The organism is uncultured Lutibacter sp., assembly GCF_947495725.1.
Lineage (GTDB): Bacteria > Bacteroidota > Bacteroidia > Flavobacteriales > Flavobacteriaceae > Lutibacter.
In genome coordinates, this window is record NZ_CANLZZ010000003.1 from 403700 (window position 1) to 519042 (window position 115343).

Annotated in this window: 100 protein-coding genes and 3 tRNA genes (2 of these 103 running past the window's edge); 54 read left to right on the top strand and 49 right to left on the bottom strand. The window is 29.9% G+C overall.

The genetic code is table 11. From position 1 onward, the window contains the following. Window positions 1–281: the 5' portion of a MaoC/PaaZ C-terminal domain-containing protein gene (locus Q0776_RS08765; RefSeq protein ID WP_298367161.1), read on the bottom strand. It extends 121 nt beyond the left edge of the window; 281 of the gene's 402 nt are visible here — the first part of the coding sequence; it begins with the start codon at window positions 279–281; the stop codon falls past the left edge of the window. A 126-nt stretch (window positions 282–407) separates the two neighbouring features. Then, the gene (locus Q0776_RS08770) at window positions 408–1289 is read right to left on the bottom strand and encodes a LysR family transcriptional regulator (RefSeq protein ID WP_298367163.1); all 882 of its coding nucleotides are present in this window, start codon (window positions 1287–1289) and stop codon (window positions 408–410) included. 76 nt (window positions 1290–1365) lie between these two features. Between Q0776_RS08770 and hutH the strand changes: the two genes are divergently transcribed. Continuing rightward, window positions 1366–2913, top strand: coding sequence for a histidine ammonia-lyase (gene hutH / locus Q0776_RS08775; RefSeq protein WP_298367165.1), 1548 nt, complete (start codon window positions 1366–1368; stop codon window positions 2911–2913). A gap of 10 nt (window positions 2914–2923) precedes the next feature. Next, entirely contained in the window at window positions 2924–4939 is a 2016-nt protein-coding gene (locus tag Q0776_RS08780; protein ID WP_298367167.1) for a urocanate hydratase, read from the top strand. 435 nt (window positions 4940–5374) lie between these two features. Here the strand turns inward: Q0776_RS08780 and Q0776_RS08785 are convergent. The 4 genes from Q0776_RS08785 to Q0776_RS08800 all read right to left on the bottom strand — a co-directional run bounded on the left by Q0776_RS08785 (window position 5375) and on the right by Q0776_RS08800 (window position 7793). Further along, a tRNA-Arg gene (locus Q0776_RS08785) sits at window positions 5375–5448 on the bottom strand. Window positions 5449–5456: 8 nt separating this feature from the next. Next, window positions 5457–5531, bottom strand: a tRNA-Pro gene (locus tag Q0776_RS08790). Window positions 5532–5553: 22 nt separating this feature from the next. Continuing rightward, window positions 5554–5637: transfer RNA gene (locus Q0776_RS08795), tRNA-Ser, on the bottom strand. A gap of 101 nt (window positions 5638–5738) precedes the next feature. Continuing rightward, window positions 5739–7793: an HDIG domain-containing metalloprotein gene (locus Q0776_RS08800; protein ID WP_298367169.1), complete on the bottom strand. Its 2055-nt coding sequence runs from the start codon at window positions 7791–7793 to the stop codon at window positions 5739–5741. 237 nt (window positions 7794–8030) lie between these two features. Between Q0776_RS08800 and Q0776_RS08805 the strand changes: the two genes are divergently transcribed. Next, window positions 8031–9206 (top strand): acetyl-CoA C-acyltransferase, encoded by a 1176-nt coding sequence (locus tag Q0776_RS08805; RefSeq protein ID WP_298367172.1) that lies wholly within the window; start codon window positions 8031–8033, stop codon window positions 9204–9206. Window positions 9207–9215: 9 nt separating this feature from the next. After that, on the top strand, window positions 9216–9986 hold the full coding sequence (locus tag Q0776_RS08810; protein WP_298367174.1) for a C40 family peptidase: 771 nt from the start codon (window positions 9216–9218) through the stop codon (window positions 9984–9986). Between the two features lie 49 nt (window positions 9987–10035). Here the strand turns inward: Q0776_RS08810 and Q0776_RS08815 are convergent, their stop codons facing one another. Both Q0776_RS08815 and gyrA read right to left on the bottom strand, forming a co-directional pair. Continuing rightward, on the bottom strand, window positions 10036–11310 hold the full coding sequence (locus Q0776_RS08815; RefSeq protein WP_298367176.1) for a tetratricopeptide repeat protein: 1275 nt from the start codon (window positions 11308–11310) through the stop codon (window positions 10036–10038). A gap of 27 nt (window positions 11311–11337) precedes the next feature. Next, complete coding sequence (gene gyrA / locus Q0776_RS08820; RefSeq protein WP_298367177.1) at window positions 11338–13851, bottom strand: DNA gyrase subunit A; 2514 nt, start codon at window positions 13849–13851, stop codon at window positions 11338–11340. Window positions 13852–14110: 259 nt separating this feature from the next. Here gyrA and Q0776_RS08825 point away from each other — a divergent pair, with 259 nt between their 5' ends. After that, window positions 14111–16645, top strand: coding sequence for an ATP-dependent Clp protease ATP-binding subunit (locus Q0776_RS08825; RefSeq protein ID WP_298367178.1), 2535 nt, complete (start codon window positions 14111–14113; stop codon window positions 16643–16645). 73 nt (window positions 16646–16718) lie between these two features. Here the strand turns inward: Q0776_RS08825 and Q0776_RS08830 are convergent, their stop codons facing one another. From Q0776_RS08830 to Q0776_RS08890, 13 genes are all read right to left on the bottom strand, one after another. After that, window positions 16719–17669: a glycosyltransferase gene (locus Q0776_RS08830; RefSeq protein WP_298367181.1), complete on the bottom strand. Its 951-nt coding sequence runs from the start codon at window positions 17667–17669 to the stop codon at window positions 16719–16721. A 122-nt stretch (window positions 17670–17791) separates the two neighbouring features. Continuing rightward, a complete protein-coding gene (locus Q0776_RS08835; protein ID WP_298367183.1) occupies window positions 17792–19519 on the bottom strand; it encodes an acyl-CoA dehydrogenase family protein in 1728 nt (575 codons plus the stop codon). Window positions 19520–19576: 57 nt separating this feature from the next. After that, entirely contained in the window at window positions 19577–20596 is a 1020-nt protein-coding gene (locus Q0776_RS08840; RefSeq protein WP_298367186.1) for an electron transfer flavoprotein subunit alpha/FixB family protein, read from the bottom strand. A 24-nt stretch (window positions 20597–20620) separates the two neighbouring features. Continuing rightward, window positions 20621–21496: an electron transfer flavoprotein subunit beta/FixA family protein gene (locus Q0776_RS08845; protein WP_298367188.1), complete on the bottom strand. Its 876-nt coding sequence runs from the start codon at window positions 21494–21496 to the stop codon at window positions 20621–20623. A 172-nt stretch (window positions 21497–21668) separates the two neighbouring features. Beyond that, window positions 21669–22514, bottom strand: coding sequence for an SDR family oxidoreductase (locus Q0776_RS08850; protein WP_298367192.1), 846 nt, complete (start codon window positions 22512–22514; stop codon window positions 21669–21671). Window positions 22515–22567: 53 nt separating this feature from the next. Further along, complete coding sequence (gene recN / locus Q0776_RS08855; protein ID WP_298367194.1) at window positions 22568–24220, bottom strand: DNA repair protein RecN; 1653 nt, start codon at window positions 24218–24220, stop codon at window positions 22568–22570. A gap of 23 nt (window positions 24221–24243) precedes the next feature. Then, window positions 24244–25131 carry a DUF4835 family protein gene (locus tag Q0776_RS08860; RefSeq protein ID WP_298367197.1) on the bottom strand — a complete coding sequence of 296 codons (888 nt, stop codon included), beginning with the start codon at window positions 25129–25131 and terminating at the stop codon, window positions 24244–24246. Further along, window positions 25124–26338 (bottom strand): bifunctional phosphopantothenoylcysteine decarboxylase/phosphopantothenate--cysteine ligase CoaBC, encoded by a 1215-nt coding sequence (gene coaBC, locus Q0776_RS08865; RefSeq protein ID WP_298367199.1) that lies wholly within the window; start codon window positions 26336–26338, stop codon window positions 25124–25126. Before coaBC ends, Q0776_RS08860 begins: the two co-directional genes overlap by 8 nt. A gap of 2 nt (window positions 26339–26340) precedes the next feature. Then, a complete protein-coding gene (locus tag Q0776_RS08870) occupies window positions 26341–26670 on the bottom strand; it encodes a DNA-directed RNA polymerase subunit omega (RefSeq protein WP_298367202.1) in 330 nt (109 codons plus the stop codon). Continuing rightward, window positions 26660–27487, bottom strand: a complete 828-nt coding sequence (bamD, locus tag Q0776_RS08875; RefSeq protein ID WP_298367205.1) for an outer membrane protein assembly factor BamD — start codon at window positions 27485–27487, stop codon at window positions 26660–26662. The genes Q0776_RS08870 and bamD overlap by 11 nt, the downstream gene beginning before the upstream one ends. 118 nt (window positions 27488–27605) lie before the next feature. Continuing rightward, on the bottom strand, window positions 27606–28121 hold the full coding sequence (locus Q0776_RS08880) for a ferritin (RefSeq protein ID WP_298367207.1): 516 nt from the start codon (window positions 28119–28121) through the stop codon (window positions 27606–27608). Between the two features lie 47 nt (window positions 28122–28168). Next, window positions 28169–29044 (bottom strand): 4-hydroxy-tetrahydrodipicolinate synthase, encoded by an 876-nt coding sequence (gene dapA, locus Q0776_RS08885; protein WP_298367208.1) that lies wholly within the window; start codon window positions 29042–29044, stop codon window positions 28169–28171. Next, window positions 29044–29565 carry a hypothetical protein gene (locus Q0776_RS08890; protein ID WP_298367210.1) on the bottom strand — a complete coding sequence of 174 codons (522 nt, stop codon included), beginning with the start codon at window positions 29563–29565 and terminating at the stop codon, window positions 29044–29046. Before Q0776_RS08890 ends, dapA begins: the two co-directional genes overlap by 1 nt. Before the next feature lie 52 nt (window positions 29566–29617). Here Q0776_RS08890 and Q0776_RS08895 point away from each other — a divergent pair, with 52 nt between their 5' ends. The 5 genes from Q0776_RS08895 (at window position 29618) to Q0776_RS08915 (ending at window position 35439) form a co-directional block, all read left to right on the top strand. Continuing rightward, complete coding sequence (locus tag Q0776_RS08895) at window positions 29618–30367, top strand: 5'-nucleotidase (protein WP_298367213.1); 750 nt, start codon at window positions 29618–29620, stop codon at window positions 30365–30367. A 7-nt stretch (window positions 30368–30374) separates the two neighbouring features. Beyond that, entirely contained in the window at window positions 30375–31289 is a 915-nt protein-coding gene (locus Q0776_RS08900; RefSeq protein ID WP_298367214.1) for a metallophosphatase, read from the top strand. A gap of 28 nt (window positions 31290–31317) precedes the next feature. Next, complete coding sequence (locus tag Q0776_RS08905; protein WP_298367218.1) at window positions 31318–32358, top strand: GMP reductase; 1041 nt, start codon at window positions 31318–31320, stop codon at window positions 32356–32358. Between the two features lie 155 nt (window positions 32359–32513). After that, entirely contained in the window at window positions 32514–34766 is a 2253-nt protein-coding gene (locus tag Q0776_RS08910) for an FdhF/YdeP family oxidoreductase (RefSeq protein WP_298367219.1), read from the top strand. Between the two features lie 103 nt (window positions 34767–34869). Continuing rightward, window positions 34870–35439 carry a hypothetical protein gene (locus tag Q0776_RS08915; protein ID WP_298367220.1) on the top strand — a complete coding sequence of 190 codons (570 nt, stop codon included), beginning with the start codon at window positions 34870–34872 and terminating at the stop codon, window positions 35437–35439. 182 nt (window positions 35440–35621) lie between these two features. Here Q0776_RS08915 and Q0776_RS08920 read toward each other — a convergent pair whose 3' ends face one another. Next, the gene (locus Q0776_RS08920) at window positions 35622–36713 is read right to left on the bottom strand and encodes an L-rhamnose/proton symporter RhaT (protein ID WP_298367222.1); all 1092 of its coding nucleotides are present in this window, start codon (window positions 36711–36713) and stop codon (window positions 35622–35624) included. A 180-nt stretch (window positions 36714–36893) separates the two neighbouring features. Here Q0776_RS08920 and Q0776_RS08925 point away from each other — a divergent pair, with 180 nt between their 5' ends. Next, complete coding sequence (locus Q0776_RS08925) at window positions 36894–37262, top strand: DoxX family protein (RefSeq protein ID WP_298367223.1); 369 nt, start codon at window positions 36894–36896, stop codon at window positions 37260–37262. Here Q0776_RS08925 and Q0776_RS08930 read toward each other — a convergent pair. Beyond that, window positions 37259–39154: a hypothetical protein gene (locus Q0776_RS08930; RefSeq protein ID WP_298367224.1), complete on the bottom strand. Its 1896-nt coding sequence runs from the start codon at window positions 39152–39154 to the stop codon at window positions 37259–37261. The two genes, Q0776_RS08925 and Q0776_RS08930, sit on opposite strands and share 4 nt — an antisense overlap. Window positions 39155–39394: 240 nt before the next feature. On the opposite strand from Q0776_RS08930, the gene Q0776_RS08935 reads away from it, so the two are divergent. The 11 genes from Q0776_RS08935 (at window position 39395) to Q0776_RS08985 (ending at window position 49852) form a co-directional block, all read left to right on the top strand. After that, window positions 39395–41638, top strand: coding sequence for a molybdopterin-dependent oxidoreductase (locus Q0776_RS08935; protein WP_298367228.1), 2244 nt, complete (start codon window positions 39395–39397; stop codon window positions 41636–41638). Then, complete coding sequence (locus tag Q0776_RS08940; RefSeq protein ID WP_298367230.1) at window positions 41635–42168, top strand: 4Fe-4S dicluster domain-containing protein; 534 nt, start codon at window positions 41635–41637, stop codon at window positions 42166–42168. Before Q0776_RS08935 ends, Q0776_RS08940 begins: the two co-directional genes overlap by 4 nt. A gap of 10 nt (window positions 42169–42178) precedes the next feature. Then, complete coding sequence (gene nrfD, locus Q0776_RS08945) at window positions 42179–43120, top strand: NrfD/PsrC family molybdoenzyme membrane anchor subunit (RefSeq protein WP_298367232.1); 942 nt, start codon at window positions 42179–42181, stop codon at window positions 43118–43120. A 10-nt stretch (window positions 43121–43130) separates the two neighbouring features. Further along, window positions 43131–43658, top strand: a complete 528-nt coding sequence (locus tag Q0776_RS08950; RefSeq protein ID WP_298367235.1) for a YeeE/YedE thiosulfate transporter family protein — start codon at window positions 43131–43133, stop codon at window positions 43656–43658. Window positions 43659–43688: 30 nt separating this feature from the next. Beyond that, window positions 43689–44279 (top strand): YeeE/YedE thiosulfate transporter family protein, encoded by a 591-nt coding sequence (locus tag Q0776_RS08955; RefSeq protein WP_298367238.1) that lies wholly within the window; start codon window positions 43689–43691, stop codon window positions 44277–44279. 16 nt (window positions 44280–44295) lie between these two features. After that, complete coding sequence (locus Q0776_RS08960) at window positions 44296–44976, top strand: rhodanese-like domain-containing protein (protein ID WP_298367241.1); 681 nt, start codon at window positions 44296–44298, stop codon at window positions 44974–44976. Between the two features lie 18 nt (window positions 44977–44994). After that, entirely contained in the window at window positions 44995–45618 is a 624-nt protein-coding gene (locus Q0776_RS08965) for a rhodanese-like domain-containing protein (protein ID WP_298367244.1), read from the top strand. Window positions 45619–45923: 305 nt separating this feature from the next. Then, a complete protein-coding gene (locus Q0776_RS08970) occupies window positions 45924–46910 on the top strand; it encodes a rhodanese-like domain-containing protein (RefSeq protein ID WP_298367246.1) in 987 nt (328 codons plus the stop codon). Between the two features lie 36 nt (window positions 46911–46946). Then, window positions 46947–47948: a rhodanese-like domain-containing protein gene (locus Q0776_RS08975; protein ID WP_298367248.1), complete on the top strand. Its 1002-nt coding sequence runs from the start codon at window positions 46947–46949 to the stop codon at window positions 47946–47948. A 101-nt stretch (window positions 47949–48049) separates the two neighbouring features. Next, on the top strand, window positions 48050–49096 hold the full coding sequence (locus tag Q0776_RS08980) for a porin (protein ID WP_298367250.1): 1047 nt from the start codon (window positions 48050–48052) through the stop codon (window positions 49094–49096). A 102-nt stretch (window positions 49097–49198) separates the two neighbouring features. Next, complete coding sequence (locus tag Q0776_RS08985; RefSeq protein ID WP_298367252.1) at window positions 49199–49852, top strand: Crp/Fnr family transcriptional regulator; 654 nt, start codon at window positions 49199–49201, stop codon at window positions 49850–49852. 19 nt (window positions 49853–49871) lie between these two features. Here Q0776_RS08985 and ligA read toward each other — a convergent pair whose 3' ends face one another. Further along, window positions 49872–51869: an NAD-dependent DNA ligase LigA gene (gene ligA / locus Q0776_RS08990; RefSeq protein WP_298367255.1), complete on the bottom strand. Its 1998-nt coding sequence runs from the start codon at window positions 51867–51869 to the stop codon at window positions 49872–49874. Window positions 51870–52096: 227 nt separating this feature from the next. Here ligA and Q0776_RS08995 point away from each other — a divergent pair, with 227 nt between their 5' ends. Genes Q0776_RS08995 through Q0776_RS09005 form a run of 3 tightly spaced genes read left to right on the top strand, consistent with a single transcriptional unit; the run spans window position 52097 to window position 54255 of the window. After that, complete coding sequence (locus Q0776_RS08995) at window positions 52097–53341, top strand: FAD/NAD(P)-binding oxidoreductase (RefSeq protein ID WP_298367257.1); 1245 nt, start codon at window positions 52097–52099, stop codon at window positions 53339–53341. Between the two features lie 33 nt (window positions 53342–53374). Next, complete coding sequence (locus Q0776_RS09000; RefSeq protein WP_298367259.1) at window positions 53375–53686, top strand: TusE/DsrC/DsvC family sulfur relay protein; 312 nt, start codon at window positions 53375–53377, stop codon at window positions 53684–53686. 38 nt (window positions 53687–53724) lie between these two features. Next, window positions 53725–54255, top strand: a complete 531-nt coding sequence (locus Q0776_RS09005; protein ID WP_298367262.1) for a DsrE/DsrF/DrsH-like family protein — start codon at window positions 53725–53727, stop codon at window positions 54253–54255. Window positions 54256–54333: 78 nt separating this feature from the next. On the opposite strand, the gene Q0776_RS09010 is transcribed toward Q0776_RS09005, so the two are convergent. Then, a complete protein-coding gene (locus Q0776_RS09010) occupies window positions 54334–55743 on the bottom strand; it encodes a trypsin-like peptidase domain-containing protein (RefSeq protein ID WP_298367263.1) in 1410 nt (469 codons plus the stop codon). A 163-nt stretch (window positions 55744–55906) separates the two neighbouring features. On the opposite strand from Q0776_RS09010, the gene dapF reads away from it, so the two are divergent. The 9 genes from dapF to Q0776_RS09055 all read left to right on the top strand — a co-directional run bounded on the left by dapF (window position 55907) and on the right by Q0776_RS09055 (window position 62418). Beyond that, window positions 55907–56686, top strand: a complete 780-nt coding sequence (gene dapF / locus Q0776_RS09015) for a diaminopimelate epimerase (RefSeq protein WP_298367266.1) — start codon at window positions 55907–55909, stop codon at window positions 56684–56686. Beyond that, a complete protein-coding gene (locus tag Q0776_RS09020; RefSeq protein ID WP_298367268.1) occupies window positions 56686–57207 on the top strand; it encodes a GNAT family protein in 522 nt (173 codons plus the stop codon). Before dapF ends, Q0776_RS09020 begins: the two co-directional genes overlap by 1 nt. 1 nt (window position 57208) lies before the next feature. Then, on the top strand, window positions 57209–58243 hold the full coding sequence (gene mltG / locus Q0776_RS09025) for an endolytic transglycosylase MltG (protein ID WP_298367271.1): 1035 nt from the start codon (window positions 57209–57211) through the stop codon (window positions 58241–58243). 205 nt (window positions 58244–58448) lie between these two features. Beyond that, window positions 58449–59066, top strand: a complete 618-nt coding sequence (locus Q0776_RS09030) for a peptidoglycan-binding protein LysM (RefSeq protein WP_298367275.1) — start codon at window positions 58449–58451, stop codon at window positions 59064–59066. Between the two features lie 440 nt (window positions 59067–59506). Continuing rightward, on the top strand, window positions 59507–59638 hold the full coding sequence (locus Q0776_RS09035; protein ID WP_298367277.1) for a hypothetical protein: 132 nt from the start codon (window positions 59507–59509) through the stop codon (window positions 59636–59638). A gap of 116 nt (window positions 59639–59754) precedes the next feature. After that, window positions 59755–60249: a hypothetical protein gene (locus tag Q0776_RS09040; protein ID WP_298367279.1), complete on the top strand. Its 495-nt coding sequence runs from the start codon at window positions 59755–59757 to the stop codon at window positions 60247–60249. 274 nt (window positions 60250–60523) lie between these two features. Next, entirely contained in the window at window positions 60524–61531 is a 1008-nt protein-coding gene (locus Q0776_RS09045) for an adenosine deaminase (protein ID WP_298367281.1), read from the top strand. 31 nt (window positions 61532–61562) lie between these two features. Further along, complete coding sequence (locus tag Q0776_RS09050; protein ID WP_298367284.1) at window positions 61563–62153, top strand: hypothetical protein; 591 nt, start codon at window positions 61563–61565, stop codon at window positions 62151–62153. 55 nt (window positions 62154–62208) lie between these two features. After that, window positions 62209–62418: a DUF2892 domain-containing protein gene (locus Q0776_RS09055; protein WP_298367285.1), complete on the top strand. Its 210-nt coding sequence runs from the start codon at window positions 62209–62211 to the stop codon at window positions 62416–62418. Window positions 62419–62495: 77 nt separating this feature from the next. Here the strand turns inward: Q0776_RS09055 and Q0776_RS09060 are convergent, their stop codons facing one another. Further along, the gene (locus tag Q0776_RS09060) at window positions 62496–62906 is read right to left on the bottom strand and encodes a 6-carboxytetrahydropterin synthase (RefSeq protein ID WP_298367288.1); all 411 of its coding nucleotides are present in this window, start codon (window positions 62904–62906) and stop codon (window positions 62496–62498) included. Window positions 62907–62911: 5 nt separating this feature from the next. Continuing rightward, entirely contained in the window at window positions 62912–63430 is a 519-nt protein-coding gene (gene idi / locus Q0776_RS09065; protein ID WP_298367291.1) for an isopentenyl-diphosphate Delta-isomerase, read from the bottom strand. A 144-nt stretch (window positions 63431–63574) separates the two neighbouring features. On the opposite strand from idi, the gene Q0776_RS09070 reads away from it, so the two are divergent. Next, entirely contained in the window at window positions 63575–65164 is a 1590-nt protein-coding gene (locus Q0776_RS09070; protein WP_298367293.1) for a peptide chain release factor 3, read from the top strand. 11 nt (window positions 65165–65175) lie between these two features. On the opposite strand, the gene Q0776_RS09075 is transcribed toward Q0776_RS09070, so the two are convergent. Then, window positions 65176–66411 (bottom strand): FtsX-like permease family protein, encoded by a 1236-nt coding sequence (locus tag Q0776_RS09075; protein WP_298367296.1) that lies wholly within the window; start codon window positions 66409–66411, stop codon window positions 65176–65178. A gap of 8 nt (window positions 66412–66419) precedes the next feature. On the opposite strand from Q0776_RS09075, the gene Q0776_RS09080 reads away from it, so the two are divergent. Both Q0776_RS09080 and Q0776_RS09085 read left to right on the top strand, forming a co-directional pair. After that, window positions 66420–67661: a DUF1343 domain-containing protein gene (locus tag Q0776_RS09080; RefSeq protein ID WP_298367298.1), complete on the top strand. Its 1242-nt coding sequence runs from the start codon at window positions 66420–66422 to the stop codon at window positions 67659–67661. 20 nt (window positions 67662–67681) lie between these two features. Beyond that, entirely contained in the window at window positions 67682–68473 is a 792-nt protein-coding gene (locus tag Q0776_RS09085) for a DUF1080 domain-containing protein (RefSeq protein WP_298367300.1), read from the top strand. 51 nt (window positions 68474–68524) lie between these two features. Here the strand turns inward: Q0776_RS09085 and Q0776_RS09090 are convergent, their stop codons facing one another. Then, complete coding sequence (locus Q0776_RS09090) at window positions 68525–69022, bottom strand: YkgJ family cysteine cluster protein (protein ID WP_298367302.1); 498 nt, start codon at window positions 69020–69022, stop codon at window positions 68525–68527. Between the two features lie 68 nt (window positions 69023–69090). On the opposite strand from Q0776_RS09090, the gene Q0776_RS09095 reads away from it, so the two are divergent. The 6 genes from Q0776_RS09095 to Q0776_RS09120 all read left to right on the top strand — a co-directional run bounded on the left by Q0776_RS09095 (window position 69091) and on the right by Q0776_RS09120 (window position 75314). Beyond that, window positions 69091–70614: a serine hydrolase gene (locus tag Q0776_RS09095; protein ID WP_298367305.1), complete on the top strand. Its 1524-nt coding sequence runs from the start codon at window positions 69091–69093 to the stop codon at window positions 70612–70614. A 53-nt stretch (window positions 70615–70667) separates the two neighbouring features. Next, window positions 70668–72446, top strand: a complete 1779-nt coding sequence (argS, locus tag Q0776_RS09100) for an arginine--tRNA ligase (protein WP_298367308.1) — start codon at window positions 70668–70670, stop codon at window positions 72444–72446. A 136-nt stretch (window positions 72447–72582) separates the two neighbouring features. Further along, entirely contained in the window at window positions 72583–73971 is a 1389-nt protein-coding gene (lpdA, locus tag Q0776_RS09105; RefSeq protein WP_298367310.1) for a dihydrolipoyl dehydrogenase, read from the top strand. 171 nt (window positions 73972–74142) lie between these two features. After that, entirely contained in the window at window positions 74143–74580 is a 438-nt protein-coding gene (locus Q0776_RS09110; protein WP_298367312.1) for a hypothetical protein, read from the top strand. Between the two features lie 14 nt (window positions 74581–74594). Continuing rightward, on the top strand, window positions 74595–75014 hold the full coding sequence (locus Q0776_RS09115) for a hypothetical protein (protein ID WP_298367314.1): 420 nt from the start codon (window positions 74595–74597) through the stop codon (window positions 75012–75014). A 27-nt stretch (window positions 75015–75041) separates the two neighbouring features. Further along, on the top strand, window positions 75042–75314 hold the full coding sequence (locus Q0776_RS09120; protein WP_298367317.1) for an EF-hand domain-containing protein: 273 nt from the start codon (window positions 75042–75044) through the stop codon (window positions 75312–75314). On the opposite strand, the gene bshC is transcribed toward Q0776_RS09120, so the two are convergent. From bshC to Q0776_RS09135, 3 genes are read right to left on the bottom strand one after another with little or no spacing between them, the layout of a single operon-like run. After that, window positions 75311–76900, bottom strand: a complete 1590-nt coding sequence (gene bshC, locus Q0776_RS09125; protein WP_298367319.1) for a bacillithiol biosynthesis cysteine-adding enzyme BshC — start codon at window positions 76898–76900, stop codon at window positions 75311–75313. The genes Q0776_RS09120 and bshC overlap by 4 nt on opposite strands. Next, window positions 76900–77628: a class I SAM-dependent methyltransferase gene (locus Q0776_RS09130; RefSeq protein WP_298367322.1), complete on the bottom strand. Its 729-nt coding sequence runs from the start codon at window positions 77626–77628 to the stop codon at window positions 76900–76902. The genes bshC and Q0776_RS09130 overlap by 1 nt, the downstream gene beginning before the upstream one ends. A 16-nt stretch (window positions 77629–77644) precedes the next feature. Beyond that, window positions 77645–78343: a diphthine--ammonia ligase gene (locus tag Q0776_RS09135; protein ID WP_298367323.1), complete on the bottom strand. Its 699-nt coding sequence runs from the start codon at window positions 78341–78343 to the stop codon at window positions 77645–77647. A gap of 99 nt (window positions 78344–78442) precedes the next feature. On the opposite strand from Q0776_RS09135, the gene Q0776_RS09140 reads away from it, so the two are divergent. Then, a complete protein-coding gene (locus Q0776_RS09140; protein WP_298367326.1) occupies window positions 78443–80893 on the top strand; it encodes a M14 metallopeptidase family protein in 2451 nt (816 codons plus the stop codon). A 64-nt stretch (window positions 80894–80957) separates the two neighbouring features. Here Q0776_RS09140 and guaB read toward each other — a convergent pair whose 3' ends face one another. From guaB to Q0776_RS09165, 5 genes are all read right to left on the bottom strand, one after another. Next, entirely contained in the window at window positions 80958–82427 is a 1470-nt protein-coding gene (gene guaB, locus Q0776_RS09145; protein ID WP_298367327.1) for an IMP dehydrogenase, read from the bottom strand. Between the two features lie 248 nt (window positions 82428–82675). Beyond that, on the bottom strand, window positions 82676–83167 hold the full coding sequence (locus tag Q0776_RS09150; protein WP_298367329.1) for a hypothetical protein: 492 nt from the start codon (window positions 83165–83167) through the stop codon (window positions 82676–82678). Further along, complete coding sequence (locus Q0776_RS09155) at window positions 83167–83691, bottom strand: FMN-binding protein (RefSeq protein ID WP_298367330.1); 525 nt, start codon at window positions 83689–83691, stop codon at window positions 83167–83169. The genes Q0776_RS09150 and Q0776_RS09155 overlap by 1 nt, the downstream gene beginning before the upstream one ends. A 126-nt stretch (window positions 83692–83817) precedes the next feature. Continuing rightward, a complete protein-coding gene (locus tag Q0776_RS09160) occupies window positions 83818–84960 on the bottom strand; it encodes a hypothetical protein (protein ID WP_298367331.1) in 1143 nt (380 codons plus the stop codon). A 150-nt stretch (window positions 84961–85110) separates the two neighbouring features. Then, complete coding sequence (locus Q0776_RS09165; RefSeq protein ID WP_298367334.1) at window positions 85111–85965, bottom strand: hydroxymethylglutaryl-CoA lyase; 855 nt, start codon at window positions 85963–85965, stop codon at window positions 85111–85113. A gap of 129 nt (window positions 85966–86094) precedes the next feature. Between Q0776_RS09165 and Q0776_RS09170 the strand changes: the two genes are divergently transcribed. Then, complete coding sequence (locus Q0776_RS09170) at window positions 86095–86589, top strand: GNAT family N-acetyltransferase (protein ID WP_298367336.1); 495 nt, start codon at window positions 86095–86097, stop codon at window positions 86587–86589. Here the strand turns inward: Q0776_RS09170 and Q0776_RS09175 are convergent. From Q0776_RS09175 to recG, 3 genes are all read right to left on the bottom strand, one after another. Next, a complete protein-coding gene (locus tag Q0776_RS09175; protein WP_298367337.1) occupies window positions 86586–87623 on the bottom strand; it encodes a quinone-dependent dihydroorotate dehydrogenase in 1038 nt (345 codons plus the stop codon). The genes Q0776_RS09170 and Q0776_RS09175 overlap by 4 nt on opposite strands. A 78-nt stretch (window positions 87624–87701) precedes the next feature. Then, the gene (pheT, locus tag Q0776_RS09180; protein ID WP_298367339.1) at window positions 87702–90128 is read right to left on the bottom strand and encodes a phenylalanine--tRNA ligase subunit beta; all 2427 of its coding nucleotides are present in this window, start codon (window positions 90126–90128) and stop codon (window positions 87702–87704) included. A gap of 124 nt (window positions 90129–90252) precedes the next feature. Then, window positions 90253–92358 (bottom strand): ATP-dependent DNA helicase RecG, encoded by a 2106-nt coding sequence (gene recG, locus Q0776_RS09185; protein ID WP_298367340.1) that lies wholly within the window; start codon window positions 92356–92358, stop codon window positions 90253–90255. Between the two features lie 101 nt (window positions 92359–92459). Between recG and Q0776_RS09190 the strand changes: the two genes are divergently transcribed. Further along, window positions 92460–93668: a methyltransferase domain-containing protein gene (locus Q0776_RS09190; RefSeq protein WP_298367342.1), complete on the top strand. Its 1209-nt coding sequence runs from the start codon at window positions 92460–92462 to the stop codon at window positions 93666–93668. A 39-nt stretch (window positions 93669–93707) separates the two neighbouring features. On the opposite strand, the gene Q0776_RS09195 is transcribed toward Q0776_RS09190, so the two are convergent. Continuing rightward, on the bottom strand, window positions 93708–94382 hold the full coding sequence (locus tag Q0776_RS09195) for a DUF2461 domain-containing protein (protein ID WP_298367344.1): 675 nt from the start codon (window positions 94380–94382) through the stop codon (window positions 93708–93710). Window positions 94383–94578: 196 nt separating this feature from the next. On the opposite strand from Q0776_RS09195, the gene Q0776_RS09200 reads away from it, so the two are divergent. From Q0776_RS09200 to Q0776_RS09230, 7 genes are all read left to right on the top strand, one after another. Then, window positions 94579–95730 (top strand): right-handed parallel beta-helix repeat-containing protein, encoded by a 1152-nt coding sequence (locus tag Q0776_RS09200; RefSeq protein ID WP_298367347.1) that lies wholly within the window; start codon window positions 94579–94581, stop codon window positions 95728–95730. Window positions 95731–95843: 113 nt separating this feature from the next. After that, entirely contained in the window at window positions 95844–96677 is an 834-nt protein-coding gene (locus Q0776_RS09205; RefSeq protein WP_298367349.1) for a hypothetical protein, read from the top strand. Between the two features lie 179 nt (window positions 96678–96856). Continuing rightward, window positions 96857–97867 (top strand): GntR family transcriptional regulator, encoded by a 1011-nt coding sequence (locus Q0776_RS09210; RefSeq protein WP_298367350.1) that lies wholly within the window; start codon window positions 96857–96859, stop codon window positions 97865–97867. 9 nt (window positions 97868–97876) lie between these two features. After that, window positions 97877–100054, top strand: a complete 2178-nt coding sequence (locus Q0776_RS09215; RefSeq protein ID WP_298367351.1) for a glycoside hydrolase family 36 protein — start codon at window positions 97877–97879, stop codon at window positions 100052–100054. A 32-nt stretch (window positions 100055–100086) separates the two neighbouring features. Further along, entirely contained in the window at window positions 100087–101664 is a 1578-nt protein-coding gene (locus tag Q0776_RS09220) for an arylsulfatase (RefSeq protein ID WP_298367353.1), read from the top strand. 22 nt (window positions 101665–101686) lie between these two features. Further along, complete coding sequence (locus Q0776_RS09225; RefSeq protein WP_298367354.1) at window positions 101687–103711, top strand: DUF5696 domain-containing protein; 2025 nt, start codon at window positions 101687–101689, stop codon at window positions 103709–103711. A 98-nt stretch (window positions 103712–103809) separates the two neighbouring features. Next, the gene (locus Q0776_RS09230; RefSeq protein ID WP_298367355.1) at window positions 103810–105420 is read left to right on the top strand and encodes an alpha-L-fucosidase; all 1611 of its coding nucleotides are present in this window, start codon (window positions 103810–103812) and stop codon (window positions 105418–105420) included. Window positions 105421–105496: 76 nt separating this feature from the next. Here Q0776_RS09230 and hisIE read toward each other — a convergent pair whose 3' ends face one another. The 8 genes from hisIE to hisG all read right to left on the bottom strand — a co-directional run bounded on the left by hisIE (window position 105497) and on the right by hisG (window position 112774). Continuing rightward, complete coding sequence (gene hisIE, locus Q0776_RS09235) at window positions 105497–106093, bottom strand: bifunctional phosphoribosyl-AMP cyclohydrolase/phosphoribosyl-ATP diphosphatase HisIE (protein ID WP_298367357.1); 597 nt, start codon at window positions 106091–106093, stop codon at window positions 105497–105499. A gap of 114 nt (window positions 106094–106207) precedes the next feature. Beyond that, complete coding sequence (gene hisF / locus Q0776_RS09240; RefSeq protein ID WP_298367359.1) at window positions 106208–106963, bottom strand: imidazole glycerol phosphate synthase subunit HisF; 756 nt, start codon at window positions 106961–106963, stop codon at window positions 106208–106210. A gap of 88 nt (window positions 106964–107051) precedes the next feature. Then, a complete protein-coding gene (gene hisA / locus Q0776_RS09245) occupies window positions 107052–107777 on the bottom strand; it encodes a 1-(5-phosphoribosyl)-5-[(5-phosphoribosylamino)methylideneamino]imidazole-4-carboxamide isomerase (protein ID WP_298367361.1) in 726 nt (241 codons plus the stop codon). A 1-nt stretch (window position 107778) separates the two neighbouring features. Then, the gene (gene hisH, locus Q0776_RS09250; protein WP_298367365.1) at window positions 107779–108360 is read right to left on the bottom strand and encodes an imidazole glycerol phosphate synthase subunit HisH; all 582 of its coding nucleotides are present in this window, start codon (window positions 108358–108360) and stop codon (window positions 107779–107781) included. Between the two features lie 55 nt (window positions 108361–108415). Beyond that, window positions 108416–109552 (bottom strand): bifunctional histidinol-phosphatase/imidazoleglycerol-phosphate dehydratase HisB, encoded by a 1137-nt coding sequence (hisB, locus tag Q0776_RS09255; protein ID WP_298367367.1) that lies wholly within the window; start codon window positions 109550–109552, stop codon window positions 108416–108418. Beyond that, the gene (gene hisC, locus Q0776_RS09260; protein WP_298367369.1) at window positions 109553–110587 is read right to left on the bottom strand and encodes a histidinol-phosphate transaminase; all 1035 of its coding nucleotides are present in this window, start codon (window positions 110585–110587) and stop codon (window positions 109553–109555) included. Between the two features lie 12 nt (window positions 110588–110599). After that, window positions 110600–111886, bottom strand: a complete 1287-nt coding sequence (gene hisD / locus Q0776_RS09265; protein WP_298367371.1) for a histidinol dehydrogenase — start codon at window positions 111884–111886, stop codon at window positions 110600–110602. 30 nt (window positions 111887–111916) lie between these two features. Continuing rightward, window positions 111917–112774: an ATP phosphoribosyltransferase gene (gene hisG / locus Q0776_RS09270; protein WP_298367372.1), complete on the bottom strand. Its 858-nt coding sequence runs from the start codon at window positions 112772–112774 to the stop codon at window positions 111917–111919. Between the two features lie 408 nt (window positions 112775–113182). Here hisG and purL point away from each other — a divergent pair, with 408 nt between their 5' ends. Further along, window positions 113183–115343 carry the 5' portion of a phosphoribosylformylglycinamidine synthase gene (gene purL, locus Q0776_RS09275; protein WP_298367374.1) on the top strand. 1505 nt of this gene lie beyond the right edge of the window, so only the first 2161 of its 3666 coding nucleotides appear in the window; it begins with the start codon at window positions 113183–113185; its stop codon lies off the right edge, out of view.

A 115343-nucleotide genomic window follows, 5' to 3' on the forward strand; every position in this document is an offset into this window, starting at 1 on the left:
GTAATTTTAGCAACTGCAGTAATCTCATCCCCTACAACAACTGGTTTTGTAAATTTAACTTCTGCTTTTCCTAAAACTACTGTTGGTTCATTAATTGCAACCATTGCTGCATAATCTGCCAATCCAAAAGTAAAACTTCCATGGGCTAAACTAAATTCATCAACCGCCATTTCACTTGTAATTTTCAAAAATACCGTTGCTTTATTTTTTTCAATAGAAACTACTGAACCAATTAATTTTTCGGATGCTAATAAATGTGTATTTTGTTTAATTTTATTCATATTTAACTTATAAATTATTATTGTTTGGATTGTTAATCGATGAAAATAATCTCATTTTTAACAAAGGCACAAAATTACAGAAAGTAATTAAAAATATTTCTACTAATTGAATTGATTTATTGTTTTTTATAAAATAAATTCAAGAATTTTTTCAAGTATTGGATTTCTATTATTCTTACTCCAAACAGCCGATAAAATTGTTCGATGAGGAATTGACCCCAACTCAATAAATTTAACATTTAACCCATACCCTATTTGTAATGAACTTGGCACAATAGATATTCCAAAATTATTTTCAACCAATTTATAAATTGAAGAAGCATGTACTGTTCTATGATTTACTGCTGGACTAAAACCATAATAATCAAATATTTGCATTATTTTTTGATGATAATTAGGACTATATGATGGATCGAACATTATAAATGATTCGTCCTTTACTTGCGCAAGATCTTTAAAATTTGAAGCATTTAAAAAGTGATTATTTGGTAATACCAAAGAAAATGTATCCTCCAAAATTGGAGTAATTTCCAAATCGTTTGGTACACGTTCTAATCTTACAAATCCAATGTCAATTTCCTGAGATTGCAAACTCTCTAATTGTCTTTGATTATCCATTTCCTTTAAATTAAAATGAATATTTGGAAATTCACTTCTAATTTTAACCAATAATTCTGGAATTATATTTTGCATTGCCGAGCCAACATAGCCAAAATTCAAATTTCCATCTACACCATCATGTATTCTTTTAGAATTTTTAAAAATAGAATCTAAAACCTTTAAATTAACTTCCAATTCCTTTTTAAGGTACATTCCGGCTTTTGTCAATGTAACATTTCTATTATCTCTATAAAATAATTCAACACCCAAATCTTCTTCCAGTTGCTTAATTTGCCTACTTAATCCTGGCTGAGAAATAAACAATTTATCAGCAGCTTTTCTAAAATGCAGCTCTTCGGCAACAGCCAAAAAGTACTTTATATGTCTAATTTCAATTTGATAACTCATAGTTATTATTAATTGATTTAATTAGTATTAATAAGCATCAAATATAATCGTAAATTTGAATAAAACCTTATACAATATGTTTAAATACGGAATTGATCATTTAACAGTTGGTAAAATTTTGCAAATTTTAAATGGCAAATCAAAAGCAGTTATTACTGAAAAAGCACTTGAAAACATTCTAAATGCCCATAAAATAGTTTTAAGTACAGCTAAAAAAGATAAAGCTGTATATGGAATTAATACAGGTTTTGGCCCATTATGCGATACTAAAATTTCAAAAGAAAACACGAGCGAATTACAACGTAAAATTTTATTAAGTCACGCAGTTGGTGTTGGAAATCCAATTGAAAAAGATATTTCTAAACTAATGCTAATTTTAAAAGTACAATCACTATCAAAAGGATATTCTGGTATTTCCATTGAGATCTTAAAACGTATTATTTGGCATATTGAAAATGACATTATTCCTATGGTACCAGAGCAAGGATCGGTTGGAGCCTCAGGAGATCTTTGTCCATTAGCTCATCTTTTTTTACCTCTAATTGGTGAAGGTGAAGTTTATTATAATAATGAATTAACAGCTACTAAAAAAGTGCTTAAAAAGTTTAATATAAAGCCTTTAGAATTACACCCAAAAGCAGGTTTAGCACTAATAAACGGAACACAATTTATTTTGGCACATGCAGTTATGGCAGTTGATAAATTATATAAGTGTTTATCTCACGCCGATTTAATTGGGAGTTTAATGATAGAAGGTTTAATGGGTTCACAAACACCATTTTATAAAGAATTGCATGAAACAAGACCTTTTAAAGGTAACATACACGTTGCTAGTAGAATGCGATTATTCCTAAACAATTCTGAAATAGGAAATTCACATTCTAATTGCGGAAAAGTTCAAGATCCATATTCTTTAAGGTGTATTCCACAAGTGCATGGTAGTTCTAGAAATGCCTGGTTACATTTAAAAGAAGTTGTTGAAATTGAAATGAACTCTGTAACTGACAACCCCGTAATTATTTCTGAAGATTTAATAGTTAGTGGAGGAAGTTTTCACGGACAACCTTTGGCAATGCCATTAGATTATGCTTGTTTGGCTGCTGCCGAATTGGGAAGTATTTCTGATAGAAGAACTTATTTATCTTTAGAAGGAAAATATGATGGTACTCCCCGATTATTATTAAAAGACACTGGATTAAACTCTGGATTTATGATCTTACAGTATACTACTGCTGCTTTAGTTAGCGAAAATAAAGGTCTTTGTTTTCCAGCAAGTGCAGATAGTATTCCAACCTCATTAGGTCAAGAAGATCACGTAAGTATGGGTTCTATTTCTGGAAGAAAAGCATTAAGAGTTATTGATAATTTAAATAAAATTTTAGCCATTGAATTACTTTGTGCCGCACAAGCTTTTGACTATAGAAAACCTTTAAAATCTAGTATTATTTTAGATAAAGTTCATGAAGAAATAAGAAAACATATTTCACATACAACCGAGGATAGAATTTTCGCCTTGGATATTGAAAAATCAATTAAAATTCTAAAATCTAATGTGTTACTAAAAATAGTTAAAAAGAATATTAATAAATTTAGTGCATTTGATACTGAATTTGAAACGTATTAAAATATAAAATATGGAAGATTTAAATTACACATCATTTCAAAAAGATATAATTGCCGGAATTCCTTCTGAATTACCAGAACTAAAACCATATCCTAAAAATAGTAATTCTGCACCCAAAAGAAAAGATATTCTATCTAAAAATGAAAAAGAATTAGCTATAAGAAATGCATTGAGATATTTTCCAAAAAAATGGCATAAAATACTTTCAAAGGAATTTGCTGATGAGTTAAAAAATTTCGGACGAATTTACATGCATAGATTCAAACCAAATTATGACCTCTTTGCACGTCCTATAGATGCATATCCGGCTAAATCTAAACAAGCTGCTGCAATAATGTTAATGATTCAAAATAATTTAAATCCTGCTGTGGCTCAACATCCCGATGAATTAATTACCTATGGAGGAAATGGAGCTGTATTTCAAAATTGGGCTCAATATTTACTTACAATGCAATATTTAGCAACTATGACAAATGAGCAAACATTACATCTATATTCTGGTCATCCAATGGGTTTGTTTCCTTCTTCTAAAGAAGCGCCAAGAGTGGTAGTTACTAATGGCATGATGATCCCAAATTACTCTAAACAAGACGATTGGGAAAAATTTAACGCTTTAGGAGTAACACAATATGGACAAATGACAGCTGGATCTTTTATGTATATTGGCCCACAAGGAATTGTACATGGTACCACAATAACTGTAATGAATGCTTTTCGAAAAATATTAAAACCAAATGAAAATCCAGCCGGTAAAATATTTTTAACATCTGGATTAGGTGGAATGAGTGGAGCTCAACCAAAAGCAGGGAACATTGCTGGCTGTATAACAATTTGTGCCGAGGTAAATGCAAAAGCTGCAACAAAAAGACATGAACAAGGCTGGGTTGACCTTCTTATCAACTCTATGGATGAATTAATAAATCGCACAAAAAAAGCAATTAAAAATGAAGAAATAATTTCCATTGCTTTTATTGGAAATATTGTAGATGTTTGGGAGCGTTTTTATAATAAAAACATATATATTCATGTTGGATCAGACCAAACTTCATTACATAATCCATGGTCCGGAGGCTATTACCCAGTAGATTTAAGTTATGAAGAAAGCAATAATTTAATTAAAAACAATCCCGATATTTTTAAAGAGCACGTTAAAAAATCACTTGTTCGCCAAGCAAATGCAATAAATAAACATGCCACAAAAGGCACTTATTTTTTCGATTATGGCAATGCATTTTTATTAGAAGCCTCAAGAGCTGGAGCTGATATTTTTTCAGAAAATAATATTGACTTTAAATACCCATCATACGTACAAGATATATTAGGCCCAATGTGTTTTGATTATGGGTTTGGCCCTTTCAGATGGGTTTGTACATCTGGAAAACCAGAAGATTTAGATAAAACTGATGCTATTGCAGTACAAGTATTAACCGAAATAATGAAAAATTCTCCGGAAGTAATTAAACTGCAAATGCAAGATAATATTACCTGGATTAAGAATGCAAAATCAAACAAATTGGTTGTTGGTTCTCAGGCTCGTATTTTATATGCTGATGCAGAAGGACGAGTTAAAATTGCAGAGGCTTTTAATAACGCTGTTGCAAATGATGAAATTGGCCCTGTAGTTCTTGGTCGAGATCACCACGACGTAAGCGGAACCGATTCTCCTTACAGAGAAACAAGCAATATTTATGATGGAAGTAAATTTACAGCAGATATGTCTATACATAACGTAATTGGAGATAGTTTTAGAGGTGCAACTTGGGTTTCTATACACAATGGCGGAGGTGTTGGCTGGGGAGAAGTTATTAATGGTGGATTCGGAATGTTTTTGGATGGTTCAGAAGAAGCTAATACTAAGTTAAAAAACATGCTATTTTACGATGTAAATAACGGAATCGCAAGAAGAAGTTGGGCTAGAAACGAAGAAGCATTATTTGCAATTAAACGAGAAATGCAACGAAGACCCGATTTAAAAGTAACATTACCAAATTTAGTTGAAGACGAAATTCTTAGAAATCTTTTTTAATTTATTTTCAAGATTTAAAAATCATAAAGGATAATAATACGCGATCCAAACCCATAAAAGAAACATATTAAATGTTAAAAATGGATCAAAGTTAGAAGATAAACTTATAGAAATCATTAAAATTGATAATTGGATGGTTGAAGTATTGAAAATTGTTAAAAACTTAACTTGAATAATTGTTGAATTGTAGCAGATTTTGTTAGAAATAAAATTTAAGACAAAGTTCGATCTAAGCCAATTTATATAAACCTGATATCTTTTAACAACTTGAATAGGACTAAAGAATATGACTTACAGATGGAAAACAAATTAAGAACCATTTGCAAAAATCTCAATTGATCGGTAAATATCAATTTATATAATGTCCCTAAAACTACAAAACCCTGTAAATCATAGGATTTACAAGGTTTTTACACTATTTGATAAGTGCTGTAGTGATCGCGATAGGATTCGAACCTATGACCGTCTGCTTAGAAGGCAGATGCTCTATCCAGCTGAGCTACGCGACCATTTTAAGTCGGGGTGGCAGGATTCGAACCTGCGACCTCCTCGTCCCAAACGAGGCGCGATAACCGGGCTACGCTACACCCCGAATGGTTATCTGTTATTTTTTGCGGAGAGACAGGGATTCGAACCCTGGCGACAGTTACCCGTCGACAGATTAGCAATCTGCTCCATTACCACTCTGGCACCTCTCCTAAAATATGTCTATGAACGTATTTTTGCGAGTGCAAATGTAACATTAGAAATGGATTCTCACAACATTTTTCATCCTTTTTTTCATATTTTTTTTAATTATTTATTCAGGGTATTCAATTCTAAGGTGATAAATATTTTTTAACTTCTTTTTTAAAACTTTTTTTATCAATTGTAATTCCTTAAAAGTGATATCCGCATTCATAAATTGTCCATCTTCCATTTGTTTATTAACAATCTTCTCTACCAAATTATCAAATGCCTGAGCGCTAGGTTCTTTTATACTTTTTGAAGCTGCTTCTACCGAATCACACATCATTAAAATAGCTGTTTCTTTTGAAAATGGTATTGGCCCCGGATATTGAAAATATTTAATATTCACCTCTCCTCCACTCAATTTTTCTTCCATTTTATAAAAATAGTATACTAAAGATGTTCCGTGATGTGTTCTAATAAAATCAATTATCCTGTCTGGTAATCTATTCTTTTTTGCTAATTCAACACCATCAATAATATGATTTATAATAATTTGAGCACTATCCTTTGGTGTTAACTCATTATGCGGGTTAACGTTTGTAGACTGATTTTCGGTAAAATACATTGGATTAACAAGTTTTCCAATATCATGATATAATGCACCTGTACGAACCAACATAGAATTTGCATTAATTTCATTTGCCGCTGCCTCCGCTAAATTGGCAACTTGTAAAGAATGTTGAAAAGTTCCTGGAGCCTTTTCAGACAATTCTCTTAAAAGTTTAGAATTGGTGTTGGAAAGCTCTTTTAAAGACTCGTCAGACACCAAACCGAATAGTTTTTCAAATACATAAATTAATGGCAATACAAAAAGGGTTGCCCCACCATTAATTGTAAAATATATATACTTTTCCCAATCTAAATTTTGTGCGTTTCCTTCTTGAATTATAGAAAATGCAAAATAAGATACAAAGTAAACGAACGTAATTTGAAACACCGAAATAAACAAATTTGCTCTTTTATACAATTCAGAAATGGTTAATATTGTTACAATACCGGCAATTATTTGTAAGAATATAAATTCGAAACTATTTGGAACAATAAAACCCAGTAATAGTACCGTTAAAACGTGAGTAAACAAACCTAAACGAGCATCAAAAAATGCTTTTAAAACTAATGGTAATATTACAATTGGAGCAATATAAATGTATTTTGCATCGTACTTTACTATTAATGTAATTAACAATACAATTAAAATTATATTAAAAAATAGAAATGTAACTTTTGTGTTATTCTCAAAAATATCTACCCTATATTTTTTCAAAAACAACAGTAACATTAAAAATGCCAACGCTACTAAAATGGTATAACCAAATACTATCCAATTGTAGTTGGATTTACTCCAAACCTGCGATTCAAACTCACTTTTAATTGAATTCAGTATTATTAATTTATCACCTTCAACAATATCTCCTTTAAAAATTATTCGTTCATTTTCAGCAACTAAACCTTTTGTATAGGATATTTTACTAAGGTTTTCTTGTAAAACTCTTTCAGTAAAACTATCGTCAAATGTAACATTGGGTTTTAATTCGTCATAAAGAATATTCATAACAGCATTTTCTTCTTGTGTATATGGCTGAATACCCATTTTTGAATTTATAAAATTCAATATTTGATTTGATTCAAATAATTTATTGGATTCTATTTCTTGACTTTTATTTCCTTTTTTTAGTGTTATTACTTCAGGCGCATCATTTAATTGATTAATATCACTTAAATACCCAAATTCATAAATCTCGTTTCTTACTTCTTCTGCTAAAATTCTTATTTTATTCTTTTCTTCCTCATTTAAACTCGAATTTGATAATAAACTCTCAACTTTCTCATTAATAGCGGTTTTAACCTCATTAACAGTATTCTCATTAAACTCATAATAGTGCTTTGATGCTTTCGAAATTTGTTCCTTTTCTAGAGCTATTTCTTCTGCTGATTTTTGAATGGCAAAATCAAAAGGCGCATAATAATTGTCATATTCCCAAGGTTTTCCTTTCTGAAACTCGTATTTAAATTGTCCTCCTTTTGGAAACAAATAAACCACTACAATTAAAGCTGCTATGTATAAAAAAAGCTTGTATATTAATGAATGGTTGGCAAGTAATTTATTAATTATATTTTTCACGAAGTGTTTGTTTGCATTTCAAAAATAACAATTATTATTACAAAAGTATTTGCAATCTCTTATTTTTTATTCATTGTAATTACTATTTTTATTTATTTAACTATCAGTAAAATATTATTTTATAACAATTTGTCAAAAGTCTAATTTAAAATTAAAAATCATTAGTTATACAAACTAACCTATAAAACTAAAAGATTGTTTAATTTTGATTAAATTCGCACATAGAAAGATTTAATTATGAAGGAAATTGTTATTGTTTCTGTAGCACGAACACCAATTGGAAGTTTTTTAGGAAGTTTATCTGGAATTTCGGCTACAAAATTAGGCGCAATTGCTATTAAAGGAGCTTTGGAAAAAATAAATTTAAATCCAAACAAGGTGGATGAAGTTTTCATGGGAAATGTTATTTCGGCCGGTTTAAAACAAGCTCCAGCAAAACAAGCGGCTTTATTCGCTGGAATTCCAAATACTGTGCCTTGCACAACTATTAATAAAGTGTGTGCATCTGGAATGAAATCTATTATGATTGCGTGCCAAACTATAAAAGCTGGTGATGCTGAAATTGTTGTTGCCGGTGGTATGGAAAGTATGAGTAATATACCTCATTATATGTCGGGAAGAAGAGCTACTAAATTAGGAAACATAACTATTTCAGACGGATTACTTGTTGATGGATTAACTGATGTTTACGATCAAAAACATATGGGAACCTGTGGTGATTTATGTGCTAATGATCATAATTTCACAAGAGAAGATCAAGATAATTTTGCGATAGAATCTTATAACCGATCGGCAAAAGCTTGGAAAAATAATTTGTTTAAGGATGAAATTGTTCCGGTTGAAATTCCACAAAGAAAAGGAGATACTTTAATATTTTCTGAAGATGAGGAGTACAAAAATTTTAATAAGGACAAAATGGCTTTATTAAAACCCGTTTTTAGCAAAGATGGTACCGTAACAGCTGCAAACGCTTCAACTTTAAACGATGGAGCAGCAGCACTTGTTTTAATGAGTTTAGATAAAGCAAAAGAACTTAACTTAAAACCATTGGCAAAAATAAAAGGTTACGCAGACGCATCACTTGAACCTAAGTATTTTACTACTGCACCAGCAAAAGCATTACCAAAAGCAATAGAAAAAGCTGGTATTTCGCAAAATGAGGTTGATTACTATGAGTTAAATGAAGCCTTTTCAGTAGTTGGGTTAGCAAATATTAAGCTACTTAATTTAAATCCAGAAAAAGTAAATGTAAACGGAGGAGCTGTTTCTTTAGGTCATCCGCTTGGAATGTCAGGAGCTCGAATTGTAATCGCTCTTACTTCAATATTAAAACAAAAAAATGCTAAAATTGGTGCTGCTGGAATATGTAACGGTGGTGGTGGCGCAAGTGCAATTGTAATTGAACAAATGTAATTTTATTGTATGCAATACGGTATTTGTAATTTAAGTATAATCCCTGTTAGAATAGAGCCTAATGATACCACAGAAATGGTAACTCAACTTTTATTTGGAGAATACTTTAAAGTTTTAGAAAAAAGAAAAAAATGGAGTAGAATTAGAAATGCCTTCGATAATTATGAAGGATGGATTGACAATAAACAATATGAAGAAATTTCAGAAGAAATATACTCCAACATTAAAAAATCCCCTACTAACCTATCGGCCGAATTAATTGATTTTGTAACGGATAAAAATGGTGTGTTTTCAACTGTTTTAATTGGATCTAATTTACCGTTTTATCAAAATAAAAACTTACTTATTAACAATACCTCCTTTCACTATGAAGGAGAAATTTTTGACCGTTTATTACCTAAGGACTCTTTAATTGAAATAGCTTTTAAATTTTTAAACTCTCCTTATTTATGGGGTGGAAAGTCACCTTTTGGAATCGATTGCTCTGGTTTTACTCAAATGGTTTATAAGCTTTGTGGTTATAAATTATTACGTGATGCTTCGCAACAAGCAACACAAGGAGAAGTTTTAAGTTTCATTGAAGAAAGTGAACCTGGAGATTTGGCTTTTTTTGATAATAATGAAGGTGAAATTATTCATGTTGGGATTATTATGAAGGATAATTATATTATACATGCTCACGGAAAAGTACGAATTGATATGATTGACCATAGTGGAATTTTTAATCTAGATTCCCAAACACACTCTCATAAACTTCGTGTAATTAAAAAGATTATATAAAAAAAACCTCTCAAAAATGAGAGGTTTTTTTTATAATTTGTTCGTATTCTTATTTTAATTTTTCGTAAACTTCCTTAATTGCAGTCAATTTATCTTGCATATCAAGATTTTCATACAATCCCATTAAAGTTTGAACAGCATTAATATTGTCTGGTTTTAATTCATAAGCTTTTTCATAATAAGGTAAAGCTTCTTTATAAATTTCAAATTGCTGAACTTGTAATTTATCATATTTATCAAAATCAGATAAACTTTTATTCATTTCTTCAATAATTGGTCCTGCTTTTTCAATAATAGCTGCACCAATATTATTGTAAGAATCTGCATATTCTGGATTTAACTCAATTGACTTTTTAAAGAAACCAATTGCTTCGTCAATATTTCCCTGATCCATATTCATCACTCCTACATTATAATAAAGTGTTGGCTCTGTTGGATTTAAACTAATTGCTTCTTCTAATTTTTCTTTAAATTTTTCGTTATCACCAGCTTTATAATACATATTTGCCTCATCTATTAATAATGAATAACTTTCAGGAAATTCTTTTCTTCCTTCTGCAATTGTTTCAAAAGCTTTTTCATTTTGTTCTAATTTAGAATAATTTTGAGCTAAATTCTTAAAAATTAGTTCACGTCTAGAATCTTTCACCTCATCTCTTGGATTTTCAACTAAACCAAGTTTTAACTGCATCGCTCTAGCCTTTTTATCTGGATAAGCAACTTCTTTTCCAGTTTGTTTGTTTGTTGCTAAATATTCAGTTGCAATACCAGTATAATTCAAATCTAAAAGTTTAGAATATGCATTTTTAGAACTTTCATAATCCTCTCCTAAGTAGTAAACCAAAGCTGCATTATCTAAAAATGTGGTATCGGTAGAGCTTAAAGCAAAAACTTGCTCAAATCCTTTTGCCGCATTCACATAATCTTTTGGATCTTTTGATTCTGCTGCTTTTCTATAATTTTCACTAGCTCTTTCTGCTGTTTTTTGAATTAAGGCATTTTTTAATACATTAATTTCATTAGTGTATTTAAGTTTTTTAGAGTCTTTTTCAAATTTCACTAATTCATTAAAAGCCGATGCAATTGCATCAACATTTTTACCATTTCCATTTTTGTATAAAGCCATTGACTTTAAATAATAAAACTTGGCTTTGGTTTTTTGATCAGCATTTCCAATTAACCCTTCTGCTTGTTTAATTGAAGAAATAGCAGTAGCAAAATCACCTGATTTTATCGCCTTCTCTGCAGATTTAATTTCATTTTTTTGTCCGAATATTGTCATACTGATTAAAAAAGCTGACAAAATTAATAGTTGTTTTTTCATTCCTTGATTGATTTATTCTTAATATATTTATTCTTGAGCTAAATTCTCATCATTATTCTTTTCAATTTCTGTGCCATTCTCACCTTCTTCAACATCTTCTTCTTCTTCACGCATCACTTTTGCTACAGCTGCAATTGAATCATCACCTTTAATATTTATTAACTTTACACCTTGAGTTGCACGTCCCATAACTCTTAAATCTCCAACAGCCAATCTAATTGTAATTCCTGATTTATTGATAATCATTAAATCATCTTCATCAGTTACTTCTTTAATTGCAACTAAACCACCAGTTTTTTCAGTAACATTTATGGTTTTAACTCCTTTACCTCCTCGGTTTGTAATTCTGTAATCTTCTAAACTTGAACGTTTTCCATAACCATTTTCAGAAACTACTAATATGTTACTTTCTAAATTATTAACAGCAATCATACCAACAACTTCATCTTGATCATTCGATAATGTAATACCTCTAACCCCAGAAGCATTTCTACCCATTGGTCTTGTTTTACCTTCTTCAAAACGTATAGATTTACCAGATTTTAACGCTAACATAACTTGACTATCACCAGTTGTTAGTTTTGCCTCTAGTAATTCATCTTCTTCTTTAATTGTAATTGCATTAATTCCATTTAATCTAGGACGAGAATATTGTTCTAAAGAAGTCTTTTTAACTTGACCATTTTTAGTTGCCATAATTATATAATGACTATTTACATATTCTTCATTCTTTAAATCTTCGGTTACCAAGAAAGCTTTTACTTTATCATCTTGCTCAATATTAATTAAGTTTTGAATTGCTCTACCTTTTGAAGTTTTTCCTCCTTCTGGGATTTCGTAAACACGCATCCAAAATACCTTACCTTTTTGAGTAAAGAACAACATATATTGGTGGTTAGTACCAATAAATAAGTGTTCTAAGAAATCTTCATTTCTAGTACTTACACCTTTTTGTCCACGTCCTCCTCTATTTTGAACTTTATATTCGTCTAAATTTGTACGTTTTACATAACCTGCGTGTGAAATAGTAACAACAACATTTGAATTTGGAATCATATCTTCAATAGATAAATCTCCTCCTGCATATTCAATTATAGATCTTCTATCGTCACCATATTTATCTCTTATTGCTACTAATTCTTCTTTTATAATATCATAACGTCTTTCTTCGTTACTTAAAATATCTTTTAAATCTGCGATTAATTTTATAATGTCTTCATACTCTGCACGCAACTTATCTTGCTCTAAACCAGTTAATTGACGTAGGCGCATTTCAACAATTGCCTTAGCTTGAATTTCAGATAATTCAAAACGTTCCATTAAACTTTCTCTTGCTTCATCTGCATTTGAAGAGCCTCTGATAATTTTAATTACTTCATCAATATTATCACTAGCAATTATTAAACCTTCTAAAATATGTGCTCTAGCTTCCGCTTTTTTAAGTTCAAATTCAGTTCTTCTTACAACTACTTCGTGTCTATGCTCAACAAAATAATGTATTAATTGTTTTAAGTTTAATTGTTCTGGTCTTCCATTTACTAATGCAATATTATTTACACTAAATGAAGTTTGAAGAGCTGTATATTTAAATAATTTATTTAAAACAATATTTGGAATTGCATCTCTTTTAAGAACATATACAATTCGCATTCCATTTCTATCCGACTCATCTCTAATATTAGCAATTCCTTCTAATTTCTTTTCGTTAACTAAATCAGCTGTTTTTTTAATCATATCTGCTTTGTTAACCTGATATGGAATTTCAGTAACAATTATGCATTCACGACCTTTTACCTCTTCTATAGTAGCTTTTGCTCGCATTACAATTCTACCTCTACCAGTTTCAAAAGCTTCTTTAACACCATCGTAACCATAGATTATTCCACCCGTTGGAAAATCTGGAGCTTTAATATGCTGCATTAATTCAGAAATTTCAATATCTCTATTATCAATATAAGCTAAAGTTCCGTTTATTACCTCGGTTAAATTATGAGGTGCCATATTAGTAGCCATCCCAACTGCAATACCCGAAGCTCCATTAACTAAAAGATTTGGAATTCTTGTTGGTAATACTGTTGGTTCATTTAAGGTATCATCAAAATTTAATTTATGATCAACTGTATCCTTTTCAATATCTGACAGCATTTCTTCAGATATTTTTTGCATACGCACCTCAGTATAACGCATTGCTGCTGGGCTATCCCCATCAACAGAACCAAAGTTACCTTGACCATCAACCATCATATAACGTACACTCCAATCTTGAGCCATACGCACCATTGAATCATATACTGAAGTATCACCGTGTGGATGATATTTCCCCAGTACTTCCCCAACTATTCTTGCTGATTTTTTATAGGAACCTGTTGCCTTTATACCTAATTCGTGCATACCATATAATACCCTTCTGTGTACTGGTTTTAAACCATCTCTTACATCTGGTAATGCTCTCGAAACAATAACCGACATTGAATAATCAATGTACGCTGATTTCATTTCATCTTCAATATTTATTGGAATCAGTTTTTCTCCGTCTGCCATATGTTTTTTAATTTATTTTAGTGTCTTAATTTAACAAAGCAATATACAATTTTTCACTTTTTTACAACCTAAATCACCCAATGTTTTTATATTATTTATTAACAATAAACAACAACACAAGAGTAGCTTTACAATACTGACAATCAGTCACTTTAATGCATATATTTTATATCTTTTTGATAATAAGAAAAAAGTGGTTCCATTTTTGTACTAAAAAAAGAAAAAAATCAGTTAAATTTACAGTATAAACATAATAAATATGGACGATAATTTTTCACCAAAAGTTAAAGATGTGATTGCATATAGCAAGGAAGAAGCGCTTAGATTAGGTCATGATTTTATTGGCACGGAGCATTTGATGTTAGGGTTAATTAGAAAAGGAAAAGGTAAAGCAATTGATATATTAAATACTTTAGATATTAATCTTGATCATTTACGAAGAAAAATAGAAAGCTTAAGCCCTATTAGTTCGGTAATTGAACCTCAAAGCGATTCAAAAAGTTTAAGATTAACAAGGCAAGCAGAAAAAGCTCTAAAAACAACCTTTTTAGAAGCTAAACTGTATAAAAGCCCTTCTATAAATACTGCGCATTTATTGCTTTGCATTTTAAGAAATGAGAACGACCCAACTACTAAGCTATTAAATAATTTTGATGCTAGTTATGAGGACGTTAAAACTATTTTTAAACAACTATTTTTAGAAGAGGAAATAGATTTGCCTAAAGCAGAAAATAAATCGGATGATGATTTTGATAAACCAAAACCAAATCCGTTTGACCAACCAAAAGCAGATCAAGGCGCTGCAAAGAAGTCTAAAACACCTGTTTTAGATAATTTTGGACGTGATTTAACACGTTTAGCAGAAGAAGGAAACTTAGACCCTGTTGTAGGTAGAAAAAAAGAAATAGAACGTGTTTCTCAAATTTTAAGTAGAAGAAAAAAGAACAACCCAATGCTTATTGGTGAGCCTGGAGTTGGTAAATCTGCCATTGCTGAAGGATTGGCACTTAGAATTATACAGCGTAAAGTTTCTAGAATTTTATTTAATAAACGTATTGTTTCTTTAGATTTGGCAAGTTTAGTTGCGGGTACAAAATACCGAGGTCAGTTTGAAGAACGTATGAAAGCATTAATGAATGAGTTAGAAAAAAATGAAGATATAATTCTTTTTATAGATGAAATTCACACCATTGTTGGTGCTGGTGGTGCTACTGGATCACTAGATGCTTCTAACATGTTAAAACCTGCTTTAGCTCGTGGTGAAATTCAATGTATTGGAGCAACTACCTTAGATGAATTTAGAACAAACATTGAAAAGGACGGTGCTTTAGAAAGAAGATTTCAAAAAGTAATTGTAGAACCAACTTCGGTTGAAGAAACAATTCAAATTCTTCAAAATATAAAAGACAAATACGAGGATCATCACAATGTAGATTATACCGACGATGCTATTAAAGCTTGTGTAACCTTAACTAACAGATATATGACAGATAGGTTTCTTCCAGACAAAGCAATTGATGCTTTAGATGAAGCCGGATCTAGAATTCATATTACAAACATTGTAGTTCCTAAAGAAGTTCTTGCTTTGGAATCTCAGCTCGAAAAAATTAAGGAAGATAAAACTGCAGCCGTTAACGGACAAAAGTATGAAGAAGCAGCAAGATTACGTGATGATGAAAAACGAATTGAAAGCTCATTAAAAGTTGAACAAACCAAATGGGAAGAAGCTTCTAAATTAAATAGAGAAATTGTAACTGAAGATAATGTTGCTGAAGTAGTTTCTATGATGACAGGAATTCCTGTAAACAGAGTTGCAGAAGCCGAAAGTCATAGACTACACGATTTACCAAACTTAATTAAAGGGAAAGTTATTGGACAAGATGATGCAGTTGCAAAGGTTGTTAAAGCAATTCAACGAAATAGAGTTGGACTTAAAGACCCTAATAAACCAATTGGTTCATTTATATTTTTAGGTCAAACTGGAGTTGGAAAAACTCAACTTGCTAAAGTGTTAGCAACAGAATTATTTGATAATGATGATGCTCTTGTTAGAATTGACATGAGTGAGTATATGGAAAAATTTGCAATTTCTAGATTAATTGGTGCGCCTCCAGGATATGTTGGTTATGAAGAAGGCGGGCAATTAACCGAAAAAATAAGACGTAAACCATATGCTGTTGTTTTATTAGATGAAATTGAAAAAGCACATCCAGATGTTTTTAATATGTTATTACAAATTTTAGATGATGGACATATAACAGACAGTTTAGGAAGAAAAATTGATTTTAGAAATACAATTATTATAATGACATCGAATATTGGTTCTCGTCAATTAAAAGACTTTGGAACTGGTGTTGGTTTTGGAACTGCATCGAAAAAAGAACAAGCTGATGCAAATGCTAAAAAAGTAATTGAAAATGCTCTTAAAAAATCATTTGCTCCAGAATTTTTAAATAGAATTGACGATGTAATTGTATTTAATGCGTTAGAACGTGAAGATATTCATTCTATTATTGATATTGAATTAAAAAAATTAGTAAAACGTATTGAAGGTTTAGGTTATAATTTAAATTTATCTCCTGAAGCTAAAGACTATATTGCTGACAAAGGTTTCGATAAACAATATGGAGCAAGACCTTTAAAACGTGCTATTCAAAAATATATTGAAGATGCCTTAGCAACAGAAATCGTGAATTCAAAATTAAATGAAGGAGATACCATATTTATGGATCTTGATAAAGATAAGGATGAATTAACCATTAAAATTAAAAAAGGCAAAAAAAAGGTTGAATAACTTATAAATAATGCGTTTTTAAAAATCCAGATTGAATTAATTTAATCTGGATTTTTTATTAAAATAATTATAATTATTTCATAATTATTCCTTTTAAAAAACCTAAACCATATCCAATAAATTGAATTAATGATGTAATTACACTTACAAATGCTACAATAAAATTTTTGTTTTTAATTAATGAATCAATAAATAAAATTGAAAAATAAATTAGATATAAACAAATAAATAAATGCGCTCCATTTATCAAAAAAATAAAAGAAATTACCAATCCCATTAAAAACAATGAAGGAAACCAATAAGTTAGTTTTGCTGTTTCGGGATATTTTCTATTTAAAAAAGGTCTACCATTTCCAAAAGCAAATGTTTGCTTAAAAAATTGCTTAAAAGTTGTTCTTCGCTTATGATATACGAATGCTTTTTCTATAAATTGAGTCTCAAATTTAAGTTCCCATAGTCGAAAAGTTAAATCAATATCTTCACCTATTTTAAGTTTACTAAAACCACCTGTTTTATAAAATGCTTGTTTAGAAATACCAAAATTAAAACTTCGCGGCTGAAATTTATCTATTGCTTTTTTACTTCCTCTAATTCCGCCGGTAGTAAAAAAAGAAGTCATACTATAATTTATTGCCTTTTGAATTATTGTAAAAGAATGATGTGCAGCATCTGCACCTCCATAAGCATCTGTATATTTTTTTAATAAAGCTTTTTCAACTTCTTTAAAATAATTATCTGGAATAATACAATCAGAATCAAAAATTATAAAGTAATTTCCTGTGGCTTTTTGCATTCCAAAATTACGGCTCTCTCCTGCTCCACTATTCTCTTTAAAATAATATTGAACATTTAATTTTTCAACATATTTTAAAACTACTTCATTAGCTTTATTTTTTGAGCCATCTTCAACAACAATAACTTCAAAAGAATGGGCATAAGTTTGCTTTGTTAAACTTTCCAACAGCTCATCGATTTCATTTGGACGGTTGAAAACTGGAATTATAATTGAAAACTGAATATTCACAAATTGATTTTTTACGGTCTCAAATTTACTTTATTTATGGTAAACAACATAGCAATATAAAAAGTAAAACCTGCCTTAATAAATATTAAAACAGGCTTTTAAAAGATTCATTAAATAAGAAATTAATGTTGCAATACTGCTAAATCTACATCTTTGTACAGTTCTAAATTTTCTAATCTAAAATTATCCATATATTCAAATTTCTCTCTATTCTCTGAACGTACTAAATTTACATAAAGCCTTGCTGATTTAATAAACTTATCATCCTTTTGGCTATTTAAAACCAATAAATATCCCATAATTATGTTTCCGGCCATTTCAACTAATCTAGTTGAATGAAAATCTAATAATTCTGTATTTTCAAAATCCATTACTCTTTTAACCGAGTTTTCATATTCTTCAGTCATTTTATGAAGCTTAGTCCTAATTTCACAATTTTTATCAGAAACCATACTATCATATTCCTTTATTTGTTCTAAGAAAACTTTAGTTGTAACCCCCTTAATAGCTGCCACAGCTTGTAGTTGTGATGTACCTTCATAAATTGAAGTAATACGTGCATCTCTATAAATACGTTCAATAGGAAAATCTTTCATAAATCCAGTTCCCCCGTGTATTTGTAGAGAGTCGTAAGCTATTTTATTACAAGATTCACTTGCTGTTAATTTTATTAAAGGTGTAAACACATTAGCTAATTTTGCAAAGTGTTTCATTTCCATTCGCTCATCTTTTTCCAGTTTTCTCTTACTCATAGTGTCCTCATATGCTTTGGAAACATCTACAAATCGAGTAGTTTCATATAGTAATGAACGTAATGCGTCAACACGTATTTTCATATTTGTTAGCATCTCATAAACAGCTGGAAAGTTTACAATTTCTTTTCCAAATTGCGCTCTCTCTTCTGCATATTTTAACGCTTCTCTATATGCTGCATCTGCTATTCCAACAGATTGAGCTCCTACTCCTAAACGCGCAGAATTCATTAATGCCATTACGTACTTTATCAAACCAAAACGTTCCTTACCTACCAATTCAGCTGGTGCATCTTTAAAAACTAATTCGCAAGTTGGTGAGCCTTTAATTCCTAATTTTTTTTCTAAATGACGAACTTCTACAGCGTGATCGTTTCTATCATAAATAAACATTGATAATCCTCTAGCATCAGTTGTTCCTTCTTCTGAACGTGCAAGAACTAACGAAATATCAGCATCACCATTTGTTATAAAGCGTTTTACACCATTTAAAATCCACGTATTCTTTTCTTCATTAAAAACTGCTTTCAATTTTACAGATTGTAAATCTGAACCAGCATCAGGTTCTGTCAATACCATTGCTGCAGTTGCTCCGTCTCTATTAAAACGTGGTAAATATTTTTCTCGTTGTTCTTCTGAACCAAATTCATAAATAGTTTCTGCACAATCTTGTAATCCCCAAATATTTGCAAAACCTGCATCTGCACGAGCAACCATCTCGGCTGCCATAACATAAGGCAACAAAGGAAAATTTAAACCTCCATATTTACGAGGTAAGGCCATTCCAACGAGTCCAGCCTCGTATAATGCTTTATAATCTTCAGTAGTCCCCTTAGCATAAATTACTTCATTATTTTCTAAATGCGGACCTTCTACATCTACACCTTCAGCATTTTTAGAAATAGTATTTGCACAAATATCTCCTACAATTTCTAATATTTTTTCATAAGAATCTATGGCATCTTCATGATTTAATGGAGCATAATCAAACTCTTCTGATTCTATAAAATTTTGCTCTTTTAATTTTACTATTTTAGCCACAATGGGATCTTTAAGGTGAAACTTAAAATCCGGTGTGTCTGTGAAAAAATTATTCATTTTTTTCTATTTTTTGGTTGGAGTTATATTTCAAACTCATCAATTCTTTTTATAACTCTATTTAGCGTTTTCCTTGTAATATTTAATCATTTTAGGAAGAACAACTCCCAAATCGCCAGTAATTACATAATCTGCAATATCATTTATTGGGGCTTCAGGATCATTATTTATTGAAATAATCATAGAAGCATCTTGCATTCCAGCCGTATGTTGAATAGCTCCAGAGATACCTGCAGCAATGTATAGTTTTGGCCGAACTGTGGTTCCTGTTTGTCCAATTTGACGATTATGATCAATAAAACCTGCATCAACAGCTGCTCTTGAGCCTCCAACTTCACCACCTAAAATATTTGCCAAATTTCGTAGTAAATCAAAGTTTTCTTTTGAACCTACACCGTATCCTCCAGCTACAATAATTGGTGCTTCTTTTAAATTTACTCCAGATTCTTCTATATAGCGCTCAATAACTTCAACTATTAAATCTTCATCTTTTAAAATTTCATTTGCATTTATTTCAATTATTTGAGTTTTATAATTTGCATCAAAAATTTCTTTTTTCATAACACCTTCTCTAACTGTTGCCATTTGAGGGTGCATATCCCAGTTTATAATGTTTGCCATTATACTTCCTCCAAAAGCTGGACGAATGGCATATAATAAATCTTTATATTCTTTCTTTTCTTTTTTATCAAAATGATCACCAATATCTAATATGGTAGTATCAGCTGTCAATCCACAGTTTAATTTTGAAGCCAATCTTGGAGCTAAATCTCTACCAACTGAAGTTGCGCCAAACAATACTATTTGAGGATCTTGTTCCTTCAATACTTTATGAGCTAAAGCCGCATGTGGCAAGGTTTTGTAAGGTTCTAATCTCGCATCGTCAGAAATAAATAATTTATCAACCCCATAAGGAGATATTTGATTTTCAATTCCTTTTAAGTTTTTGCCAAAAACCATTGCATCTAAAGGACAACCAAGTTTTTGAGCTAATCGTTTTCCTGCTGATAATAACTCCTGACTTATTTCTGCTACTTCTTGATTTTCTACTTCGCAATAAACAAATACACTTTTCATTTTATTCATTTTAAGTTATATCAACTACCCAATGGTGTGATGTTTAATTAATTCTTTAATCATTCCTTCAATATCGCTATCCGAATCCGTTAATACTTTAGATTCATTTGCTGTTAGCACAATACTTGAAACGCTTTTTACTTTAGTAGGAGAACCAGCTAAACCAATTTTGGTTACATCTGCTTCAATATCTTCAACACTCCATTCTGGAATAACTAAATATGGTCGCTTTTTATGTAATTCTTCAAGTACGGGATCTCCTTTTCTCATTTCAGTATTGGTTCTTGCGTATTTGTATTTCATTACATTTTTTGCAATTCGAGATCTACATTTAGGTGAAGAACCGTGAACTGTCATTAAACAAGGATATGGGGAAGACACTTTTTCTATACCCTTTTCTAAACGTCGTCTTGCAACAATTTTATCTTCATTTATTTCTAATATCTCTTCTACATAAGTAACTTGAGGAATATTTAACTTATCAGCACACTGAGGTCCTACTTGTGCGGTATCGCCATCAATAGCTTGTCTACCTCCAACAATTAAATCGAAATCTGCTATTTTTTTAATTCCCTGAACTAAAGTATAACTTGTTGCTAAGGTATCTGCTCCTCCAAAACGTCTATCTGAAATCATAATTCCATCATCAACACCTCTATAATATCCTTCTCGAACAATATCTGCCGCTTTTTGAGGTCCCATTGTTAATATTGTAACTTTGGTTCCTGGAATACGGTCTTTTATATTTAATGCTAATTCCAGAGCATGTAAATCATCTGGATTGAAAACGGTTGCAAGCTTACCTCTATTTACTGTACCATCTGGTTTCATGGCATCTGGACCCACATGACGTGTATCCGGGACTTGCTTTGCAAGTACAACAATTTTAAGTGGTCTCATAAAAAAATTTACTGTTATATATTTGATTTCTTAAAATTAAAGGAATTATTTGACCAAAATGCTGACAATACTCATACTTCAAAAATATATTTCAATGTCTTCTATTTTTTAGGCACAAAAAAAGCGATGATTTTAAATCACCGCTTTTTTTAATTTATTAGAAAATTAATTTCTATTTACCTTTGCTCTCATCTTTTTTTTCTGCTTCCATTTCCATAAACTCATTCATTACAGCCGTACTAACTCCCATATTTGAGAATCCTCCATCGTGATATAAATTTTGTAGAGTAACCTTTTTTGTTAAGTCTGAAAATAATGAAATTGTATAGTCTGCGCACTCTAAAGCACTTGCATTTCCAAGTGGTGACATTTTTTCTGCGTAAGCAATAAAACCATCAAATCCTTTAACCCCACTTCCTGCAGTAGTTGGAGTTGGTGATTGAGAAATTGTATTTACTCTTACTTTATTGTCACGTCCAAAAAAGTATCCAAAACTACGTGCAACTGATTCTAAATATGCTTTATTATCAGCCATATCATTATAATCTGGGAATACACGTTGGGCTGCCATATATGATAATGCAACAATACTTCCCCACTCATTCATTGCTTCTTTTTTGTACAACATACTCATTACTCTATGAAAAGATAATGCTGAAACATCAAATCCAGTTTTTGTAAAATTATAATCTTGATTGGTATAGTGATTTCCTCTTCTAACATTAACAGACATACCTATTGAATGTAAAACAAAATCTATTTTACCTCCTAAAATCTCCATTGATTTATCAATAAGATTCTCTAAATCCATCATAGATGTGGCATCTGCAGGAATAACTTGTGAACCTGTTTTTTCAGCTAATTCAGAAATAGTTCCTAGCCTCATTGCAACTGGCGCATTTGTTAAAACAAATGTAGCTCCTTCTTCATGAGCTCGTTCAGCAACTTTCCAAGCAATAGAATTTGAATCTAAAGCACCAAAAATTATTCCTTTTTTACCCTTTAATAAATTATACATAGTAGTTTTTTGATTTCAGTTTTAAGTTAATTGGCTGCAAATATAGTAAATTCTTAATTTAACAATTGTTTTGCGTGTTCAATTGCTGTTTCCGAGGCATTTTTACCGCTCAACATTTCAGCAATTTCATTAATCCTTTCCTGTTTCCCTAGCTCTTTTAACTTTGTAACTATATTGTTATTAATATCTTCTTTATAAACTTTATAATGTTGTTTTCCTTTTGCCGCTATTTGAGGTAAATGCGTTATTGTTATAACTTGCATATTTGCACTCAAAAGTTTCATGATATCTGCCATTTTTTGAGAAACATCTCCTGAAACACCAGTGTCTATTTCATCAAAAATTATGGTTGGTAATTTAGAATATTCGGAAAGAATAGTTTTTACCGATAACATAATTCTAGATAATTCTCCTCCTGAGGCTACCTTTTTTAACTCTCCAAAATTTAAACCTTTGTTTGCCGAAATTAACAATTCTAAAGTATCTTTTCCATTGGAAAAATATTGGTTCGTATGTTTTAAATTTAGTTTTAACCTTGTGTTTTCCATTCCAAGGTTTGATAATATGGTTTCCATTTTTTTTATCAAAACAGGAATTGCTTTTTCTCTTTTGGAAAATATTGTTTTTGCTAATTTATCTATCTTTAATGAAACTTCTTTAATTTCATTTTCTTTTTCTAATATTTTAACAGCCGAATTTTGAACCGCATCTACCTTAACAGAAAGTGATTCTTGAATATCTAGTAACTCTTTAATTGTTGATACCGAATGCTTCTTTTGCAAATTATAAATTAATTGCAATCTATCATTTAATTTTTCTAATTCAATTGGATCAAACTCCACATTTTCATTTATAACTTCTATTTCATTCGAAATATCATCAAGTTCAATTTTTAAACTCGCTGCCCTTTCAAACAAATTATTATACTCCTTTGAAAATGATTTTATCCTATTTAAATTGGATGTAAATGAAACCAATAAGGCTTGTAATCCTATTTCCTCATTTAAGGCCAATGCTTGAGCCTCGTCTAAATTCAATTTTATTTCCTCTACATTGTTTATCTTATCTAAACTTTCCTCTAATTCTTCTTGCTCTTCAATTTTAAAATTGGCCTTAGACAATTCTTCATATAAGTGCAAATTATATTCATACTGTTCTTTTGCCGCTTGTTCAGCATTTTTAAGAGCTGTATGTTCTTTTGTTAGCTGGTTAAATAATTTTAAACCCCTTTTATACGATTCAATTTTCTGAAAATTTCCAGCCAAAGCATCAATTATTTGAAATTGAAAATTTTCATCAGAAAGTTGAAGCGTTTGGTGTTGCGAATGAATATCTATTAATTTTTCTCCTAGTAATTGCAATACTTGAAGCGTTGTTGGAGTATCATTAATAAACGCTCTAGATTTACCGCTTGGTAAAATTTCTCTTCTTATTATAGTCTCCTTCTCAAAATCAATATCATTTTCTAAAAAATAAGATTCCAAGTCGTAATTTAAAATTGAAAATTGTGCTTCAATAATACATTTGTTTCCAGTATCTTTTAAAGTTGAAGAATCTGCACGTTTACCCAAAACCAAACCAAGGGCACCTAATAAAATAGATTTACCAGCTCCTGTTTCTCCAGTTATAATAGATAAATCATCTTGAAATTTTACAGATAAACTTTCAATTAAGGCATAATTTTTTATAGTAAGATGTGTAAGCATTCTTTAGGTTTTTATTTAAAAAATTACTTTATTTCATCCCATTTAGAACTATTAATTGGAGACATTCTTAAAAGGTCATCCTTTAATTTACTCGTGTCAAATCGAGGACCATCTGAAAAAATATCTACTATTTCATCTGCTTTTGAATCCATAAAAATTCGTAGTAAAAATGCATTTGGACGCGAGTCGTAAATAGATTTCAATGTTAAAACTGATTGGTAAATATTTTGTTTCGCCTTTTTCTTATCCTTACTCATTATATCGAGCCCTTTTAAATGGTAATTAAATAAAGTTTCTCTATATAATTTATATGTTGGCGACAACAAATTATCAATTAATGTAAATCTTGTCTTTGATCCGTCATTTTGGTTCCAGCCCTTATAACCACTTTGCTGTGCTTGTACTAAAACATTTTGTGCTTTAGTGTAAAACTCACTACCTCCATTTAAGGCAAATGTGTCGGCATCCATTCCTAATATAGTATAAACATAGAATGTCACTATAGAAACTAGGTTGGATTCAAATGTGTTTTCATTAAATTGTAACGGTTCAAACTCTGTATATTTAAATGAAAAATTATCGTCTTTAAAATTAAAAACTGGAGTTAAATATGTTGAATTATAAACTGGACGTGAAGATTGTATTTGTATATGTCCTTTAAAATCTGCTCCTGTTTGTTCTAAAATTGTAAGTGTTAAATTACAATTTATTAATTCTTGTGGCTTATAACTAAAATTTGTCCATCTTTTTTGATTTACAAATTCGTTTAAAGATGTTTCTAAAGTATTAAATATTTGTTTGTTTGAACCTGGAATTTTATCCGAATTTAATGTAATAGTGCAATTTAACTCCTGAGCATTTAGTTGAATACCCAGTATAAAAATTAGAAAACCCTGAATTATTTTACGCATAAATTCCATCTAAAATTTCATTAAAAATATCCTTAGCTACCTTTGCTTTAGATTTTACACCAAATTCCGAAATATTTTCCAGTTTATCAATTATTGTAACTTTATTTGTTTCTTTTTTAAATCCAGCTCCTGTATCATTCAATGAATTCAAAACAATTAAATCTAAATTCTTTGCTTTTAATTTCTTTTTAGCATTTTCCAGTTCGTTGTTTGTTTCTAATGCAAAACCAACTAAAAACTGCTTCTTCTTTTCTTTTCCTAATGAAGCTAAAATATCATGAGTTTTAATTAATTCAATAGACATTTTATCTGAAGATTTTTTAATCTTTACATCTGAAACATCCTTAGGCTTATAATCTGCTACCGCAGCAGAAAGTATTGCTATATCAACTAAATTATAATATTTATGTACCTCGTTATACATATCTTCAGCAGAGATAACGTTAATTCTATGAATTAAATTATTTGAAACCGTTTCATTTGAAGGTCCTGTAACTAAATAAACATTTGCACCAAGATTAGCAGCTCTTTTTGCTAATTCAAATCCCATTTTACCTGATGAATGATTTCCAATAAAACGAACCGGATCAATCGCTTCGTAAGTTGGACCTGCTGTGATTAACACTTTTTTATTATAAAGTGGAAGCCCTTTAACAATGTCTTTTTCAATAAAAGAAATAATATTTTCTGGTTCTTCCATGCGACCTTCGCCTTCTAAACCACTTGCTAAAAACCCAGAAGATGGCGCTATAAATATGTTGCCAAATGATTGCAATTTTTCAATGCTCTTTTTTGTGGATGGATGTTTATACATATCCAAATCCATAGTTGGAGCAAAATACACCTTGCACTTTGCCGATAAATATACTGCTAATAATAAATTATCGCACACACCATTAGACATTTTAGCCAAAGTGTTTGCAGTAGCCGGAGCAACCAACATATAGTCGGCCCAAAGACCTAATTCTACATGACTATTCCATTCTTCAGTTTCCTCTTCACCTTTTTCAAAAAATGAAGAATATACAGGATTGTTAGATAGTGTAGATAATGTTAAAGGTGTAACAAAATCTTTTGAAGCAGGTGTCATTACAACTTTAACTTGTGCACCTGCTTTAATAAAAAGTCGTACTAAATGAGCTGTTTTATAAGCAGCAATTCCAGCAGTAACTCCTAATAGAATATTTTTACCGCTTAATACAGACATAATTACTCTTTAGTATCTGTTTCTGGATTTCTATAATATACCTTACCTTCTAACCATTCTTGAACTGCAATAGCTGTTGGTTTAGGTAATTTTTCATAAAATTTAGATACTTCTATTTGTTCTTTGTTTTCAAAAACTTCATCCAAACTATCAGTATATGTAGCAAATTCTTCTAATTTTTCAATTAATTCACTTTTTAAATCACCACTAATTTGTTCAGCTCTTTTGGCCATAATAGTTATAGCCTCATAAATGTTATTAGTTGGAGCTTCTATTTTTGTTTTATCGTAAGTAATAGTTGTAGAAGCAGCATTTGTGTTTTTATAATCCATTTGTTTCAGTTTTTAGTGCAATAATAGAGTTTAACTCTTCATCTAAGTTTTTTACTAATTTTTCCAATTCAGGTATATAATCTGATTTTGGAAAACTTCTTTTAAATCTATCAAACGCTTTTTTAGCGTCATTTAATCTAGTTTCCTTTTTTATAATAAAACTATTCATACCTAATTTATAGGCCGACATAAATTTAAGGTACAAAGCCTCCTCTTTATATGAAGTTCCTAAAAATTCACCTAATAAATTATCAAATGCTACAATTGCAGCAATATAATCTTCGGTGTGGTAATATTGTTTAGCTATTTCAAATGATTTCTTTTCTAATTTTTTTGTTAGAATTTTAATATTCTCATTTGCTTCTGCTGAATGTTCCGATTCAGGATATTTAAACAAAAAGTTTTGTAATGCCGTTATTGCTTCATTGGTATCCTTTTGATCTAAACTAAATGCTGGAGAAGCTAAAAAATGACTATGAGCTGAAAGATAGGCAGCTTCTTCAATTTTAGAACTTTTTGGATAGTTTTTCACAAATTTATCGTAATAATATGCAGCAAGTGTATATAACTTTGTATTGTAATGAGATTGTGCTACCATAAATTGGATACGTTCCATTTGTGGTTTTCCTCTATAAGAAGGTGTTACTTTTTCGAACAATTGAATAGCTTTATTATACTTTTGTTCTTCGTATAATTTGGTGGCCATAGCATATTGCTCTTCAACCTTCCCTTTATTTAATACTTTTTGATATTCACCACATGATGAAAATCCAAGAGTTACTAATAAAATAAGTATATAAATTTTATTTTTAAGCATTTGGCAAAATTAGTTATTTATTATGGATTATTAAAATGATTTTTTTAACTTGTTTTAAACCACAAAAATAACTTGCTTTTACAATAAATAGTGCACTGTAATCTTAATTGTTTGTTAATTATACTCCAGGAGCTACAGAGCTAACTACATTAAGTTGTTTAATATCATTATCAAACAAGTACAATCCACCTTTATCATCTCCAATTAAGTTTATTTTATCTAAAATTGTTCTTGCTTGGGCTTCCTCTTCTATTTGCTCTGCAACATACCACTGTAAAAAGTTATGCGTAGCATAATCTTTTTCTTCTAATGAAATGTGCACCAATTCATTAATACTTTTAGAAACAAAAACTTCATGTTTAAATAAGGTTTCGAACATTTCTTTTATTGAACCGAACTCTAAAGCTGGCTGACTTAATTCAGAAACTTTTGCAAATCCTCCTCGTTCGTTCACATATTTAAACATTTTTAACAAATGTTGACGTTCTTCATCTGAAGCATCATACATAAATTGTGAAACACCTTCTAAACCTTTTCTTTCGGCATAAGAAGCCATTGCTAAATATATTTGTGAAGACTCAGCTTCAATTCTAATTTGCTTATTTAATGCAGCTTGCATGTTTTCTGATAACATAATTCTTTTTTTTAAATTTCACATTGAATTTAACCGACGTAAAATTACTAATAATTATCAATAAAACTATTAATTTTCTTTTGTAATTGTTCCGTAGCTTTTACCAATGGCAAACGCACTTCTGAAGAGCAAATATTTAATTTTTCTAGCATTGCTTTAATTCCAACTGGGTTTCCTTCTTCAAAAATATAATCAATACTATTGGCTATTTTATAATGTAATTCAAATGCTTCGGAATTTTTACCTTCTAAACCTAATTGAATTAAATGTGAAAAATCTTTTGGTAAACCTTGACCAATTACCGAAATTACTCCAGAACCTCCAGCCAAAGTCATGGGCAAAGCAATCATATCATCCCCAGAAATTACCATAAAGTCTTTTGGTTTATTTTGAATAATGCTCATTGCCTGAACTAAATTTCCTGCGGCTTCTTTAACGGCAACTACATTTTCAAAGTCATTTGCCAACCTTACTATAGTTGCTGGCGTTACATTTTGACCCGTTCTTCCTGGAACATTGTATAAAATTATTGGTTTTTCAGTTGCCTGTGCTACCGCTTTAAAATGTTGGTATAAACCCTCTTGATTTGGCTTATTGTAATAAGGCGAAACCGATAAAATTGCTGCAAAATTGCTTAAATCTGTATTTTGTATTTCTGCAACAACATTCATAGTATTATTACCTCCAATACCTAATACTAATGGCAATCTTCCTTTATTAGTTTTAATAATTACAGACTTTACCAATTCCTTTTCTTCTGCAGTTAAGGTTGCGGCTTCAGCAGTTGTTCCTAAAACAACTAAGTAATTTACACCATTGTTAATTTGGAAATTAACCAAACGTTCTAAGCCAGCAACATCAACAGATTTATCCCTATTAAATGGTGTTACTAAAGCTACTCCGGTTCCTAATAATTCTTGCATTATATTTTATTTAATATCGTTAAGTATTTTTTTAATTCCTTATTAAACAAACTAATTTCTTTAAATTTACAATTTATTAGTAAATCATAAAAGCGATTGTCTAAATGTGCAAAACCAACCTTAAAATTAGAATTGCACTGCAATAATACTAGGTTGTTATATAAATTATCAATTTTGCTGTAGTTAATTAACAAATCGTATTTTTTTGTTAAAATACTTTTTAATTCTTCTGATTTAATTCGTCCATACCAACCAAAATCTTTAGGTGTAAATACTCCATTCTCAATTTCACTTTTTACATTTTTTTTATCAATTGTAATTATAGTTATTGACTTATCATCAAGTTTTAATTGATAACTTACCTCATTAACAAGTTTATTTTTATCGCAACTTTCATCTGCTAAAATGATTACACTTTTTATTTTAGCTGAAACTTGTTTCGAATTATTTTCAACAAATTCCTTTGCCTTTTTGTTAAAAAATAATTGGTTGCTTTTCCGTTTTATTCCTGTAAAAATCATCTATATTTACACTTGATTCGCAAAATTAATTAAAATCTATAGTATTTTAACAATGAAAAAATATAATATTTTCTTTTTATCAATATTACTCTTGTTAAGTTGTAAAAATGAAACTCAATACTTGGTTAAAATTGAAGGGAAACAAATACCAATAACAAAAGAAATTGGCTCTAATAATAAAATTGAATCGTTTATCAAACCTTTTAAACAAAAGGTAGAAAGCGAAATGAATAAGGTACTTTCATATACCAAAAAAGATTTAGTACGTACCGATGCTATTTTACAAAGCTCTCTTGGTAATTTATTGGCCGATTTATCCTTTAAGCGGGCAAATCCGGTTTTTAATTCAAGAACAGGTAAAAACATTGATTTTGCAATGTTTAATTATGGTGGTATTAGAGCCGGAATTACAAAAGGGAATATTACTACTGAAAATGCTTTTAATTTAATGCCTTTTGAAAACACATTAGTAGTTGTTGAATTAACTTCAGATAAAATAGAAGAACTTATTCAATTTTTGATTAAACAAAAAATAGCACATCCATTATCTAAACAAATCAATTTAGCAATAACTAGTGATGGATATGAATTAAAAATAAATAATAAAAAGTTTGATACTGATAAAACCTATTTTGTATTAACTTCTAATTATTTACAAAAAGGTGGAGATGGAATGAACTTTTTTAAGGATCCAATTGCGCTTCATCCATTAGATTATAAAGTTAGAAATGCAATTATTGATTATTTTTCTGAAACCGACACCGTTTTTTCAAAATTAGACAGCCGATTTATTCAAAAATAATGTAGTTATGAAGAGAAGAAAATTTATACAAAAATCAACAGCGGCTGCCACTTTCTTAACATTGGGCGGATTGAGTTTAGAATCATTTAGTAATATAAAAACTAAACAAATAACTATTTTACATACCAATGATGTACATAGTCATATTGAACCTTTTGCTAAAAATCACTACAAATACCCAAATTTAGGAGGCATTGCAAGAAGGGCTGTTTTAATAGAGAAAATTAGAAAAGAAAATCCTAATACCCTTTTATTAGATGCCGGTGATATTTTTCAAGGTACACCCTATTTTAATTATTATGGTGGTGAGTTAGAATTTAAACTAATGAGTATGTTAAAATATGATGCTTCAACAATTGGAAATCACGATTTTGACAATGGAATTGATGGTTTGTACGCTCAACTTCCACATGCAAAATTCGATTTTATTTCTGCCAATTACGACTTTAAAAACACTGTTTTAGACACACTTGTAAAGCCTTATAAAATTTTCAATAAAAATGGAATTAAAATTGGAGTTTTTGGTTTAGGAATTAAACTATCGGGGTTAGTTGAACAAAGCTTATATAAAGAAACAAAATATCTCGACCCAATTGAAATTTCTGAAGATATTAGTAGAGAATTAAAAGAAAAAGAGCATTGCGATTTAGTAATTTGCCTATCACATTTAGGTTATCATTATAGCAGTAGTCCAACAAAAATTTGTGATTTAAACCTTGCCGAAAAGACTAAAAATATAGATTTAATTATTGGAGGACATACACACACTTTTTTACCAAAACCTACCATAGCAAAAAACAACATTGGCGAAAATGTTTTAATTAATCAAGTTGGTTGTTACGGCATTAATCTTGGTCGCATTGATTTTTATTTTGATAGTGATAAAAATAAAGCTAGTAAAGGAAAAAGTATAATTGTTTAAAATTAAAATACAAAAAAGATAAGAATATATGAGAATTGAAACTGATTTAAAGTTAGGTTTTAAAGATGTAATGATACGACCTAAAAGATCAACACTAAGCTCAAGAGCCCAAGTAACACTCGACAGAGATTTCACTTTTTTACACAGCAATTATAAATGGAATGGAATTCCAATTATGGCTGCTAATATGGATACTGTTGGTACTTTTGAAATGGCAAAAGAACTTGCAAAACATAAAATATTTACAGCAATTCACAAACATTATTCTGTTGAAGAATGGAAAGATTTTGTAAGCTCGGTAGATGAGGAAGTTACTAATTATATTGCGGTTAGCACAGGTACGGGCGAAGCCGATGAAGAAAAAATAGCTACTATTTTCAGTCAAAACCCAAACTTAAAATTTATTTGTATTGATGTTGCAAATGGTTACTCAGAGCACTTTGTAAATTTTGTAAAACAAACCCGTTTAAATTATCCTAATAAAGTTATAATGGCTGGAAATGTTGTTACTGGTGAAATGGTTGAAGAGTTAATTTTAGCCGGTGCAGATATTGTAAAAGTAGGTATTGGACCTGGTTCAGTTTGTACAACACGAGTAAAAACAGGAGTTGGATACCCACAACTTTCTGCAATTATTGAATGTGCTGATGCTGCTCACGGATTAGGCGGACAAATTGTTTCAGATGGTGGTTGCAAAATTCCAGGAGATATTGCAAAAGCATTTGGTGGTGGAGCAGATTTTGTAATGTTAGGCGGAATGTTGGCGGGTCATACCGAAAGTGGTGGTGAAACTATTGAAATTGACGGTAAAAAGTTTAAGCAATTTTACGGAATGAGCTCAGAAACAGCAATGAACAAACACGTTGGTGGTGTTGCTAATTATAGAGCTTCTGAAGGAAAAACTGTTCAAATACCCTTTAGAGGTTCTGTTGAAAATACTGTGCAAGATTTTTTAGGCGGGTTACGTTCTACTTGTACTTATGTTGGCGCAAGCAGATTAAAAGAACTTACCAAAAGAACTACTTTTATTAGAGTTCAAGAGCAGCATAACGAAGTTTTTTCTAAATAATTTATAAAAATATTAAACAACTTCAGTAAGAAAAAATAATTTCTGTCTGAAGTTGTTGAAATTATTAAAGAATATCAACTTAAAAATTTTCTTCGTTTAATTTTATTATCTCAATTCATTAATTCTTTCTATTTTTAGCCTACTTACTACTAAAAATGGAAAAAAATAAAAATTTAATTATTAGCAATCCGCCTAATGGAGTTGCTGGAATAAAAGCTATTGTTGTTTCTATGCAACAAATTGCTAAAAGAATGTCCTTTTTTAAGGCTTTTAAAATACTTCAAAAATTAAATCAAAAAAATGGAACCGATTGTCCGGGATGTGCTTGGCCCGATCCTTCTCACAGATCAAGATTAGGAGAGTTTTGTGAAAATGGTATCAAAGCAATTGCCGAAGAAGCAATGGATAAAAAAGCTGACCCCAAATTTTTCTCTAATAATTCAATTGAAGAATTAAAAAAACAAAGTGATTATTGGTTAGGACAACAAGGCCGTTTAACACATCCAATGCTTTTAAGTTCTAATAATACACACTACACTCCTATTTCTTGGAATAAAGCATATAAACTTATAGGTGATAGTTTGAATGCATTAAATAGTCCAAACGAGGCTACTTTTTATACTTCGGGAAGAACAAGTAATGAAGCTGCATTTTTGTATCAATTATTTGTAAGAATGTTTGGCACAAATAATTTGCCAGATTGTTCTAATATGTGTCACGAATCTAGCGGAGCAGCATTATACAACACCGTTGGGATTGGAAAAGGTTCTGTAACTTTAAATGATCTTTATAAAGCTGAATTGATATTAATTTTTGGTCAAAATCCGGCAACAAACCATCCTAGAATGTTAGTTGCTTTAGAAAAAGCAAAGAAAAAAGGCGCTAAAATAGTTTCCATAAACCCTTTAAAGGAAGCTGGTTTAGTTAACTTTAAAAATCCTCAAACAGCCAAAGGTTTGGTTGGTAATGGCACTAAAATTTCAGATTTATATTTGCAACTTAAAATAAATGAAGATGTTGCTTTATTAAAAGCCGTAATGTATAAATTATTTAAAAAATCAGCTTCTGATTCAACAATTTTAGATTCAGATTTTATAAAGAACAATACCATTAAATTTGAAGCTTTTAAAAACGAAATTCTTTCAAATAATTTTGATGAATTAGTTGAAAGAACCGGGTTAGATATTACAGAAATTAATGAATTAATTGATTTAATTGTTCCTAGAAAAAAAATAATTGCGTGCTGGGGAATGGGATTAACGCAACACGTAAACGGTATTGACAATATTCAAGAGGTTGTAAACTTACTATTAATGAAAGGAAGTATTGGAAAAGAAGGCGCTGGAACTTGTCCGGTTCGCGGTCATAGTAACGTACAAGGAGACAGAACAATGGGAATTGCTGAGCGACCTTCTAAACAATTACTCGAAAAAATAAGTGAAAATTTTGGTTTTTCTCCACCAACACAAAACGGCTTATCAGTAGTAGAATCTATTGAAGCTATGCATAAAGAAAAAGTGAAAGTTTTTATTGCAATGGGTGGAAATTTTTTATCTGCAGCTCCCGATACTAATTATACAACTGAAGCTTTAAGCAAATGCGACTTAACTGTGCATATTTCAACTAAATTAAATCGTTCACATTTAGCACATGGTAAAATGGGATTAATTCTTCCTTCAATGGGAAGAACCGATAAGTTAGTTAAAAATGGAAAAGAACAATTTGTTACTGTTGAAAATTCAATGGGAGTTGTGCATTCTTCAAAAGGGAAATTAACACCTCCTTCTTTACAAGTTGAAAGCGAACCAATTATTGTTGCTAATATTGCTAAAGCTACTCTTAAGAAAAGTAAAGTAGATTGGGATTTTTTAACAAATGATTATGGAAATATTAGAGATTTAATTGATAAAACAATTGCTGGTTTTGAAAACTATAACGAGCGTGTAAAAAATCCTGTTGGATTTGATTTACCAAATGGTGCTCGTACAGGAAATTTTACAACACCAACAAAAAAAGCGAAATTTACCATTAATAAATTAAGTGAAAACAATCAAAAAAAGGATGAATTTATAATGATGACAATTAGAAGTCACGATCAATTTAATACTACTGTTTATGGTTTAGACGATAGATACAGAGGTATTTATAATGGTCGTATGGTTGTTTTTATGAATCCAAACGATATTAATAATCACAATTTAGAAAAAGGTAGTATTGTTTCGTTGTACAACAATTATAATAATAAAAAGCGTGAAGTTTCGGGTTTTAGTGTAGTGCCTTATAATATTCCCAAAGGATGTTTAGCTACTTATTTCCCTGAAGCAAACCCATTAGTTCCACTAGAGTTAACAGCACATATTAGCCATACACCCTCTTCAAAATCTGTAAAAGTTAAGATTCGTAAATAGGTTAATTCAACTATTAATTTTTAATGACTGAATTATTTTAAAAATATGTTCTATTTGTTTATTTGACGCTCAATTTCAAACTTTTTATTAATTTTGAAAAGCTATGAAAGATAAACTTCAACCTCTTCCATTACTTCATATAAAAAAAATTGAACATAGAAACGGTATTCAATTAATGGTGCTTTTCGATTTTAACAATCGCATTAAAGATCTATTACGATTTGAACTTGGTTATTTTTATAGCAAAACTCACAAAGGTTGGTACACATTGTATAATGATAAAGCAATAAGTAACATAAAAAAAGTTTTCGGAAACACTGTACAATATTCATTTGATAATTCCATACTTAAAGAAAATAATATATCCGAAATTGGAGCACATTTAATGCTTTCAGAAGAAAAGAAAATAATTTTAAGGCTTTTTAGAATGTTCTTAAAAAGAAATTTACAAAACGAAAACGCTCTTAATTTACATTATAATTTTATCTTAAATTTAGTTGATTATAATCAAGATAAAAGTATAAATCAAATTTCTAATAATGATGTAAATTTATTTTTGAATAATAACAACTATAATCTAAAAAACAAATTGGTTGATCAAAAAATGATTAATACAGCAATTCAATTATTTAAAAGTTTTTATCCAGAATGTAAACTAAATAAAATAAAATGAAGGTTGTAAAAATTGCATCTCTAAATTCTGTGTAGATTCTGAAAAAATGTCAGAAAACATATTGCTTAAACCTTTTGTAAATGAAAAACATGGAAAATTAGATGTAATAATTGAACATCCATACCTTAATTTAGGTCAACTAATTCTTATTAACAAAAACAATTCTTATTATGTAACAAAAATTAATCAACTTTTACCACTTGAACAATTTCAGCAACTTTTGCGGCATCTTTTTCTATTTTCATATAATTTCCTTCAGCGATAATTAAAACTCCAATAATTAATACGGATAAGCTAACTGCCAAGAATGTAACACTTTTTTTAGATGCTCCTTTCCATTCCTTAGTTAAAATTCCATTAATGTTTGCTATCATAATAGCTCCGGTTTCTAAAATTGCAAAACCCACTGATGTTCCTAGCTCTCCTAATTTATATGCTCCAAGTCCATATATTACTAAAGCTGCATCATGGAAAACGGCCATTGCTAATATTAATAAAAGTCCAAAAAACGCCCCTTTTCCTGTGTAATTTCCCCAAGTTTTTCTTTTTGTAATTGTATAAATAAAATAGGTCATAGTTGATAAAGCAGCCCCCATAAAAATAGGAAGTAATACAGCCAAACGGGCAATCCAAGGTTCGTTACCATATTGCAATTCTGCAACATCTCCTATTTTCCCTAAATTATTTCCAACGTGATAAGACAAATTAAATCCTGCCGCACAAATAGCACCTAAAACACATAACAAGATTCCTTTTTTCATAACTTTTGGATCATTCTTAATTCCACCTCCCAAATTTTTACTTTTATCTCTTAAAATACCCGCATATCCATTAAGTGCAATACCTGAAACAATAACAAAAATTCCAAGCAACATTACATTTCCAACATCGGTACCAATTACACTTTCGCTACCTTCTGGAACGAGAATTAAAGGCAATACAGTATCAATTGAAGTAATTACCCCTAAAAACAAACTAAATGCTAGTGACATTCCAATGGAGGAAATGCTAAATCCCCAAAGCATATTTCCAATTCCCCAACAAAAACTTAATCCAAACATGGCAAAAAATACCCACGATGGAATATTTCTATATATTCCCCACAAATCATCAACCATTAAAAAAGTTGTTATCAACGGAATAACAATCATTCCAAAAAAGAAAAAACCTCTCCAAGTGTTTTCCCAAGCATAATTCTTTGCATATTTAGAAGGTAGCGCATATAAACCTAATAACAAAGCCGATAAAAAGGCATACATTATTCCAATTGCCATAATTGTAGTTTTTAAGGATTTAAAATCAAATCTAAGAAATTATTTTGTATCAAATAAAAACAGAAATAATTATACTATTTTATAATTTTCTAAAAGTCAAATCACAATAACACTGTAATTCTTAAAAAAAAAACACGTCTAAACAAAAAACTTTAGACAATGTATACCAAAATTATTTTTTTGATTAGGATAATAATTGCTCTTATATTAATTCAAACTTTACGGTTTAAATTCACAGCTCATCCAGATAGTATTTACATTTTTTCAAAAGTAGGTTTAGAGCCTTTTGGTAGAATAGGAATTGGTATTTTAGAATTAATTTCTGCATTTTTAATTTTAATACCTAAAACAATTTGGGCCGGAGCATTGCTAACCTTCGGAATTATTTTTGGAGCCGTTTTAATGCATTTAACAATACTTGGAATTGAAATTAATAACGATAATGGTTTATTATTTTATATGGCTTTAATTGTCTTATTTTTAAGTGGAATAGTACTTTGGAACGAGAAAAATAATATTCCTATCATTGGAAAATTGATAAAATTTTAATTCCAGTTAGGCAAAATACATGCTTTCGTTTTTTTTGCTAAAACATAATTAAACCCCTTAATTAAACTTTCATTCATAATTTTAGAATTGTCTTTATGACATTCTAAACACGATCCAACAATTAATAACTGCTGTTGTTCTTTTATAGAAAAGGGTCTAAAATCTGTTCTTGTAGAATTAATAACTCCTTTTGGTGTTTTTCCTAAAAACGGAATCCAAGCATCTTCAGGTAAACCATCATTTTCATTATTTGCATATTCAGGTACAAACTTCCAAGTTCCTTTATTATTTTTTATTTCATAAAATAAAACACCTTTTCCGTATCCTAATGTTGCCGAATTTGAATGACAACTTTTACAATCTCTTGTTTTTGAAATAGTAGTATGGGGTGAATTTGGAGCATACAATCTATGAAATGAAACCTCTTTTCCTATTTCTTTTCCAGCATAACTTCCTTTATCTATTGTTAAAATCATTCCAGGAACCGCAGGTTCAATATGTTTTCCTTCTGAATTCTCTCTAACTCCCATTGCAGGTAGAGATGAAGAAAATTCTGCAACATATTCTTTCCATTGTCCTTTTCCATATTTTCTATCTAACAAATCAAACGCCCTAGGTTCATCTTTATCAAATTCATTATGGCAACCAATACAACGCGAAGTCCAAGAAGAATGACAGGATGAACAACTTACATTTTTATGAACATTATCCCTCGAACATACTTCAGATTGTGGTTTTAAAGGGTGAATTTTACTGTCTTTTTTACCAATTAAATAAGCATTTCCTATTGAATCTATATAAGTATTAACCAAAGGATGACCTCCTTTTTTAACTGCAATAATTTGTTTATCATTATGTTTATAATTTCTATGTAAGAATACAAGTAAACTTTCTGTATCCAAAGAATCGTATGAAATGGTATTTGGCTTATCCTTAAAATGACAATCAGAACATTGTATTTTTACAGCTTGTTCTTCGTGCGTGTATTTAATTCCATCCCCCATAACTTCATGTGAAGAATGACAATCAATACATAACATACCCTTAGTGTGATGTACATCTTCTTCTATAAATTTATATACTCTTTTATCCTCTAAAACTCTATAGCCATCTTTATTTTTAACTTCATCCTCATCTAACATAGTTTCTTGAAATCCTTCATAATTTGTTGAAATTCGACTAGAGCGACTATGACAACCAAAACAATGCTCGTTTTTTACAAAAATATCAGTAGAAGGGTGAGTTTTTGGAAGTTCTTTTTTATTTGAAGTTAAATAGGTGTTTAAATCGTTTTTAGCATTTTCAGAATAATTTAAATGACAAGCATTACAACCTCCACCTCTACTCAATTGAGTAATAGGTCCAAAATCCTTTTTCTCAGCTCCTAAATGACAATTTGCACATAAATCTCTTAAATGTTTATCTGCTGCTGAATTTTCAATTAGCTTAATATGGTATTGATTATTTGGTGATTCTGCCTCGCCAAAAATAAATTTATCTACCGCAACCAGTCCACTATTAGTGGTCATTAAAGAATTTTCAATTTTATGCAGTTCATTGGGATGACATTTTCCACATGTTTGTTTTGCATCTACTAAATTCCCCGGAATTAACACCATTCCTTTATGCGATTCTTCTTTATTAAATGAAGAAGTATTTCCTAAATGACAACTTGCACAACCAATTAAATCAGGATTATGATAATTTGAATAACCTTTTGTATTACTATGACAATCTAAACACGATTCTTTAGAATTCGGCTCTATTTTAGTGTAGTTTTCATCCTTTAAAAAAAACGAATCCGTTTTATTTTTTTCCTTAATAAAAAATACAATGGCAACAGCAATAAAAATTGTAATTAATAACCAATATTTAGATTTTCTTTTTATCATAAATAACGCTTGTTACAAATTTACAACAAATTAAGATTTCTATTTTATTTAAATTCAAAATGTAAATACTTGACTCTCAATTACTCTTACATAATAAGCTACTTTTGTTACATTTATAATATTGATTCTCAACAAACTATGTAACCAATGTTACTATCTGGATTTGGCTTTTATGACTTTTGTCATACTCTAAAATTCATCCTCTAAATATCTTTACCATTGAAACAAACAAATAATCTTATGACTACTTCAAGAAGAAAATTTATAAAAATTTCTGCATTGGGTTTAGGTGGTGTTGCAGCTACAACATCAGCTTTTAATATGTTCGGTTCCAATTCGTATTTAAACGAAATGGTAAAAGAAAATATTACAAAAAAATTAAAAAGAACACCTACCTATTGCGAAGTTTGTTTTTGGAAATGTGCCGGATGGACTTATAGTGACAACGAAGGAAATATCCAAAAAATAATCGGTAACGAAACTGACCCTCATTGTTATGGACGACTTTGTCCTCGTGGAACAGGTGGTGTTGGAATGTACACGGACGAAGATCGTTTAAAAACTCCTTTAATTAGAACAACTATTAATGGTGAAGAAACTTTTAAAGAAGCAAGTTGGGAAGAAGCATTAGATTTAATTGCTTCAAAATTTAAAGGCATTAAAGAAAAATATGGTGCAGAATCTTTTGCTTTACTTAAACATGGTTCTCCTGGAAAACACTTGGAACACTTATTTAAAGCATATGGATCAGATACTATTGCCGAACCTGCCTATGCACAATGTAGAGGAGCAAGAGAGGCCGGTTTTGCATTAACATATGGATCTTGGGTAGGATCACCTGAACCAACAGACATTAGAGATACTAAATGCTTAGTGCTTATAGGTTCACATATTGGTGAAAACATGCACAACTCACAAGTTCAAGAAATGTCCGATGCAATTGATAATGGAGCAACTATAATTACAGTTGACCCACGTTTTTCAACTGCCGCAAGTAAATCAAAACATTGGTTAGCTATTAAACCTGCAACCGATATTGCTTTAATGTTGGCTTGGATAAATGTAATTATTGAAGAAGGCATTTACGATAAAGAATACGTAGAAAAATATACCACTGGATTTAACGAATTAAAAGATCACGTTCTAAATTTCACTCCAGAATGGGCATATGGTATCACTACAATAAAACCAGAAGTTATTAGAAAAACTGCACGTGAAATGGCAAACGCAGCTCCTGCAGTTATTATACACCCTGGTCGTCACGTTTCTTGGTATGGAGATGACACACAACGTGCAAGAGCCATGGCAATTTTAAATGGTATATTAGGTTCTTGGGGACGCAGAGGCGGTTTCTACCTTAAAGAAAGTATAAGTGTTCCTAAATATCCTCATCCAAAATATCCTCATCCAAAATGGGATTGGAGAGATATTGGAGAAAAATATCCTATGGCGCAAATGGGAATTACAACTGAAGTTATAAGAGCTGCTATTCCTAGCGCAGACAATAAATATCCTGTAAAAGCAATGATGGTTGCCGGAACAAATATTACTAAATCTATTCCTGAAAAAGCATTACTTGAAAAAGCGATGGATGAATTAGAATTTATGGTAGTTATGGATACTATGCCAATGGATGTTACAGGTTACGCCGATGTTGTTTTACCTGAATGTACATATTTAGAACGATACGATGGTATTAGATCAGCAACAAACAGAGAACCATCTATTGCAGTTCGTGTTCCTGCTGTAAAACCTAAATACGATTCTAAACCAGGCTGGTGGGTTGCAAAACAAATTGGTGAACGATTAGGATTAGGTGAATTTTTCAATTATAATGATTATGAAGAAGTAATTGAATGGCAACTAAAACAAATGGGAACTTCTTTAGAAGAAATGAATAAAATTGGAGTAAAACATTTCCCAAGAAAATCTGGACCATTATATATAGAGGAAGATAAAAAATACGAATTTCCTACAGCAAGTGGAAAAGTAGAATTGTACTCAAAAGAACTAAAAAATTTAGGATTTGATCCTTTACCTAATTACACAAAACACCCAGAAGCTCCTCAAGGGTTTTATAGATTAAATTATGGTCGTGCTCCAATGCATACCTTTAGTAGAACTGCAAATAATCCAAACTTAAACGATCTAAAAAGTGAAAACGATTTATGGGTAAACCCAAAAGTTGCTCGTATTATTGGATTAAAAACTGGTCAAAAAGTATGGTTACGTAACCAAGACGAAATTATTTCCTCATTTTCCATAAAAGTAAGAGTTACCGAAAGAGTTAGATGGGATTCTGTATACATGGTTCACGGATTTGGACACGATAATAAAAAGTTAAGTCGTGCATTTGGAAAAGGTATTAACGATACTCAAATGGTTTCTAAAACAATGATCGATCCAATAATGGGTGGAACTGGAATGCGAGGAAATTTTGTTGAAATTTTAACTGAAAACCCTTATAAAACTGTAGAGATATGAGATATGCAATGGTTATAGACACTTTAAAATGTGTTGGTTGTAGCGACTGTGTAGTTGCTTGTCAAACAGAAAATAATGTACCTATTGGATATTGTAGAGATTGGATTACCGAAACGGTTAATGGTGCATATCCTACAATTGAATTGGAATTAAAATCAGAACGTTGTAATCACTGTGAAAATGCACCTTGTGTGCGTTGTTGTCCAACTGGCGCTAGTCACCAATTAGATAATGGTATTGTGTTGGTTACTGGTGATGAATGTATTGGTTGTGGTGCTTGTATAGAATCTTGTCCTTACGATGCCCGTTTTCAACATCCAGATGGATATGTAGACAAATGTACATTTTGTCATCACAGATTGGAAAAAGGTCAACTTCCTTCTTGTGTTTCAGTTTGCCCAACAAAATGCATGTATTTTGGAGATTTAGACAATCCTAATAGTGAAGTTTCGCGATTGTTAAAAAACAGGAAACATAAAACTTTGGCTCCAGAAGCCGGAACAAAACCTAAAGTTTATTATTTAATATAAAAATATTATTATGCAAGAAGAATTATTTACAAGTGGAAGAAATATTCCAAATATAGATCCTTCGCTAGAAATATGGCATTGGCCAATATCAGTATATTTATTTTTAGGAGGTTTAGCTGCGGGGTTATTGTTTTTTGCGGCTTTAATTACAGTTTTAAAAAAGGATAAAGAATATCCTACGGCGGTAAAATTCGCTTCAATAGTATCACCAATTGCTTTAACACTAGGTTTATTAGCATTATTTTATGATTTAACACATAAAATTTACTTTTGGAGATTGTATACTACTGTACGAATGGAATCTCCAATGAGTTGGGGAGCTTGGGTTTTATTAATTATTACTCCAATATCTTTTTTATGGGTTTTAAGTTATTACACTGAATTATTCCCAAAATTTAAATTAAAGTTTGAGTTTTTAAATACTCTTGAAACATTTCTTCAAAAAAATAGAATGAATATGGCTTATATATTATTGCCTCTTTCTATTGTTTTAGGAGTGTATACAGGAATTTTACTATCTGCTTTTAACGCTAGACCTCTATGGAATAATGCCATTTTAGGACCCTTATTTTTAACTTCTGGTTTATCAACCGGAGCTGCAACTATTATCTTACTAGCAAATACAGCTAAAGAAAGACATTTGTTTAGTAAAATTGATTTGGGATTAATAATATTAGAATTAGGATTAATTATACATATGCTTATGGGTATGTATGCTGGATCTGAAGTTCAATTAGAAGCAATGCAACTTTTGGTTAACGGAGAATTTACAATGATGTTTTTTGGATTTGTTGTGATTTTAGGCTTATTAGTTCCTGCCATTATGGAGTTTTTAGAATTAAGAGGTTTTAAAATACCAGTTGCTGTACCAGCTTTATTAATTTTATTAGGAGGTTTAATCTTCCGATTTGTAATGGTAGAGGCCGGACAAATAACACGTTATCTATATTAAAAATAGTAGTATGAAAAATAAAGAACACAACAGACATATATATTGGAACCCATATTTTGGTGGTTTCCTTTTAGGATTGATAATAATTTTCACCTTTTATACAACAGGTAGAGGTCTTGGAGCAAGTGGAGCTATGAAAAGCGGTGTTGTTGCTGTAGTTGAAACTGTTGCACCCACTCATGCAGAGGCCAATGGTTATTATAGCAAATTTATTAGTGAAGATAAATCACCTTTGAATACTTGGTTAGTATTTGAAGTTATAGGAATGTTAATTGGAGGAATGATTTCGGGTGGATTATCCGGAAGAATTGGATGGAGAGTTCAACATTCACCAAAAATTACAAAAAGAAGAAGATTATATTTTGCCTTAGGTGGTGGAATTCTTTTTGGAATCGGAGCTCAAATTGGCAGAGGATGTACAAGTGGGGCAGCTTTAAGCGGTATGTCAATACTTTCGGTAGGTGGATTTATAACCACGTTTGCCATTTTTGGAACCGGTTTTTTAGTTGCTTATTTCTTTAGAAAAAACTGGATTTAATTATTAAAATAATTGATAAAATAAAAAATTATGGGATTATTAACTTTAATAAATACAATACCGTATGAATGGGATAACGTGCTTGCTATTATTATTGGTTTAGCGTTCGGTTTTGTATTAGAATCGTCAGGTTTTTCTTCATCTAGAAAACTGGCGGGAGTATTTTACGGCTACGACTTTGCCGTTTTAAAAGTATTTTTTACAGCGGCCGTTGTTGCCGCAATTGGTTTGTATTATATGGATTATTTAGGCTTTATAAGTGTTGGCCAATTATATGTACACCCTACTTACCTATGGGGAGGAATAATTGGAGGAGCAATAATGGGAGTTGGATTTGTTGCTGCAGGATTTTGCCCTGGAACTGCCGTTACTTCAGCTGCTATAGGTAAAATTGATGCAATGGTTTATATAGGAGGAATTATGATTGGTGTTTTCATTTTCGCAGAATTATATTCATTATTTCAACCTTTATATGAAGGATCATTTTTAGGTAACATAACAGTTGTGGATTACTTTGACTTAAACCCATATTGGTTTATTTTTATACTAACAATAGCTGCTATACTTGCTTTCATCTTAACAGATTTGATTAGAAAACGAGTTAAAAAAGTATTTTATTAATTAAAAAACAATTAAAATGGTAAATAGAAAATTAGTAAAAGCTTTAAAATTTAGATACGTGCTTTTGGCAGCTGTATTAATTATACTTGCTGGTGGATTAGTACTAATTCCTAAGTTTGAAAAACATGTAGGAATCGCTCCTGAATTATTACTTAGCAATGCTATAAGTCCAGAAAGATATATTTCTACTGATGAACTAGCTGATAGAATAATTAATAATGACCCTTCGGTATTATTAATTGATGTACGAGATGCAATAAGTTATAAAGAAAATACATTACCTAACTCTATTAATATTCCTCTAGAAAATTTATTAAATGAAGATTTTGAAGGCTATCTTAATCAAGAAGCATATGATGTTATTCTTTTTTCTAATGATAGCTTTAGAGCAAATCAAGCATGGATTATTTGCAATAGGCTAAACTACAAAAGGTTACACGTGTTAAAAGGAGGGATAAACGAATGGTTTAATACTATAATAAACCCCTCTCAACCAACTGAAAATATGTCAAAAACGGCATATGATCTATATTCATTTAGAAAAGCTGCAAGCATGTTTTTTGGTGTTAAATATATAGATCAAATAAAAAAGCCTGAGCCTAAAAAGGTATATGTAGCTAAAAAAGTAACAACAACCCCAAAAGTAGTTGTTCCTAAAAAGAAGAAAAAGAAAATGCCTATTGAAGGCGGCTGTTAATATTAAAGCTTATTTATTATGAAAGAATTGGAAAAAACAAAACGAATTTCTATAGCAGCAGTAATCTCTATTTTAGTTGTAATAATTGCACTTTTAACATATAAAAGACCAAAACATATGTATGCAATTAATCCACAACTAGCATTAGAACAAACTATTTCTAATGGTTCTGTTAAATTAAATGAATTAAATTCCGAAACTATTATTATTGATATTAGAAATCAATTCGAATTTGAAAAAGGACATATAGAAAACGCTATTAACATAGACGCTTCTGATATTTTAATTGAAAAAAATATAGAAGTTTTTAAAGCTTTAAAAAATGATGGAAAAAAAGTAGCTTTATATGGTAATAATCCTACTGAAGTTATTGCACCACTTATGATTTTGCAACAACTCGGTTATAATAACATACAAATTTTATCTATAGAGAGCTCGTTAGATCAGGATAAACTTGTAACTACAAATGCCGAAATTGAAAAAAAAGGAGAAAATATAAATCAATTCATTCAGGCATCGATAAATAAGGTAAATGAAATTTTGAAGGAAAAACCAAAACCAGTTGTAAAAAAAGTTCCAATAACTAAAAAAGTTGTTCCCATAAAGAAGAAAAAGAAAATGCCTATTGAAGGTGGTTGTTAGTTTAAATTATTAAAAACTGTTTTAGAAATAAAACAGTTTTTTTTATGTAAAAAAACAATAATAAATCTACATAACAACTATTTTAAAGATTATTAAACCACCCTAGAAATCAATCTATAAAATTGACTCTTAAAACTTTATTAAACACGCATTAACTCACTGTTTTACATATACTTACATATGTAACTAAAGTACCAAAGAAGAACAAATATATATTAGGGTTTTATGATAAAAATCATAACTCGAAAACGTTTTCGTCATTAAATTTATAAGTGATAAACAAATTAATTTTAAACAAATATCTAATGAAAAAAACAACCTTTTATTTAGTATTATTTTTAGCTGCTACCACTTTGTTTAGCAGCTTCAAAAAAAACGATAGACCACCAAATAGTTCTACTTCTGAATTTGAAATGTTAGTTCAATATTTAGAAACGAATGGTAACTTTATTAATACATTAGCTCCTGCCTTAATTTCTCCAGAAGAAATTAAAGAAAATCTTAAAAATGAAAAGTATCTTGTATTAGATATTAGAAGTTCTGATTGGTTTGAATATGGCCATATTAAAAAATCGCAAAATGTTGAAGGTCCAAAGCTTTTAGAATTTTTTGAATCCGAAATAGACCCTTCAAGTTTTGAAAAAATAACTATAGTTTGTTATTCTGGACAATCTGCTGCTTATTACGCAAGTTTACTTCGCATGTATGGCTTCGATAATGTTTATAGTTTAAAATGGGGAATGAGTTCTTGGGATCAAGAATTTGCAACAAATATATGGGTTAAAAATTCCAAAGACGAATTTACTGATCAATTAGAAACAACTGTTAATTCAAAACCTGTTGCAGGAAATTCACCTATAATAAATACTGGTAAAACAGACGCCAAAGAAATTTTAAAAGCCAGAATAAAAGAAGCCTTTTCAAAACCTTATAAAGAATCAATTGTAAAATCTGCTGTTGCTTTTGAAACTCCACAGGACTATTTTATTGTTAATTATACAAGTGAAGAATTGTATAAAACAGGGCATATAAAAGGTGCAGTACATTATACACCAAACAAATGCTTAAATACCCAAACTAGCTTATTAACACTACCAGCTGACAAGAAAATTGTAATAAACTGTAATACTGGATTAAGTGCGGCTTATGCTGTGGCATACCTTGATGTATTAGGTTATGACACTTACAATTTAGCCTATGGCTCCAACAGTTATATGAATTCTACTTTAGTTGAAAAAGGATGGAATGCCTGGACAGCAGAAGAAATAAAAAACTTCCCAATAGTAGAATAATAAATATTATTAAACAAACAAACAAACAAACAAATCATGAAAAAAATATCTTACCTATTAATCGCTCTATTTTTAGTCCCGACAATGTTCTTCACTTCTTGTGATAAAGGTGATGACACAATGGTTGACACTACTCCTGCATTTACCTTAATGAAGGATTACGCCATTAACAATAATTTAGATATCAATAAAATTATAACAAATACAGATGGAGAAAAATTTGTAGTAGGACCTCCTGCAACAGCAGCTGACGTACCTGCTTATATTGCAAAATATACTATTTTAGATATTAGAAGTGCCTCAGATTTTGCAAAAGGACACATAGAAGGAGCTAAAAATATTCCTTTTAAGAATATTTTATCTGAAGGTGCTGCAGCATCTAAACCAGCTTTAATTGTTTGTTATACTGGACAAACAGCTTGCTATGCAACTGCTTTAATGCGTATGTATGGATTTACTCATACCAAAGCATTAAAATGGGGTATGTCTGGATGGAGTAATGAAACTGCTGGCTCTTGGAATGGAAAAATTGGAGCCAATGAAGCAGATGGTCATGCAAACTGGACTTATACTGGAGCACCTACTAACAATGTATTTGGAGATCCTGTAATTTCATCTTTATCAACCTCAGGAGAAGCAATCTTTAAAAGTCGCGTTGAAGCAGCAGTTGCAGCCGGATTTAAAACTGCGTCTGGAACAGATGTATTAAACAATCCTAATAATTACTTTATAAACAATTATTTTTCTGAAGCAGATTATGCCGCATTTGGTCACATTAACGGAGCAAAAAGAATACTTCCTTTAACTTTAGCAGACAATAGTTACAAGGGATTAGATCCAACTCCAGGAGCCAAAGTTGTTACCTATTGTTATACAGGGCAAACTTCAGCTGTTGTTACAGCTTGTTTAAATGTACTTGGTTATGATGCCTATAGCTTAACATTTGGAATGAATGGCTTATTTAACACAAACAACGCATGGAAAAGTAACCAATGGGGAGGAGATAGCAATGCAAAAGATTTACCATTAATAAAATAAAACACTTAATAACAGGCCCTAAAATTTATATTCAATTTTCACTAATAAATGATGTTTTTAATTTCTAAAACAATTTTTTTTAGGGCTTTAAAATTTAAAATATGAGAACTAAATTAGTTATACTATTCGCAATAGCTTTTGCTCTACAATTTAATACTACCTTCGCGCAAGGATGCGAAGATGATGTTCCAACAGGAGCTACCTCGGGAGTTCCTTCAACAAGTAGCACTACTTTTTTTGGGTACATCCAACCTGAATATGATTCGCATTTTACAGATCCAGGCGAAAACACTTTTAAGTTTAAAAGAGCACGGTTTGGGGTTCGTGGGAGAATAAATAGATCATTTTCTTTTTATGCAATGATTGAAACAAGTGATTTTATTGCTTCTGATGGAAATGTTTATTTAATGGATGCTTTCGTTACCTATGATAAACATGAATGGACCAAATTTTCGGTAGGTTCGTTTAAACAACCTTTTGGATTAGAAGTTGCAACTGCCTGTCATTCTCTTTCAACAATAGACAGAGCAATTGTTTCAGACCAAATAGTGGCTCCTCAAAGAGATTTAGGTTTAATGATGTTGGGTGGAACAAGTAAAACTAAATTCCGCTATTCAGTTGCCTTAATGAATGGAACCGGTTTAGGTTTAAAAGATAACAATACTAAAAAAGATGTTATTGGTAGAGCAACATATAAATTATTTGATTTTATGACTGTTGGTGGAAGTTTTAGAATGGCTTATCCTAACAATGAAGATAATGACCGAAAAACTTATGGTGCTGAAGTAGTTCTTAGTTATAATGCATTAAAAGTTCAAGGTGAATATATTTATGATGAAGGAGACTATAACAGAGCGGCAGAAGGTGGATGTGGATCAGTTCCTTTAGAATTAGGTGAAAAAAGAGAAGGTGCATATGTAATGGCAACATACGACGTAAATGAAAAATTACAACCAGTTTTTAAGTATGAATATTTCGATCAAGATTTAGATATTAAAAAAATTGGTTATCAAGAAATGATGACATTAGGAATTAATTATTTTGTAAGTAAAAACACAAGATTACAAGTTAATTATCAAAATAAAATTGAAACGGGTTTAAGCGTAGATAATGATGCCCTTTTAATGCAGCTACAAGTTAAATTTTAAAAAAAGACTTTTTTTTAATTGAAAAAACTTCTGAGTAAAATCAGGAGTTTTTTTATGTAATTTTTTCGTAAATTTGATTGAATTTCATAAAAAGAAAAATAAATGACTAATGATAAAGAAATTTTAAAAGATAAATTAAGTGATTACTATTCTTCAATATTTGAACCTGAATTAATTGAGGAAATTATAGACAACGGAATTCTTAGAACAATTGATAGCGGTGAAATTTTACTGGACATTGGTGATAAAATGACACATGTTCCTTTAATTACTTCTGGAGCAGTAAAAATTATTAGAGAAGATAAAAATGGTGATGAAATTGCTCTTTATTTTCTTGAAAAAGGAGACACTTGTGCAATTTCCTTTATAAACTGTATTAACAAGACAAAAAGTATGTTTAGGGGTGTTACAGAAATTGAAACCGAAGGTATTTTTATTCCTGTTGATAAAATTGATGAATGGCTTGTAAAATACGAATCTTGGAGGCATTTTATTATTGATAGCTATCATATGAGATTGATAGAAATGGTAGAATCTATTGATAGTTTAGCTTTTATGAAATTAGATGACAGACTTCATAAATATTTAACAGACAAGGTTAAAATAATGAAAGACAATACATTATATATTACGCACCAAGAAATTGCTAACGACATTAACACTTCTCGAGTTGTAGTTTCTAGACTTTTAAAAATTTTAGAAAACGAAGGAAAAATAAAAATTAGACGTAACAGAATTATTATAGATCATATGTAATTAAGTAAACTTTATAAATTTATTGTAACATTTCTAAATAATCTGATTCAGATATAATTGGGATCTGCAAACTTTCGGCTTTTTGAAATTTACTAGGTCCCATATTATCTCCAGCAATTACAAAATTTGTTTTTTTGGAAATTGAGCTTCCTACTTTACCCCCATTATCTTCTATTGATTTTTTGAGTTCATTTCTGTTAAAAATTGTGAAAACACCTGATACAACAAATATTTTTCCTTGTAATTTTTCTGATTTTCCTTCCAACGATTCTTCTGAAACCTCAAATTGAACTCCATAAGATTTTAAACGATCAATTATTTGAATATTAATAAGGTTTGAGGCAAAATCAATTACGCTTTTAGCTATTCTATCACCAATTTCGTCTACCGCAATCAAATCTTCAAAAGAGGCATTCATTAAATTATCCATAGATTTAAAATGTTTTGCCAATTTTTTTGCAACAGTTTCACCAACGTATCTTATACCTAAAGCAAATAATACTTTTTCAAATGGAATTTCTTTTGATTTTTCAATTCCTAAAATCATATTCTCAGCTGATTTTTCGGCCATACGTTCCAAAGGAATAACCTGTTCAACTTTTAAATCGTATAAATCGGCATAATTACCAATTAAACCTTCTTTAAATAGCAATTCAACTGTTTCTGCTCCTAAGCCTTCAATATCCATTGCTTTTCTGCTAATATAATGTTGGATTCTTCCTGTAATTTGAGTAGGACAACCATATTCATTTGGACAATAATGTTTTGCATCACCTTCATTTCTAACTAACAAAGTATTACAATCTGGACAGTTTGTAATGTATTTAGTTGGTTGAGAATCAATTGGCCTTTTAGAAATTTCTACTCCTACAATTTTAGGGATAATTTCACCTCCTTTTTCAACAAAAACCGTATCTCCTATTCTAATATCCAATTTCTCTATTTGATCGGCGTTATGTAATGATGCTCTTTTAACTATTGTTCCTGCCAATTCTACGGGTTCTAGATTAGCCACTGGTGTTATTGCACCCGTTCTCCCTACTTGATAAGTAATTTCGTTTAAAATTGTGCTTTGCTGTTCGGTTTTAAATTTATAAGCAATTGCCCATCTTGGAGCTTTTGCCGTATAACCTAACTCATCTTGATATGCCAGTGAATTTACCTTCACAACAATACCATCTGTTTCATATGGTAAATTATGTCGTTCCTCATCCCATTTTTCAATAAATTGAATAACTTCATCAATAGATTGACATACTTCTATTGCTTGTGGAATTTTAAATCCAATTTTACGCGCCTCTTCAAGTGTTCTAAAATGGGTTTTAAATTTGTTGCTTGGCTCAACAATATGATATAATAAACAATCTAAGGGCCGTTTTGCAACTTCTGCACTATCTTGTAATTTTAAACTTCCACTTGCCGTATTTCTAGGGTTACTGTAAGGGTCTTCACCTGCTTCAACGCGCTCTTCGTTCATTTTTTTAAAACCATCTAAGGGTAAAATAATTTCACCTCTAATTTCAAAATTTTCAAAACTATTGTCTTGTAATATTAATGGAATAGATTTTATAGTTTTAATATTTGCCGTTACCTCATCTCCTTGAAAACCATCTCCACGAGTTACTGCACTAATTAATATTCCATTTTCATACGAAAGGTTTATTGAAGCTCCGTCATATTTTAATTCGCAAGTATAACTAATTGTATTAACCCCCAACATTTTTTGAATTCGCTTTTCCCAATCGAGCAAATCCTCTTTCGAATACGAATTATCTAAAGAATACATTCTGTTTTTATGAACAACTGTTTTAAAGTTTTTTGTTATTTCACCACCAACACGTTGCGTTGGAGAATTAATATCAAAAAATTGAGGATTTTCTAATTCTAATTTTTCTAACTCTTTCAATTTCAAATCAAATTCATAATCTGAAATTGTAGCATTATCTAATACATAATAGTTGTAATTATGTTGGCGTAATTCTTCTCTTAAACTGTTTATTTGTTGTTCTACAGACATTTTAATTTCTTAATATTCTTGTGCTAAAAATAGGTATATTTTTTTGAATTAAGCACCTAAAATAAACCATTGATTTATAAACTTTTAAAAAATTGTTATGTAACCTAAGTGACAGATTGTTATGATTTTTATCATATTTAATGTTGTGTTACTAAAGTAACTTTACTACATATAGAAAAGCAATATTTAAATAATAATTGCAAATAAGCAAAACTAAACCTTTATAAATGAAGAATTTATTAATATTAGGAGCAGGAACATCAGGAACAATGATGGCTAATCATTTAAGGCCAAAATTGTATTCAAATGAATGGAATATAACAATTGTTGATCAATATAAAACTCACTATTATCAACCAGGATTTTTATTTCTTCCTTTTGATACTTACACAGAAAATCAAGTGAAAAAAGTTGGTAAAAAATTTATTCCAAAGTTTGTAAATTATATTCAAAAAAAAATAGAACGAATTATTCCAGAAGAAAACAAAGTAGTACTCGAAGATGAAACTTTAAATTACGATGTCTTAATAATTGCAACAGGATCTAAAATAGCTCCAGAAGAAACTGAAGGGTTAATTGGCCCACTTTGGAAAAAAGACATTTTTGATTTTTACACTTTTGAAGGATCGTTAGCCTTACGAAATAAACTACGCAATTGGGAAGGTGGTAAATTAGTAGTCCATATTACAGAAATGCCTATTAAATGTCCTGTTGCACCTTTAGAATTTGCATTTTTAGCAGACTCTTATTTCCATAAAAAAGGAATGAGAGATAAGGTTGAAATTACCTATGTCACACCACTTTCTGGTGCTTTTACAAAACCTACATGTACTACAGCACTAAATTATTTGTTAAAAGATAAAGATATTAAAATTGAAACAGATTTTGCGATTGAACATGTTGATAACGAAACTAAGGAGATAGTTGATTATGAAGATAAAAGAATTCCTTTTGATTTATTAGTTACAATTCCAACAAATATGGGAGATGAAGTAATTGAAAAATCAGGATTAGGTGATGACTTAAATTTTATTCCAACAGACCCAAATACACTTCAATCAAAAGCACATGAGAATATTTTTGTAATTGGAGATGCTACAAATGTTCCTGCGTCCAAAGCGGGATCGGTAGCGCATTTTGAAGCAGAAACATTAACCGACAATATTCTACTTTATATTGATGGCTATCCATTAAAAAAAGAATTTGATGGTCACGCTAATTGTTTTATCGAAACAGGAAACAACAAGGCGTTATTAATTGATTTTAATTATGTAACCGAACCAGTTCATGGTAAATTCCCATTTGCAAAAATTGGCCCATTAAAACTATTAAAAGAAAGTGTTTTAAACCATTGGGGGAAGTTAGCTTTTAGATGGATATATTGGAATATGCTTCTTAAAGGTATTGCAATTCCATTTGTATCTAGAAATATGAGTTTTAAAGGAAAAGTCTTCGATATAAAAACTAAATAAAAAATTATAAATAAAAACTAAACAACAAATATTATGTCAGTAAAAACTATAGCAGGATTAGAATTAAACGTTTCAGATGAAGGATATTTAGAAGATATGACACAATGGAACGAAGAAATTGCAAACGAAATTGCAAACGAAATAGGAATTGAATTAACACCTAAACATTTTGAAGTACTTAATTTTTTACGAAAAAAAACAGAAGCTAAGGAGCCTTTAACTATAAGAGGTGTTGGAAAATCCGGTATTGTAAATATTAAAGAATTGTATGCTTTATTTCCAAAAGGGCCGTTAAAATTCTCATCTAAAATAGCAGGAATTCCAAAACCTACTAGTTGTATTTAAAAAAGTGTTGGTAATTGTCTAATAATAAACTCAATAAAATGGAAACAAAAAATATAGAAGAAAAATCGCAAACAATAGAAAAAAAACCTTTAGAAAAAGTTTGTATAATATGTGCAAAGGGAAGTATTGAGGATGTTTATGCAACGCTAGTAATGGCTAACGGAGCAGTAATGGAAGGTATTGAAACCAATGTTTTCTTTACTTTTTTTGGATTGGATGGTATAACTAAAAAATCTATGAATCATTTGCATACGGCAACAACTGGAAACCCTGCAATGAAAATGCCAGGAGGTTTACCTTTTCCAACAATGCTAGGCGGATTGCCAGGAGTAGAATCTGCTGTTTCAGGAATGATGAGAAAACAAATGGAAGAACTCGATATTCCTCCAGTAGATGAATTTTTAGAAATGATAACAGCTGGTGGAGGAACTATTTATGCGTGTAAATTGGCAGTAGACATGTTTAAATTAAAACAAGAAGACTTGTCGGATGAGGTTGATTCTATTATTACAATTGGACAGTTTTATGAATTATGTGATGGTGATAGAACTCAAATTATTTTCACTTAATTTTCAATTTTAATATAAATTAAAAATCCCGAAAATTACTTCTCGGGATTTTTTTTTTAAAAAAAACTAACTAAACAATTATCTAAATATATAACGCTCAAGCTCTCCATCAAGGTTTAGCATTTCTATTCTTAATACTTCGCCTTCATCCCTATTTGATATTAACTCACTTATTGCATCTACTGAATTCACTTTTTCACCATTAATTGCAGTAATAATAAATCCTTTTTCCACACCATAATAAAGAAGTTCTTTATTTGTTATCTCAGATATTTTTACTCCATTATCAATTTTTAATTTCTTTAATTCTTTTTGATCTAAGTTTTTCAATTCTAAACCTAAAGAGGCCACTTTACTAATTTCATTTTTACTTAAAACTACATCAGTTGTTTTTTCTTCTCCATCTCTTACAAATGTTACTTTTATTTTATCCCCTGGTCTTTTGGTATTTAAAAAACCGGTTAAATCGGCATATGAAGTAATTTTAACATCATTAGCTTTTATAATTACGTCATCTTTTTGCAATCCAGCTTTATCTGCTCCAGAACTTTCAACAACACTAGAAATATAAAATCCTTCTGACAAATCAATATCAAGATTTTCGGCAACTTTCCCATTTAGTTCGCCACCTTGCACACCTAAAATAGCTTTTTGAACATTACCAAATTCCATTAAATCTTCAATAACTTTTTTGGCAATATTAGAAGGAACCGCAAAAGAATATCCAATAAACGAACCAGTTCTTGAGGATATAGCTGTATTAATTCCTATTAATTGCCCGTGCGAATTTACCAAAGCACCACCACTATTTCCCGGGTTTACAGCCGCATCAGTTTGTAAAAATGAGTCGGTAATATTTCCATTTCCTTCCAAATCTCTACCCTTAGCACTAATTATTCCTGCAGTTACTGTTGAAGTTAAATTATATGGATTTCCTACTGCTAAAACCCATTCTCCAACTTTTACATTATCCGAATTAGCAAACGTAATATAAGATAAATCATCTTCATCAATTTTTAATAAGGCAATATCATTTGTTACATCAGAGCCAATTAATTTAGCCTTATAAACCTTTTTATTATTTAAAGTAACTTCAATATCAGTTGCGCCTTTAACAACATGATTATTTGTAATTATATAACCATCTGAAGAAAAAATAACACCACTACCAGTTCCTACTTGCGAATACTGTTTAGTACCACTCCCCTGACCATAGAAAAACTCCGCAAAAGGATCTCTCACAGTCTTATAAGATGTGTTTTTAACATGCACAACTGCATTTAGTGTTTTCTCTGCTGCAACCGTAAAATCGGTGTTTTCAACAGAATTTGCTAATGTATTAGTGAAATTTGCGGCAACTGTTACCGGACTTTCTTGTGCCTTACTTTCTACAACAATATGAGGTTCTTCAATAAATAACTTATAAGTTCCTAACGTCAATGCTCCTCCAATCGCAGAAAATAGTACAATACTTAATATTTTTTTCATTGTTCTTGTTTTTTATAAATTAACACTCAAAATTAAAAATTTATTGTTTTGTAAAAAACGCTTTAACGCTTTGTTAACGCTCATTTAACTGATTTTAACAAACCATCATAATTTCATTATTTTAACAAAAAAAAACTTAATTGAATTTAGTACATTTGCAGCAATGAATCAACAATTTTTTAAATATCAAGGAACCGGAAATGACTTTATAATGATTGATAATAGATCATTATTATTTCCTAAAGAAAACGCCAAACTAATTAATAAGTTATGTGATAGACGTTTTGGAATAGGTGCAGATGGACTAATTTTGTTAGAACCTTCTATAAAAGAAGATTTTACGATGGTTTATTTTAATGCAGATGGAAAGGAAGGAAGTATGTGTGGTAACGGAGGACGATGTCTTGTTGCATTTGCCAAACAATTAAACATTATTGATAAGAATACTACTTTTGATGCTGTTGATGGTTTACATCACGCTACAATTGAAAATAATATTGTAAGTTTAAAAATGATTGATGTTTATAAAGTTGAAACAAACAAAGATTATTCTTTTTTAAATACAGGCTCACCGCATCATATTAGTTTTACAAACAACGTTTCCATAATTAATGTCAAAGAATTAGGTGCAAAAATTAGATATGGCGCTCCTTATTTTAATGAAGGAACAAATGTAAATTTTGCTGAAAAATTAAGTGACAATTCTTTTAAAGTAAGAACATACGAACGCGGAGTTGAAGATGAAACTTTAGCTTGCGGAACTGGAGTTACAGCAGTTGCAATTGCAGCTCACAATGCTAATATAACTTCAAAAAATCACATAAAAATTGAAGTTTTAGGAGGAAATTTAGAGGTTTCATTCAATAAAGAAGATGGTATTTACAATAATGTTTATTTAAAAGGACCTGCTAAATTTGTATTTGAAGGAATAATTACTATTTAATGGCAGTATTAGTTGGAAAAAATATAGTTTTAAGAGCTTTAGAACCAGAAGACATTGATTTTTTATTTTCAACTGAAAATAACGAAGCATTTTGGGAAGTTAGTAGTACTCAAGCTCCTTTTTCAAAGTATATTCTACAAAAATATCTTGAAAATGCGCATCAAGATATTTATGAAGCAAAACAATTTCGATTTATAATAACTAATTCTGAAAACACCACTGTTGGAACAATTGATTTATTCGATTTTAACCCTCAACACCAAAGAATTGGAGTTGGAATACTAGTTTTACCCAAGTATCAAAATTTAGGATATGGTAAAGAAGCTTTAGAAATGGTTATAGATTATTCTTTCACCTATCTAAATGTACATCAAATTTTTGCAAATATAACTTCAGAAAATAATGAAAGTAAATCTCTTTTTGAAAAATTTAATTTCAAACCCGCTGGAGTAAAAAAAGATTGGATTTTCTCAAATAACAATTTTAAGGACGAAATTCTATATCAATTAATTAGGAAATAATATGAATTTAAAAAAACTAATCTTATTAATTAGCTTTTTATTACTAGTAATTGCAGGTCTTCTAGCTTTCAGTTATTATAACAAAATTTACAAACCTAATACTGTAAAAGAGGGCTATTTATATATTCCTACCGGCAGTAATTTTAATGATGTGGAAAATTTAGTGCGCCCATTTTTAAAAAGAATAAAACCTTTTAAATGGGTTGCCAATAAAAAAAACTATCCAAATGTTATTAAACCTGGAAAGTATCAGATAAAAAAAGGAATGAACAATAATGAATTGGTAAATCTTTTAAGAAGTGGAAAACAAACCGCCGTAAATCTATCTTTTAACAATCAAGATTCCTTTGAAAAACTAGCTGGTAGAATTTCAGAGCAAATTGAAGCAGATTCTATATCCCTACTTAATAGTTTTAATGATGTTGATTTTATTAAAAAGAATGGATTCAATAAAAATAACATTTTAAGTATGTACATCCCTAATACATATCAATTTTACTGGAATACATCTGCTAATGAGTTTAGAAAAAAAATGCTTATTGAGTTCAACCATTTTTGGAATACTGATAGACTGCAAAAAGCTAAAAATTTAAATTTATCGAAATTTGAAGTAATTACATTAGCATCTATTGTTCAAAAAGAAACTGCAAATATTAAAGAAAGGCCAATAGTAGCTGGACTTTATTTAAACAGGTTAAGAGATAAATGGCCGTTGCAAGCGGATCCAACTATTATTTACATTTTAAGAAAAAAATTAGGAGCAGAAACTGTTATTAAAAGAGTTTTAACGAAAGATATTGAAATTAATTCTCCATATAATACCTATAAAAATATAGGATTACCTCCTGGTCCAATAGCTATGCCAGATATTTCTTCAATAGATGCGGTTTTACATCCATCAAAACATGAGTACTATTTTATGTGCGCTAGTATTACTTCAATTGGGAATCATGAATTTGCGAAAACGTTGTCGCAACACAACAAAAATGCGTTTAAATATCAAAATTGGTTGAGCAACCAAGGAGTAAATCGATAATAAGAACGCTTTCTACAAAATATAATTTACATTTTTTTTAAACCTAGAGCAACACACTTTAAATTTGTTAAATATTTCACAACATTTAACCTAATTTGTTAAATACCTGCTAATTTTCAACGTTTTAAGTTGTAAATGTTGCAGGTGTTGTTTTTTATACTAAATTTGCAGGCTTAAATTTATAAGGAATTAAAACCTTTAAATTATGAAAAAAGTAAAAATATTTTTAAGTTTACTTCTTCTTGTTATATTCATTTCTAGTTTCTCAGAAAGAAAAACCACTAATTTTAATTCAGGAAAAATTGATTTTTATTATTGTACCGTATCTAATGAATCGGAAAATAATGAAGTCCTTACTAAAATTCCATTTACTGGTAATTCTTTTAACGGATTTAGAGATGCTATTGGGTTTAAAGAATCTCAAGGAAGATACCACATAGTAAATTCATTAGGGTATTTAGGGAAATATCAATTCGGAAGAACAACATTAGAGCGATTTAAAATTTACAATACACAAAAATTCCTAAACAACCCAGAACTTCAAGAAGATGCATTTTTAGCACTTTGCTCATTAAATAAATGGATATTAAGAAAAGATATTAAAAGAAGTATTGGTAAAAAAATTAATGGTGTAGAAATTACTGAATCTGGAATTTTAGCAGCCGCCCATTTAGCAGGAGCCGGAAATGTAAAAAAATACTTACGTAGTTTTGGTCAAAACACCTTTAAAGACGCCTATGGCTCATCTCTACAGCATTATTTAAAGGAGTTTTCTGGATATGACACATCATTTATTGAAGCAAATAAAAAACCAACTGTTTAATCTTACTAAGTTATTTTTTAGAACTGTTAAAAAAACACTTAATTTTTAACTAGCCACAAAAGCAATATAATTAACACTTTTTAAAACAAAATACACGTTTCATTTAATAAAATACACGTTTTAACAGATATTTGGTAATTACAAATAAATATATTACCTTTGTCTTTGTAAGAGCGTCCCTATATTGCAAACTTTTACGGAGAGAGTTTGTAGTTACTGATTCATTTTTAAAATTAATTAGTATTGCTTTTAAAATTCTCCAAAATAGAAATTTTATTTATTAAAATTTAAGAGTGGTTACTCGTTGTTTATCAACTTGTTACACGTCTGACTTCTGTTTATTTTTAAAATATTTTAAAAATAGATCAGGACTTTTTTTGTTTTTACCGAAGATTAACATAACTTTGATGCTCTTACTAATCATTTAATTCTTACAAAAAATGAAAAAATTGAAATTAATTTTCGGGTTGCTACTTGTTGCTGGATTTTTCGCAACTATAGCTTTAAGTAATAGTACATCAGATGATCAAGCTATTAGAAAAGATAGAATAATTATCCCAAGAAACGGATAGTCTTTTTATCAATAAAAATTAAAACCACAATATTAATTTATTGTGGTTTTTGTGTTGAATCTAATTAATAATATTTTGCTATATTTGGTTTGAACTAAGAAAAAATTATTTTAATAATGAAAAATCAAAAGAGAAAATCATTATTATTAGGAAGTTTTATAATTATCTTAATAATATCTACCCCTTATCTCTTATATATTTATAGAGCAATTCCCTTTGAAGCTGAAACTTATAAAACATTATTTTTTACAATAAAGGGAGGTTATTATGAAAAAGCTCAATCTTTCGTATATACTTTTTTCGGGAAATTCGTTCCTTTTTTTCTTTTAATTATTTGGTTTGTTACCAATAAACATTGGTGGGTACATGCTTTAATTATTCCTATAACAATATATTTATTTCAATTAATTAGTGTTGCTAACGATAGTGAACAATACGTTGACGAAATTGAGTTCATTTATACTGTACCTATTGCAATTTTAATAATGGTAATTTTATATTTTTTAAGAAGTAGAATGTCAATTTACATTCAAGCTGTTGATTTAAAAAAGGAAATGGATACCAATATGACTTCCTCCTCTGATTCTGATAAACCTCCTTTAAATAATTAGATATCAACTTCGGAAAAATTATTTATGAAATTTATGAAAAAAGATTTATTTAAAAACTCACATACCCAATATCAACAGTGTTTAAAAAAAATAGAAAGTATAAGGAAAATAATTAAAATTTTAAATATTATGTTATTTTTTCTTTTTATATCAATGCTAACTAGTTATATTTTAAAATAAATATACACAATCATTTAACGATTTTAAGTTTCTATTAAGCGGGTTTTACGCCAAATTATGGTTCCAATATATTGAAATTGTTTATTTTTAACGAATGATAAATTTCATTAATAATTTACCCAAGGCAGAATTACATTTGCATATTGAAGGTACTTTCGAACCTGAATTAATGTTTAATCTAGCTACAAAAAATAACATTAAACTACCTTATCAATCAATAGAAGAGTTAAAAAAAGCCTATAATTTTGACAACTTACAGCATTTTTTAGATATTTATTATAAAGGAACTAGTGTGCTTATTGAAGAGCAAGATTTTTATGATTTAACTTATAATTATCTTAAAAAATGTGCTTCTCAACAAATAAGGCATGTTGAAATTATGTTCGATCCTCAATCTCATACATCACGAGGTGTTAATTTTGAAACCATAATAAATGGCATATCTAAAGCTTGTTTAGATGCAGAAAGGAGTATTGGTGTAACATCACTTTTAATTATGAGTTTTTTAAGACATTTAAGTGAAGAGGAAGCTATTAAAACATTGAAACAGTCCCTTCCATTCAAAAAAAATATAAAAGCAGTTGGGTTAGACTCATCTGAAAAAAACAACCCTCCATCAAAATTTCAACACGTTTTTTTAGAAGCAACAAAACAAGGATATATTCCAGTAGCTCATGCAGGAGAAGAGGGACCTTCTGAATATATTTGGGAAGCCATTGAGTTACTAAAGGTTAAACGAATTGATCACGGGAATAATGCTCTCAATGATTTAGATTTAATTGATACCATTAAAAACAGAAACATTCCGCTAACTATTTGTCCTCTTTCCAATTTGGCATTAAAAGTTGTAGACAAATTAGAGGAACATCCACTAAAAAAACTATTAGATTCAGGACTAGAAGTAACCATAAACTCAGATGATCCAGCATATTTTGGTGGCCAATTAAATAAAAATTACATTGAAATTCAAAAAGCGTTAAATTTAACTAAATTTGACCTCTATAATTTAGCTAAAAATTCATTTCAACATTCTTTTTTAAATGATGATAAGAAAGAACAATATTTAACCGAATTGGAAGTTTATTACAATAAAAATAAATAGCAATAACATCAAAGTAAATCAACTAATACAAATGAAAAAACATTTAATTAAAATTTTAATTCTACTTTTTATAACAAAAATCTCTTATAGTCAGGCTAAGAAACAATTTATAGATTCTGGTTCGGTTAACAACCAGTTCGAAAACTTGATAAACAATTCCAATAAATACCAAGATTATAAAGTTGTTAAGTTAAATTGGTTACTAAAATTAAAAAGCAATGTACAGGATTCACTAAATGCTTCAAAAAAAGAAATTATTAGTTCTTCGAATGTCATCAATAAACAATTAAAAACAATTGATAGTTTAAATATTGCCTTGAAACATTCTAAAACTGAGATAACAGAATTAAATACCAAAATTGAAAGCATATCTTTATTCGGGTTACAAATAGAAAAAGAATTATTTAAAACAATAATTTTCTCAATTATTGGGATTTTAATTTTGTTGTTAGGATTGTTTATTTCAAAATTTAATAAAAGTAATAGTGTTACAAAACAAACAAAACGTGATTTAAAAGAACTTGAAGAAGAATACGATGATCACCGTAAAAAAGCACTAGAACGCGAACAAAAAGTAATGAGACGTTTACAAGATGAATTAAACAAACAGAAAAAAGATTAGTTTATAAATTTAATTCTTAAATTGAATCATCTTTAAACTTAAAAAGCAATACATTATGAAGAAAAATATGGGAAATACCGATAAAACTGTAAGAATATTAATAGCTATTTTAATTGCTGCTTTATATTACACCAATATAATCAACGGTACACTTGCTATTATTTTAATGGCTGTTGGAATTATTTTTTTATTAACAAGTTTATTAAATTTTTGCCCATTGTATACTATATTTAAAATAAATACTTGTAAAATTTCTAAAAAGTAATAAATCGTTATTTATTACAAAAAAAGCCTGTTCTTTAATTTACTAGAACAGGCTTTTTTTTGTGTGTTATTTATAACCTAATCTCCCGAATATGTTACAAAATTTCTTGGTGTTTCATAAAGAGTTACAGTCAACTCTAATTCTTCATTAATTTTTGAACGTAACTTATTCCAAATTACAACTGCAATATTCTCGGCTGTTGGGTTTAAATCTTTAAAAACTTCAACTTCTTCATTTAAATTTTTATGATCAAATTTTTCTTCTATTTCAGTTTCAATTAACTGTTTTAAAACTTTCATATCCATTACAAAACCTGTTTCTGGATGTATTTCTCCTTTAACGGCAACTATTAACTCGTAATTATGACCGTGATAATTTGGGTTTGCACATTTACCAAATACTGTAGCATTTCTAGCATCTGTCCAATCAGCATTATATAATCTATGAGCAGCATTAAAATGCGCTTTCCTGTTTACCGTTACTTTCATTTTAGTTACTTATTTATAAATTCATAGTATTTATCAAAAATAATTTTAAACCATGCTGTATAAATTTCAGGCTGTTTTTCAATATCTTTTTTAATAGCTTCTAAACTCATCCATTTATAACTTTCTACTTCTTCCCTATTAATTACAGGATTATCATTATAAAATCCTACCATTATATGATCTAATTCGTGTTCCGTTAATCCATTATCAAATGGAGCTTTATATATAAATGATGTTTTTTCTTCCAAATCACAAACAAATCCCATTTCTTCTTGCAAACGACGTTTACCCGCAACTAAATTAGACTCTCCTTCTCGTTGATGACTGCAACACGTATTTGCCCATAACAAAGGCGAATGATATTTTTCAGCTGCTCTTTGCTGAAGTAATAATTCGTTTTTATTATTAAACACAAACACGGAAAATGCTCTATGTAAAACAGCTTTTTCGTGAGCTTCCATTTTTGGCATTAAACCAATTTGCTCATCGTTTTCATTTACTAAAATAACTTGTTCTTCTTTCATTTATTATATAATTACCACAAATTTACAAAAAGAAATAACAAAAGCAGATGATTTAAAAATTGAAAAAACACTTATATTTTGAGATCCTATTTCTACTAAATTTTTAATTAGAATACCATATATTTGCACCTCAAATTTTTACAGATGAGTTTTTTAAAAGAAATACAACGCAGACGAACTTTTGGAATTATATCGCATCCCGATGCGGGTAAAACAACACTAACTGAAAAGTTATTGCTTTTTGGTGGTGCAATTCAAGAAGCAGGTGCAGTAAAAAATAACAAAATTAAAAAAGGCGCAACTTCCGATTTTATGGAAATTGAGCGCCAACGTGGTATTTCTGTCGCTACTTCTGTACTAGCTTTTATTTATAAAGACAAAAAAATTAATATTTTAGATACTCCTGGACATAAAGATTTTGCTGAAGATACTTTTAGAACTTTAACCGCTGTGGATAGTGTTATTGTTGTAATTGATGTTGCAAAAGGTGTTGAGGAACAAACTGAAAAATTAGTTGAAGTTTGTAGAATGCGTAACATTCCAATGATTGTTTTTATTAACAAATTAGATCGTGAAGGTAAAGATGCTTTTGATTTATTAGATGAGGTTGAACAAAAATTAGGACTAAGGGTTACGCCTTTAAGTTTCCCAATTGGAATGGGCTACGATTTTAAAGGAATTTATAATGTTTATGAAAAAAAGATCAATATTTTTTCTGGAGATAATAAACAAATTGTTTCAGAAGGGGTTGAATTTACCGATATTTCTGTACCCGAATTAGATGAAATTGTTGGAAACAAAGCTGCAGAGACGTTACGCGAAGAATTAGAATTAGTTCAAGAAGTATATCCACCTTTTGACAAAAAAGAATATTTAAACGGAGAATTACAGCCTGTATTTTTTGGTTCGGCTTTAAATAATTTTGGTGTTAAAGAATTACTAGATTGCTTTATTGAAATTGCACCTTCTCCTCTACCAAAAAAATCAGAAGAACGTTTGGTCGATTCTAAAGAAGAACAGTTAACCGGATTTGTATTTAAAATTCATGCAAATATGGATCCTAATCACCGAAATCGATTAGCGTTTATAAAAATTGTATCCGGAACTTTTAAGCGAAACGCACCTTATTTACATGTGCGTTTAAAAAAGAAAATGAAATTCTCGAGTCCAAATGCATTTTTTGCTGAAAAGAAAGAAATTGTTGATGAATCATTTCCTGGTGATATTGTTGGTATTCAAGATACGGGAAATTTTAAAATTGGAGATACTTTAACGGAAGGAGAAATCTTAAATTTTAAAGGAATTCCTAGTTTTTCTCCCGAGCATTTTAGATATGTCAATAATGCTGATCCTTTAAAATCTAAACAGCTTTTCAAAGGTCTAGATCAGCTAATGGACGAAGGAGTTGCCCAATTATTTACCTTAGATTTAAACGGAAGAAAAGTTATTGGAACAGTTGGAGCACTACAATACGAAGTAATTCAATACCGTTTGGAACATGAATATGGAGCAAAATGTAGTTATGAAAATTTACCAGTTCACAAAGCTTGTTGGGTAGAACCAACCGACCCTAAAAATGAAGAGTTTAAAGAATTTAAACGTGTTAAACAACGCTTTTTAGCAAAAGACAAACAAGGCCAATTGGTATTTTTAGCAGATTCTGCATTTACAATTCAAATGACACAAAGCAAATACCCATCGGTAAAATTGCATTTTGTTAGTGAGTTTAAATAAAAAATTAATTCTTATTCAAATTTAATTGAACTTGATGGATTAATTTTTGAAATAATTACAGTTGGAATAATTAACATTAATAAGCATAATAATAAAGTTCCAATGTTTAACAAAACTATATATCCAAAATCTATATAAACGGGCGCTTCATTAACATAATATGTTTCTGGATTTAAAGTAATTAGCCCAAAATATTTTTGAATAAATAAAATACTTAGACCTATTATATTACCCCAAAATAACCCTTTTAAAACTAAGTAAGCGGCATTGTATAAGAATATTTTTCTAATACTAACATTTGCACTTCCAAGCGCTTTTAAAATTCCAATCATTTGAGTTCGCTCAAGAATTAAAACTAATAATGCGGTAATCATATTAATTCCTGCAACCAAAATCATTATTACAATTATTAAATAAATATTATTATCAAACAGGCTAATCCATTCAAAAATTCCTGGGTATTTTTCAATTATACTTTGACTATTTAAGGTTGAAGCGGTTTCCGAATAAACTTCACTGCTCTTAACATTTATTTCATTAAAATCATTTATTAAAACTTCAAATCCTCCCACTTCATTATCGCTCCATTTATTCATTTTTTGAATATGCCGAATATCTGCTATTACAAAATTCTCGTCAAATTCCTGAAAACCAGTACTGTAAATTCCAACAGCTTTTACAACTCTTAGCCAAGGTGCTTTTGTTGGTGGATCTTTAACAAATAAAATATTAAATGAATCTCCTAAATTGATATTTAATCTATTGGAAATTTCTTTTGAGATTAAAACGTCATTCGAAATCTCTTCTTTATAATTTGGAATATCACCTTCAACAAGGTATTCTTTAAAAAACGACCAGTTATAATCTGATCCTACTCCTTTAAATATTATCCCTTCAAAATCGGTTGGAGTTCTTATTATTCCTCCTTTGGTAGCAAAAATTTGAATATTATTAATTCCTTTTATATTGTCAAACTTTGGATAAAAATCTTGATTTTTTGTAATTGGACTAACGGTAATTTCAGAATTATTATTATCAAAATTTGTAATTTGAATGTGCCCATTAAACCCTGAAATTTTTTCTCTAATTTTTTGTTGCAATCCAAAACCAGTAGCAATTGCAATCATCATAACTATTATTCCTAAAGAAATAGCTATAATTGCAATTTTTATTATTGGTGCTGATATACTACTTTTATACTGTTTTGAAGCAATAATCCGTTTTGCAATAAATAATTCGTAATTCAATTTAATTTATGATTTCAATATCGTTCAAAAATACATATTTCTTATTGGTTTTTTTGTTGTTTTTTAGTTTGATTTCCTGTGGGCAATCAAAAACTTCTAAATCAAATGAAATTTTAGATGAAAACCATGTAAAAACAGAGAAACAAATAACAAAAGAAATACAAGTAGGCGCACAACAAACAACACTTTATTTAAATATTTTAAAACAAAAAAAAATAGCAGTTATTGCAAATCAAACTTCGGTTATTTTTTCTAAAAGTGGACATACACATTTGGTTGATAGTTTATTAAAACTTAATATTGATGTTGTTAAAGTGTTTTCACCTGAACATGGTTTTAGAGGAATGGCAGATGCCAGTGAAGAAGTAGCTAATGGAATTGATATAAAAACTGGACTTCCAATAATTTCATTATATGGAAAAAATAAAAAACCTACAAAAGAACAATTAAAAGGAATTGATGCTGTTGTATTCGACATTCAAGATGTTGGTGTTCGTTTTTACACTTATATTTCAACAATGCATTATGTTATGGAAGCCTGTGCCGAAGCTAATATACCAATACTTATTTTTGATAGGCCAAACCCAAATGGACATTATATTGATGGTCCAACTTTACAAATGGAGCATAAAAGTTTTGTTGGAATGCATCCAGTTCCTTTAGTTTACGGAATGACAATTGGTGAATATGCCAAAATGATTAATGGTGAAGGCTGGCTAAAAAACAATATCAAATGCGAATTAACCATTATTCCTTTAAAAAATTACACACATCAAAGCAGGTACAATTTACCTATACGTCCTTCTCCAAATTTACCAAATGAAATTGCTATAAACTTATATCCAAGTTTAGGCTTTTTTGAAGGTACAACAATAAATGCCGGAAGAGGAACCGAAAATCAATTTCAACAATATGGAGCTCCCTTTTTTCCTAAAAGTGATTTTAGTTATACTCCACAGCCAAATTTTGGATCTAAATACCCTAAACATAATGGTAAATTATGCTACGGAATTAACCTAGAAAGCTCTCTATATTTAAACAAAGTTAACATTGCGTATTTAATTGACGCTTACAATAAAACACCAAAATCTGAAAAATTCTTTGGAGATACATTTACAATTCACGCAGGTAACACATTGTTAGAAAACCAAATTAAAAAAGGGTTGACAGCGAACGAAATTAGTAATACCTGGAAAAAAGATATTTCAGAATTCAAAAAACTTAGAACTCATTATTTAATCTATAAATAAATATTATAAATCTTTAACAAATGAAAAAAATAAAATTCATTATCCTTATTAGTTTTTCAATTATCGCTATTTCGTGCAATCAAAAATCTCCGAAAGAACATAATTGGGAATATTTATTTAATGGTAAAAATTTAGACAACTGGGTTGCTAAAATCAATAAATATGAAGTTGGAGACAATTATAAAAATACTTTTAGAGTCAAAGATGGAAAAATTCAAGTAGTTTATGATGGATATGATGGTAAACTAGATGATAGATTTGGTCATTTATTTTACAACAAGTCATATTCTTCATATCATTTAAAATTTGAATATAGATTTTTAAATGAATGGCTTGAAGATGGACCAATTCATACATATAGAAACAGTGGTATAATGTTTCATTCTCAAGACCCAAAAACTATATTAAAAGATCAAAATTGGCCAATTTCGATTGAATTCCAATTACTTGCTGATGCTGACAAAGGTGAAAGACCAACAGGTAATATGTGTTCACCAGCAACTGAAGTTTATTTTAATGGTGAAGTTTCTCCAAAGCATTGCATAAGTTCCTCTTCAAAAACATACCCTTATACACAATGGGTTAAAGGTGAAATAATAGTTTATAAAGATTCCATAATTAAACATATAATAGATGGCGAAAAAGTTTTAGAATACAGTAAACCTCATATTGGTGGTAAAGTTGTAAAAAACTTTGATCCTGCTATAAAAATTGATGGAAAAGCGCTCACCGAAGGATACATTGGTTTACAATCGGAAGGCCAAGGAATTGAATTTAAAGAAATTAAAATTAAACGTTTAAACTCAATATAATCATATATTTTATTAGAAACTTTATTGTTGACTACTTAATTACCTAAATATTTATTTAGGTAATTTTACTTTTAAAGCTTCTACAATATTAAATACTGCAGGACAAATTTCTGTGTTTTTAAGGGTTAAATCTGTAATTTGAATAAATTTTCTTCTATTGGTATGAGGATATTCTTTACAAGCCTTTGGACGTACATCGTAAATAAAACATGTATTATCATTTAAATCCAAAAAACTACAAGGAGCAGTTTTTAAAACATAAAAATCATCTGCATCTCTTTCCAAATATTGTGCAATAAATTTAACGACTTTCATTTTTAAATGCTTTGAAATTCGCTCAACATCTTTATCTGTAAATATTGGACTTGTAGTTTTACAACAATTTCCACAAGTTAAACAATCGGTTTTTTCAAACTCTTCATCATGCAAATTTTGCATAACAACATCGAGATTTTTAGGTGTTCTTTTTTTTAATTTTTGAAAGTACTTTTTGTTTTCAATTAGTTTCTCTTCTGCTAAATCGGGTAATTCATTTAAAAATTTCTCCATATGCAAATATATAAATGTAATTATTATGTGATACAAACTTCAATTATTAAATTAGCAAAAAAAATAATATGAAATTTATTAAACTAACCCTATTCTTACTATTTTTTGCCAAAACAGGTTTATGTCAAACAACCGAACAACTTAATCATTTAGACTCTTATTTTAATAAATCATTAAATGAATGGCAAATACCAGGTATGGCAATTGCAATTGTAACAAAAGACTCGATTCTATTTAGCAAAGGTTATGGATTCTCAAATATAGAAAAAGGAACAAAAGTAGATGGCAATACTTTATTTGCTGTGGCCTCCAATTCGAAAGCTTTTACGTCAACTGCCATTGCAAAAATGGTTGAAGAAAAAAAACTAAAATGGACCGATAAAGTTGTTGATTATTTACCTTACTTTAAAATGTACAACCCTTACGTTACATCTAATTTTACCATAGAAGATTTACTTTGTCATAGAAGTGGTTTAGCAACCTTTAGTGGTGACTTATTATGGTATGGAACTACAAAATCTTCTGAAGAAATAATTGCTTCACAACAATATTTAAAACCAATTTCTGAATTTAGAACAACTTATGGTTATTCAAACATAGCATATTTAACCGCCGGAAAAATTATTGAAACCATTAGTGGAAACAGTTGGAACACATATATTAAAAATAATTTTTTAGATCCTTTAAAAATGGATCGAACTTTAACAAGTACAAAGTTTCTAAAAAATACAGCAAATATTGCAACTCCGTATTACTTTGAAAATGGAAAAAATCATAAAGTTGATTGGGTTAATTGGGATAATATTGCTCCTGCAGGTGCTTTAATTTCATCCGTAAACGATTTTTCTAAATGGCTACAATTAAATATAAATACGGGTAAATTAAACGATACAACATTATTTTCTGTAAACAGTTTTAATAAACTTACAACGCCACACATTAATTTTACAGTAGGAAAAAATACTGAAAATATTAATTTTAGGTCCTATGGTTTAGGATGGAGTTTACAAGATTATCAAGGTTATAAAGTTGTTTCACACGGAGGCGGATATGATGGTATGATTTCCAAATCCTTTTTTATTCCTAAAAAAGAAATTGGTGTTGTAATATTAACAAATAGTATAAATTGGCTTCCGGGAGCTTTAACTAATAAAATATTAGATGTTTTACTAACTAACAATTTAGATGGCATAGATTGGTCTGCTAACTATCTAAAATTCAAAACACAACAAGATAGCATTCAAAAAGTAAAACACTTAAAAAATGAAGAGTTAAGAGGTCAATTTGAACCAAATTATTTAAAATTTGAAAATTATACTGGTACTTATAAAGACAAAATGTATGGTACGGTTACTGTTTCAATAAAAGATAAAAAATTGCATTTTCAAATGGATAAAACACCTATTTTTTATGCTAATTTAAATCATTGGAATAGTAATATATTCACATTTAGATTTCCAAAAAATTTATGTTCATTACCAGAAGGAAAATTATGGTTCGATATGGATAAAAATGGTTCAATATCAAAACTTCATATAGATGTTCCAAACCCAGATTTTGACTTCACAGAATTTGAGTTTATAAAGCAGTGAAAATAATATTGAATTTAGTACTTTTGCATTTCGAAATAATTTAGCGATAAAATATGCAAACTAATTTAGAAATAGCTGTTAAAAAAGCTTTTAAAGAAATTTACAGTGTTAATATAGAAACGGTTGAATTTCAAGCAACAAAAAAAGATTTTGAAGGAGATATTACCATTGTAGTATTTGCTTTTTTACGCTATGTTAAAGGGAATCCGGTAGAAATTGGAACAAAAATTGGTGAATTTTTAAAAGAAAATGTAGCTGAAGTTGACGATTTTAATGTTGTTAAAGGTTTTTTAAATCTTGTAATTTCAGATTCATACTTTATAACTGACTTTAATTCTATCTACAATCAAAATGATTTTGGAATAGTTACACCTAATGAAGATGATAAAGCTGTTATGGTTGAATATTCTTCTCCAAACACCAATAAACCTTTACATTTAGGTCATATTAGAAATAATTTATTAGGTTATTCTGTTGCAGAAATTATAAAAGCTTCAGGAAAAAAAGTATATAAAACACAAATTATAAACGATAGAGGTATACATATTTGTAAAAGTATGTTGGCTTGGCAACGTTTTGGAAATGGAGAAACTCCAAAAAGTTCGGGTTTAAAAGGTGATAAATTAGTTGGTAATTATTATGTAGCCTTTGACAAAGCTTATAAAGAAGAAATTTCTCAGCTTATTTCGCAGGGAAAAACTGAAGAAGAAGCCAAAAAGGAAGCTCCTATTTTATTGGAAGCCCAAGCAATGCTAAGAAAATGGGAAGCTGGAGATGAAGAAGTAGTATCTCTTTGGAAAACAATGAACCAATGGGTTTACGATGGTTTTGATCAAACATATAAAGAACTTGGTGTAAATTTTGACAAAAATTATTTCGAAAGTAATACTTATTTACTTGGAAAAGATGTTGTTGCGGATGGTTTAGAAAAAGGTGTTTTTTATAAAAAAGAAGATGGTTCTGTTTGGATAGATTTAACCGAGGAAGGCTTAGATGAAAAAATAGTTTTACGTTCGGACGGAACAGCCGTTTATATGACACAGGATATTGGAACAGCAATTGAACGTTTCAAAGATTTTGATCTAAATGAACTAGTTTACACTGTTGGAAATGAGCAAGATTACCATTTTAAAGTATTGTTTTTAATTTTGGACAAACTTGGTTTTGAATGGGCTAAAAACTTATATCATTTATCTTATGGAATGGTAGATTTACCTAGTGGTAAAATGAAATCAAGAGAAGGAACTGTTGTTGATGCCGATGATTTAATGCTTGAAATGACAAATACTGCACGTTCAATTTCTCAAGAACTTGGAAAACTCGAAGGTTATTCTTTTGAAGAAAAGGAAGCCTTATATAAAACTATTGGTTTAGGAGCATTAAAATATTATATATTAAAAGTTGACCCTAAAAAACGAATTTTATTCGATCCTGAAGAATCTGTAGATTTTGCAGGAAACACGGGTCCATTTATTCAATATACTTATGCCAGAATTCAATCTATTTTAAGAAAAGCTACATTTGATTACATGTGTGTTTCTTTAAATTCTGACCAATTGTCATTACATGAAAAAGAACGAGAATTAATTAAGCAAATTCAATTATTCCCTGAAATTATTCAAAATGCGGCTCAAAATCATAGTCCTGCAATTATAGCAAATTACACCTATGATTTAGTAAAAGTATACAATTCGTTTTATCAAACTGTACCAATTTTAGGTTGTACAAATGAAAATGAAAAGATTTTTAGAACACAAATTTCATCAAAAGTATCTCAAATAATTAAAACAGCATTTCGCCTTTTAGGCATTGATGTTCCTGAAAGAATGTAGTTTTATTTCATTTTTTTGAAGTATTAGAAAATTAATAGTCAAAGAATTGAGAAATAATCAAATCATTTCAAGTAAAAAATAATTAAATTTGCTGCATAAAAATCAGCAATTATTTATAAAAAATAAAATTTAAAACATGAAATACGATATTTTAATAATTGGAAGTGGTCCTGGAGGATATGTTACAGCAATTAGAGCATCTCAACTTGGATTTAAAGTAGGAGTAGTTGAAAGAGAAAACCTTGGAGGAATTTGTTTGAACTGGGGGTGTATTCCAACAAAAGCTTTATTAAAAAGTGCACAAGTTTATGATTATTTAAAACATGTTGATGAATATGGTTTAAAAGCGGAAGCTATTGATAAAGATTTTGAAGCTGTAATTAATCGTAGTAGAAATGTTGCTGAAGGAATGAGTAAAGGTGTTCAATTTCTAATGAAAAAAAATAAAATTGATGTTATTGACGGTTTTGGTAAAATAAAAACTGGTAAAAAAGTTGATGTTACAGATGCCGATGGAAAAGTAACTGAATATAGCGCAAATCATATTATAATTGCTACAGGTGCACGTTCTCGTGAATTACCTAATTTACCACAAGATGGTAAAAAAGTAATTGGTTACCGCCAAGCAATGTCATTACCAAAACAACCTAAAAAAATGATTGTTGTTGGTTCGGGTGCAATAGGTGTTGAATTTGCACATTTTTACAACTCAATGGGAACTGATGTTACTATTGTAGAATTTATGCCAAATGTTGTTCCGGTTGAAGATATTGATATTTCAAAACAATTTGAGCGTTCATTAAAAAAATCAGGTATTAAAGTAATGACAAATTCTTCTGTAGAATCTGTTGACACTTCTGGAAAAGGTGTAAAAGCTGTTGTAAAAACAAAAAAAGGTGAAGAAATTTTAGAAGCAGATATTGTTTTATCCGCTGTTGGAATAAAATCTAACATTGAAAACATTGGTTTGGAAGATGTTGGAATAGTGGTTGATAGAGATAAGATTTTAGTAAATGATTTTTACCAAACAAATATCCCTGGTTATTACGCTATTGGAGATGTAGTTCCTGGACAAGCGTTAGCCCACGTTGCTTCAGCTGAAGGAATAACATGTGTTGAAAAAATTGCAGGTTTACATACTGAAAAAATAGATTACGGTAACGTTCCTGGCTGTACATATGCTACTCCAGAAATTGCAAGCGTTGGCTTAACTGAAGCTAAAGCTATTGAGGAAGGATATGAAATTAAAGTTGGAAAATTCCCGTTTTCAGCTTCAGGAAAAGCTAAAGCTGCTGGAACACCAGATGGTTTTGTAAAAGTAATTTTTGACGCTAAATATGGCGAGTGGTTAGGTTGCCATATGATTGGTGCTGGTGTAACTGATATGATTGCCGAAGCTGTTTTAGGTAGAAAATTAGAAACAACAGGGCACGAAGTTCTAAAAGCTATACATCCTCATCCAACTATGAGTGAAGCTGTTATGGAAGCCGTTGCCGCTGCATATGATGAAGTGATTCACTTATAAATTTAGAATAATATATTTTGAAAAGCTCAAACTTAATAGTTTGGGCTTTTTTTAATCAATAAAAAGAAGATATTCACTAATTTCAGTTTCATCTCCTCCATTTTACAATACAATAAATTAGTTTTATAAATTCACTATATTTGACCTTTAATTTTACATTTATTATTAATTATGAAAACTTTAAAACTATTATTTCTTTTAATTTTTACTGTACTTATTTCTTGCAAAGAAGAAAAACCTAAAGTTAATTCTAATAAAGTTGTAAAAAAGGTAAAGCATTACATTTGCGCAAATAACTGTGAAAATAGCGGAGGAGATACACAAGCTGTTTGTCCAACATGTAATACTCCTTATATTCACAATCAAGCCTTCCATAATGATGATTTATTAAAAAACGGACCTCTTAAAGTTCCTAGTAATATTCCAATAAATACTCAAAATACAAATTCAATTACAACTTCTACAACTCCTGCTTCTCCTGCACAAAATGCATCTGGAGTTTTTCACTATACTTGTTCTAATGGTTGTGTTGGAGGTGCTGCAACTGCGGAGAAATGTAAAGCCTGCGGAAACGAACTAGCTCATAATGCTGCCTATCATAATAACTAACAAAACTTAAATAAATGGCCTTTTCACTTTCAAATATTTTTAAACAAAAAGTTACAAAAGTCGATCCTGAAATTATAGAACAATTAGATTTTAAAGGAGGAACAAAATTTGCCAAAAACGAAACTAACATTGTATATGCAGATGTTGAAGAATTAGGTGGTTTTTCTTATTTAAAAACGGTAATTATTGGAGACACTTCTGTTAAAATTAAGAGAATTGGTTGTACACTTTTATTTAATTTTAAAAATGATACTATTAAATTAAATTCAGACAACACAGATATTGAATCGAATAAAATTAAAGGAACTAATGTTTATTATACCGAAATTGATTTTGAGTTAGATGAATCTGATGCAAAAAAAATAAACTCTGAAAAAGTTATTGATATTCAATACAACTTTAAAAACATAATTTCCATTTTTAAAACTATTTAATTATAATTTTATACTGCATTTAATAATATGGAATCTAAAAAAACTATCTTAAAGAAAATTCAAATTTTAATTACGAATCAGTTTAGTACACCTGAAGATGCATTTAATTTTTTTGATAAAAAAGGTTCGGGAAAATTATCTAAAACCGAAATTGTAGAATTGTTAAAACAGGCAGAAATTAGTGGTTTTATAAGAGGTATGGTTTCATCCAAACTTATTGAAGGTTATGACCTAGATGGTGACGGTTTAATTAGCTGGGATGAATTTAAAAAAGCAGTTAAGGAAATAAATAATAATTAATATTCAATTATTGTAAATTCCAGTTTTAATGGATCTAAGCTATTAAAAAGCATTGGAATTAAATCTTTTCCTAAATCTAAATAAATTTCAGAAAAATTCTTTGTTCTTTCTTCTAAACTTTGATTTGGAAATAATTCGTTTTGAAGTAATATTAAACGTTCAACTTCATCTTTATATTTCTTCTTTTGTGCCTTTAACAAGCGCTTTTCTAGATTATCCAAACCATTTAATTGCTTTTTCTCTTGCGCCAAAACAGCTCCTAAAAAAGAACTATCGGTTTGTACTGCCAATCTTTTTAATGATTCGAATTGTTGTTTTAAAAATAATTTTTGTTCAGAAAAATCAATTTTTATATCCGAAATTTCCTTCACTTTATTATCTATTAAATCCTTTTGTTTGCTAAATATTTTAACTAAAGAAACATTTAATTTTTCTAATTTCAGTACTTTTTTATTTGGTATTAAAAGTACAGAGTTACGCAATAATAAAATTGGAAATGGAGTTTCAATTTTACTAAAATAAGCTTTTAATTGAAACCAATATGCCAACTCTCCTCCTCCTCCAATGTAACAAAGATTGGGTAAAATAGTTTCTTGATAAACTGGTCTCATAATTACATTTGGACTAAACCTTTCAGGATAAAGAGTTAATTCCTTTAAAACTTGGTCTTTTGTAAAGGATAGTTTTGTGTTGTTTATTTTATAACTATTATTTTCAAAAACTATGCGTTCTCTTATATTTTCTTTTAAATAAAACAAATTAATCTCACGCGGGTTAACCTGTGTATTGTAATTAGTACTTAATTTTTCGCTAGTTTTTAAAACCTCTTTATAGGAAGAGTTATTAATCAATTCATCTTTAACAATTGGTGAAAATTGTTTTTTTAATATTTTATCGTCACCATCAATTATCACTAACCCGTTTGCTCCAAAAAGTTCATTAACCAAATAACGTGTTGCATCGGCCAAATTATCATGTTTAATATATGCTTTTTGAAATAATTCTTTTATAAAAATAGCATTGTTAGAATTTCCAAGTTGTTTAGAAAACGATTCTAACACTTTGTCAAATCCATCAGTTTTTAACCTTCCAACTCCACCACTACTTACTCTATCCCAAACAACTTTTTGTCCATTAAAATTAAAGTAATTAATTTCTTCAAAATCGTGATCCTCTGTTGCCATCCAATAAACTGGAACAAAATTAAAATTTGGAAATTCAGCTTTTAATTGCTTTGTTAAATTTATTGTTGAAACAATTTTATATAAAAAATAAAGTGGTCCCGTAAAAATATTTAATTGATGTCCTGTTGTAATTGTAAAAGTATTTTCGTCTTTTAAAAAATCAATATTTTTTTTGGTTATATCACTTGGATTAAAATTTTTATATTGATTTTCTAGCGCTTCAACAAGACTATCTCTAACTTCTTTGCTAAAATTTTTCTTTAAATTTAACTGATTTTTAAAGCCTTCCAAATTGGGAAAGTTCCCATAGAAATCTTTAATTTTATCATCTTTAGCTAAATAATTACAAATTAAATTCGAAAAATAACCTGTTTCTGCAAAGGGAATATGATGTACTTTCATTAAATTTTATTAATTCTTTGAAATAAAGTGTAAACAAATTCTCTGGTGTTTCCAGAGGGTTGAGTATATGTGTAATTGAACGATTTTAGTAATTTAAACTCATTTCCTAATTTTTCTTGTAACATGCTTTCATTATAGTTTATTACATTTAAACCCGAACATTTTTTAGCTCCATCCAAATTAAACTCTGCTAAAATTACAAACCCTTCAAGTTTTACTATTTTCTTAAGGAAATCGAAGTATGCTTTTTGTTGAATTTCTTCTGTAAAAAAATGCAAAACAGCTCTATCATGCCATAAATCGACATTTTTTAACTTTAATAAAGCTGATGGATTTGTTAAATCATCAACCATAAAAGTTACATTAGAATGATTGTGTTTTGTTAAACTATTTTTTAGTTCAATTAAAGCAGATGATGAAATATCATTAACTATAATATTTGTATAGCCTTCAGTTAATAAACTTTCAATTAATGTGCTTGCTCCTACTCCTGCATTAAAAATTACTGCTTCGTCGGGTAAATTACATTCATTAATTAATTCTAAAGAAGGTTTCGCAATATCTTCATACCAACCTAAACTATTTATAGGTGTTTTAAGATAGGTATTATTCCAGTGCTTTTCAAAATCATATGTTAAATCAATGTTTTTAGTCATAACAACTTCCATTAAGTCCATAAAAATAGCAAAATTATGCTCTTTGTCGTTGGTGAATAAAACATCTAACAAATTTTTAACTAAAAATTTATTCTTTAATTAAATCGCAATACCAAAAACTATGGTCCCAAGTATTATTATTGTCCGATGGATACGTTTTTAATACTTTTTCTCCAATTTTATATTTTATAGGGTTTTTAAAAATAGGGCCATCAAAAACAAAGGTATGAAACTCACCATTTTCACCGCAAACGTCTACATTTTTGGGTAAATCTTCTATAAACTGTTTATCAATAATTCTACCCACAAAACTTTTATCTAATAATTTAGCATTTACACTAACGGTAATAGCCTTAAATCCAAGCGACAAAAACTCTTCTATTAACACTTTTGTATCCATTTTCCATAATGGAAACACTCCTATTAAATTAATTTCATCCAATTTATCTTCCCTAAATTTCCGTAAATCTTCTAAAAAAATATCACCAAAAACCGAGTATTTAAAATTTCCATTTTTTACAATCGAATTAATACTTGTTTTCATTATTTCATTGTACTTTTCCATTGAAACCTCTTCTGGAAAATATATTTTTTTATGTGGAATTCCAATTTGTTTCGCCTGTTCGTCTAATAAATTTTCTGGAACACCGTGCATAGAAACTCTATTAAATTTTTTATTTACCGTTGTTACTAAAGCATCAATTATAAAATCTTCATTTTTTAAAATTTTATAAAGAGCCAAAGCCGAATCCTTACCTGTACTCCAATTAAAATAAGCTTTTTTCAATATATATCGATTTTAAGTAAAAATATATAATCTCTATTCTTAAACCAATTATAAATTAAAGTTTATTTAGTTACATTTGAAGCTTAAATTTTTAAATAAATGAATCGCCTTTTTACCTTATTTTTTTTATTAGTATTAAATACCATTAGTATAACTGCACAAATTAAATCACCTTCAGAATTTCTGGGCTACGAGTTAGGTTCTCAATTTACACGACACCACAAAGTGGTCGACTATTTTAGATATGTAAACAACTTTTCAGCCAAAGTGAGTGTGCAAAATTATGGAAAAACAAATGAAAATAGACCTTTGATTGTTTCATTTATTTCTTCTGAAGAAAACATTAATAATCTTGAAAAAATTAGAGAAAACAATCTAAAAAATGCAGGAATTTTAAAAGGAACTTCAGATGCTAAAATTGGTATTGTTTGGCTAAGTTATAATGTTCACGGAAATGAAGCTTCGAGTTCGGATGCCGCAATGTTAACTTTGTATAAATTAATAACAGAAAAACAAGAATGGTTAAAAAATACGGTAGTTATTATAGATCCTTGTTTAAACCCAGATGGTAGAGATCGCTATGTAAATTGGTACAATCAAATAAAAAACACTCCATTCAATGCAAATCCTGATGTTATCGAACACCAAGAACCTTGGCCTAGTGGAAGACCAAATCATTATTTATTTGACTTAAACCGAGATTGGGTTTGGGCAACACAAGTTGAAACTCAGCAACGTTTAAAAGTATATAATAAATGGATGCCACAAATACACGTAGATTTTCACGAACAGGGTTACAATAACCCATATTACTTTGCTCCTGCCGCCGAACCATTTCACGAAATAATAACAGATTGGCAACGTAATTTTCAAACAGAAATTGGTAAAAACAACGCTAAATATTTCGATAAAAATGGTTGGAGATACTTTACTAAAGAATCTTTCGATTTGTTATATCCTAGCTACGGTGATACCTACCCTACATTTATGGGGGCAATTGGTATGACTTATGAGCAAGCTGGACACGGAAGAGCCGGATTAGGCATTACAACAGAAACTAATACTGTTTTGACTTTAAATGACCGAATTAAACACCATACAACAACTGGCCTTTCAACTGTTGAAATGGCTTCTAATAATACATCACAATTAATAGATGAGTATTCAAAGTTTTTCGATAACTCTAATTTAAAATACAAAAGCTATATTTTACGAGGTGATTCTGAAAAATTACACAATTTATTTAAGATATTAGACACACATGAAATAAACTATTTTCCAGCTAGCGAAAAGTCTATAAAAGTTTTTAATTACGATTTAAACACAATAAAATCATTAAAAACAACTAATAAAGATTGGATAGTTTCAACCAATCAACCAAAAGGTAAAATGGTAAAAGTATTGTTTGAAAAAGAAGCCAAATTATCAAATCCTATAACTTACGATATTACTGCTTGGAATTTAGCCTATGCTTATGGTTTAGAAGTGTTTGCAGCGGAGTATGAGTTTGATGCTACAAATTCTTTTACAATTAAAAAAAATAAAGTTATACCTGTTAAAAATGCTTACGCTTATATGTGTAAGTGGAATGAAATTTCGGATGCGGAATTTTTAGGTGATTTACTCCAAGAAGGATTTAATGTTCGTTATAGTACAACAGATTTTACTGTTGATGATAAAAGTTTTAAAAAAGGATCTCTTATTATTATACGGGGTGAAAATAAACATATTTTAAATTTTGATACTATTATTGTTGAAATTGCAAATAGGTTAAATAAACAAATAGCTTCTACTAATACCGGTTTTGTTCAAAATGGTGCTGATTTTGGATCTTCTAAAATTCCTCTTGTAAAAAACAAAAGCATAGCAGTATTATCAGGAGAAGGTATAAATTCATTAAGTTTTGGAGAAATTTGGCATTTTTTTGAAACCCAACTACATTATCCTATAAATGTTCTTAACACCAAAAATTTAAATGGAATTAATTTGGCTAAATATCAGGTTTTAATTTTAGCAGAAGGCTCTAGATTTTCAAAGGAGACTTTTAAAAAATTAAATTCATTTACTTCTGATGGAGGAACAATTATAGCAATTGGAAATTCATTAAACAACTTTGCCGATAAAGAAGGTTTTATTTTAAAAAGGAAAAAAAGTGAGATTAAAAAAGACAGTTTAAATTTAATACCATTTAATCAGCGAGAAAAAGAAAACATCCAAAACAATATAAGTGGTAGTATTTTTAAAAGCACGGTTGATTCTTCTCATCCCTTGGCTTTTGGATATAGCACTAATTACAAATCTCTTAAAAGATCTTCAAGGTCCTATTATTTATTGGAAAAAGGATACAATGTTGCTTACTTTAATGAAAACCCAATTCAGATTTCAGGTTTTGCAGGAGAAAATGCATTAAATCTTATTCCAAAATCTCTTTTATTTGGTGTGGAGCATAAAGGAAATGGAAAAATAATTTATATGGTAGATAATCCTTTAATAAGATCGTTTTGGGAAAATGGTAAACTCTTTTTTACCAATGCTGTTTTCTTTAATTAAGATTCATTTAAAACTAAAAAATCCAGCAATATTGCTGGATTTTTTATATAATAACTTTCAATTCTTATCTAGAATAATTTGGAGCTTCCTTGGTAATTGTTACATCATGTGGATGGCTTTCGCGCATACCAGCAGATGTTATTTTAATAAATTGAGCCTTCTTTTGTGTTTCAATATCTTTTGCTCCACAGTAACCCATACCAGCTCTTAAACCTCCAATAAATTGATGCATTGTTTCATTTAATTCACCTTTATAAGGCACTCTTCCAACAATCCCTTCAGGAACAAGTTTTTTAATATCATCTTCTACATCCTGAAAATATCGATCTTTAGAACCTTTTTTCATAGCTTCAACTGATCCCATACCTCTGTATGATTTAAATTTTCTACCTTCAAAAATAATTGTTTCTCCTGGTGATTCTTTTGTTCCGGCCAATAATGAACCTAGCATTACTGTATCTGCACCAGCCGCAATTGCTTTTGGAATATCTCCTGTATATCTTATACCTCCATCTGCAATTACTGGAATACCACTTCCTTTTATAGCATTAGAAACATCAATTATAGCTGATAATTGAGGAAACCCAACACCTGCTACTACACGCGTAGTACAGATTGAACCTGGGCCAATTCCAACTTTTACAGCATCAGCACCGGCCTCTACTAAATATTTTGCTGCTGCTCCAGTTGCAATATTTCCTACTATAATATCTGTATTTGGAAACTTACTTTTCACCTTTTTTAATACTGAAACCACACCTTTTGTATGACCGTGTGCAGTATCAATAATTAATGCATCTACACCTGCCTTTATCAATGCTTCTGCACGTTCTACAGCATCACCAGTAACACCTAATGCAGCAGCAACTCTTAAACGACCGTAAGTATCTTTATTTGCATATGGATTTTCGCTTACTTTTATAATATCTCTAAAAGTAATTAACCCAACTAGTTTATAATTATCGTCAACAACTGGTAACTTTTCTATTTTGTTATCTTGTAAAATAATTTCAGCTTGTTTTAATGAAGTTCCTTTAGCAACAGTTACTAAATTTTTAGAAGTCATTACTTCTTCAATTTTTCTTGAATTATTTCCCTCGAATCGTAAATCTCTATTGGTAACAATCCCAATTAAAGTACCTTCTCCATTTATAACAGGAATTCCTCCAATACCATATTCCTTCATAATTGATTTCGCTTCAGAAACTGTGGCATCTTTGGTTATAGTAACAGGTTCTAAAATCATTCCCGATTCTGAACGTTTTACTTTTTTAACTTCATTGGCTTGTTTTTCAATAGTCATGTTTTTATGTAAAACACCAATACCTCCTTCACGAGCCATAGCAATTGCCATTTCCGATTCTGTTACTGTATCCATTGCTGCCGAAACAATTGGAACGTTTAAAGTAATATTTTTTGAAAATTTAGTTCGAGTACTAACCTCTCGTGGAAGTATCTCTGAATATGCTGGGATAAGTAATACATCGTCGTAGGTTAATCCTTCTCCTACAAATTTTGAAGTGTCTGAAATCATAGTGCAATCAACTTAGAAATTAATTGCGTGCAAATTTAAACTATTTATATTAAATACCTATTTTTATCTTATAAGTTTTAAAAGTAGAGCAAAATTACTTTTCTAACATCGTAAGCAAAATAACATTTATGTTAAAACAATTTCTTTAAACTTTTTAACCACAAACTATAGAATACTGTTTTTTATTTTTTGAATTGTATAAAGTTCTATAAATACACCTTTTAAGCATTTGAATTTACTTGAGAAATTTAAGATTTTGAAAAGAAAATTTCTTTTAAAATAGCCAATGTAGCTATACTAAAACTTAACACCATTAAAGTTCCGGAAAATATTACAATATATTTAAACCATATTATACCACTCCAAAGTAAATAAATACCTCCAAATGTAAAAATAAGAGAAAAGAATGGCTCAATCATTAAAAAATGCTTTAGCTTCTTATTTATTGAAGTGGTTGACAAAATTAAAGATAGTAGCAAAAAAATAACAGATAATGAGAGAATATGATTATGAACAACCGTTAGAATTTCTCCTTTGCTTTTTTTGAATTTCATTATTTCGGCTTCCTCATCATTTTCATTTCCTAAATAATGTGTTTCAATTCCTATTAAAGACATTGATGTTGTTGATCTTACAAAACTTAATCCTCCATAGAAACCAACACTTAAAGTAATTACAAACGCAACTAAAACTGCTTTTACCTCCTTAGGAAATGTATGAATAAGTCCATGAAATTCCATTATAATAACTGGTTAAGATTTAATATTTGAACTGTTTTTAATAATTTATTTACTTCATTAGTCATTGATCTAGCCGAAATGGTAGCTCCTGAAATTGCTGCAATATCTTTCTGATATTTTAATTCTTGATCAATATTTTTACCTAAAAATTGTTTTAACCAACGCTTACTTCCTACTTCGCCTCCATGTTCTTCCCTATAAGTAACTATTTTCACTTTAGATACAATTAAATCTTTATCGAAAATAACTATGAAATCGAAATAATCGGCTTTCCCATAAGCTTGTCCGAAATAATAATATCCTAGTAAATTTTCTTTTAAAGAAAGCTTATAAAAATTTGAATCGGTAATTTTTATTGGTAATGTTGCATTTAGTTGACTTGGAATTTCAACCACTTCTTTTAAAAATGATTCTATTTCAAACACTTGCTTAATTTCTTTTTCTATTAACTTATCAACTCTATTTAAAGAGCTGAAACCAGTAACAACAAAAAATAATAAGGTAATAATTAGAATTCTTTTCATAATTTCGATTGTAATAATACTATTTTTTATAGAGATATAAAAAAGTAAAATAGAAAACTGAGCTTTGAAAATTTTTACAATTTCAAAAACTCAGCAAATTCTATAAATTTCTTTTTATTAAATTAATTAAAACCATAAAGCAACTCCGGCATTAAATTGCTTAGATGTTTCACTTCCAGATACTGCGTTATTTATAAGTTGATAATCTACTTTAAAAGCTGCTCCTTGTGCAACTTTATAGTTTAAACCAAAAATTAATTCGTTTCTATCATATGCTTTGTTGGCAACTAAACTACCGTCTGTATCTGCATGTGTATTGTATTTTTCATAACGTAAAAAAGGTGTTAATTTTTCTACTCCCTTTAAATCAAAACTATATGCAACCTCACCATATAACCCATTCATTTTAGAACCTAAATCTTTACCTGTTAAAGTGTTATAATCTTCAGTATCACTTAAACTGGTTGTAATATATTGACCTCTTAATTCTAAATTATTGTATTTATAACGAGCATCCAATCCAATCATAGATACTCCAATAGTTGAACTATCAACTAAAGAATCATCGGTTTGAGTATTTCCAAAATATCCTGAAAGTCCTAATCTTAAACCTGCAATTCCGTAATAATCTAATTTTGCTGAAAAATTTGGTGAATTTATAACAGATTCTGCTCCTTTTTGACGGCCTTTTCTTAGGCCATCCGAACCTCTTAATATTCCCGAACCATCGGTAAATGATATAAATCCATTAAATAAATAAGCTTGGTATTTTAATGAAGCATTATCAATTCTACCTGAAACACCTATTCCTAACTCCCTCCAGGTTGTTGGAACAATATACTTATCTACATTGGGTCTTTCAACTCCATAATACGTTGTTGGCTCATGATATTCATTTATTATTCCCATTGGTACTAACATTAATCCAGCTAATACACTTATATTTTCATTTGCTTTATATCTAATAAATGCTTGTTCAACATATACTTCTTTAACATGTTCATATTCAATTTCAGTTAAAAAACTTACTTTATCATTAAACTTATATGCAAACAGTAACACCAATCTATGTACATCTATGTTACCTGCACTGGAACCATCAGGCTCATTATAATCTATTTGACCATAACCTCCAAGAGTTATTCCATTCTGGGTTTGATTATTTAATAAGGTGTTCCCCGAATTTAAATAGTTGTTATTTTGATTTTGTTGAGCGTAACCAACTACTCCAATTAACAATGTTACTACTAGTAAATTTAAATTTTTCATTTTTATTATAATTATTCTTATTTAGACTTATTTTAAATAGTATCGCAAAAATATGTAACTTCAGTTACATGACAAAAGCTTATTTAGAATAATTATAAATAATATGACATTTGTCATATATATTCTTTAAGAAATATGAAAATTACTAGTTTAAAAAATTTTTAAGGCTTCATTATAAGCGCTTTCAAAACTCATAGCACTTATATTGGTAAATACTTTTTGTTGGTTAAAATAAGTAATAAGTTTTTCTGTTGGCATATTCCCTGTTAATGCATCTTTGGCCATAGGACAGCCTCCGTATCCTTTTATAGCACCATCAAAACGATTACATCCAGCTTTGTATGCTGCATCAACTTTTTCAAACCAAGTGTTAGGTGTAGTATGCAAATGAGCTCCAAACTCAATATGTGGGTATTGTGATATTAAATTAGAAAAAAGATAAGAAATAATTTCTGGAGTGGAACTTCCAATAGTATCGGACATTGATAAAATTTTCACTCCCATTGCAGATAACTTTTCAGTCCATTTTGAAGCAATATCAACATTCCAAGGCTCACCATATGGATTTCCAAATCCCATGGATAAATAAGCTACAACTTCTTTTGAAGATTTATCGGCAATTTCTAAAATCTCATTTAAAATAATAACAGACTCTTCAATTGTTTTGCCGGTATTTCGCATTTGAAATATCTCAGAAATTGAAAAGGGATAACCTAAATAATCGATTTCTTCAAACCGACTCGCATCTTGAGCTCCACGAACATTAGCAACAATGGCTAATAATTTACTTTGGGTTTTCGATAAATCTAACATAGAAAGTACTTTCTCTGTATCTTTCATTTGAGGAATTGCTTTTGGAGAGACAAAACTGCCAAAATCAATAGTATCAAAACCAACTCTTAATAAAGCTGTTAAATATTGAGCTTTTGCTTCACTTGGAATAAAATGTGTTTTTATTCCTTGCATTGCATCTCTTGGACATTCTATGAGTTTTACCTGCTTCATATAACTTCAAATATACGAATAGAATTAGTAATAAAATAGTATCAATTTAAATGTAAAACTTATAAATATAACCAAATACTTATTATATTTATTCACTCAAATCATTTCAAAACAATATACATTATAAATATGATTCGAAAAGTATTAGAAGATGCTGATATTCTAATTGTTGCAAAACTTGCAAATACTATTTGGAATTCACACTACACTCCAATTATTGGTCAAAAACAAGTTGATTATATGGTTAATAAATTTCAAAGTTTTGACGCAATTAAATCTCAAATAAAAAATGGATACTGCTATTATTTAATCTCGAATTCTAAAAATGCTATAGGATATTTATGTTTACTTCCCGATCCTGATTCAAATAAAATTATGATTAGTAAAATTTATGTTGATAAAAGTGAAAATGGTAATGGATATGGCACCCAACTCATAAATTTAACCAAAACTATTGCTAAAGAAAAAAATATAAATACAATTTGGTTAACCGTAAATAAACACAATGCCAATAGTATAAACTGGTATCAAAAATTAGGTTTTAATATCACCAAAAAAGTTATTATGAATATTGGAAAAGGATATTTTATGGATGATTTTGTGATGGAATTAAACCTGAATTAGTTTAATTCATTTAAAATTGCTTTATTAATTCTTTTAACCAAACCTGGACCTTCATAAATAAAACCTGTATAAATTTGAACTAAATCAGCACCCGCATTTATTTTTTCTAATGCATCTTCTGCAGAATGGATTCCGCCTACTCCAATTATAGGAAATGCTTTCTTCGATTTTTTAGATAAATATTTAATAACGTTTGTACTTCTATCTCTTACCGGTTTACCACTTAATCCTCCATTGCCAATATTTTCCAATTGTTTTTCTGAAGCAATTAAGCCTTCCCTATTCACTGAAGTATTTGAAGCAATTACCCCATCAATTTTGGTTTCAGCCACCAAATCAATAATTTCATCTAATTGAATTTCATTTAAATCTGGAGCAATTTTTAATAAAATTGGTTTTTGAAATTTAAACGTTTTATTTAATTTTTGAACTTCAGTAATTAATTCAACTAAATAATCTTTATCTGTAAGTTTTGCGTGACTTCCAACATTTGGACAGCTTACATTCAACACAAAATAATCTACATAAGGATGCAACGCTTTAAAGCACTCCAAATAATCATTGGTGTAATTATCTGGCATTGTTGCTGTATTTTTACCTATATTTCCTCCAATTATTATTTTTCCTTTATTTTCTTTTAATTTTTCAATGGCGGCTTCTACCCCTTCATTGTTAAATCCCATTCTATTTATTAAGCCATTGTCAGCTTTTAATCTAAATATACGTTTTTTCGGATTTCCTTCTTGTGCCTTTGGCGTAACCGTTCCAATTTCAATAAAACCGAAACCAAAATTGGCCAATTCATTGTATAAAACTGCATTTTTATCAAAACCAGCCGCCAATCCAACAGGATTTTTAAAAGTTAAACCAAATAAATTACGTTCTAATTTTTTATCATTAATTTGAAATAAGCTTCTAAAAATAGCTGAAACCCCAGGAATTTTTGAAAGGAAATTTATTAATGAAAATGTAAAATGGTGAATTTTTTCAGGATCGAATAGAAAAAATAAAGGTCTAATAATACTTTTATACATATAATAATGTTTGTGCAAAATTATAAAAAAAGCCTTTAGTAAAAATATCTAAAGGCTTTAAAATTAATTTCTTATTATTTAACGCAATGTTGCACCTACATTTTTCTCAAATGTATGCTGCAATTTTTGCATTATTTTATCAATTTGTTTATCGTTTAATGTTTTGTTTTCATCTTGCAATAAAAAGCTTACTGCATACGATTTTTTACCTTCTGGTAATTTATCACCTTCATAAACATCAAATAAATCAACGTCTTTTAAAAGATTTTTTTCTGCTTGAAATGCTAAATTATATATCTCACCAAAAGTAGTTTCTTTATCTAAAAGTAAAGCAAAATCGCGTTTAACAGCCGGAAATTTTGGTAATCCCGAAACATTAATTGATGATTTACCTCCAACTTTTAACAAGTTTTCCCAATTAAAATCAGCAAATAAAACTTCTTGTTTTATTCCAAACTCTTTGTTAATTGATTGTTTCACAACCCCTAAATCAACTAATTTAATTTTTCCTAAACTTAACGTTATTCCCTCTGAAAATACATCATTTTTTGTTGGAGTTGTTTTTATTTTTTGAATTCCTAAACGTTGTAACAAAGCAATTACAACTCCTTTTAAATAAAAGAAATCTGATGTTTGTGCAGTTACATTCCAACGTTCTTTGGTTCTATTTCCAGAAACAAATAAGGTCAAATGTTTTTGTTCAGAATAACCACTTTCATATTTGTGATATGTTTTTCCAAATTCAAAGAATTTTACCGAGCTATTTTTACGATTAATATTGTAAATAACAGATTCTAACCCACTAAATAACATTGATTGGCGCATAACACCTAAATCGTTACTTAACGGATTTAACATGGCCACATTATTAGTTTCATTCAACATTTCTGTTAACGAAAGATAATTTGCCTTTGTTAATGAATTAGCCATTGTTTCATTAAAACCCTGTGAAACAAGTTGATTGGATATTACATTTTCAATTTTAACGTTATCTACATCTGAAAATGCAATTGATGTATTTAATTTATGAGAAAACTCTACATTATTATAACCATAAACTCTTAAAATTTCTTCAATAACATCCGCTTCTCTAGTAACGTCTACCCTATATGCTGGAATTGTTAATCCAATTCCTCCGTCGGTAACACTATTAAATTTAATATCTAATGAAGCTAAAATATTTTTTACTGTTTCTCTTGGAATTTTTGCGCCAATTAATCGATCCATTTTCTCAAAAGAAAGGAATACTTGGTTAGGTTCCATTTTAGTAGGATAATAATCCATTACTTCAGATGAAACTTTTCCTCCTGCAACTTCTAAAATTAAATTTGCGGCACGTTTTATAGCGTATTCGGTAATATTAGGATCAATACCTCTTTCAAATCTAAAAGAAGCATCCGTATTTAACGCGTGTCTTTTTGCCGTTTTACGAACTGCAACTGGATTAAAATATGCACTTTCTAAAAATATTGAAGTTGTATTTTCAGAAACACCAGAAGTTAAACCTCCAAAAACACCAGCAATACACATTGGGTTTTCGTTACCATCACAAATCATTAAGTCTTCTTCATGTAATTCTCTTTCAACCTCATCTAGTGTAACAAACTTTGTTCCTGATGGTAATGTTTTAACAATTACTTTATTTCCTTTTATTTTTGATGCATCAAAAGCATGTAGTGGTTGACCTAATTCGTGTAATACATAATTAGTTACATCTACTATATTATTTATTGGTTTTAAACCGATAGCTTTTAATCTATTTTGCATCCAGTCTGGAGAATCTTTAACCACAATATCCGAAATAGTTAAACCAACATATCTTGGTGCTTTTTCTACATCCTCTACAACTACATCAAATCTTAAGCTTCTATCATCCACATGGAAATCAGTAACTGAAGGTGATATTAATTCTAAAGAAATATCATTTTGAATAAGCCCTGCTCTTAAATCTCTTGCAGTACCATAATGACTCATTGCATCAGCCCTATTCGGTGTTAACCCAATTTCAAAAACCTCATCTTTTTCTATGTTAAAAACTTCTGCAGCTGGTGTACCTGCCTTTAAAGTTTCATCCAATACCATAATTCCATCGTGACTTGATCCTAGTCCTAATTCGTCCTCGGCGCAAATCATACCGAAACTTTCTTCTCCTCTAATTTTCCCTTTCTTTATTTTAAAACTTTCACCATTATCGTCATAAAGTAAAGTTCCAATTGTTGCAACAGGAACTGTTTGCCCAGCTGCCACATTTGGTGCTCCACAAACAATTTGAACTGGATCTCCATTTCCTAAATCTACTGTTGTAATTCTTAATCTATCTGCATTTGGATGTTGAACGCATGTTAATACTTTTCCTACAACAATTCCTTCCAAACTACCTTTAATAGATTCCACGGTTTCAATTCCTTCAACTTCTAAACCTAAATCAGTTAACAATTCTCCTGTTTTTTCGGCTTCCCAATCAACTTTTAAAAATTGCTTTAACCAATTGTATGATATTTTCATGTTTAATGTTCTTTTTTATCGAAATGCAAAGATAAAAAATACAATTCAGATGCATCAATTGAATTGAAGTTTTTTCAATATGAAAAGATACTAAATAATGTCTACTATTTATCTCTAATAAAAATTAACTAATATTAGCCCAAATTGTGCTGTTTTTACTAATTTGTTGGTACGCAATTCTAATTGGTAAATTATTAGGTGAATTTAAGGAAGGGTCATTTGTTAGCGTTTCAATTGCAATTCTTCTTGCTGTTTTTAAAATACCTGAATCTTTAATAATATCGGCAATTTTTAGATTAAGTACTCCACTTTGCTGAGTTCCCATTAAATTTCCTGGACCTCTCAATTTTAAATCAACTTCTGCAATTTTAAATCCATCACTAGTATCTACCATTGTATTTAATCGAACTTTACCGTCGGCAGACAATTTAAAACTTGTCATTAAAATACAATAACTTTGTTCGGCACCACGTCCAACTCTCCCTCTTAATTGGTGTAATTGAGACAACCCAAATCGTTCGGCGCTTTCTATAACCATTACACTGGCATTTGGAATATTTACACCAACTTCAATTACTGTTGTTGCTACCATTATTTGAGTTTCACCCTTAATAAAACGCTGCATCTCATATTCTTTATCAGCTGGTTTCATTTTTCCATGAACTATACTTACTTGATAATTTGGCGGTGGAAATTCTCTTACAACACTCTCATATCCATCCATTAAATCTTTATAATCCATTGCTTCAGATTCATTAATTAACGGATAAACTATATAAACTTGTCGTCCTTTTGCTATTTCTTCTTTTAAAAATTTAAAAACTGAAAGTCTATTAGAATCATATCTATGAGCAGTTTTAATTTCTTTTCTACCCGGTGGTAATTCATCTATAACAGAAATATCTAAATCTCCATAAACACTCATAGCTAAAGTTCTTGGAATTGGAGTTGCGGTCATTACTAAAATATGTGGTGGCAACGTATTTTTCTGCCACATTTTAGATCTTTGTGCAACACCAAACCTATGTTGTTCATCTATAATTGCTAATCCTAGGTTTTTAAACTTCACTTTATCTTCTATCAACGCATGTGTGCCAATTAATATATGTAATTCTCCAGATTCTAACTGTTTGTGTATTACTCTTCGCTCTTTTGTTTTTACAGAACCTGTAAGTAATTTTACGTTAATATTTAATCCATTCAATAATTCTACTATGGAATTATAATGCTGTGTAGCCAAAATTTCGGTTGGAGCCATTAATGCAGCTTGAAACCCATTATCCAGTGCAATTAAAATAGTTAATAGTGCAACAATTGTTTTACCAGAACCTACATCTCCTTGCAATAAGCGGTTCATTTGTGCATTAGAACCTAAATCCTTTCTAATTTCTTTTAAAACTCTTTTTTGGGCATTTGTTAAATCAAAAGGTAAATTGTTTTTGTAAAAATTATTAAAGTTATCTCCTACTTCTTCAAAATTAAAACCTTTTATTTTTGCCTTTCTAACTATTTTTTTTCTAATTAATTGAAGTTGAATAAAATATAGCTCCTCAAATTTTAACCTTCGTTGTGCTTTGGTTAATAATTCTTGATTTCTAGGAAAATGAATATTAAATAAGGCTTCTGTTTTCGAAATTAATTTTAGCTCATTTAATATTGAATTTGAGAGGGTTTCTTTAAAATTTGCATTCAATTCTTCAAATAAATTTTGAACCATTTTCGAAACAATTTTATTCGAAATACCTTTATTTAACAACTTTTCAGTTGAAGGATACACTGGTTGCATTGCCGAACGTAAGTTTTTTTTATAATCCGAAACTAATTCCATTTCGGGATGAGGCATTGAAAACAATCCGTTAAAAAAGTTTGTTTTTCCAAAAATCACATAGGGTTCATTTATTTTTAAAGCATCTTTAATCCATTTAGCCCCTCTAAACCAAACTAATTCCATAAAACCAGTTTCATCTCGAAAAGTGGCAACTAACCTGCTCCCTCTTTTTTGTTGCACCGTTTTAATGTTGGTGATTTTTCCTATTATTTGAATTTCAGAAGAATTTTGTTGTAGTTGATTTATTTTAAAAAACTGTGTTCTGTCTATATATCTATTTGGGAAAAAATTCAATAAATCATTAAAAGTATAAATACCAAGTTCCGATTTTAATAAATCGGCTCTACTTGGACCTACTCCTTTTAAATAAGAAATTGAAGTTTTTAACGAGTATACAGACATTTAATTTTATAAAAACACGAAGGTAATAATTCAAATACCAATAAACAATTACATTTTTATTAACAACTAATTACGTAACTTTGCAGCCTTAATTTTTTTTTATGAGATTACACAGAAATTTAGTGTTTACGGTTATTGATTCAATGAAACTTATTTTTAATGAAGGAGAATATGCCGATAAGGTTGTTCAAAAAGCTTTAAAACGAGATTCGAGATGGGGAGCACGGGATAGAAAATTTGTTGCCGAAACTATATATGAAATGGTGAGATGGAAACGTTTATACAATGAAATTGCTGGAACAAAATCTCATTACACCACAGAAAATGTTTGGAAAAATTTTACCGTTTTTGCTGTATTAAAAGGTTATAAATTACCAGATTGGCCACAATTTGTTGGTGTACCTGAAAGACGTTATAAAGGTAAATTTGATGAGTTACAAAAAATACGCGTTTTTAAAGAGTCAATTCCAGATTGGATGGACAAATTAGCTATAGAAGAACTTGGAGAAAAACATTGGAGTAAAGAAATTACTGCGCTAAACAAACAAGCCGAAGTAATTTTACGAACAAATACACTAAGAACCAACAAAGCTGCATTACGTAAAAAACTATCAGATGAAGGAATTGAAACCGAATTTATTGATGGTTATACAGATGCTTTAAAATTAGTGGAACGTGCAAATGTATTTGTTACAAAGTGTTTTAAAGATGGATTGTTTGAAGTACAAGATGCCTCTTCTCAACTTGTTGCAGAATATTTAGATGTAAAACCTGGAATGCGAGTAATTGATACTTGTGCAGGCGCTGGTGGTAAAACACTTCATTTAAGTGCTTTAATGGAGAATAAAGGGCAAATTATTGCAACTGACATTTACGAAAGTAAATTAAAAAAATTAAAAATTAGAACACGTAGAGCTGGCGCACATAACATTACTACCAAAGTAATAGATTCATCAAAAGTTATTAAAAAAATGCGAGGTACTGCTGACAGAGTTTTAATTGATGCTCCTTGTAGTGGAATTGGTGTATTAAAAAGAAACCCAGACAGTAAATGGAAATTAGAAAAAGAATTTGTTGATAATATTATTAAAACGCAATCTGAAATTTTAGCAAGCTATTCTCAATTAGTTAAACCTGGAGGGAAATTAGTGTATGCTACTTGTTCTATTTTACCTTCGGAAAATGAAAATCAAGTGAAAGCATTTTTAAAAAATAATCCTGATTTTATAATTCATAAAGATCATAAGGTGTCTCCTTTTAAATCGGGATATGATGGATTTTACATGGCGCTGTTAGAACGTAAAAGTTAAAAAAACACATAAAAAAAGCCTGCATATGCAGGCTTTTTTTTAATCAATAATGGATTCTCCATTTAAATTGGTAGTTAAAATCTCACTCATATAATCAAAGTATGGTCTCATTGCTTTATAACTATCATCTAATTCATCTAAAAAATTAGGTGCTAATACTTCTTTATCTGTAAAATTACGCACCACAATAAATTGTTTCATACGAATCAAATCCATATCTGGATGCTCTTTATCAAAACCTCTAGGAGCAGTTTTTAGAGCATCACCTTGCAATTCCCCAAAATACTTTTTAAACTTATTGTTTGAAATTATTTCTCTAATTTCAACAGTATCCATTTCAAATTCTTTCCTAATTCGTAATAAATCCTCTTTATTGGGCTCCCAAAAACCACCTGCTAAAAAACTTTCTCCAGGTCTAATTCTTAAATAATAACCTCCTCTTAATCTTTGTGTAGCCCGTGAAAACGATCCTGCAAAATGTGGTTTGTATGGTGTTTTATCTTTTGAAAAACGCACATCTCTATAAATTCTAAAAAATTTAAATTTGTCAATATCATCATGCGCTTTTAAACGTTCCATAAGCTCATTATAGAAATCTTTTGCGTTTTTTTGTTCAACTTGAAATTGTTGTTTGTGGTCATTAAACCAATCTCTATTATTGTTTTTCTTTAGTTGCTTTAAAAAATCTAAAGTAGATTTATTTATAGTAGTCATTATTGCTTATTTAAAAGTTCAATGTACAAAAAAATGAATGAATTCATACCTTAACTAGGTCGTACTAGAAACTTTAACATTACAATATGGATAACTCTTAAAATCATATGTTATCCATTTCAAATCATAAGTCGTTTAAACTTAAATATATCTCATCTACTTTTGTTTCAAATAATATATAATATCACATTAATTTATGAAAACATATTTTCAGTTCGTATTTTTAGTTTTAATTGGTTTAAACATTACTCACGCAAAAACCATAAAAGTATCTTCTAAAAAAGGAAGTTCAGTTGAAAAATTGAATAAAGCGTATAATGAAGCCAAAGCTGGTGACGTTATTTTAATAGATATAGATATTGTTTTTAAAAATACCGACAAACATTTCACTATAAAAAAAAGTGGAATTACTTTTAAAGGTAAGCGTACAGATGATGGTAATAAATATAAATTTACAAAAGAGGTTCAAAAAAACAATTTAGTTGTATTACAAGCTAGCGATATAACATTTGAAAACATTGCCTTTAGTAACGCTGTAAACTTAATTAGAGTTGAAGCAAAAAAACAGTTATTAAGCAATATTACAATTAAAAACTGTTCATTTACAAATGGTAAATATACTGGAGTTGATTTTAGAGGTGATTTTAAAAATATTATAGTTGAAAATTCAGAATTTAATAATTGTAAGTTTGGTGTTCAAACAATGGATTCGGTAATTTTAAAGGACTTTTTGGTTACTAAATGTGTATTTATAGGTGGAGATCATCAAATTAGTATTGATAATGCATTTGCCGATACAAACTTGATAGACCATTCAAATATAATAATAGATAATTGTGAGTTTTTTGTTGCTGATAGGTTTAACGTAGCTATAGCAAACACTAGAAATGCAATTATTCAAAATAATAAAAGAATGGATGGTGGTTTACAAAAATATTCACAAGCCATCCATATTGAACATGATACTAGAGACTTATTAATTAAAAATAACATTCTTAAAAATGACGTTGGTAATGCAATAATTATTTTTTCTACGGGATATACTGGGCACGGTAATGGACGAAAAATACCTAATGAAGAGAAAATAGATTTTGGATCGAGTAATATTACCTTAGATGGCAACATTATTACACATAGTAAACAACCTGCCATTGCAATTGGCTACGGAAAAGGTTTTTTAAAAATTAAAGGAAATAACATTTTAAATTCTGAAACTAAAATAATTTCTGGTTATGCCACAAAAAAAACGATGTCTATTGAAGTTGAGGATAAAGCTGTTTTCAACGGGAAGAATTATAAAGACTTAACTGCTGAGGAATTAGCTAAATTAATTGTTATAAAAAGTTAGAAAGGGTAAGGTTTTTTTTGATAAAAACACATATGTAGTACTTTATTAATTTAAAACTCTAATAGATAACTGTACAATATTTTAATTTCGATTTATCTAAAAACCATTTAACTATGAAATATACTCGCTTACTACTTTTATTACTTTTTGTTATAGTTTTTTCTTGTTCAACATCTAATGACGATACTGATATTATAGAAATTATTACACTAGAGGAAGAAGAAATTATAGAAGAAGAAGAAGAAGAAGAAGAAGAAGAGTCTACTAAAATTGGAATTGCTATTTGCGATGGTGATGTTCAACCAACTCCAGAATATATTGATGATACCATAACTCCTACCGATAACAAATGTGATGTGTTTTTAGAAGAAAACGGACTCCTTATTTTTGAGGCTGAAAACACCAAATCAGATTTTAATAAATGGATTTATGAATCTTCAATTCCAAATTATAGAGGAACTGGTTACTTAAGATACAAAGGACCTTTTACAGGTAGCTCTCCATTAGTTTATAAATTTAAAATTCAAAATGCGGGAATTTATCGTTTTATGATTAGAAGTTCAAAACCTGATGGAGTTGCGCAAGATGCCAATAACGACTGTTTTATTAAAATGGAAGGAGATTTTGTTGCTGGTGAAATGAACGCTTGTCTCAAAAATTATGACAGAAATTCAACCAATACAAATGCCTTGAAAAAAGACACCAAATTTTTTGGAACTGGTGGTATTGGAGAATTTAAAAATGCAGCTGGCCAATTAGACTTGCATTCAGTAAAACCTTGGGCTACATATAGCTTTAAAGCTGGAGAAACCTATAGATTAACTATTACAGGAAGATCCTCTGAATTTAGTATTGATCGAATCCTAATTGTAGATTTAAACAAATACGATTATGCAAACTATAATAAATATGCTAATAATGCGGTTCAGAGTTCTTGTGTTGAATAATATAACTAAAACTCGTTTTTTTTATATAGCGCCTTCCACCCTAACCGTAATCACTTTATAATGAGAGATATAACCTGCTACAGCAACTTTTATTTTTGTTAAAACATTCTATTTTTAATTTTATTTTGTACTTTTGAAAACAGCACAGCGCAGCACAGCACAAAATATAATTATAACATATGTTTTCAACTCTTTTTGAATTAATAAATTTAGAAATTTCCAAAGGAACTTCTGTAAAATCTGTAAGTATAGTTAATGCAATTAGCGATGCAATTGAAAAGAAAATTATTGTTAGAGACAGTAAACTTCCATCGGTAAATGAAGCTGTTAAAGGTTTGTCAATTGCCCGCACTACAATTGTTAAAGCATATAAAGAGCTTATAAATAGAGGAATTATAGAATCTCGTCCTCGTTATGGGTATTTTGTCATTAGTGAAAACACAAAGCGTAAAGTAAAAGTGATAATGCTTTTGCATAATTTAAATCCTTTTCAAGAGCAGCTTTATAATGCGTTTGAAAAAAGTGTTGGAGATTATGCATCTGTTGAAGTTTTTTTCCATCATTGCAACACTGCTGTATTTAAAAGCTTAATATTAGATAAGTTGAATAATTACGGATTGTTTGTTATAACACCCTACTCTAATCCAGATATTGCAAAAATTATTGCCGAAATCCCTCCAGAAAAAGTTTTAATTATTGATCAATTAGCTGAACTTGAAGGTTACTCATACATATGTCAGAATTTTTATGAAAGCATATTAAACGCAATGCCTAACATAAATAATAATCTAAAAAAGTACAATCAAGGTGTTTTACTTTTCCCAAAAGAAATAGAATTCTCTATTAAAATTAAAAATGCATTCATTAAATATTTTGAAATGCAACATATTCCTCTAAAGGTTTTTGATCGATTCAAAAACTTAAAAAAAGGGAGTTTTTACATTGTTCTATCTGAAAACGACTTGGTTAAATTAGTTAAAGAAGCTAAAAATCAAGGCTTAAAACTTGGTAAAGACATTGGTATTTTATCTTATAATGATATGCCTATAAAAGAAATAATAGCAGATGGAATAACTGTAATTTCAACCAACTTTACCGAAATAGGTCGTTTAGCTGGTGAATTTGTAAAAAATAGAACTCCAATTTCAAAAATAGTAGAAACCAATATTATTGAACGTAACTCCTTATAAAACTTCATTATGTACAAAATAGCAACACTTTATAAACCCTTTTTTATTCTGTTTCTTTTATTAATCATAGGTATCAACTCTTCAATATTTGCCCAAGTAAAAATATCATTTAAGAACAATGTGCTTCTTTTAGAAAATAGTGTTTTTCAACGTAAAATTAATTTAGACTCTAATGGAAAGCTTACCACAATAAGTTATAAATTACTTAAGGATAATGAAGAATTTATCCAAAACAATAAAAATTTCAACAAAAAAGATAGCGATAAGTTTACGGTTTCTACTTCTGATGAATTTAGCTTTTTGTTAAATGATAAAAAGCACACTGGCTTAAGTGGCTGGGATTATAATAGTCATAAGTACATTAAAGATGGTATCAAACTATTTTTAAAATCTAAAACATCAAATTTCAACATTGCCATAACATATTTAGTGTACCCAAACTTACCAATGGTTCGAAAAAAAATTGAAATATTTAATACCTATAATAAAGAACTAAAAATTGAATCCTTAGATGTTGAGCGACTTAAAATTGCTGGCGGAGGTGTAGGAACTGCAAGTTGGATAATGAATGATTATGGTCGTCAAAAACATTTAGGTCAGTTTATTGGTAACTGTTACGATCCTGTAGTTGTAGTTCATAACCATAAAGAACGAAAAGGAATCTTTTTAGGAAATGAAGCTCCCGGAGTTATGAAACGAACTTCCGTTTTTTTACAACAAAGTTTGTTAACAGTTGGGTTAACTCATATTGAGCAAAATTTTGGCTTTCGTAAATGGATAAAACCGAATACTTCTTGGGAAAGCACTTGGGTATTTTCAGGAATTTATAACAATACCGATGATCCTTCAAAAATTTTAAATACAAGTGTAAATGATTATGTTAGAAAACATCTAGGAGCTAGAATTTTTCAAGTAAAAGAAATGCCAACATTTGTATACAATACTTGGGCACCATTTAAACATAACATTAATGAAAAAATGATGTATAGCTTAATTGATGCGGCTGCCGAATGTGGTGTACAAGAATTTATAATTGATGATGGATGGCAAGATTCTTATGGCGATTGGGGAGTAAACAAAGAAAAATTTCCAAATGGTTTAAAACCAATTTTTGATTATATAAAATCAAAAGGAATGAAACCTGGAGTTTGGATTAGTTTGTGTTCTGCAGAAACAAAAAGTGAGGTATATAAAAATCATCCTGAATGGACAGTTAAAAAAGCTAATGGAGATGATATTAATTTACATACAGATAAAGAGCAACTCTATGGTTGGGAATCTAAATCTATGTGCTTAACCACAGGTTGGAGAGACTATATAAAAAATGTTATACTTAAAATGGTTAATGAATATGGTTTAGAATACATTAAAGGCGATTTTGCTGCTGTTACAGGCGCTTATACATCTGACAAAACAAGATCTGGTTGTCATGCCAAAAATCACAATCATAAAGATCGAAATGAATCTATGCTTGAAATGTATCAAGGAACTTGGCAATTATTTGATGAATTACATGAAGCAGCCCCTAACCTATTTATTGATTGTACATTTGAAACTATGGGTGCATTACACTTAATTGATTTAGCAATGTGCAAACATGCAGATGGAAATTGGTTATCAAATTTTGTAGATACCGCGCCTTTAGGTAGTTTAAAAGTTCGAAAACTTGCTTGGTCACGCACTCCAACAATTCCTGCAGCATCAATGGTTATTGGAAATCAAGGTTTAGATGACCCAAATTTTATGTTTTCAATGAAATCTTTGGCAGGTGCATTACCAATTGTTTTAGGTGACCCTAGAAATTTAACTTCCGAAAAACGCAAAGAAATTAAAGAAATGGCTAGCTGGTTAAAAGAGATGCAAAATTCACATAACTTTATGACGTATCGCCAAGATTTACCGGGTTTTGGAGAACCTCAAGATGGATTTTGGGATGGTTTCCAGCGTATTAATACAGCTACTAAATCTGGTGGTATTATTGGAGTTTTTAAACAAAAGTCTTTTCAAAAAGAAATGTGGGTAACTGTAAATTATTTAGATCCAAAAGCCACTTATAAAGTTACACTAGCACCAAACAAAAAAAAGGTTTTTAAAGGTATTGGTGAAGAATTACATACCAAAGGATTTAAAGTGAAATTCAAGGAGCATTTTCAAGGAGAATTGTATGAAGTACAAAAAGAAAAATAAGATTAAAACTAGCCCTTCAAAACAATATAATTATGAAAAAACTTCAATCTAAACTAACTAAAAGCATTACACTAATTCTATGCTTTGGGTTATTTGCTTGTTCTCATCAAAAAGAAAAAACCAAGCCTAACGTGGTTATAATTTATGGAGATGATGTGGGGTTTGGCGATATTGGAGTGTATGGTGCTACTAAAATTCCTACTCCAAATATAGACAACTTAGCAGCCAACGGAATTCGTTTTACCGATGGTCATTGTAGTGCTGCAACTTGCACTCCTTCTCGATTTTCACTTTTAACAGGAACACATGCTTTTCGATACGGAGCAAGTATTTTACCTCCAGATGCTCCTCTAATTATTCCTACAGATATGAAAACATTAGCTGATGTTTTTAAAGAAAGTGGCTATGCAACTAGTGTAATTGGAAAATGGCATTTAGGTATTGGATCAAAGGATAAACCTAACGATTGGAATACTGAGGTAAAACCTGGACCACTTGAATTAGGCTTTGATTATTCATTTTTAGTACCAGCCACTAATGATAGAGTTCCTTGTGTATATCTCGAAAACTATAAGGTTTATAATTACGATGCCAACGATCCTATTTATGTAACCGGAAGTTATAATGGTGATGCCATTGAAAAAGTACAAAAACAAGGAAGTACTCAATACCCTGATGGACAAAAAAACCGTGAAGCAATGACTTATTACGAAAGCACCTTTATGCATGATAATAGTGTTATTAACGGCATTGGAAGATTAGGATATATGTCTGGTGGAAAAAAAGCGCTTTGGAACGATGAAACTATGGCAGATGTTTTAGTTGGAAAAGCAAAAGAATACATTATAAAAAATAAAGAGAAACCTTTCTTTCTCTATTTAGCTTCTCAAGATATTCATGTACCACGAGTTCCGCATCCTCGCTTTAGAGGAAAGTCAGAACTTGGATACCGAGTCGATGCTATGGTTCAATTAGATTGGACTGTGGGAGCTATTAATAAAATACTAAAAGAACAAGGCTTAAGTGAAAATACTATAGTCATTTTTTCTAGTGATAATGGTCCTGTTTATGATGATGGTTATAAAGATGGAACAACCGTTTTAAGAACGCTTGGTGAAGTTGATCGAGGACATGATGGTTCTGGAAAATGGAGAGGCGGAAAATATCAAATTTATGAAGGTGGTACACGTATTCCGTTTATTGTTAGTTGGCCGGGTACTATAAAACCTACTGTTTCTAATGCTTTAGTAAGTCAGGTAGATTTTTTAGCCTCTTTTGCTGCTCTTACAGGTTATACGCTTGATTCAAAAGAAGCTATTGATAGTAGAAATATGTTAGACGTTTTTCTAGGAACAAAAAAAGAAGGCTTGCCATACTTAATTGAAGAACGATTTCAGTTGGCTTTACGAAAGGGAAATTGGAAATACATTGAACCAAAAATGGGCAAACACAATCCAAGTAAAATTGTAAAAAAACCTGAACTATATAATCTTTTAGAAGATCCTTCAGAACAGCATAATATCGTTGAAAAATACCTTGACAAGGCACAAGAAATGCAAAATATTATTGAACAAGTTAAGGAAGAAAATGGAATCAAAAACTTAAAATAAACACAAAAAAATAAGATTACCAATGAAAAACCTATTATTTTACTTGCTGTTTTTAACTGTAACAACTGGTTATACACAAACTGATAAGACTTCTATAGAAAATAAATCTTTAAAAATTGAAGTTAATAAAGAAAATGGTTGTTTTACAGTATTAGAAAAAAAAAGTGATTATCTGTGGAAGTCAGATCCTTGGAAAAATTCAGCAGCTCAACTAAAGCTTTACACAGCAAACAAAGAAGAAATTTTGATTGATCTTTCTACATCAAAATCTATCAGCATTAATGTAGTAAGCAAAATAAAAATCGAAATCCTTTTTAAAAATCCTTCAACTCCAAAAGGGAAAATAATTAATGGTATTGAAGTACTAACTTCTCTTTCTTTCGGCAAAGTCGGTTCAGATGTAATTGCAAAAATTGACAACGTTGTTATTCCAAAAGATTATAAAGCCAATACACTAGAATATCCATTACGAAGTTTTTATCAAAAAACGGAAGTAGAACGTGGTTTAGCTGCCATACCATATATTCAAGGAGTTGTTGTCCCATCATACATATATCCTATGCGAAATTCTAAATTCGGTGTTTTTGATGATTCTATGTACGAAGAAAGAAAAGCTGTAGGTGAAATGGGAGTTGAACGTCATGGTATTTCAATGCCTTGGTTTGGAATTGAAGGTGAAAAATCTGCTGCAATGACAATTATTCCAGAAAATGGCTCCGTTAAAATGAAATACATTCTTAATTACAACAATCGTGATAAATATATTGCTGAATATAACAAAGAGTCAACATACCCAAGAATTTTAAGTGTATATCCTGTTTGGAACTTAAATAAATTATCTGATAAAAATTTTGTGACCTTTCACTTTATGCCAAATGGGACATATGTAGATATGGCAAAACATTACCGCAAATTAGCTATAGAAAAAGGTTATTTTGTTTCATTAAAAGAGAAAGCAAAAAAAGCACCTCGTGTAAATCTTATGGCTGGTGATATTTACTTACATCTTTATGGTGGCTATCCTCATTATGTAAATTTCCCTGGTATGGCATTTACTTTTAACGATGTAAAAGAAATTGTAACCGATTTACACGATAATTTAAATGTTGAAAGATTATGGTTGAACCTTTGGGGTGTATGGGATAAATATCCACCTCATCATTGGCCTCCAAATAAAGAAGCTGGAGGAACTAAAGAACTTAAAAACGCTGTAGACCTTATTAAAAAATACGATTACAATGTTTGTTGCTATACCAATTGGGGTTGCTTATTAGAACATGACCCTGATTATGATTATAATCTTTTAGCTAAAAATAAAGATGGTTCTTATATTTTTAAAAACAGATGGGCACAAACAGACCCTAAAAGATGGGTGCCAACTGCAATGGATGTTTGGACTAAAGCTAATGATGAAGTAGGGTTTAATGCAAATTATAGTGATTCTGGTCAAGATGAAGAATTGAGAAAATATCTTGGTGATTTAGGAATCCCAGTTAGTCAAGAGCGCGTTGGAAGAACAGAACTTTCAGTTAAATATTGGCACAGAACCGAAGGAATGGCTCCTTTAAATCAAAAAAAAGATACACAACCATTTGTTGAAGCTCCACTATTCAATTTAGTGTATCATGATGCTATGATGACAACTAACCGTTGGCAATCTCCAGATAATGATTATGACTTAAATGGAGATTATTCTGTGCGTAGTTTACGTAATATGTTGTATGGGAATGAAGTTATGTATGTTGTACCTCCTTATGAATATCCAGGAATTCGCCCTATGATAAAACAAGCTGTAAAATTAATGGCTCCATTACATAAAGAAACAGCTTTTGAAGAGCTACTAAGCCATAAATATTTAAGTGTTGATAAAATGGTTCAACGTAGTACTTTTGCAAACGGAACTATTGTAACTGTTAATATGGGTTTGGTTGATCAAAAACTTCCAAATGGAAAATATATATCTGGATATGGATTTTTAATTAATCATTCTAACGGAAAAACTACAGAAGGAAGTTTTAAGGTTGTAATGGATATGACAACAAAATAAAGCTTAACCTTTATGGGTTTATTTGTAGATACATACCTTTTACTTATAGGACCATAAAATCACCTATTAAGAATTATTTTTATTTGAAAATAAAAAATATGAAACGTAAAATTCGCAATTCAATACTAATACTTTTTTGTGTAAACAGTTTTATTTTTGCACAATCAAATTCTGAAACATATAAACCCGAATGGAAATCACTTCAAAATTATGAAGCTCCAGAATGGTATGAAGATGCAAAATTAGGTTTTTGGGTACATTGGGGAGTTTATTCAGTACCTGCTTTTAAAGGAAATCATGCAGCAGAATGGTATGGAAGATGGATGTATTCACAAAAAGATCAAAGTAGTAGAAACAATCAAGGCTTAGCTACTCATTTACACCATAATGAAACCTATGGGCCTCCAGAAACATTTGGTTACAAAGATTTTATTCCAATGTTTAAAGCTGAAAATTTTAATGCTGATGAATGGGCGGATTTATGTGTTCAAGGTGGGGCAAAATTCTTTACTATGATGGGAGCTCATCACGATTCTTTTTGTTTATGGGATACCAAATTAAGTAAATGGAATTCAGTTAATATGGGGCCAAAACGTGATTTAGTAGGCGAAATTGAAAAAGCTGTTCGTAAAAGAGGATTAAAATTTGGGGTTTCAAACCATACCGCTTGGAATTATGCATTTTTTCAATGGAATCATATAAACAGATATGACGCAACTAATCCTGAATACCAAGATTTATACGGAAATCCAATAGTGCAAAAAAGTGCAGATACTGTTAGAATTTACAATGGTGAAGAACGCAAAACTTGGATACCTCGTTCCCGTGGTTTGGTGAAACCTAGTGAGCGTGATATGAATCGTTGGTTAGCTAGAACTAAAGAATTAGCTGATATGTATAAACCAGATTTATATTATTTTGATTGGGGTTTTAAACTTCCTGTTTGGGAATCTCGCAGAAAAGAATTTGGCGCTCATTATTACAATAGCGCGGTTAAAAATGGCAAAGGAACATTTGGAAATCCTAATGTGGTATTAAATTATAAATCGAAATTTTATAAAGAAGGTTCTGCAGTGCGTGATTATGAGCGTGGAGGTATGAATACTATAGGTAAAATGGTTTGGCAAACTGATGATTGCGTGTACGATGATCATAACTGGGGATTTGTGGAAGGAACACCAATTAAGCCAACAAACATGATTGTAGACCAGTTAATGGATATAATTAGCAAAAGAGGTGTGTTAATGTTGTCTTTTGCTCCTAGACCAGATGGAACTTTTCCTGAAGAACAAAAAACTATGATGTTTGAATTAGGAGCATGGTTAAAAATATGCGAAGAAGCGGTTTACAAAACACGACCTTATGAAGTTTTTGGAGATGTTGGTGATAAATGGGGAGAAACAAACGAAACAGGACATAAAATGTATACCGCAACCACTAAAGATGTTCGTTTTACTCGTAATAAAAAAAACACAGTATTATATATTACATCATTAAAATGGCCTGAAAACGGAAAATTACTAATTCAATCTCTTTCAAAATTAGATTTAAAAACACTAAAATCTATTAAACTAATTGGTGGAAAAGGACGTGTAAAAATTAAACAATCTGAATATGGTTTAGAAATTAGTTTACCAAAAAAACCAAACTACAAGTACGCCTACCCAATAAGATTAGAATTTAAAGGACAAATTCCTTCGGTAAAATAAAAACTAATACAATTAAAAAAGCCGTATTTAAATAATTAATTACGGCTTTTTTAATTCTTTATATAAAGGTTTATTACTAGTGTCTTCCTTCTAATATTTTTACAATATCTTTTAAAGTATATCCTTTAGCTTGTAATAAAATTAAATAGTGAAATAATAAATCTGCACCTTCATTTAAAAATAATTCTTCATTGTCATCTTTAGCCTCAATCACAATTTCAACAGCCTCCTCACCTACTTTCTGCGCAATTTTATTAATTCCTTTTTTAAATAATGATGCCACATAACTTTTTTCAGCATCAGCATTCATTCTTCTGCTTTTAATTACGTTTTCCAATTCAGATAAAAATCCAAATGAAGCTTCGTTGGTTTCATTCCAACAGGAATCTGTACCTTTATGACAAGTTGGACCTTCAGGTTTTACTTTAATTAATAACGTATCATTATCACAATCGTTTTTAATAGAAACTACGTTTAAAAAGTTTCCACTTTCCTCACCTTTTGTCCATAAACGCTGCTTGGTTCTACTAAAGAAAGTTACTTTACTTGTTTCTACCGTTTTTTCGTAAGCATCTTTATTCATATAACCCAACATTAACACTTGTCTAGTTATAAAATCTTGAATAATTACTGGAACTAATCCATCACTATTTTTATTGAAATCTATTGTCATAATTGTTTATTATAATATTATTTTAACTGTTATCCTGAGTGACAACGAAAGATCTCAAAACCATATATGAGATTATTCAATTCGTTGCTCTGCATTCAGAATAACAACTATTTACTACAACCTTACCGGTATATTTTTCTTTTTTAACTCCTTTTTTAAATCTACTATTTCAATTTCTTTAAAATGAAATACACTTGCCGCCAATGCTGCATCCGCTTTTCCCTCTATAAAAGTATCTGCGAAATGTTGCATATTTCCAGCTCCTCCCGAAGCGATTATTGGAATATTTACCAATTCGCTTAAATAAGCCAAAGCTTCATTTGCAAATCCATTTTTAGTTCCATCATGATTCATAGAAGTGAATAAAATTTCACCTGCTCCCCGTTCTTCAACTTCTTTTGCCCATTCAAATAATTTAATATCTGTAGGTACCTTTCCTCCAACTAAATGTACCATCCATTCTCCATTAATTTTCTTTGCATCAATAGCTACCACAACACATTGACTTCCAAATTTAGCAGCTAAATCATTTATTAATTGCGGATTTTTAACTGCGGAAGAATTTATAGATACTTTGTCGGCTCCAGAATTTAAAAGTAAATCTACATCTTCAACAGACGAAATTCCACCACCAACTGTAAATGGAATGTTCACTTTCTCTGCAACGTGCATTACCAATTCTGCCAACGTTCTACGCTTTTGTTCTGTTGCTGTGATATCTAAAAACACTAATTCATCAGCGCCTTCATTTGCATATATTTCTGCTAATTCAACAGGATCACCAGCATCACGTAAATCTACAAAATTTACTCCTTTTACCGTTCTTCCATCCTTAATATCTAAACAAGGAATTATTCTTTTTGTTAACATTTTCTTCTATTTCGTCATTACGAATGAATTGAAGTAATCTCATTCAAAAAAGCAGATTACCACGTCGTTTCACTCCTCGTAATGACAATTAATTATTTAATATAAATTGTTCTATTTGTTTCATACTAATTTTATGCTCGTAAATTGCTTTTCCAACAATAGTGCCCTCACATCCCATTTCTGCCAATCTTGGTAATTCATCATAGGTTGAAATTCCTCCTGAAGCTATTAACTTAATATTATTTGTTTCGTTCAATATTTTTTGATACAAATCAAATGAAGGTCCTTGTAGCATACCATCTTTAGATATATCAGTACAAATAACATAGCTTACACCGTCTTTTTCATAATTCTGAATAAATGGTACTAACTCTTTATCAGATTCTTCTAACCAACCACCTACAGCCACTTTTTCATCCATAGCATCAGCACCTAATATAATTTTATCTGCTCCAAATTCATTTAACCATTTTTTAAAAATAGTTGGATTTTTAACTGCAATACTTCCTCCCGTAATTTGATTAGCTCCGCTTTCGAATGCAATTTTTAAATCTTCATCAGATTTTAAACCACCTCCAAAATCAATTGATAACTCTGTATTTGAAGCAATAGTTTCTAGCACTTTATAATTTACAATATGACTTGCTTTTGCACCATCTAAATCTACCAAGTGTAAATGTCTCACTCCGTGGTCTTGAAACATTTTTGCTACTTCTAATGGGTTTTCATTATATATTTTCTCAGTTGCATAATCGCCTTTTGATAAACGCACGCATTTACCGTTTATGATATCTATTGCTGGGATAATTCTCATCTTATAATTCTAAAAAGTTTTGTAATATTTGAGCACCTGCTTTGCTACTCTTCTCTGGGTGAAATTGCACTCCGTAAAAGTTTTTTTCTTTTAACGCTGAAGCATATTTAATTCCATAATTGGTAGTTGCAATGCTTTCTTCATTCAAAGGCACATAAAAACTATGTACGAGATACATATATTCCTTCTCTTTGATTCCTTTAAACAAATTCGATTTTAAATTTTCAATCTGATTCCATCCAATTTGGGGAACTTTTTCTGTACCATCAAATTTAATTACATCAACATCAAAAATATTTAAACCCTCTGTATTTCCTTCCTCGCAATACTTGCACATTAATTGCATTCCTAAACAAATACCTAAAACGGGTTGTTTTAAGGTTGGGATAACTTTGTCCAATCCTGTAGCCTTTAACATTTCCATTGCGCTACTTGCCTCTCCAACACCAGGAAAGATTACTTTATCGGCACTTCTAATTTCTTCTTCGTTATCTGTTAAAATGGCATCAAATCCTAAACGTTTTATTGCAAACTTGATCGATTGTATATTTCCTGCTCCGTAATTTATTATTACTATTTTCATTCTTTAGCTTTTGGCTTTTGGCTCTTAGCAAATGGCTAAAGGCTAAAAGCAAAATTTATAACATTCCTTTTGTACTTGGTAAAATCATTTTTTCTGGGTCACGTTTTACGGCTACTTTAATAGCTTTAGCAAAAGCTTTAAAAATCCCTTCAATTTTATGATGTTCGTTTTCTCCTTCTGCTTTTATATTTAAATTACAACGAGCACCATCAGTAAACGATTTAAATAAATGATAAAACATTTCTGTTGGCATTGCCCCAATCATTTCTCGTTTAAAATCCGCATCCCAAACAAGCCAATTTCTACCTCCAAAATCTATTGCAACTTGAGCCAGACAATCGTCCATTGGCAAACAAAAACCATAGCGTTCAATACCTAATTTATTTCCCAATGCTTTTGCAAACACTTCACCCAAAGCTATCATAGTATCTTCAATGGTATGGTGCTCATCAACTTCTAAATCTCCATTAACCTGAATTGTTAAATCCATATTTCCGTGACGAGAGATTTGATCTAGCATGTGATCGAAAAATGCAATACCTGTTGAAATTTTACTTTTACCACTTCCGTCTAAGTTTAACTTAATGTAGATTTTAGTTTCGTTGGTATTGCGTGTCAATTCAGCTGTGCGGTTTTCCAATTTTAAAAACTCGTAAATTTTTTGCCAATCATTACTTTCTAATCCAATAAAAGCATCGAGTTCATTTCTTTTTACTGAAATTTCATCGGTTCCCAAATTGGTATTGTCATTAATAAAAATTGCTTTTGCTCCTAAATTTTTAGCTAATTCAACATCGGTTAATCTATCTCCAATTACGAATGAATTTTCTAAATCGTAATCATTAGAAAAATACTTAGTTAGTAAACCCGTTTTTGGCTTGCGAGTATCAGCATTTTCATGTGGAAATGTTTTATCTATATAAACATCGTTAAAAACAACTCCTTCATTTTCAAAAGAATTCATAATAAAATTATGTACTGGCCAAAAAGTTTCTTCAGGATACACATCTGTTCCTAAACCGTCTTGATTTGTAATCATTGCCAATTCAAAATCTAACTCTTTAGCAATTTTACTTAAATAAGTAAATACTTTTGGGTAAAATATTAATTTCTCAAATGAATCAATTTGCTCATCTGCCGGCTCTTTTATCATAGTACCATCTCTGTCAATAAATAAAACTTTTTTACTCATTTAAATATCTTTAAGTGCTTTAATTAAAAGCTTGGTTTCTTTTTTTGTACCAACCGTTAATCGCAATGTATTATCACATAGTGGTTGTGTTGTTCTATTTCTAATAACTATCCCTTTTTCTACTAATTGTGCATACCTTTTGTTTGCATCATCGACTTTTATCAATACAAAATTGGCATCTGTTTTATAAATTTCTTCAACATATTCTACATCTTCTAATTTTTTAATTAGTCGACTTCTTTCTTTTAAAATTTTTTTAATTTCAGCTTTTACGTCACCAATATTCAATAACCTTTTTAGAGCTTTCTTTTGGGTTAATTTGTTAACGTTATAAGGTGGTTTAATTTTATTTAAAATTGAAATTATTTCAGAAGAAGCATAACAAATACCCAATCTTATGCCAGCCATTCCATAGGCTTTAGATAAAGTTTGAGTTATAATTAAATTTGGAAATTCATTCAGACGTTTTAACCAACTTTTCTTTGAAGAAAAATCAATATAAGCCTCATCAAGAACTACTATTCCGTTAAATGTACTTAATAATACTTCTATACTTTCTTTTGAAAAAGAATTACCCGTTGGATTGTTTGGTGAACATAAAAACAAAATTTTAGAGTTTTTATCAGCTCTTTCTAAAATAAGTTTTATACTTGGTTCAAAACCTTTGGTTAATAATACTTCTCTTTCCTCAATATTATTAATATTAGCTAAAACTTTATACATACCATATGTTGGTGGCAATGTTATAATATTGTCTTGTTTTGGTTCGCAAAAGGCTCTAAAAATTAAATCAAGAACTTCATCACTTCCATTTCCAAGTAAAATTTGATTTTCTTTAACCTTTTTAATTTTTGCCAATTCCTTTTTAACAGTAGTTTGTTGTGGATCGGGATACCTATTTACTCCATTTTCGTGAGGATTTTCATTAGCGTCTAAAAAAATCATATCCGAATTAAACTCTTTAAACTCATCTCTTGCAGAAGAGTATGGTTTTAAGGATTTTATGTTATCACGAACTAAATCTTTTATTTTCATTTTAAGGCAATTTTATTTATTTAAACTTTTTAAACGAAGAGTTACTGCATTTTTGTGAGCATCCAATCCTTCTGCTTCTGCCAAAATCTCTATTGCTTTTCCTATTGTTTGAATACCTTTTTCTGATATCTTTTGAAATGATATGGCTTTTAAAAACGAATCTAAATTTACACCCGAATAGGCTTTTGTGTATCCATTTGTTGGTAATGTATGATTGGTTCCTGACGCATAATCTCCAGCACTTTCTGGTGTATAATTACCAATAAATACCGAACCTGCATTTTCTATTCCATCTACATAAAAATCATTATCATTAGTACAAACAATAAAATGTTCAGGACCATATTCGTTAATCATTTCTAAAGCAATTTGCTTGTTATTTACAAATATTAACTTTGAATTTTCAATTGCTTTTTTTGCAATTTCTTTTCTTGATAATTTTTCTAGTTGTTTATCAAGCTCTATTTCAACTTCACTTAATTTATTTTTTGAAGTTGTAACCAAAATAACCTGACTATCTGTTCCGTGTTCGGCTTGGCTTAACAAATCTGAGGCTACAAAACTAGCATTTGCCGATTCATCTGCAACAACCAATAATTCACTTGGTCCAGCTGGCATATCTATTGCAACACCATATTTTGTTGCCAATTGTTTTGCCACAGTTACAAACTGGTTACCAGGTCCAAAAATTTTATAAACTTGGGGAATGGTTTCTGTTCCAAATGTTAAACCTGCAATAGCCTGAATCCCTCCTACTTTTAAAATTTTTGTAACACCACATTGCTGCGCGGCATAAATTATTGCTGGATTAATTTTCCCTTTTTTATTAGGTGGAGTTGATAAAACAATTTCTTTACAACCTGCAATTTGCGCTGGAATAGCCAACATTAAAACCGATGAAAATAAAGGTGCAGTTCCGCCTGGAATGTATAAACCTACTTTTTGAATTGGTCTTTTTTCTTGCCAACATTCAACACCTTCTGCAGTTTTTGTATATACTTTTTCTGTTTTTTGAGCAGTATGAAATGTATGAATATTCTTTTTCGACAATAAGATTGCCTGCTTTAAATCTTCAGAAACTAACTTTGCTGCTTCGTTAATTTCTTCTTCGGTAACAAATAAATCTTCTAGCTCAACCCCATCAAAAATTGAGGAATAGCGCTTAATACCATCATTTCCATTTGCTTTAATATCTTTAAAAATAGCTGTTACTTTTTCTTCAATATCTGCAACAGTTTGAGTTGGTCTTTTTAAAATATTGGACCATTCAACTTTTTCAGGATTATATATTTTATTCATTTTCAAAAACCTTAATGTTTAATTGTAAAATTAAAGTACCATTTTTTCTATTGGAACTACTAATAATCCTTCTGCTCCATTTGCTTTTAATTCATCTATTACTTCCCAAAATGAATTCTTCTCTACAACTGTGTGAATAGAACTCCATCCTTCTTCAGCTAAAGGTAAAACAGTTGGACTTCTCATTCCTGGTAGTAATTTAATAATGCTTTCAACTTTGTTATTTGGAGCATTCATTAATACATATTTAGATTTTCTCCCTTTTAAAACTGCATTAATTCTGAATTGTAATTTGTTTAAAATTTCTTGATTTTCGTCAGAAATTTTTGGTGAAACTGCTAAAACTGCTTCACTTGTCAGCATTTTCTCAACTTCTTTTAAGTTATTCTTAAACAAAGTACTACCACTTGAAACTATATCGCAAATTGCATCAGCTAAACCAATATTTGGTGCAATTTCAACTGAACCATTAATAAGGTGAATATCTGGCTTTACATTATATTGTTTAAAGTAATTTACAACTGTATTTGGGTAAGATGTTGCAATTCTCATTCCATCTAAATCTTGAATACTTTTATACTCCGCATCCTTTGGTACCGCTATTGAAACTCTACATTTAGAAAAACCTAATTTTTCTGCAATTCCAATATCAGTACCTTTTTCAATTAATACATTTTCACCAATTATTGCTATATCAACTACACCATCTCTTAAATATTGAGGAATATCTCCATTTCGTAAATACAACACTTCCATTGGAAAATTACTTGATGAAGCCTTTAATTGGTCTTTACCATTATCAATAGAAATACCACAATCTTTTAATAATTTTAATGAATCTTCGTTTAATCTTCCAGATTTTTGAACTGCGATTTTAATTTTGCTCATTTTTTTTTAATAATGTGTTTAAGTAAACTTACGTGATTTACAAATAAAAACCCGCTTGATTTACTCAAACGGGTTTATAATATATTTTAATAATATTCAATACATCTTCAGCTCGCTTGATTACAAGAGTTTAAATGATGATGATGAAATTGAATAAATGTCATTTTTTTAATTTTGTGCTACAAATATATAAAATTGTTTAAAACTTCAACACGTTTAATCTTTTTAATTTACAAAAACACTAAGCCTTGTTAACTATTTAACAAAGTATAAAAAAACAATATATAAGTTAAGCAAATTGTTTAAAACTCATTTAATAAGTACATAAATAACCACAATTGAAAAACTCGTTTTTCTAATATTTTAGTTAAATTTGCGTTTTCTAACAAATTACTTAAAAATCAAGATATGATTCATTTCTTTGGAAACAAAAACAGTAAAATATTTGCTGTACAAACGTCAAAAGAACTTTCGCAGGAAACCACTGAAAAATTAAATTGGCTATTTGGAAATCAACCAAAGATAAACGAGGCATCCATAGATGCTTTTTTTATTGGTCCACGTGCAGCAATGATAACTCCATGGAGTACCAATGCTGTTGAAATCACTCAAAATATGGGGATTGATGGAATTTTAAGAATTGAGGAATTTACTGCTTCAACAAAAAGTGAAGAATTTGATCCTATGATTTTTCAAAAATTTGAAAGTTTAAATCAAGATTTGTTCACCATTGATATAAAACCTGAACCTGTTCTTGAAATTAACGATATTGAAGCGTACAATCAGCAAGAAGGATTATCTTTAAGTGAAGAAGAAGTTGAGTATTTAAATGGTATCAGTAAAAAAATTGGTAGAAAATTAACCGATTCTGAAGTGTTTGGATTTTCACAAGTAAACTCAGAACACTGTCGTCACAAAATTTTTAACGGAACATTTGTAATTGATGGAGAAGAAATGCCTTCTTCCCTATTTAAACTTATTCGAAAAACTTCAGAAACTAATCATAACGGTATTGTTTCAGCGTATAAGGACAATGTTGCTTTTGTAAAAGGACCAATTGTAGAACAATTTGCTCCAAAAACAGCAGACAAACCAGATTTTTATGAAAAGAAAGAATTTAAATCTGTCATTTCCTTAAAAGCAGAAACACATAACTTCCCTACAACTGTTGAACCATTTAATGGTGCAGCAACAGGTTCTGGAGGTGAAATTAGAGATAGGTTGGCCGGTGGAAAAGGATCTTTGCCATTAGCAGGAACAGCAGTTTATATGACGTCTTATTCTCGTTTAAACGAAAATAGACCTTGGGAAAAAGGAATGAAAGAACGCGACTGGCTATACCAAACTCCAATTGAAATTTTAATTAAAGCATCCAATGGCGCTTCAGATTTTGGAAATAAATTTGGACAACCATTAATTTCGGGTTCTGTATTAACTTTTGAGCACGAAGAAGATACTAGAAAATTAGGATTTGATAAAGTAATTATGCAAGCTGGTGGAATTGGCTATGGAAAGGAAGATCAAGCATTAAAAGACACTCCTAAAGAACATGATAAAATTGTAATTTTAGGTGGTGATAATTATAGAATTGGAATGGGTGGTGCTGCCGTATCTTCTGCGGATACCGGTGCTTTTGAAAGTGGTATAGAGTTAAATGCTGTACAACGATCAAATCCTGAAATGCAAAAAAGAGCCGCCAATGCCATTAGAGGAATGGTAGAAAGTGATGTTAATCCTATTGTTTCTATTCACGATCACGGAGCTGGTGGTCATTTAAATTGTTTGTCGGAATTAGTTGAAGATACTGGTGGATTAATCGATTTAGATAAATTACCTATTGGAGATCCTACACTTTCAGCCAAAGAAATTATTGGAAACGAATCTCAAGAACGAATGGGATTGGTTATTGGAGAAAAGGACGCCGACTACTTGCATAAAATTGCAGATCGTGAACGCTCACCATATTATGAAGTTGGTGAAGTAACTAGCGATGATAGATTTACTTTTAAATCTGGAACTACAGGTGAAAAACCTATGGATTTAGAAATGAACGATATGTTTGGAAGTTCGCCAAAAACTATTTTAACAGATAAAACTGTCGTTAGAAATTATCAAGAACTATCTTACTGTAAAGATGAAATATATAATTACATTAAACAAGTTTTACAGCTAGAGGCTGTTGCTTGTAAGGATTGGTTAACAAATAAAGTAGACCGTTGTGTTGGTGGTAAAGTTGCCAAACAACAATGTGCCGGACCTTTACAATTACCATTAAATGATGTTGGTGTAATGGCGTTGGATTATAATGGTAAAGAAGGTATTGCAACTGCAATGGGACACGCTCCAGTAAGCGCAGTTATTGATCCTGCTGCAGGTAGTAAAAATGCAATTGCCGAGTCTTTAACAAACATTATTTGGGCACCACTTCAAGATAAATTAGCATCTGTTTCTTTATCTGCAAACTGGATGTGGCCTTGTAAAAATGAAGGTGAAGATGCTCGATTATATAAAGCTGTACAAGCAGTTTCTGAATTTGCTATTGATTTAGGTATTAATGTTCCAACGGGTA

What these genes read in the sequence shown, in the direction of transcription:
- Q0776_RS09020 (WP_298367268.1), top strand. Translation starts at nt 56,686, where the DNA reads ATGGCAGTATTAGTTGGAAAAAATATAGTTTTAAGAGCTTTAGAACCA.
- recN (WP_298367194.1), bottom strand. Translation starts at nt 24,220, where the DNA reads ATGCTTACACATCTTACTATAAAAAATTATGCCTTAATTGAAAGTTTA.
- hisC (WP_298367369.1), bottom strand. Translation starts at nt 110,587, where the DNA reads ATGAAAATAAAAGATTTAGTTCGTGATAACATAAAATCCTTAAAACCA.
- Q0776_RS08880 (WP_298367207.1), bottom strand. Translation starts at nt 28,121, where the DNA reads ATGTTATCAGAAAACATGCAAGCTGCATTAAATAAGCAAATTAGAATT.
- Q0776_RS09040 (WP_298367279.1), top strand. Translation starts at nt 59,755, where the DNA reads ATGAAAAATCAAAAGAGAAAATCATTATTATTAGGAAGTTTTATAATT.
- Q0776_RS08900 (WP_298367214.1), top strand. Translation starts at nt 30,375, where the DNA reads ATGAAGAGAAGAAAATTTATACAAAAATCAACAGCGGCTGCCACTTTC.
- gyrA (WP_298367177.1), bottom strand. Translation starts at nt 13,851, where the DNA reads ATGGCAGACGGAGAAAAACTGATTCCAATAAATATTGAAGATGAAATG.
- Q0776_RS09060 (WP_298367288.1), bottom strand. Translation starts at nt 62,906, where the DNA reads ATGAAAGTAACGGTAAACAGGAAAGCGCATTTTAATGCTGCTCATAGA.
- Q0776_RS08810 (WP_298367174.1), top strand. Translation starts at nt 9,216, where the DNA reads ATGCAATACGGTATTTGTAATTTAAGTATAATCCCTGTTAGAATAGAG.
- Q0776_RS09165 (WP_298367334.1), bottom strand. Translation starts at nt 85,965, where the DNA reads ATGAAGCAGGTAAAACTCATAGAATGTCCAAGAGATGCAATGCAAGGA.
- bamD (WP_298367205.1), bottom strand. Translation starts at nt 27,487, where the DNA reads ATGCTTAAAAATAAAATTTATATACTTATTTTATTAGTAACTCTTGGA.
- Q0776_RS08835 (WP_298367183.1), bottom strand. Translation starts at nt 19,519, where the DNA reads ATGAATAATTTTTTCACAGACACACCGGATTTTAAGTTTCACCTTAAA.
- coaBC (WP_298367199.1), bottom strand. Translation starts at nt 26,338, where the DNA reads ATGTCTGTATTAAGCGGTAAAAATATTCTATTAGGAGTTACTGCTGGA.
- Q0776_RS09080 (WP_298367298.1), top strand. Translation starts at nt 66,420, where the DNA reads ATGATTTCAATATCGTTCAAAAATACATATTTCTTATTGGTTTTTTTG.
- Q0776_RS09230 (WP_298367355.1), top strand. Translation starts at nt 103,810, where the DNA reads ATGAAACGTAAAATTCGCAATTCAATACTAATACTTTTTTGTGTAAAC.
- bshC (WP_298367319.1), bottom strand. Translation starts at nt 76,900, where the DNA reads ATGAAAGTACATCATATTCCCTTTGCAGAAACAGGTTATTTTTCGAAT.
- hisIE (WP_298367357.1), bottom strand. Translation starts at nt 106,093, where the DNA reads ATGACAATAGATTTCAATAAAAATAGTGATGGATTAGTTCCAGTAATT.
- Q0776_RS08770 (WP_298367163.1), bottom strand. Translation starts at nt 1,289, where the DNA reads ATGAGTTATCAAATTGAAATTAGACATATAAAGTACTTTTTGGCTGTT.
- dapF (WP_298367266.1), top strand. Translation starts at nt 55,907, where the DNA reads ATGAATCAACAATTTTTTAAATATCAAGGAACCGGAAATGACTTTATA.
- Q0776_RS09010 (WP_298367263.1), bottom strand. Translation starts at nt 55,743, where the DNA reads ATGAAAAAAATATTAAGTATTGTACTATTTTCTGCGATTGGAGGAGCA.
- Q0776_RS09140 (WP_298367326.1), top strand. Translation starts at nt 78,443, where the DNA reads ATGAATCGCCTTTTTACCTTATTTTTTTTATTAGTATTAAATACCATT.
- Q0776_RS08965 (WP_298367244.1), top strand. Translation starts at nt 44,995, where the DNA reads ATGAAAGAATTGGAAAAAACAAAACGAATTTCTATAGCAGCAGTAATC.
- hisD (WP_298367371.1), bottom strand. Translation starts at nt 111,886, where the DNA reads ATGAATAAAATATATAATCCTGAAAAAGTTGAATGGTCCAATATTTTA.
- Q0776_RS09115 (WP_298367314.1), top strand. Translation starts at nt 74,595, where the DNA reads ATGGCCTTTTCACTTTCAAATATTTTTAAACAAAAAGTTACAAAAGTC.
- Q0776_RS08980 (WP_298367250.1), top strand. Translation starts at nt 48,050, where the DNA reads ATGAGAACTAAATTAGTTATACTATTCGCAATAGCTTTTGCTCTACAA.
- Q0776_RS09050 (WP_298367284.1), top strand. Translation starts at nt 61,563, where the DNA reads ATGAAAAAACATTTAATTAAAATTTTAATTCTACTTTTTATAACAAAA.
- hisG (WP_298367372.1), bottom strand. Translation starts at nt 112,774, where the DNA reads ATGAGCAAAATTAAAATCGCAGTTCAAAAATCTGGAAGATTAAACGAA.
- Q0776_RS09160 (WP_298367331.1), bottom strand. Translation starts at nt 84,960, where the DNA reads ATGAAAAATTTAAATTTACTAGTAGTAACATTGTTAATTGGAGTAGTT.
- Q0776_RS08805 (WP_298367172.1), top strand. Translation starts at nt 8,031, where the DNA reads ATGAAGGAAATTGTTATTGTTTCTGTAGCACGAACACCAATTGGAAGT.
- Q0776_RS09120 (WP_298367317.1), top strand. Translation starts at nt 75,042, where the DNA reads ATGGAATCTAAAAAAACTATCTTAAAGAAAATTCAAATTTTAATTACG.
- Q0776_RS08840 (WP_298367186.1), bottom strand. Translation starts at nt 20,596, where the DNA reads ATGAAAAGTGTATTTGTTTATTGCGAAGTAGAAAATCAAGAAGTAGCA.
- ligA (WP_298367255.1), bottom strand. Translation starts at nt 51,869, where the DNA reads ATGTCTGTAGAACAACAAATAAACAGTTTAAGAGAAGAATTACGCCAA.
- Q0776_RS09170 (WP_298367336.1), top strand. Translation starts at nt 86,095, where the DNA reads ATGATTCGAAAAGTATTAGAAGATGCTGATATTCTAATTGTTGCAAAA.
- Q0776_RS08985 (WP_298367252.1), top strand. Translation starts at nt 49,199, where the DNA reads ATGACTAATGATAAAGAAATTTTAAAAGATAAATTAAGTGATTACTAT.
- Q0776_RS08895 (WP_298367213.1), top strand. Translation starts at nt 29,618, where the DNA reads ATGAAAAAATATAATATTTTCTTTTTATCAATATTACTCTTGTTAAGT.
- mltG (WP_298367271.1), top strand. Translation starts at nt 57,209, where the DNA reads ATGAATTTAAAAAAACTAATCTTATTAATTAGCTTTTTATTACTAGTA.
- Q0776_RS08845 (WP_298367188.1), bottom strand. Translation starts at nt 21,496, where the DNA reads ATGAGACCACTTAAAATTGTTGTACTTGCAAAGCAAGTCCCGGATACA.
- Q0776_RS09070 (WP_298367293.1), top strand. Translation starts at nt 63,575, where the DNA reads ATGAGTTTTTTAAAAGAAATACAACGCAGACGAACTTTTGGAATTATA.
- hutH (WP_298367165.1), top strand. Translation starts at nt 1,366, where the DNA reads ATGTTTAAATACGGAATTGATCATTTAACAGTTGGTAAAATTTTGCAA.
- guaB (WP_298367327.1), bottom strand. Translation starts at nt 82,427, where the DNA reads ATGATTTCAGACACTTCAAAATTTGTAGGAGAAGGATTAACCTACGAC.
- recG (WP_298367340.1), bottom strand. Translation starts at nt 92,358, where the DNA reads ATGTCTGTATACTCGTTAAAAACTTCAATTTCTTATTTAAAAGGAGTA.
- Q0776_RS09090 (WP_298367302.1), bottom strand. Translation starts at nt 69,022, where the DNA reads ATGGAGAAATTTTTAAATGAATTACCCGATTTAGCAGAAGAGAAACTA.
- Q0776_RS09195 (WP_298367344.1), bottom strand. Translation starts at nt 94,382, where the DNA reads ATGACTACTATAAATAAATCTACTTTAGATTTTTTAAAGCAACTAAAG.
- Q0776_RS09035 (WP_298367277.1), top strand. Translation starts at nt 59,507, where the DNA reads ATGAAAAAATTGAAATTAATTTTCGGGTTGCTACTTGTTGCTGGATTT.
- hisF (WP_298367359.1), bottom strand. Translation starts at nt 106,963, where the DNA reads ATGTTAACAAAAAGAATAATTCCTTGTTTAGATATTAAGGATGGAAGA.
- Q0776_RS08860 (WP_298367197.1), bottom strand. Translation starts at nt 25,131, where the DNA reads ATGCGTAAAATAATTCAGGGTTTTCTAATTTTTATACTGGGTATTCAA.
- Q0776_RS08970 (WP_298367246.1), top strand. Translation starts at nt 45,924, where the DNA reads ATGAAAAAAACAACCTTTTATTTAGTATTATTTTTAGCTGCTACCACT.
- Q0776_RS08935 (WP_298367228.1), top strand. Translation starts at nt 39,395, where the DNA reads ATGACTACTTCAAGAAGAAAATTTATAAAAATTTCTGCATTGGGTTTA.
- Q0776_RS08850 (WP_298367192.1), bottom strand. Translation starts at nt 22,514, where the DNA reads ATGTATAATTTATTAAAGGGTAAAAAAGGAATAATTTTTGGTGCTTTA.
- lpdA (WP_298367310.1), top strand. Translation starts at nt 72,583, where the DNA reads ATGAAATACGATATTTTAATAATTGGAAGTGGTCCTGGAGGATATGTT.
- Q0776_RS09175 (WP_298367337.1), bottom strand. Translation starts at nt 87,623, where the DNA reads ATGTATAAAAGTATTATTAGACCTTTATTTTTTCTATTCGATCCTGAA.
- Q0776_RS08920 (WP_298367222.1), bottom strand. Translation starts at nt 36,713, where the DNA reads ATGGCAATTGGAATAATGTATGCCTTTTTATCGGCTTTGTTATTAGGT.
- Q0776_RS09030 (WP_298367275.1), top strand. Translation starts at nt 58,449, where the DNA reads ATGAAAAAAGTAAAAATATTTTTAAGTTTACTTCTTCTTGTTATATTC.
- Q0776_RS09095 (WP_298367305.1), top strand. Translation starts at nt 69,091, where the DNA reads ATGAAATTTATTAAACTAACCCTATTCTTACTATTTTTTGCCAAAACA.
- Q0776_RS08815 (WP_298367176.1), bottom strand. Translation starts at nt 11,310, where the DNA reads ATGAAAAAACAACTATTAATTTTGTCAGCTTTTTTAATCAGTATGACA.
- Q0776_RS09005 (WP_298367262.1), top strand. Translation starts at nt 53,725, where the DNA reads ATGGAAACAAAAAATATAGAAGAAAAATCGCAAACAATAGAAAAAAAA.
- Q0776_RS08910 (WP_298367219.1), top strand. Translation starts at nt 32,514, where the DNA reads ATGGAAAAAAATAAAAATTTAATTATTAGCAATCCGCCTAATGGAGTT.
- dapA (WP_298367208.1), bottom strand. Translation starts at nt 29,044, where the DNA reads ATGCAAGAATTATTAGGAACCGGAGTAGCTTTAGTAACACCATTTAAT.
- Q0776_RS08995 (WP_298367257.1), top strand. Translation starts at nt 52,097, where the DNA reads ATGAAGAATTTATTAATATTAGGAGCAGGAACATCAGGAACAATGATG.
- Q0776_RS08915 (WP_298367220.1), top strand. Translation starts at nt 34,870, where the DNA reads ATGAAAGATAAACTTCAACCTCTTCCATTACTTCATATAAAAAAAATT.
- argS (WP_298367308.1), top strand. Translation starts at nt 70,668, where the DNA reads ATGCAAACTAATTTAGAAATAGCTGTTAAAAAAGCTTTTAAAGAAATT.
- Q0776_RS08780 (WP_298367167.1), top strand. Translation starts at nt 2,924, where the DNA reads ATGGAAGATTTAAATTACACATCATTTCAAAAAGATATAATTGCCGGA.
- Q0776_RS09150 (WP_298367329.1), bottom strand. Translation starts at nt 83,167, where the DNA reads ATGGAATTTCATGGACTTATTCATACATTTCCTAAGGAGGTAAAAGCA.
- pheT (WP_298367339.1), bottom strand. Translation starts at nt 90,128, where the DNA reads ATGAAAATATCATACAATTGGTTAAAGCAATTTTTAAAAGTTGATTGG.
- Q0776_RS08930 (WP_298367224.1), bottom strand. Translation starts at nt 39,154, where the DNA reads ATGATAAAAAGAAAATCTAAATATTGGTTATTAATTACAATTTTTATT.
- Q0776_RS09220 (WP_298367353.1), top strand. Translation starts at nt 100,087, where the DNA reads ATGAAAAAACTTCAATCTAAACTAACTAAAAGCATTACACTAATTCTA.
- Q0776_RS09190 (WP_298367342.1), top strand. Translation starts at nt 92,460, where the DNA reads ATGAGATTACACAGAAATTTAGTGTTTACGGTTATTGATTCAATGAAA.
- Q0776_RS09200 (WP_298367347.1), top strand. Translation starts at nt 94,579, where the DNA reads ATGAAAACATATTTTCAGTTCGTATTTTTAGTTTTAATTGGTTTAAAC.
- Q0776_RS08905 (WP_298367218.1), top strand. Translation starts at nt 31,318, where the DNA reads ATGAGAATTGAAACTGATTTAAAGTTAGGTTTTAAAGATGTAATGATA.
- Q0776_RS09110 (WP_298367312.1), top strand. Translation starts at nt 74,143, where the DNA reads ATGAAAACTTTAAAACTATTATTTCTTTTAATTTTTACTGTACTTATT.
- Q0776_RS09085 (WP_298367300.1), top strand. Translation starts at nt 67,682, where the DNA reads ATGAAAAAAATAAAATTCATTATCCTTATTAGTTTTTCAATTATCGCT.
- Q0776_RS09210 (WP_298367350.1), top strand. Translation starts at nt 96,857, where the DNA reads ATGTTTTCAACTCTTTTTGAATTAATAAATTTAGAAATTTCCAAAGGA.
- Q0776_RS09045 (WP_298367281.1), top strand. Translation starts at nt 60,524, where the DNA reads ATGATAAATTTCATTAATAATTTACCCAAGGCAGAATTACATTTGCAT.
- Q0776_RS09225 (WP_298367354.1), top strand. Translation starts at nt 101,687, where the DNA reads ATGAAAAACCTATTATTTTACTTGCTGTTTTTAACTGTAACAACTGGT.
- Q0776_RS08825 (WP_298367178.1), top strand. Translation starts at nt 14,111, where the DNA reads ATGGACGATAATTTTTCACCAAAAGTTAAAGATGTGATTGCATATAGC.
- Q0776_RS09205 (WP_298367349.1), top strand. Translation starts at nt 95,844, where the DNA reads ATGAAATATACTCGCTTACTACTTTTATTACTTTTTGTTATAGTTTTT.
- Q0776_RS08960 (WP_298367241.1), top strand. Translation starts at nt 44,296, where the DNA reads ATGGTAAATAGAAAATTAGTAAAAGCTTTAAAATTTAGATACGTGCTT.
- idi (WP_298367291.1), bottom strand. Translation starts at nt 63,430, where the DNA reads ATGAAAGAAGAACAAGTTATTTTAGTAAATGAAAACGATGAGCAAATT.
- hisH (WP_298367365.1), bottom strand. Translation starts at nt 108,360, where the DNA reads ATGAAAATAGTAATAATAAATTACGGAGCAGGAAATATACAATCGATC.
- Q0776_RS08940 (WP_298367230.1), top strand. Translation starts at nt 41,635, where the DNA reads ATGAGATATGCAATGGTTATAGACACTTTAAAATGTGTTGGTTGTAGC.
- Q0776_RS09155 (WP_298367330.1), bottom strand. Translation starts at nt 83,691, where the DNA reads ATGAAAAGAATTCTAATTATTACCTTATTATTTTTTGTTGTTACTGGT.
- Q0776_RS08950 (WP_298367235.1), top strand. Translation starts at nt 43,131, where the DNA reads ATGAAAAATAAAGAACACAACAGACATATATATTGGAACCCATATTTT.
- Q0776_RS08890 (WP_298367210.1), bottom strand. Translation starts at nt 29,565, where the DNA reads ATGATTTTTACAGGAATAAAACGGAAAAGCAACCAATTATTTTTTAAC.
- Q0776_RS08955 (WP_298367238.1), top strand. Translation starts at nt 43,689, where the DNA reads ATGGGATTATTAACTTTAATAAATACAATACCGTATGAATGGGATAAC.
- Q0776_RS09055 (WP_298367285.1), top strand. Translation starts at nt 62,209, where the DNA reads ATGAAGAAAAATATGGGAAATACCGATAAAACTGTAAGAATATTAATA.
- Q0776_RS08975 (WP_298367248.1), top strand. Translation starts at nt 46,947, where the DNA reads ATGAAAAAAATATCTTACCTATTAATCGCTCTATTTTTAGTCCCGACA.
- Q0776_RS09215 (WP_298367351.1), top strand. Translation starts at nt 97,877, where the DNA reads ATGTACAAAATAGCAACACTTTATAAACCCTTTTTTATTCTGTTTCTT.
- hisA (WP_298367361.1), bottom strand. Translation starts at nt 107,777, where the DNA reads ATGAGAATTATCCCAGCAATAGATATCATAAACGGTAAATGCGTGCGT.
- nrfD (WP_298367232.1), top strand. Translation starts at nt 42,179, where the DNA reads ATGCAAGAAGAATTATTTACAAGTGGAAGAAATATTCCAAATATAGAT.
- hisB (WP_298367367.1), bottom strand. Translation starts at nt 109,552, where the DNA reads ATGAGTAAAAAAGTTTTATTTATTGACAGAGATGGTACTATGATAAAA.
- Q0776_RS09000 (WP_298367259.1), top strand. Translation starts at nt 53,375, where the DNA reads ATGTCAGTAAAAACTATAGCAGGATTAGAATTAAACGTTTCAGATGAA.
- Q0776_RS08870 (WP_298367202.1), bottom strand. Translation starts at nt 26,670, where the DNA reads ATGGATTATAAAAACACAAATGCTGCTTCTACAACTATTACTTACGAT.